At 70.2% G+C, this 115,343-nt stretch carries 93 protein-coding genes and 1 pseudogene (2 of these 94 only partly in view); 65 read left to right on the top strand and 29 right to left on the bottom strand.

Features of this window, described 5'->3' with window-relative positions:
• Positions 1 to 630: the 3' portion of an ABC transporter ATP-binding protein gene (locus ACZ6TD_RS15555; protein ID WP_471354460.1), read on the top strand. 408 nt of this gene lie to the left of the window's left edge; only the last 630 of its 1,038 coding nucleotides appear in the window; the start codon falls outside the window, past its left edge; the stop codon is at positions 628 to 630.
• A gap of 68 nt (positions 631 to 698) precedes the next feature.
• Here ACZ6TD_RS15555 and ACZ6TD_RS15550 read toward each other — a convergent pair whose 3' ends face one another.
• From ACZ6TD_RS15550 to ACZ6TD_RS15530, 5 genes are all read right to left on the bottom strand, one after another.
• A complete protein-coding gene (locus tag ACZ6TD_RS15550; RefSeq protein WP_471354458.1) occupies positions 699 to 1,796 on the bottom strand; it encodes an LOG family protein in 1,098 nt (365 codons plus the stop codon).
• Positions 1,797 to 1,901: 105 nt separating this feature from the next.
• Positions 1,902 to 3,158 carry a hypothetical protein gene (locus ACZ6TD_RS15545; protein WP_471354456.1) on the bottom strand — a complete coding sequence of 419 codons (1,257 nt, stop codon included), beginning with the start codon at positions 3,156 to 3,158 and terminating at the stop codon, positions 1,902 to 1,904.
• Positions 3,140 to 3,865: an ABC transporter ATP-binding protein gene (locus tag ACZ6TD_RS15540; RefSeq protein ID WP_471354454.1), complete on the bottom strand. Its 726-nt coding sequence runs from the start codon at positions 3,863 to 3,865 to the stop codon at positions 3,140 to 3,142. Before ACZ6TD_RS15540 ends, ACZ6TD_RS15545 begins: the two co-directional genes overlap by 19 nt.
• A 169-nt stretch (positions 3,866 to 4,034) precedes the next feature.
• A complete protein-coding gene (locus tag ACZ6TD_RS15535; RefSeq protein ID WP_471354452.1) occupies positions 4,035 to 5,711 on the bottom strand; it encodes a thiamine pyrophosphate-binding protein in 1,677 nt (558 codons plus the stop codon).
• A 53-nt stretch (positions 5,712 to 5,764) separates the two neighbouring features.
• A complete protein-coding gene (locus ACZ6TD_RS15530) occupies positions 5,765 to 7,240 on the bottom strand; it encodes a sodium:solute symporter family protein (RefSeq protein ID WP_471354450.1) in 1,476 nt (491 codons plus the stop codon).
• A gap of 233 nt (positions 7,241 to 7,473) precedes the next feature.
• Here ACZ6TD_RS15530 and ACZ6TD_RS15525 point away from each other — a divergent pair, with 233 nt between their 5' ends.
• Positions 7,474 to 9,096 carry a PucR family transcriptional regulator gene (locus ACZ6TD_RS15525; protein ID WP_471354448.1) on the top strand — a complete coding sequence of 541 codons (1,623 nt, stop codon included), beginning with the start codon at positions 7,474 to 7,476 and terminating at the stop codon, positions 9,094 to 9,096.
• 45 nt (positions 9,097 to 9,141) lie between these two features.
• Here the strand turns inward: ACZ6TD_RS15525 and ACZ6TD_RS15520 are convergent, their stop codons facing one another.
• Entirely contained in the window at positions 9,142 to 10,503 is a 1,362-nt protein-coding gene (locus tag ACZ6TD_RS15520) for an aspartate aminotransferase family protein (RefSeq protein WP_471354446.1), read from the bottom strand.
• 2 nt (positions 10,504 to 10,505) lie between these two features.
• Positions 10,506 to 10,979, bottom strand: a complete 474-nt coding sequence (locus ACZ6TD_RS15515) for an Lrp/AsnC family transcriptional regulator (protein ID WP_020868121.1) — start codon at positions 10,977 to 10,979, stop codon at positions 10,506 to 10,508.
• 178 nt (positions 10,980 to 11,157) lie between these two features.
• On the opposite strand from ACZ6TD_RS15515, the gene ACZ6TD_RS15510 reads away from it, so the two are divergent.
• Positions 11,158 to 12,609, top strand: coding sequence for a gamma-aminobutyraldehyde dehydrogenase (locus tag ACZ6TD_RS15510; protein WP_471354444.1), 1,452 nt, complete (start codon positions 11,158 to 11,160; stop codon positions 12,607 to 12,609).
• A gap of 109 nt (positions 12,610 to 12,718) precedes the next feature.
• Here ACZ6TD_RS15510 and ACZ6TD_RS15505 read toward each other — a convergent pair whose 3' ends face one another.
• Together ACZ6TD_RS15505 and ACZ6TD_RS15500 are read right to left on the bottom strand one after the other, a co-directional pair.
• A complete protein-coding gene (locus ACZ6TD_RS15505) occupies positions 12,719 to 13,426 on the bottom strand; it encodes a glycerophosphodiester phosphodiesterase (RefSeq protein ID WP_471354442.1) in 708 nt (235 codons plus the stop codon).
• Positions 13,423 to 14,445 carry an adenosine deaminase gene (locus tag ACZ6TD_RS15500; RefSeq protein WP_471354440.1) on the bottom strand — a complete coding sequence of 341 codons (1,023 nt, stop codon included), beginning with the start codon at positions 14,443 to 14,445 and terminating at the stop codon, positions 13,423 to 13,425. Before ACZ6TD_RS15500 ends, ACZ6TD_RS15505 begins: the two co-directional genes overlap by 4 nt.
• A 111-nt stretch (positions 14,446 to 14,556) precedes the next feature.
• Between ACZ6TD_RS15500 and ACZ6TD_RS15495 the strand changes: the two genes are divergently transcribed.
• Positions 14,557 to 15,618: a DUF4190 domain-containing protein gene (locus ACZ6TD_RS15495; RefSeq protein WP_471354438.1), complete on the top strand. Its 1,062-nt coding sequence runs from the start codon at positions 14,557 to 14,559 to the stop codon at positions 15,616 to 15,618.
• On the opposite strand, the gene ACZ6TD_RS15490 is transcribed toward ACZ6TD_RS15495, so the two are convergent.
• The gene (locus ACZ6TD_RS15490; RefSeq protein ID WP_471354437.1) at positions 15,558 to 16,214 is read right to left on the bottom strand and encodes an NADAR family protein; all 657 of its coding nucleotides are present in this window, start codon (positions 16,212 to 16,214) and stop codon (positions 15,558 to 15,560) included. The genes ACZ6TD_RS15495 and ACZ6TD_RS15490 overlap by 61 nt on opposite strands.
• 114 nt (positions 16,215 to 16,328) lie before the next feature.
• Between ACZ6TD_RS15490 and ACZ6TD_RS15485 the strand changes: the two genes are divergently transcribed.
• From ACZ6TD_RS15485 to ACZ6TD_RS15455, 7 genes are all read left to right on the top strand, one after another.
• Positions 16,329 to 16,763: a DUF4190 domain-containing protein gene (locus tag ACZ6TD_RS15485; RefSeq protein ID WP_471354435.1), complete on the top strand. Its 435-nt coding sequence runs from the start codon at positions 16,329 to 16,331 to the stop codon at positions 16,761 to 16,763.
• A 314-nt stretch (positions 16,764 to 17,077) separates the two neighbouring features.
• The gene (locus ACZ6TD_RS15480; protein WP_471354433.1) at positions 17,078 to 18,598 is read left to right on the top strand and encodes a gamma-aminobutyraldehyde dehydrogenase; all 1,521 of its coding nucleotides are present in this window, start codon (positions 17,078 to 17,080) and stop codon (positions 18,596 to 18,598) included.
• Between the two features lie 67 nt (positions 18,599 to 18,665).
• Positions 18,666 to 19,913 (top strand): polyamine ABC transporter substrate-binding protein, encoded by a 1,248-nt coding sequence (locus ACZ6TD_RS15475; RefSeq protein WP_471354431.1) that lies wholly within the window; start codon positions 18,666 to 18,668, stop codon positions 19,911 to 19,913.
• A 21-nt stretch (positions 19,914 to 19,934) separates the two neighbouring features.
• Positions 19,935 to 21,086: an ABC transporter ATP-binding protein gene (locus ACZ6TD_RS15470; RefSeq protein ID WP_471354429.1), complete on the top strand. Its 1,152-nt coding sequence runs from the start codon at positions 19,935 to 19,937 to the stop codon at positions 21,084 to 21,086.
• Positions 21,083 to 22,138: an ABC transporter permease gene (locus tag ACZ6TD_RS15465; RefSeq protein WP_471354427.1), complete on the top strand. Its 1,056-nt coding sequence runs from the start codon at positions 21,083 to 21,085 to the stop codon at positions 22,136 to 22,138. Before ACZ6TD_RS15470 ends, ACZ6TD_RS15465 begins: the two co-directional genes overlap by 4 nt.
• Positions 22,135 to 22,932 carry an ABC transporter permease gene (locus tag ACZ6TD_RS15460; RefSeq protein ID WP_037948688.1) on the top strand — a complete coding sequence of 266 codons (798 nt, stop codon included), beginning with the start codon at positions 22,135 to 22,137 and terminating at the stop codon, positions 22,930 to 22,932. The genes ACZ6TD_RS15465 and ACZ6TD_RS15460 overlap by 4 nt, the downstream gene beginning before the upstream one ends.
• Before the next feature lie 5 nt (positions 22,933 to 22,937).
• Positions 22,938 to 24,386 (top strand): NAD(P)/FAD-dependent oxidoreductase, encoded by a 1,449-nt coding sequence (locus tag ACZ6TD_RS15455; RefSeq protein WP_471354425.1) that lies wholly within the window; start codon positions 22,938 to 22,940, stop codon positions 24,384 to 24,386.
• 85 nt (positions 24,387 to 24,471) lie between these two features.
• Here the strand turns inward: ACZ6TD_RS15455 and ACZ6TD_RS15450 are convergent, their stop codons facing one another.
• Both ACZ6TD_RS15450 and gabT read right to left on the bottom strand, forming a co-directional pair.
• Positions 24,472 to 25,134, bottom strand: coding sequence for a phosphatase PAP2 family protein (locus ACZ6TD_RS15450; protein WP_471354423.1), 663 nt, complete (start codon positions 25,132 to 25,134; stop codon positions 24,472 to 24,474).
• A gap of 378 nt (positions 25,135 to 25,512) precedes the next feature.
• On the bottom strand, positions 25,513 to 26,862 hold the full coding sequence (gene gabT, locus ACZ6TD_RS15445; protein WP_471354421.1) for a 4-aminobutyrate--2-oxoglutarate transaminase: 1,350 nt from the start codon (positions 26,860 to 26,862) through the stop codon (positions 25,513 to 25,515).
• A 249-nt stretch (positions 26,863 to 27,111) separates the two neighbouring features.
• Here gabT and ACZ6TD_RS15440 point away from each other — a divergent pair, with 249 nt between their 5' ends.
• The 3 genes from ACZ6TD_RS15440 (at position 27,112) to ACZ6TD_RS15430 (ending at position 33,019) form a co-directional block, all read left to right on the top strand.
• The gene (locus ACZ6TD_RS15440; RefSeq protein ID WP_471354419.1) at positions 27,112 to 29,283 is read left to right on the top strand and encodes a type IV secretory system conjugative DNA transfer family protein; all 2,172 of its coding nucleotides are present in this window, start codon (positions 27,112 to 27,114) and stop codon (positions 29,281 to 29,283) included.
• Between the two features lie 268 nt (positions 29,284 to 29,551).
• Positions 29,552 to 31,309, top strand: coding sequence for a PucR family transcriptional regulator (locus tag ACZ6TD_RS15435; RefSeq protein ID WP_471354417.1), 1,758 nt, complete (start codon positions 29,552 to 29,554; stop codon positions 31,307 to 31,309).
• A 249-nt stretch (positions 31,310 to 31,558) separates the two neighbouring features.
• Entirely contained in the window at positions 31,559 to 33,019 is a 1,461-nt protein-coding gene (locus tag ACZ6TD_RS15430; protein ID WP_471354415.1) for an aldehyde dehydrogenase family protein, read from the top strand.
• Between the two features lie 56 nt (positions 33,020 to 33,075).
• On the opposite strand, the gene ACZ6TD_RS15425 is transcribed toward ACZ6TD_RS15430, so the two are convergent.
• Positions 33,076 to 36,018 (bottom strand): glycoside hydrolase family 3 C-terminal domain-containing protein, encoded by a 2,943-nt coding sequence (locus ACZ6TD_RS15425; RefSeq protein ID WP_471354413.1) that lies wholly within the window; start codon positions 36,016 to 36,018, stop codon positions 33,076 to 33,078.
• Between the two features lie 322 nt (positions 36,019 to 36,340).
• On the opposite strand from ACZ6TD_RS15425, the gene ACZ6TD_RS15420 reads away from it, so the two are divergent.
• Genes ACZ6TD_RS15420 through ACZ6TD_RS15400 form a run of 5 tightly spaced genes read left to right on the top strand, consistent with a single transcriptional unit; the run spans position 36,341 to position 42,779 of the window.
• Positions 36,341 to 38,023 (top strand): extracellular solute-binding protein, encoded by a 1,683-nt coding sequence (locus tag ACZ6TD_RS15420; RefSeq protein WP_471354411.1) that lies wholly within the window; start codon positions 36,341 to 36,343, stop codon positions 38,021 to 38,023.
• A complete protein-coding gene (locus ACZ6TD_RS15415; RefSeq protein WP_471354409.1) occupies positions 38,023 to 39,039 on the top strand; it encodes an ABC transporter permease in 1,017 nt (338 codons plus the stop codon). Before ACZ6TD_RS15420 ends, ACZ6TD_RS15415 begins: the two co-directional genes overlap by 1 nt.
• Complete coding sequence (locus ACZ6TD_RS15410) at positions 39,036 to 40,016, top strand: carbohydrate ABC transporter permease (protein WP_471354407.1); 981 nt, start codon at positions 39,036 to 39,038, stop codon at positions 40,014 to 40,016. The genes ACZ6TD_RS15415 and ACZ6TD_RS15410 overlap by 4 nt, the downstream gene beginning before the upstream one ends.
• A 44-nt stretch (positions 40,017 to 40,060) precedes the next feature.
• Entirely contained in the window at positions 40,061 to 42,064 is a 2,004-nt protein-coding gene (locus ACZ6TD_RS15405; RefSeq protein WP_471354405.1) for a beta-galactosidase, read from the top strand.
• A gap of 13 nt (positions 42,065 to 42,077) precedes the next feature.
• The gene (locus ACZ6TD_RS15400; protein WP_471354403.1) at positions 42,078 to 42,779 is read left to right on the top strand and encodes a glycoside hydrolase family 12 protein; all 702 of its coding nucleotides are present in this window, start codon (positions 42,078 to 42,080) and stop codon (positions 42,777 to 42,779) included.
• 63 nt (positions 42,780 to 42,842) lie between these two features.
• Here the strand turns inward: ACZ6TD_RS15400 and ACZ6TD_RS15395 are convergent, their stop codons facing one another.
• Positions 42,843 to 43,859 carry a LacI family DNA-binding transcriptional regulator gene (locus tag ACZ6TD_RS15395; protein ID WP_471354401.1) on the bottom strand — a complete coding sequence of 339 codons (1,017 nt, stop codon included), beginning with the start codon at positions 43,857 to 43,859 and terminating at the stop codon, positions 42,843 to 42,845.
• Positions 43,860 to 44,162: 303 nt separating this feature from the next.
• Between ACZ6TD_RS15395 and ACZ6TD_RS15390 the strand changes: the two genes are divergently transcribed.
• From ACZ6TD_RS15390 to ACZ6TD_RS15380, 3 genes are all read left to right on the top strand, one after another.
• A complete protein-coding gene (locus ACZ6TD_RS15390) occupies positions 44,163 to 46,097 on the top strand; it encodes an acyl-CoA dehydrogenase family protein (RefSeq protein ID WP_471354399.1) in 1,935 nt (644 codons plus the stop codon).
• Positions 46,098 to 46,244: 147 nt separating this feature from the next.
• Positions 46,245 to 47,507, top strand: a complete 1,263-nt coding sequence (gene dxr / locus ACZ6TD_RS15385; RefSeq protein WP_471354397.1) for a 1-deoxy-D-xylulose-5-phosphate reductoisomerase — start codon at positions 46,245 to 46,247, stop codon at positions 47,505 to 47,507.
• Entirely contained in the window at positions 47,504 to 48,805 is a 1,302-nt protein-coding gene (locus ACZ6TD_RS15380) for a M50 family metallopeptidase (protein WP_471354395.1), read from the top strand. Before dxr ends, ACZ6TD_RS15380 begins: the two co-directional genes overlap by 4 nt.
• Before the next feature lie 38 nt (positions 48,806 to 48,843).
• On the opposite strand, the gene ACZ6TD_RS15375 is transcribed toward ACZ6TD_RS15380, so the two are convergent.
• Entirely contained in the window at positions 48,844 to 49,092 is a 249-nt protein-coding gene (locus tag ACZ6TD_RS15375) for a hypothetical protein (protein ID WP_471358914.1), read from the bottom strand.
• On the opposite strand from ACZ6TD_RS15375, the gene ispG reads away from it, so the two are divergent.
• From ispG to ACZ6TD_RS15355, 4 genes are all read left to right on the top strand, one after another.
• The gene (gene ispG, locus ACZ6TD_RS15370; protein WP_471357756.1) at positions 49,013 to 50,104 is read left to right on the top strand and encodes a flavodoxin-dependent (E)-4-hydroxy-3-methylbut-2-enyl-diphosphate synthase; all 1,092 of its coding nucleotides are present in this window, start codon (positions 49,013 to 49,015) and stop codon (positions 50,102 to 50,104) included. The two genes, ACZ6TD_RS15375 and ispG, sit on opposite strands and share 80 nt — an antisense overlap.
• 171 nt (positions 50,105 to 50,275) lie before the next feature.
• A complete protein-coding gene (locus tag ACZ6TD_RS15365; protein ID WP_471354393.1) occupies positions 50,276 to 51,121 on the top strand; it encodes a GNAT family N-acetyltransferase in 846 nt (281 codons plus the stop codon).
• A gap of 25 nt (positions 51,122 to 51,146) precedes the next feature.
• Positions 51,147 to 51,716 (top strand): GNAT family N-acetyltransferase, encoded by a 570-nt coding sequence (locus ACZ6TD_RS15360; protein WP_471354391.1) that lies wholly within the window; start codon positions 51,147 to 51,149, stop codon positions 51,714 to 51,716.
• Between the two features lie 191 nt (positions 51,717 to 51,907).
• Positions 51,908 to 53,623, top strand: coding sequence for a proline--tRNA ligase (locus tag ACZ6TD_RS15355; protein WP_471354389.1), 1,716 nt, complete (start codon positions 51,908 to 51,910; stop codon positions 53,621 to 53,623).
• Between the two features lie 122 nt (positions 53,624 to 53,745).
• On the opposite strand, the gene ACZ6TD_RS15350 is transcribed toward ACZ6TD_RS15355, so the two are convergent.
• The 3 genes from ACZ6TD_RS15350 to ACZ6TD_RS15340 are packed head-to-tail and all read right to left on the bottom strand — an operon-like array spanning position 53,746 to position 55,813.
• Positions 53,746 to 54,690 (bottom strand): aminoglycoside phosphotransferase family protein, encoded by a 945-nt coding sequence (locus tag ACZ6TD_RS15350; RefSeq protein WP_471354387.1) that lies wholly within the window; start codon positions 54,688 to 54,690, stop codon positions 53,746 to 53,748.
• A 31-nt stretch (positions 54,691 to 54,721) separates the two neighbouring features.
• The gene (locus ACZ6TD_RS15345; protein ID WP_138917264.1) at positions 54,722 to 55,225 is read right to left on the bottom strand and encodes a ferritin-like domain-containing protein; all 504 of its coding nucleotides are present in this window, start codon (positions 55,223 to 55,225) and stop codon (positions 54,722 to 54,724) included.
• Positions 55,226 to 55,258: 33 nt separating this feature from the next.
• Positions 55,259 to 55,813 (bottom strand): hypothetical protein, encoded by a 555-nt coding sequence (locus tag ACZ6TD_RS15340; protein ID WP_471354385.1) that lies wholly within the window; start codon positions 55,811 to 55,813, stop codon positions 55,259 to 55,261.
• A 269-nt stretch (positions 55,814 to 56,082) separates the two neighbouring features.
• Between ACZ6TD_RS15340 and rimP the strand changes: the two genes are divergently transcribed.
• The 8 genes from rimP to ACZ6TD_RS15300 all read left to right on the top strand — a co-directional run bounded on the left by rimP (position 56,083) and on the right by ACZ6TD_RS15300 (position 64,419).
• Complete coding sequence (rimP, locus tag ACZ6TD_RS15335; RefSeq protein ID WP_471354383.1) at positions 56,083 to 56,607, top strand: ribosome maturation factor RimP; 525 nt, start codon at positions 56,083 to 56,085, stop codon at positions 56,605 to 56,607.
• A gap of 2 nt (positions 56,608 to 56,609) precedes the next feature.
• A complete protein-coding gene (gene nusA / locus ACZ6TD_RS15330; RefSeq protein ID WP_471354381.1) occupies positions 56,610 to 57,602 on the top strand; it encodes a transcription termination factor NusA in 993 nt (330 codons plus the stop codon).
• A 96-nt stretch (positions 57,603 to 57,698) separates the two neighbouring features.
• Entirely contained in the window at positions 57,699 to 57,986 is a 288-nt protein-coding gene (locus ACZ6TD_RS15325; protein WP_471354379.1) for a YlxR family protein, read from the top strand.
• A gap of 152 nt (positions 57,987 to 58,138) precedes the next feature.
• Positions 58,139 to 61,267: a translation initiation factor IF-2 gene (gene infB, locus ACZ6TD_RS15320; protein ID WP_471354377.1), complete on the top strand. Its 3,129-nt coding sequence runs from the start codon at positions 58,139 to 58,141 to the stop codon at positions 61,265 to 61,267.
• A gap of 122 nt (positions 61,268 to 61,389) precedes the next feature.
• Positions 61,390 to 61,686 carry a DUF503 domain-containing protein gene (locus tag ACZ6TD_RS15315; RefSeq protein ID WP_262705646.1) on the top strand — a complete coding sequence of 99 codons (297 nt, stop codon included), beginning with the start codon at positions 61,390 to 61,392 and terminating at the stop codon, positions 61,684 to 61,686.
• A 98-nt stretch (positions 61,687 to 61,784) separates the two neighbouring features.
• Positions 61,785 to 62,255 (top strand): 30S ribosome-binding factor RbfA, encoded by a 471-nt coding sequence (rbfA, locus tag ACZ6TD_RS15310; RefSeq protein ID WP_471354375.1) that lies wholly within the window; start codon positions 61,785 to 61,787, stop codon positions 62,253 to 62,255.
• A complete protein-coding gene (gene truB / locus ACZ6TD_RS15305; protein ID WP_471354373.1) occupies positions 62,252 to 63,169 on the top strand; it encodes a tRNA pseudouridine(55) synthase TruB in 918 nt (305 codons plus the stop codon). Before rbfA ends, truB begins: the two co-directional genes overlap by 4 nt.
• A gap of 296 nt (positions 63,170 to 63,465) precedes the next feature.
• Positions 63,466 to 64,419 carry a bifunctional riboflavin kinase/FAD synthetase gene (locus tag ACZ6TD_RS15300; RefSeq protein WP_137979807.1) on the top strand — a complete coding sequence of 318 codons (954 nt, stop codon included), beginning with the start codon at positions 63,466 to 63,468 and terminating at the stop codon, positions 64,417 to 64,419.
• A gap of 198 nt (positions 64,420 to 64,617) precedes the next feature.
• Here the strand turns inward: ACZ6TD_RS15300 and ACZ6TD_RS15295 are convergent, their stop codons facing one another.
• Positions 64,618 to 67,515: a MinD/ParA family ATP-binding protein gene (locus ACZ6TD_RS15295; protein ID WP_471357753.1), complete on the bottom strand. Its 2,898-nt coding sequence runs from the start codon at positions 67,513 to 67,515 to the stop codon at positions 64,618 to 64,620.
• Positions 67,516 to 67,579: 64 nt separating this feature from the next.
• Between ACZ6TD_RS15295 and ACZ6TD_RS15290 the strand changes: the two genes are divergently transcribed.
• The gene (locus ACZ6TD_RS15290; protein ID WP_471358911.1) at positions 67,580 to 67,906 is read left to right on the top strand and encodes a hypothetical protein; all 327 of its coding nucleotides are present in this window, start codon (positions 67,580 to 67,582) and stop codon (positions 67,904 to 67,906) included.
• Between the two features lie 20 nt (positions 67,907 to 67,926).
• On the opposite strand, the pseudogene ACZ6TD_RS15285 reads toward ACZ6TD_RS15290, so the two are convergent.
• A pseudogene (locus ACZ6TD_RS15285) lies at positions 67,927 to 68,004 on the bottom strand (SCO5717 family growth-regulating ATPase); the annotation flags it as partial.
• 401 nt (positions 68,005 to 68,405) lie between these two features.
• Here ACZ6TD_RS15285 and ACZ6TD_RS15280 point away from each other — a divergent pair.
• Complete coding sequence (locus ACZ6TD_RS15280) at positions 68,406 to 70,262, top strand: outer membrane protein assembly factor BamB family protein (RefSeq protein ID WP_471354371.1); 1,857 nt, start codon at positions 68,406 to 68,408, stop codon at positions 70,260 to 70,262.
• Between the two features lie 68 nt (positions 70,263 to 70,330).
• On the opposite strand, the gene ACZ6TD_RS15275 is transcribed toward ACZ6TD_RS15280, so the two are convergent.
• Together ACZ6TD_RS15275 and eccE are read right to left on the bottom strand one after the other, a co-directional pair.
• A complete protein-coding gene (locus tag ACZ6TD_RS15275) occupies positions 70,331 to 71,110 on the bottom strand; it encodes a hypothetical protein (RefSeq protein WP_471354369.1) in 780 nt (259 codons plus the stop codon).
• The gene (gene eccE, locus ACZ6TD_RS15270; RefSeq protein WP_471357750.1) at positions 71,110 to 72,357 is read right to left on the bottom strand and encodes a type VII secretion protein EccE; all 1,248 of its coding nucleotides are present in this window, start codon (positions 72,355 to 72,357) and stop codon (positions 71,110 to 71,112) included. The genes ACZ6TD_RS15275 and eccE overlap by 1 nt, the downstream gene beginning before the upstream one ends.
• A gap of 235 nt (positions 72,358 to 72,592) precedes the next feature.
• On the opposite strand from eccE, the gene eccB reads away from it, so the two are divergent.
• From eccB to ACZ6TD_RS15240, 6 genes are all read left to right on the top strand, one after another.
• The gene (gene eccB / locus ACZ6TD_RS15265; protein WP_471354368.1) at positions 72,593 to 74,152 is read left to right on the top strand and encodes a type VII secretion protein EccB; all 1,560 of its coding nucleotides are present in this window, start codon (positions 72,593 to 72,595) and stop codon (positions 74,150 to 74,152) included.
• 188 nt (positions 74,153 to 74,340) lie between these two features.
• The gene (gene mycP, locus ACZ6TD_RS15260; RefSeq protein ID WP_471354366.1) at positions 74,341 to 75,516 is read left to right on the top strand and encodes a type VII secretion-associated serine protease mycosin; all 1,176 of its coding nucleotides are present in this window, start codon (positions 74,341 to 74,343) and stop codon (positions 75,514 to 75,516) included.
• Positions 75,517 to 75,660: 144 nt separating this feature from the next.
• Complete coding sequence (locus ACZ6TD_RS15255) at positions 75,661 to 75,999, top strand: WXG100 family type VII secretion target (RefSeq protein WP_471354364.1); 339 nt, start codon at positions 75,661 to 75,663, stop codon at positions 75,997 to 75,999.
• Between the two features lie 41 nt (positions 76,000 to 76,040).
• Complete coding sequence (locus tag ACZ6TD_RS15250) at positions 76,041 to 76,322, top strand: WXG100 family type VII secretion target (protein ID WP_471354362.1); 282 nt, start codon at positions 76,041 to 76,043, stop codon at positions 76,320 to 76,322.
• Between the two features lie 199 nt (positions 76,323 to 76,521).
• On the top strand, positions 76,522 to 76,905 hold the full coding sequence (locus ACZ6TD_RS15245) for a hypothetical protein (RefSeq protein WP_471354360.1): 384 nt from the start codon (positions 76,522 to 76,524) through the stop codon (positions 76,903 to 76,905).
• 1,448 nt (positions 76,906 to 78,353) lie between these two features.
• Positions 78,354 to 79,604 carry a S8 family serine peptidase gene (locus ACZ6TD_RS15240; protein WP_471354359.1) on the top strand — a complete coding sequence of 417 codons (1,251 nt, stop codon included), beginning with the start codon at positions 78,354 to 78,356 and terminating at the stop codon, positions 79,602 to 79,604.
• Between the two features lie 355 nt (positions 79,605 to 79,959).
• Here the strand turns inward: ACZ6TD_RS15240 and ACZ6TD_RS15235 are convergent, their stop codons facing one another.
• Genes ACZ6TD_RS15235 through ACZ6TD_RS15225 form a run of 3 tightly spaced genes read right to left on the bottom strand, consistent with a single transcriptional unit; the run spans position 79,960 to position 81,387 of the window.
• A complete protein-coding gene (locus ACZ6TD_RS15235; protein WP_471354357.1) occupies positions 79,960 to 80,301 on the bottom strand; it encodes a hypothetical protein in 342 nt (113 codons plus the stop codon).
• A 26-nt stretch (positions 80,302 to 80,327) separates the two neighbouring features.
• Positions 80,328 to 81,065, bottom strand: a complete 738-nt coding sequence (locus ACZ6TD_RS15230) for a hypothetical protein (protein WP_471354355.1) — start codon at positions 81,063 to 81,065, stop codon at positions 80,328 to 80,330.
• Positions 81,066 to 81,072: 7 nt separating this feature from the next.
• Positions 81,073 to 81,387 (bottom strand): hypothetical protein, encoded by a 315-nt coding sequence (locus tag ACZ6TD_RS15225; protein ID WP_471354353.1) that lies wholly within the window; start codon positions 81,385 to 81,387, stop codon positions 81,073 to 81,075.
• Between the two features lie 56 nt (positions 81,388 to 81,443).
• Here ACZ6TD_RS15225 and ACZ6TD_RS15220 point away from each other — a divergent pair, with 56 nt between their 5' ends.
• From ACZ6TD_RS15220 to ACZ6TD_RS15195, 6 genes are all read left to right on the top strand, one after another.
• The gene (locus ACZ6TD_RS15220) at positions 81,444 to 81,740 is read left to right on the top strand and encodes a hypothetical protein (protein WP_471354352.1); all 297 of its coding nucleotides are present in this window, start codon (positions 81,444 to 81,446) and stop codon (positions 81,738 to 81,740) included.
• A 274-nt stretch (positions 81,741 to 82,014) separates the two neighbouring features.
• The gene (locus ACZ6TD_RS15215) at positions 82,015 to 82,479 is read left to right on the top strand and encodes a WXG100-like domain-containing protein (RefSeq protein ID WP_471354350.1); all 465 of its coding nucleotides are present in this window, start codon (positions 82,015 to 82,017) and stop codon (positions 82,477 to 82,479) included.
• Positions 82,469 to 83,668: a YwqJ-related putative deaminase gene (locus ACZ6TD_RS15210; RefSeq protein ID WP_471354348.1), complete on the top strand. Its 1,200-nt coding sequence runs from the start codon at positions 82,469 to 82,471 to the stop codon at positions 83,666 to 83,668. Before ACZ6TD_RS15215 ends, ACZ6TD_RS15210 begins: the two co-directional genes overlap by 11 nt.
• Before the next feature lie 37 nt (positions 83,669 to 83,705).
• Positions 83,706 to 84,182 carry an SUKH-3 domain-containing protein gene (locus tag ACZ6TD_RS15205; RefSeq protein WP_471354346.1) on the top strand — a complete coding sequence of 159 codons (477 nt, stop codon included), beginning with the start codon at positions 83,706 to 83,708 and terminating at the stop codon, positions 84,180 to 84,182.
• Positions 84,175 to 84,564: a YwqJ-related putative deaminase gene (locus ACZ6TD_RS15200; RefSeq protein WP_471354345.1), complete on the top strand. Its 390-nt coding sequence runs from the start codon at positions 84,175 to 84,177 to the stop codon at positions 84,562 to 84,564. Before ACZ6TD_RS15205 ends, ACZ6TD_RS15200 begins: the two co-directional genes overlap by 8 nt.
• Complete coding sequence (locus tag ACZ6TD_RS15195; RefSeq protein WP_471354343.1) at positions 84,507 to 85,487, top strand: SUKH-3 domain-containing protein; 981 nt, start codon at positions 84,507 to 84,509, stop codon at positions 85,485 to 85,487. Before ACZ6TD_RS15200 ends, ACZ6TD_RS15195 begins: the two co-directional genes overlap by 58 nt.
• Before the next feature lie 86 nt (positions 85,488 to 85,573).
• Here ACZ6TD_RS15195 and eccCa read toward each other — a convergent pair whose 3' ends face one another.
• Positions 85,574 to 89,524, bottom strand: coding sequence for a type VII secretion protein EccCa (eccCa, locus tag ACZ6TD_RS15190; RefSeq protein WP_471354341.1), 3,951 nt, complete (start codon positions 89,522 to 89,524; stop codon positions 85,574 to 85,576).
• 165 nt (positions 89,525 to 89,689) lie between these two features.
• Here eccCa and eccD point away from each other — a divergent pair, with 165 nt between their 5' ends.
• Together eccD and ACZ6TD_RS15180 are read left to right on the top strand one after the other, a co-directional pair.
• Positions 89,690 to 91,159 (top strand): type VII secretion integral membrane protein EccD, encoded by a 1,470-nt coding sequence (eccD, locus tag ACZ6TD_RS15185; RefSeq protein WP_471354339.1) that lies wholly within the window; start codon positions 89,690 to 89,692, stop codon positions 91,157 to 91,159.
• A gap of 290 nt (positions 91,160 to 91,449) precedes the next feature.
• The gene (locus ACZ6TD_RS15180; RefSeq protein WP_471354337.1) at positions 91,450 to 91,683 is read left to right on the top strand and encodes a DUF397 domain-containing protein; all 234 of its coding nucleotides are present in this window, start codon (positions 91,450 to 91,452) and stop codon (positions 91,681 to 91,683) included.
• 276 nt (positions 91,684 to 91,959) lie between these two features.
• Here the strand turns inward: ACZ6TD_RS15180 and ACZ6TD_RS15175 are convergent, their stop codons facing one another.
• Complete coding sequence (locus ACZ6TD_RS15175) at positions 91,960 to 92,436, bottom strand: hypothetical protein (protein WP_471354336.1); 477 nt, start codon at positions 92,434 to 92,436, stop codon at positions 91,960 to 91,962.
• A gap of 229 nt (positions 92,437 to 92,665) precedes the next feature.
• Between ACZ6TD_RS15175 and ACZ6TD_RS15170 the strand changes: the two genes are divergently transcribed.
• From ACZ6TD_RS15170 to ACZ6TD_RS15115, 12 genes are all read left to right on the top strand, one after another.
• Positions 92,666 to 93,226, top strand: a complete 561-nt coding sequence (locus ACZ6TD_RS15170; RefSeq protein ID WP_471354334.1) for a hypothetical protein — start codon at positions 92,666 to 92,668, stop codon at positions 93,224 to 93,226.
• Positions 93,226 to 94,674: a putative T7SS-secreted protein gene (locus ACZ6TD_RS15165; protein WP_471354332.1), complete on the top strand. Its 1,449-nt coding sequence runs from the start codon at positions 93,226 to 93,228 to the stop codon at positions 94,672 to 94,674. Before ACZ6TD_RS15170 ends, ACZ6TD_RS15165 begins: the two co-directional genes overlap by 1 nt.
• A complete protein-coding gene (locus ACZ6TD_RS15160; RefSeq protein WP_471354330.1) occupies positions 94,671 to 95,528 on the top strand; it encodes a hypothetical protein in 858 nt (285 codons plus the stop codon). The genes ACZ6TD_RS15165 and ACZ6TD_RS15160 overlap by 4 nt, the downstream gene beginning before the upstream one ends.
• A 553-nt stretch (positions 95,529 to 96,081) precedes the next feature.
• The gene (locus ACZ6TD_RS15155) at positions 96,082 to 98,556 is read left to right on the top strand and encodes an outer membrane protein assembly factor BamB family protein (RefSeq protein WP_471354328.1); all 2,475 of its coding nucleotides are present in this window, start codon (positions 96,082 to 96,084) and stop codon (positions 98,554 to 98,556) included.
• A gap of 9 nt (positions 98,557 to 98,565) precedes the next feature.
• Complete coding sequence (locus tag ACZ6TD_RS15150) at positions 98,566 to 100,740, top strand: outer membrane protein assembly factor BamB family protein (RefSeq protein ID WP_471354327.1); 2,175 nt, start codon at positions 98,566 to 98,568, stop codon at positions 100,738 to 100,740.
• A gap of 5 nt (positions 100,741 to 100,745) precedes the next feature.
• Positions 100,746 to 102,926 carry a protein kinase domain-containing protein gene (locus tag ACZ6TD_RS15145; RefSeq protein ID WP_471354325.1) on the top strand — a complete coding sequence of 727 codons (2,181 nt, stop codon included), beginning with the start codon at positions 100,746 to 100,748 and terminating at the stop codon, positions 102,924 to 102,926.
• A gap of 53 nt (positions 102,927 to 102,979) precedes the next feature.
• Complete coding sequence (locus ACZ6TD_RS15140; RefSeq protein ID WP_471354323.1) at positions 102,980 to 105,037, top strand: protein kinase domain-containing protein; 2,058 nt, start codon at positions 102,980 to 102,982, stop codon at positions 105,035 to 105,037.
• 209 nt (positions 105,038 to 105,246) lie between these two features.
• Positions 105,247 to 105,534 (top strand): 30S ribosomal protein S15, encoded by a 288-nt coding sequence (gene rpsO / locus ACZ6TD_RS15135; protein WP_020868053.1) that lies wholly within the window; start codon positions 105,247 to 105,249, stop codon positions 105,532 to 105,534.
• Between the two features lie 393 nt (positions 105,535 to 105,927).
• Complete coding sequence (locus tag ACZ6TD_RS15130) at positions 105,928 to 108,171, top strand: polyribonucleotide nucleotidyltransferase (RefSeq protein WP_471354322.1); 2,244 nt, start codon at positions 105,928 to 105,930, stop codon at positions 108,169 to 108,171.
• Positions 108,168 to 109,547 (top strand): M16 family metallopeptidase, encoded by a 1,380-nt coding sequence (locus ACZ6TD_RS15125; RefSeq protein WP_471354320.1) that lies wholly within the window; start codon positions 108,168 to 108,170, stop codon positions 109,545 to 109,547. Before ACZ6TD_RS15130 ends, ACZ6TD_RS15125 begins: the two co-directional genes overlap by 4 nt.
• Before the next feature lie 49 nt (positions 109,548 to 109,596).
• A complete protein-coding gene (gene dapB, locus ACZ6TD_RS15120; protein WP_471354318.1) occupies positions 109,597 to 110,349 on the top strand; it encodes a 4-hydroxy-tetrahydrodipicolinate reductase in 753 nt (250 codons plus the stop codon).
• Between the two features lie 10 nt (positions 110,350 to 110,359).
• Positions 110,360 to 110,821, top strand: coding sequence for a hypothetical protein (locus tag ACZ6TD_RS15115; RefSeq protein WP_471354317.1), 462 nt, complete (start codon positions 110,360 to 110,362; stop codon positions 110,819 to 110,821).
• 64 nt (positions 110,822 to 110,885) lie between these two features.
• Here the strand turns inward: ACZ6TD_RS15115 and ACZ6TD_RS15110 are convergent, their stop codons facing one another.
• Together ACZ6TD_RS15110 and ACZ6TD_RS15105 are read right to left on the bottom strand one after the other, a co-directional pair.
• Positions 110,886 to 111,437 (bottom strand): PH domain-containing protein, encoded by a 552-nt coding sequence (locus tag ACZ6TD_RS15110; protein WP_471354315.1) that lies wholly within the window; start codon positions 111,435 to 111,437, stop codon positions 110,886 to 110,888.
• Between the two features lie 65 nt (positions 111,438 to 111,502).
• Entirely contained in the window at positions 111,503 to 111,745 is a 243-nt protein-coding gene (locus ACZ6TD_RS15105; RefSeq protein WP_137979829.1) for a hypothetical protein, read from the bottom strand.
• Between the two features lie 178 nt (positions 111,746 to 111,923).
• Between ACZ6TD_RS15105 and thyX the strand changes: the two genes are divergently transcribed.
• From thyX to ACZ6TD_RS15090, 3 genes are all read left to right on the top strand, one after another.
• The gene (gene thyX, locus ACZ6TD_RS15100; RefSeq protein ID WP_471354312.1) at positions 111,924 to 112,664 is read left to right on the top strand and encodes an FAD-dependent thymidylate synthase; all 741 of its coding nucleotides are present in this window, start codon (positions 111,924 to 111,926) and stop codon (positions 112,662 to 112,664) included.
• Positions 112,665 to 112,870: 206 nt separating this feature from the next.
• Positions 112,871 to 113,770, top strand: coding sequence for a 4-hydroxy-tetrahydrodipicolinate synthase (gene dapA, locus ACZ6TD_RS15095; RefSeq protein ID WP_471354310.1), 900 nt, complete (start codon positions 112,871 to 112,873; stop codon positions 113,768 to 113,770).
• Positions 113,771 to 113,894: 124 nt separating this feature from the next.
• Positions 113,895 to 115,343, top strand: partial view of a ribonuclease J gene (locus tag ACZ6TD_RS15090; RefSeq protein ID WP_471354308.1) — the 5' portion only. Its footprint extends 237 nt past the window's final position; the window shows 1,449 of its 1,686 coding nt (coding positions 1-1,449); it begins with the start codon at positions 113,895 to 113,897; its stop codon lies beyond the right edge, outside the window.

Raw genomic sequence — 115,343 nt, 5'->3', positions numbered from 1 at the left:
GGTGAGCAGCAGCGGGTGGCGCTCGCCCGCGCGCTGGCCCCGCGCCCCAAGCTGCTGATGCTGGACGAGCCGCTGGGCCAGCTCGACCGGGGGCTGCGCGAGCGGCTGGTGGTGGAGCTGCGCGAGCTCTTCGAACGGCTGGGCACCACCGTCCTCGCGGTCACCCACGACCAGGGCGAGGCGTTCGCGCTCGCGGACCGGGTGGTGGTGATGGAGAACGGCCGGATCGCCCAGACCGGCACCCCGCTGGAGGTGTGGCAGCGGCCCGCCACCGAGTTCGTCGCCCGCTTCCTCGGCTTCGACAATGTGGTCGAGGCGATCGTGCACGGCGAGGTCGCCGACACCGTATGGGGCAAGCTGCCCGTGCCGCCCGGCTCCCGGCCGGGCCCCGGCAGGCTGCTGGTCCGCCCGGCCGGGGTGCGGCTGACGGACCCCGAGGAGGGACTGGCGTGCACGGTGGCGGCGCGCACCTTCCGCGGCGACCATGTGGCGCTCATCCTGCGGCTGTCGGACCCGGCCGCACCGCATCTGGAGGCGTCCTGCGCCCTGCGGGACGCCCCGGAGTCGGGGGCCAGGGTCGGGGCGGCCATCGACCCGGCCGATGTGGTGCTGCTGGACCCGGAGCCCTGACGCCGGGCCCCTTGCCTCCCCCGGTACTCAGCACCTCCTTTGGTACGCGGCGCTCCCCTGACGTCGGCTCAGCCCAGCATCGACAGCAGCGCTTCGGGCGCCTCGTCCACCGAGTCCACCAGGGCGATACGGGCCTTCATGGACCGGCCCTCCGCGAGCGCTTCGAGCAGCGGCCAGGTCGGCAGCCGCCGGGTCCAGTGGTCCCGGTCCACCAGCACCATCGGGGTCGGCTCACCGCGCGACTCGTAGTAGTTCGGCGTCGCGTTGTCGAAGATCTCCTGGACGGTCCCGGCGGCGCCGGGCAGGAAGACCACGCCCGCGGTCGAGCGCGCCAGCAGCCCGTCCTCGCGGGTGGCGTTGGCGAAGTACTTGGCGATGTGCGAGGCGAACGCGTTGGGCGGCTCGTGCCCGTAGAACCAGGTGGGGATGCCGACCGACGCCCCGCCGTCCGGCCAGCGCTCGCGCACCGCGAAGGCGGCCTCGGCCCAGGCCCCGATGGACGGCCGGAAAGAGGGCGTTTTACCGAGCAGTTCGAGCGCCTCGTCCAGCACCGCGTCCTCGTGCGGGGCCGCGTAGGCGCCCAGGTTCGCGGCCTCCATCGCGCCCGGTCCGCCGCCCGTCGCGACCGTGAGACCGGTCCGCGCCATGGCCCGGCCGAGGCGTGCGGCGCCCGCGAATCCGTCGGAGCCGCGCTCCAGCGCGTGGCCGCCCATGACGCCCACCACTCGCGTCCCGACGACGAATTCGTCGAGCGCGTCGGAGACCGCGTCGTCGTGGATGGAGCGCAGCATCGAGGCGAAGATGTCGCCGTCGGTCTTGGTCCGCTGGAACCAGGCGTAGGCGAGCGCGTCCGGCGTCCGCACGTAACCGTGTTCCGCGAGGCCCTCGAAGAGCTCCGCGGGGGAGTAGAGGGTGCCGCGGTACGGATCGAACGGCAGGTCCGGCACCGGCGGGAACACCAGCGCGCCCCCGGCCCGGACCTTCGCCGCCGCCTCGGTCTCCATCGGGCAGCCGAGGAAGACCGCCTCGCTGGTGTCGGTGGAGAGGAGCGCGGCCGTACGGCCTGTCAGGTCCACGGACTGGACCCGGAACCCGGCCAGGGTGCCGCGGGCGACGACCTGGTCGAACTCCTCGATGGACTCTATTTCCCGGTCTGGTTCCTGCACGCCGACATGCTAATCACACCGGAGATGGGGGGCTGTGGATTGGGGCACTCGTGACCGGGCCGCTTCGCCGCACAATCCAGGCATGAACACCGACACCCGGGAATTTCAGCGGTGGAACGGCATCGCCGTGAGATGCGCCACCACCCACACCAGCGGCACCAGGAGCGCCAGCAGGGCCGTCGCGCGCAGCGCGGCCGCCCCGCGGAGCAGCCGGGCCGGGGCGCCGAGGCGGACCAGGGCGGCCGTCGTGCGCTCGCGCGCGCTCCTCGCCTCCACGACCGCGGTCAGGGTCGTGGCCGCGGCGCACAGCGTGACCAGGGCCGCGCCCAGACCGGTGAGCGGGCCGAAGGCATGGGCGCCGGACGGCCCGGAGGCCCTGCCGTACAACTCCAGGACGGCGAATCCGGCGGCGGTCAGGGCACACAGCGCGCCGACCGGGCGTCCGATCAGCCCGGCCTCCTGCTGGAGCATGCGTCCGGCCAGCAGTCGCAGCACGCCCGGCCGCCCGACGGCCAGCAGCCTGCCGCACAGATGGGTGAGGCCGGGCCCGGCCAGCACCAGCCCGAGCGCGGCCAGCGCCCAGCCGCCCACCACACCGGGCGGGTTGCCGCCGAGTCTGCCCGGCACGGCGAGCAGGGCATCGGGGAGCGGGGGCGCGTCACCGCTCGCGTACGCCTGCAGGGCGAGTCCGGCCGCGGTGAGGGCGATGCCCCAGGGAAGTCCGGAGGTGGCCTGGTGGGGCGGCCGGGGCGCGACCGGCCCCGTCACGACGGTGGGCCGGGCCGGGGCCGCCGGGCGGCGAACGCCCCGTGGCCCGCGGACCGGCTGGTGCGTCGCCCGCGGCTGCCGGGGCCACAGCCCGGCCGCGCACGCCGCGCCCACCACCACGGGGACGACGGCGAGCAGCGTGACCGTACCGGCCAAGGGCAGACGACCGCGGCCGAGCTGCCGGCCGGCCGCCCCGCTTCCGGCCCAGTCCAGCCAGGAGTCCCCGAGATCGCCGCGCAGATGCAGGAAGACCAGCAGCGCCAGCACCCCGCCGAGCGCACAGGCGGCCGCCATCGAGACCGCCGCGAGCAGCGCCGCCCGGGCCGGGCCGACTCCGGCCGCCGCGAAACCGGGGCCAGGGCCGGTGCTGGGGTCGGCCCGGCCCACGGCGACGGCCAGCTGGACGGTCGCCGCCAGCGGCACGAGGCACCACAGCAGCCGCCCCACCGCGTCCTGCGAGTCGTCCGGATGGCCCGAGGCGAACCCGAGGGCGCTCAGCAGCAGAAAGCTCGCGCCCGCCGCCGCGACGGTCACCAGCGACCGCCGCAGCAGCACCGAAGGGCGGGCGCCGCGGGCTAGGCGGAGGCTGAGCACGCGGCCCTGCCTTCCGCCTCGGAGGGGTCCGGGCCCACCCGGCGCCCGTCGAGCAGGGCGACGGTGTGGTCGGCGAGGGTGGCAACCTCCTGGTCGTGCGTCGCGAGGACCACGGTGATGCCGTGGGAGCGGGCCGCCGAGGTGAGGGTGCGCAGCACCTGGGCGCGGTCGGTCCGGTGCAGCGGGGCGGTGGGCTCGTCGGCGAAGAGCACGCTGGGCCCGGCGGCCAGCGCGCGGGCGATCGCGACCCGCTGGCGCTGCGACTGCAGCAGTGCGGCGGGCCGCGCCCGGGCGCACTCGCCGACGTCGAGCCGGTCGAGCCACTCGTACGCGGCGCTCTTCGCGGCGCGCCGCCCGGTGCCGCGCAGCATCAGGGCGAGCGCCGCGTTCTCCCAGGCGGTGAGTTCGGGGACGAGCTGGGGTTCGGTGCCGATCCAGCCGAAGTGCTCGCGCCGCAGCCGTTCGAGGCCGAGTGGAGGGAGGCTGTGCACGGGCACGCCCTTGAACCACACCTCCCCGCTGTCCGGGACGAGTTGGCCCGCCAGGCAGGCGAGGAGGGTGGTCTTGCCACAGCCGCGCGGACCGGTGACGGCGACGATCTCAGCCTTCCGGGCGCCGAGGGAGACCCCGATGAGGGCGGGCGAGCCGCCGTAGGCGTACGACACGGTGCGTGCCGCGAGCATGTCGTCGTCCGGCGGAGCCACCATCCCGAGCACCTCGCCTTACCTGCGACCGTGTCATTCCCCCGGTTGGGGGAACGAGCACGGAGCCAATGGGTCACTGGCACGGTAAGGACTCGGGTGGGGGCCCGCGCCCAGGCTCGGCGCGGGTGGCCCCCATTTCCTCCGATCAGCCCTGATCGGGGTCGGGCTCCGATCAGCGCTGATCGGGACCGGGGCCGCCACCGGGGCCGCCGTCGGCGCGCCGGTCGAGGTGGGTGGGCGCGAACATCCGCAGCAGGGCGGGCAGTACCACGACCGACGGCCCGGGGGCCGCGAGGGCGCCGGCGAGGTCCGCGCGCAGCCGCTCGGGTGTGGTACGGACCGCCGGGACGCCGAAGGACTCGGCCAGCGCGACGAAGTCAGGGCGGGACAGCTCGGTGGCGGTCGCCTCGCCGAACGTGTCCGTCATGTACTCACGCAGGATGCCGTAGCCGCCGTCGTCCACGATCAGCCAGGTGATGGGGAGTTGGTACTGATGAGCGGTGGCGAGTTCGGCGATCGAGTACATGGCGCCGCCGTCGCCCGACACGGCAAGCACCGGTCGGCCGCGGTCCGCGGCGGCGGCCCCGAGTGCGGCCGGGAAGCCGTAGCCGAGGCCGCCCGCGCCCTGCGCCGAGTGCAGGGCGCCCGTACGCGGATCGAAGGCGGACCAGGCCCAGTAGGCGAGGATCGTCATGTCCCAGAAGCTGGGGGAGTCATCGGGCAGCGCGTCACGCACCGCGCCCAGCACCCGCCGCTCCAGCTCCAGGCCCTGTGCGTCGATCCGCTCCCGCACCCGGGTGAGCAGCCCGGCGGCGGCCTTGGCCGCCGTGCCCGGCGGGCGGGGCGTGACGGCCTCGGCGAGGTCGGCCAGCGCCTCGCGGGCGTCGGCGTGGATACCGAGCGCCGGGTGGTTGGACTCGAGCTTGCCGAGGTCGGCCTCGATCTGGACGAGACGGCCGCGCGGGCGGAACGTGTGGTAGTTGGAGGAGAGTTCACCGAGTCCGGAGCCGACGACCAGCAGGACGTCGGCGTCCTCCAGGAACTCGGTGGTGTGCGCGTCCTCCAGCCAGGACTGGAGCGAGAGCGGATGAGCCCACGGAAACGCGCCCTTGCCGCCGAAGGTCGTCGCCACGGGCGCGTCCAGCGATTCGGCCAGCGCCCGCAGCTCCTGCCGGGCCCCGGCGCGCACCACTCCGCCCCCGGCCAGGATCACCGGACGCTCGGCGGCGTTCAGCAGCCTCGCGGCCTCCGCCGTCAGCTCGGGCCGGGGCGGCAGCGGCCGGGGTTCGGCCCGCAGGGAGGTCACCGGCGGCACGGAGACCGGTGCGAGCAGCACGTCCTGCGGGACCTCCAGCCACACCGGCCCGGCGGGGGCCTCCAGCGCGGACGCCCAGGCGGCGGCGACCGCGGAGGGGATCTGGGAGGCGGTACGGACCGTGTGGACGGACTTCACGACGTCGCGGAACGACGCTTTCTGGTCCACGAGTTCATGGAGATAGCCCTTGCGCCCGCCGCCGAGCCCCGCCGTGGGCACCTGGCTGCCGATGGCGAGGACCGGCGCGGAAGCCGCCGCCGACTCCTGCAGCGCGGCGAGCGTCATGAGCGCCCCGGGCCCGGTGGACACCAGCAGCGGCGCGACCGTGCCGGTGACACGCGCGAAAGCGTCGGCGGCGAACCCGGCGTTGTTCTCCACCCGCAGCCCCACATAGGCGAGCCCGGACCGCCGCAGCGCGTCGAACGCCCCGAGGGCGTGCTGTCCGGGAAGCCCGAACACGGTGCTCGCCCCGAGCGCGGTGAGGGACTCCACGACGAGGTCGCCGCCGTGACGCGCGCGCTGTGCGGTGGGCATGGATCGGTGCCTTTCTGACGATGCGTATCGAAGAGAGTGAGCGTGAGCCGGTGTCAGGCGCCTGCGGCAGCCGGGCTGGTGGTCTCCGGGGTGGGGGCGGCGGGCTCACCAGCCAGCCGTCGCCGCCAGACGTCCAGGATCGCCGCGTCCGTCGGCTTAGTGGCGAGGCTGACCGCCACATACGCCACCAGCGAGGCGAGCAGCCCGAAGTAGATGGGCTCGTTGGCGAGGATGCCCTTCCACCCCATCAGCGCGATGACCGTAAGGCCGCCGACACCGACCGAGGCCAGCGCGCCCGCGCCTGTGCCGCGCTTCCACAGCAGCCCGCCCAGGATCGGCATCAGCAACCCGCCGACCAGCATGTTGTAGGCGACGGTCAGCGCCTCGACGACATCGTTGAGCGCCACGGAGATGCCGATCACGGCTATGCCCATGATGAGGATGAAGACGCGGTTGCCGCCGATCTCGTCATGGGAGGCGCCGGCCGTACGGAGCGTACGGCCGCGCAGCCGGGCCCAGATGTCGTTGTTGGCCACCGTCGCGCAGGCGATGAGCGCGCCCGAGGAGGTGGACATCACCGCGGACAGCGCGGCGGCCAGCACCAGCCCCTTCACACCCACCGGGAGGGCGTCCTTGACGATGGTCGCGAACGCGTCGTCCGGGGCGCCCAGCTTGGGGTACAGCACCCTGGCCGCCGTGCCGATGATCGCGCCCGCGACCGCGTAGGCAAGGCAGTACGTCCCGGCCGCGGTGCCGCCGAGGCGGGCGACCCGGTCGTCGCGGGCGGTGAAGACCCGCTGCCAGATGTCCTGGCCGATCAGCATGCCGAAGGAGTAGATCAGCACATAAGTGAAGACGGTCTGGCCGCCGATGCCCATCGGGGAGAAGTAGCCGTGGGGGAGTTCGGACTTCATCGCGTCGAAGCCGCCCGCCTTCACCACCGCGATCGGCAGCAGCAGAAGCAGCACGCCCACCGTCTTGACCACGAACTGCACCATGTCGGTCAGGGTGATCGACCACATGCCGCCGAGCGTCGAGTAACAGACCACGATCGCCCCGCCGAGCACGATGGCGACGACCCGGTCCAGCCCGAATATCACATCGAAGATGGTGGCGTAGGCGATGGTCGAGGTGACCGCGAGCATCAGGGTGTAGGCCCACATCACGATGCCCGAGATCAGCCCGGAGGAGCCGCCGTAGCGCAGATCCAGCATCTGGCTGACCGTGTAGACCTTGAGCCGGGCGATGCGCGCCGAGAAGAAGACCGACAGCGCCAGCAGCCCGAGGCCGATGGCGATGACCATCCAGGCGCCGGAGAGCCCGTACTGATAGCCGAGCCCGACGCCGCCGATGGTGGACGCGCCACCGAGCACGATCGCGGCCATCGTCCCGGAGTACATCAGCGGCCCCAGCCGCCGCCCCGCGACCAGGAAGTCGCTGGTGGAACTGGTGCGGCGCATCCCCCACCAGCCGAGCGCGAGCATGCCCGCGAGATAGACGACGATCACGGTGTAGTCGACAGCGGTCATGGCGGTGCTCCTCGGTCCGGCGGGAGTCGGCTGGCGGTCGGGAGGTCGGGAGGTCGGGCGCGCGGAGACGCACGGGATCGGGGAGATCCCGGCGATCCGCGGGGATCGAGCCCCGGGGGGAATGTGGGGAGTGACGGAGACCCTAGGTGTCGCCGAAGCGTCCGGGAAGTGTACGTTTCCTCCACTCCCGATCCCCGGGATGTACGAACCATCCCCTCGCGAGGCCCGCCGTGATGAACGACCGCGTCCCCCCGACGGCCCCCGTCCCGCTCTCCACACTCCTGCGCCACCCCGCCCTGGGCTTGCGGCAGGTCGCGGGCGGGCGCGAGACGGACACGCCCGTGTACTTCGTCCACACCAGCGAGATGGAGGACCCCGTTCCCTATCTGCTGGGCGGGGAGCTGCTGCTCAGCGCGGGGGTGCACTGCCCGGAGGCGGCGGGCGCCGGCACCTACTGGGACCGCTATGTGGCCCGCACGGTCCAGGCGGGCGCGGCGGCGCTCGGCTTCGGCATCGCGCCGGTGCACGACACGGTGCCCCGCGCGCTGGCCGAGGCGTGCGACCGGCACGGGCTGCCGCTGGTGGAGGTGGACCGGCAGACGACCTTCACGGCCGTGGCGAGCGCCGTATGGGACGCGATGGCCGAGCGCCGCCACCATGAGCTGCGGAGCCTGACCGAGGCGCAGCAGTCGCTGGCCACCGCCGCGGCGCGCCCGCACCCCGTACCGGCCGTGCTGCGCCAGCTCAGCCAGCACCTCGGGGCCTGGACGGTGCTCTACGGCCCGGCCGGTCCGGACGCGCCGGACGGCGCGGAGCTGGCGGCCGCCGGGCCGCGGCCGCCGCGCGAGGCCCGTAAGGCGCTCGGCGCGCTCGCGGCACGGCTGCGCTCGGGCCCGTCCTCCGCGGCGGGCAGGGCGACCGGCGCGTCCGGTGAGGAGCTGCTGCTGACCGCGTACGGGCTGGGCGGCCCGGCGGGCCCGGAGGACCGGCTCGCACTCGGCGTCTGCGCACCCCGGCGGGACGGCGCGGACAGCGCGATCGTGGGGGTGGCCGTGGTGCTGCTGTCGCTGCTGACGGCGCGGCGGGTGGTCGGGGCCGAGGCCGAGCGCACATCCGCGCTGGTGCGGCTGATGCTCGGCGCCGAACCGGCGCGGGTGGCGGCGCTGCTGAGTCCCTCGCCGGGGCAGTCGGGGCAGTCGGGGCAGCCGGGACAGTCGGGCCAACCGGGCCAGCCAGGGCAGCCGGGCCAGCCCGGGCAGCCGGGGACGTCCCCCGAGCCCCCAAAAGGCGGCGGGCTGTGGACCGTGGTGCACGGGCGGCGGCGCGGCCGCGGCCGGGACGACGGGCTGCTGGCCACGGCGGCGCTCGCGGCCGGGCTCGGGACGCCGCTGGTCGACCTCGACGGGGACGCGCTGTGCGCCCTCGTCCCGGGCGAGGGGGAGGTGCGGGCGCAGCCCGGCTGGACCCTCGGTGTCGGGGCACCCGTACCGGCCGCGGACCTGACGCACGGCGGCGCCGACGCCGCCCGTGCGCTGCGGCGGGCGGTCGCCGAGCGGGTGCCGCTGGTGCGGGGCGGCCCGGCCCGCGCCGGCGGGGTCGGCTCGCTGGTGGACCCGGCCGAGGCGGGGGCGCACGGCCGGGCCCTGCTCGCGCCGCTTATGGGCGCACCGGCGCTGCTGGAGACGCTGCGGGTCTGGCTGTCACTGCACGGCAGCTGGGATCGTACGGCGGTGGCGCTGGAGGTCCACCGCAATACGGTCCGTCAGCGGATCGCCCGCGCCGGGGCCCTGCTGGATGCGGACCTGGGCGACGCGGACGTCCGTATGGAGCTGTGGTTCGCCCTCAAGTGGGCGTGAAACACGAGGGCTTCAGCCGCCCGGCTTGAGCTGCCGAGGTCGGCCTCAGAGCTTGGTCCACGCCTCCGTCAGCACCGTCCGCAGCACCTGCTCGATCTCGTCGAACACCGCCTGGTCGGCGATCAGTGGCGGGGCCAGCTGGACGACCGGGTCGCCGCGGTCGTCGGCGCGGCAGTACAGCCCGTTCTCGAACAGTGCCTTGGAGAGGAAGCCGTAGAGGATCCGCTCGGTCTCCTCCTCGTCGAAGGACTCCTTGGTGGCCTTGTCCTTCACCAGCTCGATGCCGTAGAAGAAACCATTCCCCCGGACATCGCCGACGATCGGCAGATCGTGCAGCCGCTCCAGCGTGGAGCGGAACGCGGCCTCGTTGTCCAGCACATGCTGGTTGAGTCCCTCGCGCTCGAAGATGTCGAAGTTGGCCAGGGCCACCGCGGACGAGACCGGGTGGCCGCCGAAGGTGTAGCCGTGCAGGAAGGTGTTGTCGCCCTCGTAGAAGGGCTCGGCGAGCCGGTCGGAGACGATGCACGCGCCGATCGGGGAGTAGCCGGAGGTCATCCCCTTGGCGCAGGTGATCATGTCCGGGACGTAGCCGAACTTGTCGCAGGCGAACATCGTGCCCAGCCGCCCGAAGGCGCAGATGACCTCGTCCGAGACGAGCAGCACGTCATGGCGGTCGCAGATCTCGCGGACCCGCTGGAAGTATCCGGGCGGCGGCGGGAAGCAGCCGCCCGCGTTCTGCACCGGCTCAAGGAAGACCGCGGCCACGGTGTCCGGGCCCTCGAAGAGGATCTGCTGCTCGATCTGGTCGGCGGCCCAGCGGCCGAACGCCTCGGGGTCGTCACCGAAGATCGGGGCGCGGTAGATGTTGGTGTTGGGGACCTTGTGGGCGCCGGGGACCAGCGGTTCGAAGGGGGCCTTGAGCCCCGGCAGACCGGTGATCGACAGGGCGCCCTGCGGGGTGCCGTGGTAGGCCACGGCCCGGGATATGACCTTGTACTTGGTGGGCTTGCCGGTCAGCTTGAAGTACTGCTTGGCCAGCTTCCACGCGGTCTCGACGGCCTCGCCGCCGCCGGTGGTGAAGAAGACCTTGTTCAGGTCGCCGGGCGCGTAGCCCGCGAGCCGCTCGGCGAGCTCGACGGCCTTGGGGTGGGCGTAGCTCCACACCGGGAAGAAGGCGAGCTCCTGGGCCTGCTTGTAGGCCGTCTCCGCCAGCTCGACCCGGCCGTGGCCCGCGTTGACCACGAACAGGCCGGCCAGGCCGTCGATGTACCGCTTGCCCTTGTCGTCGTAGATGTACGTGCCCTCACCGCGCACGATCGTCGGCACGGGGGAGTTCTCGTACGACGACATGCGGGTGAAGTGCATCCACAGGTGGTCGTACGCCGTCTTGGAGAGGTCGGCGCTCATTGCTATCTCGTTCCCCAGGTATAGGTCTGCTTCCGGAGCTTGAGGTAGACGAAGCTCTCGGTGGAGCGCACACCGGGCAGTGTGCGGATCCGCTTGTTGATCATTTCGAGGAGGTGGTCGTCGTCCTCGCAGACGATTTCGATCAGGAGATCGAAGGAGCCCGCGGTGACGACCACGTACTCGACCTCGTCCATGGCGGTCAGCGCGTCCGCGACCGGGTCGAGATCGCCCTCGACGTTGATGCCGACCATCGCCTGCCGCCGGAACCCCACGGTGAGAGGATCGGTGACGGCGACGATCTGCATCACGCCCTGGTCGAGCAGCTTCTGCACGCGCTGCCGTACGGCGGCCTCGGAGAGTCCGACGGCCTTTCCGATGGCGGCGTACGGCCGGCGACCGTCCTCCTGGAGCTGCTCGATGATCGCCAGGGACACGGAGTCGAGGGTCGGCGTGCCGTTCTTGTCAGGTGTGGCCACGACCCTCACTGTGCACGAGCCTCGCTCGTGTCGCAACCCTTCTGCGATGAATTTCGTCGTTCAGAGGCCCAGAAAACACTGATTCCGTCGTTCTGGTGTGGCGGGTATGTTGAAAACGCAGCACCGACGACTACTGTGGGTGTCTCACCCATCGGACAGCTGACAGGAGGGGTGGCACGTGACCACCGAACTGCGTCGTCTGCGCAACTACATCGACGGAGAGTTCCGGGACGCCGCGGACGGGCGGACCACGGAGGTGGTCAACCCGGCCACGGGCGAGCCCTACGCCACCGCACCGCTGTCGGGCGCCGCGGACGTGGACGCGGCGATGGCCGCCGCCGAGGCCGCCTTCCCGGCCTGGCGCGACCTGGTGCCCGGCGAGCGGCAGAAGGCCCTGCTCAAGATCGCCGACGCCTTCGAGGCGCGGGCGGAGGAGCTGATCGCCACCGAGTCCGAGAACACCGGCAAACCGCTCGGTCTCACGCGGGACGAGGAGATCCCGCCGATGATCGACCAGATCCGCTTCTTCGCGGGCGCGGCCCGGATGCTGGAGGGCCGCTCGGCCGGTGAGTACATGGAGGGGCTCACCTCGATCATCCGGCGGGAGCCGGTCGGAGTGTGCGCCCAGGTCGCACCGTGGAACTACCCGATGATGATGGCCGTATGGAAGTTCGCCCCGGCACTGGCGGCGGGCAACACGGTCGTCATCAAGCCCTCGGACACCACGCCCGCCTCCACCGTGCTGTTCGCCGAGATCATCGGCGGGGTGCTGGCGGAGCTGGGCCATCCGCAGGGCGTCTTCAACGTGATCTGCGGCGACCGCGAGACCGGTCGGCTGATGGTCGAGCACCCCGTGCCCGCCATGGCGTCCATCACCGGCTCGGTGCGGGCCGGCAAGCAGGTCGCCGAGAGCGCCTCGAAGGACATCAAGCGGGTGCACCTGGAGCTCGGCGGCAAGGCCCCCGTCGTGGTCTTCGAGGACACCGACATCCCCAAGGCGGTCGAGGACATCTCGGTCGCGGGCTTCTTCAACGCGGGCCAGGACTGTACGGCCGCCACCAGGGTGCTGGTCCACGAGTCGATCCACGACGAGTTCGTGAGCGCGCTCGCCAAGGCCGCCGCCGAGACCAAGACCGGCGCGCCGGACGACGAGGACGTGCTGTACGGCCCGCTGAACAACGCCAACCAGCTGGCCCAGGTCACCGGCTTCATCGACCGGCTCCCCGCCCACGCCAAGGTCGAGGCGGGCGGCCACCGGGTCGGCGACAAGGGCTTCTTCTACGCGCCCACCGTGGTCTCCGGCCTCAAGCAGGACGACGAGATCATCCAGAACGAGGTCTTCGGCCCGGTCATCACCGTGCAGACCTTCTCGGACGAGGAGCAGGCCATCTCCTACGCCAACGGCGTGGAGTACGCGCTGGCCTCCTCGGTGTGGACCAAGGACCACGCCCGCGCGATGCGGATGTCCAAGGCCCTCGACTTCGGCTGCGTCTGGATCAACACCCACATCCCGCTGGTCGCCGAGATGCCGCACGGCGGCTTCAAGAAGTCCGGCTACGGCAAGGATCTGTCCGCGTACGGCTTCGAGGACTACACCCGCATCAAGCACGTCATGACGTCGCTGGGCTGATGCGGGGGTGATTCCCGCGCGGGGCGGGCTGATGTCCGCGCCGCGCGGGTCATCCCCGTGTGGGGCGGGCCGATTCCCGCGCCGGGCTCGTCACCTGGTCATGGCAGGGTCAGCTGTCATGACCAAGGGGGGACATCCGGACCAGGGCCGCCAGGGCGGCGACGCGGTTGGTGGTGATCGCGTCGACGCCCGCCCGCAGCAGCCGGGACATCGACCGGCGGGTGTCGGCGGTCCAGGCGGAGACCAGCAGCCCGTCGGCGTGGTGGCGGGCGACCAGCTCCCGGGAGACCAGCCCGAAGCGGTAGTTGAGCCACCGGGGGCGCAGCGCGGCCAGCAGCGCCGGACGCGGCGGGGCCAGCGTGGTCCAGGTCAGCGCGATCTCGGCGTCCGGGTCCGCGCGGCGCACGGCGTGCAGGGCCGCCAGGGCGCCGCAGTAGTACACCCGGTCGCCCGCCCCGCTCTCCCGCACCTGGGCGACGGCGGCGGGCGCGGCCGACGCGTCCGGCAGGTCGATCAGCAGCCGGGTGGAGCCGGCGTGGGCGAGGGCCTCGCGCAGGGTCGGCACGCCCCCGCCGGTCAGCTGCCGCACCTCCTCGGCGGTCAGCCCGGACAGCGGCCGGTCCCGGCCCCACAGCCGCTTCAGCGTGGCGTCGTGGAGCAGCACCGGCACACCGTCCCGGGTCAGCCGTACGTCGATCTCGACCGCGCCCGCCCCCGCACGCACCGCGGAGCGGATCGAGGGCAGGGTGTTCTCACGGCACACATACGGGTCGCCGCGGTGGCCGACCGGGACGCATCCCGCCCCCGCCGGTCTCATCGGCCCGCGACCACCGTGTAGGCGTCGATCTCCGCCGCGAGCCGCGCCTTGCCCTCGGCGTCCAGGAAGGACGCCTCGACCGCGTTCTTGGCGAGGGAGGCGACGCCCGCCGCGTCCAGATCCAGCAGCTGGGCCGCGACCTGGTACTCGGTGTTGAGGTCGGTGCCGAACATCGGCGGGTCGTCGCTGTTGATCGTGACGAACACCCCGGCCTCGACCATCTGCTTCAGGGGGTGCTCATCGAGCGTGGCGACCGCGCGGGTGGCGATGTTGGAGGTCGGGCAGACCTCCAGTGGAATGCGGTGCTCCGCGAGATGGGCGAGCAGCTTCGGGTCCTGGACGGCGCTGGTGCCATGGCCGATGCGCTCCGCCCGCAGCTCGATGAGCGCGTCCCAGATCGTCTGCGGCCCGGTGGTCTCGCCCGCGTGCGGCACGCTGCGCAGCCCGGCGGCGATGGCCCGGTCGAAGTACGGCTTGAACTGGGGGCGCGGCACCCCTACCTCCGGACCGCCGAGACCGAAGCCGACCAGCCCCTCGGGGTTCAGCTCACAGGCGATCCGGGTGGTCTCCTCGGCGGCCTCGAGACCGGCCTCGCCGGGGATGTCGAAGCACCAGCGCAGCACCGTGCCGAACTCCGACTCGGCGGCCTTGCGGGCGTCCTCGATCGCCTCGACGAAGGCGGTGTCCGGGATGCCACGCCGGGTCGAGCTGTAGGGCGTGACGGTCAGTTCGGCGTAGCGGATGTTCTGCCGGGCCATGTCACGGGCGATCTCGAAGGTCAGCAGCCGGACGTCCTCGGCGTCGCGGATCAGGTCCACCACGGAGAGGTAGATCTCGATGAAGTGCGCGAAGTCCCGGAAGACGAAGTACTCGGCGAGGGCCTCGGGATCGGTGGGCACCTTGGAGTCGGGGTGGCGGGCGGCCAGTTCGGCCACGATGCGCGGCGAGGCGGATCCCACGTGGTGCACATGGAGCTCCGCCTTGGGCAGCCCGGCGATGAAGGTGGTCAGATCGGTCAACAAAACCTCCGGGAGACGCCCGCCGACGGCGGGTTCCGGTCATCGTATTGTGTGGCGCCGACGGGCTCGCCACAGGCCGTAGCATGGGCGGACGTCTTTGTGGGGAGCTCCATGGCCGACCAGCACGACCCGTCCGAGCCGCAGGATGAGCGGCGGCCGGCCGGACCGCCGAGGCAGCCCGAGCCGCTCGACCGCGACCCCTGGGCTCCACCGGCGCAGCGGGTCGCGATGGACAAGGCCGCTATGAACAAGGCCGCTGGGGAGACAGGCGCGGCGGACAGCGACGCGGTCGTGGCGGACAACGCGGTGGGCGCGGGCGAGCAGGGCACACCCGTCCCCCGGCCCCCGGTGGCTCCCGCTCCCCGGCCCAGGGTGGCCGAGCAGCCGACCCTCACCTCTCATCCCGCCGTGCCGGGCCCGACGCCCCCGCCCCCTCCGCCGCCCCCGCCGAGCGCCGCGCGGCCACGGGGCCCGGTGACCCCGCCGGGCGCGGTGCCCCCACCGCCGCCCGCGCCGACCGGCCCGGGCACACCCAGCGCCTACCCGGCCGGACCGTACGGCCCCGCGGGCTACGCGCCGAACGGATACGGTCGGGCGAACGGCTACGGCCAGAGCGGCTACGGCCAGAGCGCTTACGCCCAGCCCGGGTACGGGCAGCAGGCGCCGTACGAGCAGTCCCCGTACGGCGGGGCGCAGGGCCAGGGCCACCCCGGCTACGGCTACCCGGACACCTATCCGGGCACCACCCACCCCGGCACGGGGTATCCCGGCTCCGGCTACCCCGGCGCCGCCTACCCCGGAGGGGCGTACGGCCAGGGCTGGCCGGGTGGGACGTATGTGCCGAACAACGGCCATGGCACGGCCGCCCTGGTGCTCGGCATCATCGGCCTGGTGCTCTTCGCGAGCATCGTGCTCGGCATCATCCTCGGTGTGCTCGCGATCATCTTCGGGGTGCTCGGCCGCTCCAGGGCGGCGAGCGGCGAGGCGACCAACGGCGGTTCGGCGCTGGCCGGGGTGATCCTCGGGGTGATCGCCGTGGTGGCGAGCGTCGTCATGATCTTCGTCTACATAGCCGCCGAGGACGACGACTCGGGCGGCGATGACGACCCGGGCTATGCCAGGGTCGCGGCCCCGGCGGTGCTCCCGCCCCCGCTCGCCGATATCAGCCGCTGACGCGCCTCCATCAGCGCGAACCCCAGCAGATTGAGCCCACGCCAGCGGGCCGGGTCCGCCGCCCGCTCGTCGTCCGCCGCCAGCCCGATGCCCCACACCCGGTCCACCGGGCTGGCCTCCACCAGCACCCGCGACCCGGTGCCCAGCAGATAGTCACGCAGCTCGGGGTGGTGACCGAACTTGTGCACACTGCCCTCGACCACGAGCCCGAAGCGATGGCGCCGCCAGGTCTCCTCGTCGAAGCCGCGCACCGCGCGGCCCGCGTCCTTGGCCTGCTCGGGGTGGGAGGCGTCGAGCGCCCGGCGCTCCGCCTCCGCGTCGCCGAACAGCCGCGCCTTGCCCGCCATCATCCAGTGCTCGGCCGTCGCATAGGTGACCCCGTCCACGATGAACGGCGACGGCCACCACTGGCTGAAACACCCCGCACCCACGCTTCCGTCCGGCCTGGGCCGATGCCCCCAGAACCACACGTACTTCAGGCGCTCACCGCGCGCCGCCCGCTCGACCAGCTCCTCGACCGACCGAGGACCCCCGCCCGCCGAAACCGGGGGCTTCCCCTCCGCCGAAACCGAATCCCCCACCCCGTTCGTCTTCATGCCCAGGATTCTCGCACCCGCCACCGACAGCCCCGCCGACCTGGGCAATTGAGCTGTCCAGGCATGAGTCCTGCCCATAACATTGCCGGACGTTCACCAGGAGGGGAGACCACGATGTCCAGCAACACACCCGGCCCACAGCAGGAGCCGTACGACCCACAGGCCAATCCCTACGCCGCGCCCCCGCCGCCGCAGCAGCCCCCGGCCCAGCCGCCGCAGTACCCCGGGGCCGGCTACCCCGCCGCGCCGCCCGTCTACCCGGGGGTGGCCGGAATGCCGATGCAGCTGAGCAATGGCATGGGCACGGCCGCGCTGGTCTGCGGCATCGTCGGTCTGGTCTGCGGGATCACCTACTTCCTGTGGGTCTTCGCGGTCATCCTCGGCATCCTGGCGATCATCTTCGGCGCCATCGGCAAGGGGAAGGTCAGCCGCGGCGAGGCGAACAACGGGGGCTCGGCCACCGCCGGTCTGGTCTGCGGGATCATCGGCATGGTGCTCCCGGCGATCTACCTCGCCGCGCTGGACGCCGCCGTCGACTCCGTCTTCTAGACGGCGTCCGGACCGGGGTCCCACCGGCCTCCGGACCGGCGTCTCCGCCGGCGTCCCAACCGGCCTCCGGACCGGCTGTCCGGACCGGCTGTCCGGACCGGCTGTCCGGACCGGCTGTCCAAACCGTCGGTCCGGACCCGGATCCGGCGCGGAAACGGTGATGCCGAAGCCGCTCTGGTCACTGAATCCGTCGCGAAACCAAAAAGCAACAACGGAATCCCTTGTTGAAGCGCAGGTCCTCTGTCAGGATCGGCCATCAATTCCGGTTGGAGCTACGCCGTGCCCCTCTGGGCGGATCGGCGGAGGAGAGCGCGATGGATCAGCGGTTCGACGTGATGGCGCGATTCGCCGACGGTGCCCAGTACATCGCGGGCCGTCTGCGCGAGGGGGGCTCCGAAGGCACGCACGCGGTCGTCGACCCGGCCACCGGCGAGCAGGTGTTCAGCTACCGGCTCGCCGGTGCGGCCGATGTCGACGCCGCCGTGGCCGCCGCCGAGGCCGCCTTTCCCGAGTGGGCGGGCGCCACCCCCGGTGAGCGGTCCGACGCGATGCACCGCTTCGCCGCGGCGCTCACCGAGCGGGCGGACGACCTCGCCCACGCCGAGTCGCTGCAGTGCGGCAAGCCCATCAAGCTCAGCACCGAGTTCGATGTGCCCGGCTCCATCGACAACACCGCCTTCTTCGCGGGCGCCGCCCGACACCTGGAGGGCAAGGCCGCCGGCGAGTACAGCGGCGACCACACCTCGTACATCCGCCGCGAGCCCATTGGCGTCATCGGCTCCATCGCCCCCTGGAACTACCCCCTCCAGATGGCGGCGTGGAAGGTCCTCCCGGCCATCGCCGCGGGCAACACCATCGTGCTGAAGCCCGCCGAGCTGACGCCCCTGACCTCGCTGATGTTCGCCCAGGCGGCCACGGAGGCGGGCCTCCCGGACGGCGTCGTCAACGTGGTGAGCGGCACCGGCCGCGAGGCGGGCGAGCACCTGGTCTCCCACCCCGGCGTGGCGATGACCTCCTTCACCGGCTCCACGGCGGTCGGCAAGCGGGTCGCGGAACTCGCCACCGCCACCGTCAAGCGGATCCATCTCGAACTCGGCGGCAAGGCGCCCTTCGTCGTCTTCGACGACGCGGACCTGGAGGCCGCCGCGCACGGCGCCGTCGCGGGGGCGCTGATCAACACCGGCCAGGACTGCACCGCGGCCACCCGCGCGTATGTGCAGCGCCCGCTGTACGACGCGTTCGTCTCCGCCGTCGCCGATCTCATGGAGACCGTAAGGCTCGGCGATCCCTTCGACCCGCACACCGACCTCGGCCCGCTGATCTCCCACGCCCAGCGCGACCGCGTGGCGGGCTTCGTGGAGCGGGCCCGCGGCTACGCCACCGTCGTCACCGGCGGTGAGGCCCCGGGCGGCGACCTCGCCAAGGGCGCCTACTACCGGCCCACGCTCATCACCGGTGCCGCCCAGGACAGCGAGGTCGTCCAGTCCGAGATCTTCGGCCCGGTCCTGGTCGTCCTTCCCTTCGACAGCGACGACGAGGGCATCGCGCTCGCCAACGACACCCCTTACGGTCTCGCCGCCTCCGCCTGGAGCCGCGATGTCTACCGTACGGGCCGCGCCTCCCGTGAGATCCGGGCCGGCTGTGTCTGGATCAACGACCACATCCCGATCATCAGCGAGATGCCGCACGGCGGGATGCGGGCATCCGGCTTCGGCAAGGACATGTCGGCGTACTCCTTCGAGGAGTACACGCAGGTCAAGCATGTGATGTTCGACAACACCGCGGTGGTCCGCAAGGACTGGCACCGCACGGTCTTCGGGGACCGACAGACCTGAATGTGCGGCCACCTCCGCGTGGCCTCGGCCGGCCGCCACCGGCCGACACCCTCGAAAGGCACAGCTTATGGAAGCACGGCACGAGCCCGAGAGCCTGTCCCCACCGCAGATCGCCGCGATGCGGCGCTCCATGACCAGCGGCCGTATGGCGCTCACCCGCCGCTCCCTGCTGCGTGCGGGAGGCGCCGGGGCGATCGCCGTCGGCGGGCTCGGGGCGCTCGGTGGCTGCGGTATCCCGCCCGCGGGGCGCACCGAGGCGGACAACGCCTCCGACGACCACTCGGCCGAGGAGAAACGGCTGGCCTTCTCCAACTGGACCGAGTACATGGACGTCGGCAAGGGCGGCCGCCATCCGACCCTGGACGCGTTCCAGCGCCGCACCGGCATCAAGGTCAAGTACACCGAGGACATCAACGACAACGTCGAGTTCTTCGGCAAGATCAAGCCGCAGCTCGCCGCGGGTCAGGACACCGGCCGCGACCTCATCTGCGTCACCGACTGGCTCGCCGCCCGCATGATCCGGCTCGGCTGGATGCAGCCGCTGGACCCCGCCCAACTGCCCCATGCCTACACCAATCTGGCGAAACCTTTTCGCACTCCGGACTGGGACCCGGGCCGCGCCCACTCCTACCCGTGGACCGGCATCCCCGCCGTCATCGCGTACAACAAGAAGGCCACCGGCGGCCGTAAGGTCACCTCGGTCTCCCAGTTGCTGGACGACCCCAAGCTCAAGGGCCGGGTGGGGCTGCTGACCGAGATGCGCGACACCGTCGGGCTGACCCTCCTGGACATGGGCAAGAACCCCGAGACGGTCACCGCCGACGACTACGACGCCGCGATCGCCCGCCTCCAGAAGGCGTCCGACCGGGGCCAGGTCCGCCGCTTCACCGGTAACGACTACACCGGCGACCTCACCAAGGGTGACATCGCCGCCTGCATGGCCTGGGCCGGGGACCTGATCCAGCTCCAGTCGGACAACCCCGAGGTCGAGTTCGCCATCCCCGACGCCGGCTATATGACGGCCACGGACAACCTCCTGGTCCCCAACAAGGCGCGCCACAAGAGGAACGCCGAACGGCTCATCGACTACTTCTACGAGCCCAAGGTCGCCGCGAAGATCGCCGCCTACATCAACTACGTCTGCCCGGTCGACGGGGTGCGCGAGGAGCTCGCGAAGATCGACAAGGCGCTGGCGGACAATCCGCTGATCCTCCCGGACGAGGAGATGGCCGCCAAGTCCCACTCCTTCCGCTCGCTCTCCAGCAGGGAAGAGGCGGCATTCGAGGACAAGTTCGCCAAGCTCACCGGCGCCTGACAAGCGAGGAAGCGCACCGCCATGACCCAGCCCACCTCCGGCGGCGACGTCCGGCTCGACCGGATCAGCAAGACCTACGGGTCCTTCACCGCCGTCCACCCGCTCGATCTGCACATACCCGCCGGCTCCTTCTTCGCCCTGCTCGGCGCATCCGGCTGCGGCAAGACCACCACCCTGCGCATGATCGCGGGCCTGGAGGACCCCACCACCGGGACCGTCCAGCTGGCCGGTGAGGACATCACCGCCCTCCCGCCCCACAAGCGGCCCGTCAACACCGTCTTCCAGAGCTACGCCCTCTTCCCGCACCTCGACATCTTCGAGAACGTCGCCTTCGGGCTGCGCCGGCGCGGCGTCAAATCGGTGAAGAAGCAGGTCCAGGAGATGCTGGAGCTGGTCCAGCTCGGTGACTTCGCCCGCCGCAAACCGCAGCACCTCTCCGGCGGCCAGCAGCAGCGCGTCGCCGTCGCCCGCGCCCTGATCAACCACCCCCGGGTGCTGCTGCTCGACGAGCCGCTGGGCGCGCTCGACCTCAAGCTGCGCCGTCAGATGCAGCTGGAGCTCAAGCGCATCCAGACGGAGGTCGGCATCACCTTCATCCATGTCACCCACGACCAGGAGGAGGCCATGACCATGGCCGACACGGTCGCGGTGATGAACGGCGGCCGGGTCGAGCAGCGCGGCGCCCCCGCCGAGCTCTACGAGAACCCCGGCACCACCTTCGTCGCCAACTTCCTCGGCACCTCCAACCTCATCGAGGCCGAGATCACCGACAAGAGCGGCGGCGACCTCGTCCTCACCGCCGCCGGCGGCAAGCTCGCCCTGCCCGCCGACCGATGTAGCGCCCCCGTCCGCACGGGTGGGAAGCTGCTGGTGGGGGTACGTCCCGAGAAGATCACCCTGGCCCATGCCGAGGACGCCGGGACCGTCCCCGAGGGGCGCAACCGGATCACCGGGCGGATCGTCGACTCCAGCTTCATCGGCGTCTCCACGCAGTACCTCATCACCACCCCGGACTGCCCCGAGATCACCGTCTACGAGCAGAACATCGAGCGCGACGCCCGGCTGGTCCCCGGCGCCGAGGTCGTTCTGCACTGGAACCCCGCCCACACCTTCGGCCTCGACGCGACCCAGGACATCGACGCCGGTACGGAGCTGGACGAGGAGGCCCCATGAGCGTGTCCCGGCGCGCTGCGCGGGCTGGACTGAGGAGCCGCGCAGCGACGAAGGAGCGAGCAGTGACGAGGGAAGCCCGCGCGTCGGAGCGCGCCGGGACTGAGCGGGTAGGGGGGTTGGCTACGGCCACCTCTGAAGCCCCGGCGGACGCCGCGCCCGAACCGAAGCCGCCCCTGGTCAAGCCCGCCGTCCGCAAGCGGCTGGTGCCCTACTGGCTGCTGCTCCCCGGCATCCTCTGGCTGCTGATCTTCTTCGCCGCGCCGCTGATCTACCAGGCGTCGACCTCCGTCCAGACCGGCTCCCTCGAAGAGGGCTTCAAGGTCACCTGGCACGTCCAGACCTACTGGGACGCGCTCATCGAGTACTACCCGCACTTCCTGCGCTCGGTGCTCTACGCCGCCACCGCCACCGTGCTGTGCCTGCTGCTCGGCTATCCGCTGGCCTACCTCATCGCCTTCCGGGCGGGCCGCTGGCGCAATCTGGTGATGATCCTGGTCATCGCGCCGTTCTTCACCAGCTTCCTGATCCGCACCCTCGCCTGGAAGACGATTCTGGCCGACAGCGGCCCGGTGGTGGGCGCGCTCAACTCGCTGCACATCCTGGACGTCACCAGCTATCTGGGGATCACCGAGGGGCAGCGGGTGCTGGCCACCCCGCTCGCGGTGGTCTGCGGGCTGACGTACAACTTCCTGCCGTTCATGATCCTTCCGCTCTACACCTCCCTGGAGCGGATCGACCCCCGGCTGCACGAGGCTGCCGGGGACCTCTACGCCCGCCCCATCACCACCTTCCGGAAGGTGACCTTCCCGCTGTCCATGCCGGGCGTCGTCGCGGGCACGCTGCTCACGTTCATCCCCGCCGCGGGCGACTACATCAACGCCGAACTGCTGGGCTCCACCGACCAGAAGATGATCGGCAACGTCATCCAGTCGCAGTTCCTGCGGGTGCTGGACTATCCGACGGCGGCGGCGCTGTCCTTCATCCTCATGGCGGCCATCCTCACGATGGTCACCGTCTACATCCGCAAGTCCGGGACGGAGGACCTGGTGTGACGGCCCTGACGCGCTGGATACGGCGGAACCTGGTGGTCATCGCGGGGCTCGGCACCCTCGCGTATCTGATCCTGCCCAACGTCGTCGTCCTGGTCTTCTCCTTCAACAAGCCCAACGGCCGCTTCAACTACGAATGGCAGCGGTTCTCCACCGACGCCTGGACCGATCCCTGCGGCGTGGCCGACCTGTGCGGCTCGCTCTCGCTCAGCCTGAAGATCGCGGTATGGGCGACGATCGGCGCGACCGTCCTCGGCACGATGATCTCCTTCGCCCTGGCCCGCTACCGCTTCCGGGCCCGCCCCGCGGTCAACAGCCTGATCTTCCTGCCGATGGCGATGCCCGAGGTCGTCATGGCCGCCTCGCTGGCCACCCTCTTCCTCAACATGGGCGTGGACTTCGGCTTCTGGACGATCCTCATCGCCCACATCATGTTCTGCCTGAGCTTCGTGGTGACGGCCGTCAAGGCGCGGGTGATGTCCATGGACCCCCGGCTGGAGCAGGCCGCCCAGGACCTCTACGCCTCCCCGGCGCAGACCTTCCTGCGCGTCACCCTGCCGATCGCCGCGCCCGGTATCGCCGCGGGCGCGCTGCTGTCCTTCGCGCTCTCCTTCGACGACTTCATCATCACCAACTTCAACGCCGGCTCGACCGTGACCTTCCCCATGTTCGTCTGGGGATCCGCACAGCGCGGCACGCCCGTGCAGATCAATGTGATCGGAACGGCGATGTTCGCGGTCGCGGTGTTGTGCGTTCTCGTCGGCCAACTGGCCGGCGCCCGCCGCAAGAGGAGCTGAGAACCATGGCCACGGACGCCATGACCCGCTCGTCCGGGGGCGACGACGCCCCCGCCCCGTCCGCTTGGAAGGCCCTGGCCGGCGCCGCGTACCGGCCGTACTGGCTGGACGACCCCGGCAGGCCCCGCCCCCGCCCCGCTCTCGTCGGGGAGGAGCGGTGCGATCTGCTCGTCGTCGGCGGCGGCTACAGCGGACTGTGGACCGCCCTGATCGCCAAGGAGCGCGACCCCGACCGCGAGGTGGTCCTGGTCGAGGGCCAGGAGATCGGCTGGGCCGCCTCGGGGCGCAACGGCGGCTTCTGCGCCGCCTCCCTCACCCACGGCCTCGGCAACGGCGCCGCCCGCTGGCCCGATGAGCTGGCCGAACTCGAGCGGCTCGGCCACCGCAACCTCGACGCCATCGAGTCCGCCGTCGAGCGCTACGGCATCGACTGCGACTTCGAGCGCACCGGCGAGATCGATGTGGCCACCGAGCCGTACCAGGTGGCGGAGTTGCGCGAGGCCGCCGAGCTGGCGGCCGAACTCGGCGTCGGCGAGCAGGAGTTCCTCGACCGGGACGCGGTGCGCGCCGAGGTCGACTCGCCCACCTTCCTGGCCGGGCTGTGGGACCGCCGCGGCGTGGCCATGCTGCACCCCGCGAAGCTCGCCTGGGGCCTGGCGCGGGCCTGCGCCGAGCTGGGCGTACGGATCTACGAACACACCCCGGCCGAGCGGATGGCGAGCGCCGGGGCGGGGATGGCCGTCCGCACGCCCTACGGCCGGGTGCGCGCCCGTCAGGTGGCGCTCGCCACCAACGCCTTCCCCGCGCTGGTGCGCCGCATCCGCCCGTACATCGCCCCGGTCTACGACCACGCGCTGATGACCGAGCCGCTCACCGGCGAGCAGCTCGACGCGATCGGCTGGCGGGGCAGGCAGGGACTCAGCGACACCGCCAACCACTTCCACTACTTCCGGCTCACCGCCGACCGGCGCATCCTGTGGGGCGGCTACGACATCATCTACCGCTACGGGGGGCGGGTGCGCGCCGAATACGACCACCACCCCGCCACGTACCGCACCCTCGCCCAGCACTTCTTCCGCTGCTTCCCGCAGCTGGAGGGCGTGCGTTTCAGCCACGCGTGGGGCGGCGCCATCGACACCTGCTCGCGCTTCTCCGCCTTCTTCGGCAGCGCGCACGGGGGGAGGGTGGCGTACGCCCTCGGCTATACGGGCCTGGGCGTCGGGGCGACCCGGTTCGGCGCCGAGGTGATGCTCGACCTGCTCGCCGGTGAGCGCACCGAGCGCACCCGCCTGGAGATGGTCCGCAGCAAGCCCCTGCCCTTCCCGCCGGAGCCGGTGCGGTGGGCGGGCATCGGCATCACGCGGTGGGCCATGACCCGGGCCGACGCGAACGGCGGGCGCCGCAATCTGTGGCTGAAGGCGATGGACAAGGTGGGGCTGGGGATCGACAGCTGAGGACGGGGTCTCGTTGGGTCACCCCCGAGGCGTTCCGCGCGGCTTGGAGTGACCGCGGCTTGTGGGGGCCGAGCGTTGCTTTCCCCTAGCCGCCGGGGCTGGGCCGGCCGCGGTGGCGGGGCTGGCCGCTGTGGCTGGGCTGGCCGCCGGGGCTGGGCTGGCCGCGGTGGCTCAAGCGGCTGACCCTGAGCACCGCCCACAGCAGGAGGCCGGACAGACACCAGCTCGCGACGGTGTCCAGCGGCCAGTGGTAACCGCGCCGGACCAGCCCGGTGGCCACGGCGAGGTTCAGCACGGCGACGGCCACCAGAAGGGGCCGCCGCAGCCGCGGGCGCAGAAGCGGGTGGAGGAGCAGCGCCGCCGCGCCGTAGGCGACGGCGGCCGTCGCGGCATGGCCGGAGGGAAAGAATCCGGTCTCATCCGCCAGCGGCCCGGGCGGGCCGGGGCGGTCGATCAGCGCCTTGTACGGAACCACCAGCGCCGGAACCGCCGCCATCGCCACCGCCGTGGCCAGCGGCGGCAGCCACCAGCGCGGCTCTCCCGCGCGCCGGGCGCACCACGCCGCCCAGCCGAGGGCGACGGCGAGGACGGGGACCGCCACCGCCGTATTGCCGAGGTCGGCGAGGAACTCGGCGACGGGGGAGGGGAGCGCCGAGCCGGCGATCGCGCGGCCGAACCGTTCGTCGTAGGTGCGCAGGGGGCCGTGGGCGGCGATCTGCCAGGTGCACAGCGCGAGCAACGCGGTCAACGCGAGGGGCGTGAGGAGCGCGGGAAAGGGCGCCCGTGGCGCGGAAGGGGAGTGAACAGTCGGCGGCCCCGGAACAGGGGGGGTGGTTCCGGGGCCGCCGTGGCGATCGGTGTACCGCGCGCCCCGGGGGGTTTGGGGCGGGCGGCCGTCCGATCGGTGAGGAGATCCGGAGCCGGAGGCTCCAGTGGTGTGCGCGAGGGCACAGCCGGGTCGGGGCTGGGGAAGCACCGGCTCGGCATCGCCCGCAGTCCCCTGCGAGCGGGGTGTTTCTCTCATCTGCAATGACCGTACGGCAGCGAAGCCCCGCCCGACAGACCGATCACCCACCTGTCATCGGCCCCGCACATCTTCTTCACGCCACTCATCGATCACTCACAGTCACAGCTCGGCGAAGGCGCTCTCGAGGATGCCGAGACCCTCGTTCAGAAGGTCCTCGCCGATCACCAGCGGCGGCAGGAAACGCAGCACATTGCCGTAGGTCCCGCAGGTCAGCACCAGCAGCCCGGCCGAGTGGCACGCCTTGGCGACGGCGGCCGTGGCTTCGGGGTTGGGGTCCTTGGTGCCGGACTTCACGAGCTCGATGGCGATCATGGCGCCGCGGCCGCGGAGGTCGCCGATGATGTCGTACTTCTCCCGCATCGCGGCGAGGCGGCCCTTCATGACCTCCTCGATGCGCTTGGCCCTGGCGTTGAGGTCCAGCTCGCGCATCGTCTCGATCGCGCCGAGCGCGGCCGCGCACGCCACCGGGTTTCCGCCGTAGGTGCCGCCGAGGCCGCCGGAGTGCGCCGCGTCCATGATCTCCGCGCGGCCGGTGACGGCGGCCAGCGGCAGACCGCCCGCGATGCCCTTGGCGGTGGTGATCAGGTCCGGGACGATGTCCTCGTCCTCACAGGCGAACCACTGGCCGGTGCGGCAGAAGCCGGACTGGATCTCGTCCGCGACGAAGACGATGCCGTTGGACTTGGCGAACTCCGCGATCCTGGGCAGGAAGCCCTTGGCGGGCTCGATGAAGCCGCCCTCGCCGAGGACCGGCTCGATGATGATCGCGGCCACGTTCTCGGCCCCGATCTGCTTGCTGATCATGTCGATGGCCTGGGCCGCGGCCTCCTCGGCGCAGTTCTCCGGGCCGGTCAGCCAGCGGTAGGGGTAGGCGAGCGGAACGCGGTAGACCTCGGGCGCGAAGGGGCCGAAGCCGTGCTTGTACGGCATGTTCTTGGCGGTGAGCGCCATGGTGAGGTTGGTCCGGCCGTGGTAGCCGTGGTCGAAGACGACGACCGCCTGGCGCTTGGTGTACGAACGGGCGATCTTCACCGCGTTCTCCACCGCCTCGGCGCCCGAGTTGAACAGCGCCGACTTCTTGGCGTGGTCGCCGGGCGTGAGCCGGGCCAGCTCCTCGCAGACCTCCACATAGCCCTCGTACGGCGTGACCATGAAACAGGTGTGCGTGAAGTCCGCCAGCTGCGCGGACGCCCGGCGCACGACGGCCTCCGCGGAGGAGCCGACGGAGGTCACGGCGATACCGGAACCGAAGTCGATCAGCGAGTTGCCGTCCACGTCCTCGATCACCCCGCCGCCCGCGCGCACGGTGAAGACCGGCAGCACACTCCCCACCCCGCCGGCGACCGCCGCGTTCTTACGGGCGAGCAGCTCCTGCGACTTCGGGCCGGGAATGGCGGTGACGACGCGACGCTCCTGGGGGAGGGCCGGGCCTCCGGACAGTTCGGTCATGACGGGCTCCAGGGGGAAGAACAGGGGTTTTAGTCGCAGGCTATGGGCGTGGCGAGGGATGAGGCATGTTCCGTTCGGGAGTACTGCGCGTGTTTCCTTGTCCGCGACGGCCATAGCCCGACGGCGGCCTTACGGATCCCGTGAGTGAGACGGGCCCGCCCGGGTCGCTGAACTCCCCGCGCGGGAACACTAGATTGAGCGATGGCGCGAAAGCCGAGGAACAGCCGGTCAGGGGGCAAGGGGCAGCACATGGACACCGAGGGCACGTTCGATTCACGCAGCACACGCCACAACCCGCCCCCACCTCCACCCCCACAATCCCCGCCTTCCTTTCCCGCCGCCCCGCCGCCGATGCCGCCGACCGCGCCCCCGGCGGCCCCCGGTGCGCCTCCGGTCCCCGCGCCCGCGGCCCGCCCGTCCTTCGTCGCCTGGCTGCGGGCTCCGCGGTCCGAGGCGGCGCCGGGGGTGTGGACGTACGAGCACAAGCCGAAGGCGCCGGAGGAGCCGGATCGGATTCCCTCTCGTGGGCTGATCAGCGGGGCGTTGATCGCGATCCTGTGCACCTGGCTGTTGTGGTCGCTGATCACGAAGGGATACCTGGGCCCGTACTGGTTGTGGCCGCTCCGGCTGCTCAATGCGGAGGACTGGTTCAACCGCGACGGCAACAAGGACATGCTCAAGTGGATCGCCAATGGCTATGAAACCCTGTGGTTCCTGATCATCGCTGCCATCTTCAGCCGCGTCGGTCACTGGCCCGAGGTCTGGCGCCGTTACGTCGCGCCCCTCTTCCGGCGGGCCTGGGATGAGCCCGCTCCCGAGGCGGCAGCCGCGGGGCGGCCGGAGGGGGATCCGGTGGAGTGGCCGCACTTGCGGGCCGCGGGGGCGCACAGTGCGGCTGATCGGTTGGCGGCGGACGCGCGGGCGGGGGCGATGAATGACGTCGACCACGCCCGGATCGAGCGCGCCTGGCAGTCCGTGCGGGCGGGGAGGAACTCGCTCGCCTCGTTCACCGACACCGTGCTGCGCCACGGCGCCGCCTCGTACGGGCACCCGTCCGGGGCGCGGGACCTGCCCGTCCGGACGGCGCGGCATGACCTCCTCGCCCATCAGGTCCGCCTCGGCACCGCCGCCGAGGATTCCCGCAATCCTTACCAGCACCGCGGGGTCGGGCTCGCCCTCGACCCCGAGGTGCTCGGCACCTCGCTGCTGGCGGTCGGGCCGCCCGGTTCGGGGAAGACGGGGCGGGTGGTGCGGCCCGTCGTGGAGTCGCTGTGTCTGCAGGCGCTCGCCGGGCAGGTCGCCGTCGTGGCGGTCGGGGCGGCGGGGGCCGGGCTCGGGGCGGACGAGGCGTTCGACGTCGTCGTGAAGATCGGCCGGCCCGACTCCGGCTACGACCTCGACCTCTACGGCGGCACCACCGACCCCGACGAGGCCGCGGGCATCCTCGCCGAGGCCCTGATCGGCGACATGGCGGCCTCGCTCCCGGGCGGGGACAGCCGGCGCGCCGCCACCGCGCTGGCCCAGCTGCTCGGCCCCTACCGCGCCGCCCACGGCCGCTTCCCGTCCGTCCCGGACCTCCGGGAGCTGCTGGACGGTTCCAAGACGGCCGTCAGCGCGCTGCGCGAGGCGCTGGACGAGGCGGGGGAGCGGGCGCAGGCCCGTGAGCTGGAGGCGCGGGTCCGGCAGTCGGGTGCGCCCGGGGACGTGGGCGCGCTGCTCGCGGACCGGATCGCGCTGCTGGACCGGCCCGCGTTCGCCGATTTCTTCGACACCACGGGCGACCGTCGCCCGTTCTCCCTCCGTGCCCTCGAGCACCCCCTCCGGGTCCGTATCGACCTGCCCGAGCGCGGCCACGCGGAGGCGTCGCGGATGCTCGCGCGGCTGGTCCTGGCGCAGTTCACCGAGTGCGCCGTGGGCCGCGCCGACCGTTCGCTCTTCGCCTGCCTGGTCCTCGACGACGCCTCGCACACCATCACCCCCGAGGCGCTGCGCGGTATCCAGCGGCTCCGCTCCGCCCACGCGGGCGCCGTGCTCACCCTCCGCACCCTCGACGACGTCCCCGAGTCGCTGCGCAGCGCACTGCTCGGCGCGGTCGGCTGCCGGATGGCCTGTGCCGGGGTGACGACCTGGGACGGGGCGCGGTTCGCCGAGGTGTGGGGGACGGAGTGGGTCGAGACCCGGGACGTCACCGACCGGCAGATCATCGCCGATGAACCGCTCACCAAGGTGCTGCACTTCATCCGTAAGGTCGCCACCGGCAAGGCGGTGACCACGCAGTCGGTGACCGTACGGACGGTGGAGCGCGAGCGCTGGTCCGCCTCGGAGCTGGCCCACGCGGTTCCCCCCGGGCACGCGGTGCTGTCGGTGACCTCCGTAAGGGGCGAGGGCGGGCCGCCGGTGCTGGTGGATCTGCGCGGGTGATCGGCCGCCGTTCCGGTCAGTCCTCATTGCCGTCATCGGTTCATCTGCCCCGGTTGCCCCGGTTGCCCCGGTTGCCCCGGTCACCACGGTCGTCCCGGTCGCCCCTTCAGGGTGACCGGGGCGACCGGAACCGCAGCGTCACGGCCAGACCCGTGGCGAAATCATGCCGTCAATTCCGCGTTTTCCTCCATTGAGGCAGAATCGGCAGTAGCCGTTCATACGGGGCGGTGAAGTCGTCGCAAGTCGTCGCATTCGCTTCGAAGGTGCCATGCCTCCCACGCTCGCTTCACTCGTCCGCCACCCCGGTCTCAAGCTGTCCGTGCTCGCGGGCGAGGACCGGCTGGAGACGCCCGTGCGCTGGGCACACGTCAGCGAGCTGGCCGACCCCGTGCCCTATATGGAGGGCGGCGAGCTGCTCCTGATCACCGCGATGCAGATCGAGGCCGATGACCCGGAGGAGATGAGCCGCTATGTGCGGCGGCTGGTCGGCGCGGGCGTGGTCGGGCTCGGCTTCGCGCTCGGCGTCAACTACGCCGAGGTGCCGCCCGCGCTCGCCACGGCGGCCAAGGAGGAGGGGCTGCCGTTGCTCGGCGTGCCCCGCCGCACCCCCTTCATCGCGATCAGCAAGGCCGTCTCCGCGGCGATAGCCGCCGACCAGTACCGGGCCGTGACCGCCGGGTTCGAGGCACAGCGCGAGCTGACCCGCGCCGCCATCGGCGCCGAGGGGCCCACCGCGCTGCTCGCCCGGCTCGCCGCCCACGTCGACGGCTGGGCCGCGCTCTACGACGCCTCCGGCGCCGTGGTCGCCGCCGCCCCCGACTGGGCCGCCCGCCGCGCCGCCCGGCTCACCGCCGACGTCGAGCGGCTGCGCTCCCGCCCGGGCCCCGCCAGCATCGTGGTCGGCGGGGGCTGCGGGGCGGCCGGGGCCACGGGCGCGGAACCGGCCGAGGACACGGCCGTCGCCGACCGGGTCGAGCTCCAGTCGCTGGGCACCGGGCGCCGTACGCGTGGTGTGCTCGCGGTCGGCACGGGCGCGCCGCTGGGCACCGCCGAGCGCTACGCCGTGCACTCCGCGGTCGCGCTGCTGACCCTGACCACCGAGCGCTCCCGCGCCCTCCAGGAGGCCGAGCAGCGGCTCGGCGCCGCCGTGCTGCGGATGCTGCTCGCGGGCGAGCCGGACCATGCGCGGGCGGTCGCCGGGCGGCTGTACGGCGGGCTGCTCGACGCGCCGTTCCGGATGCTGGTCGCCGAGGTGCCGCCCGGTGGCACGGCCCAGCAGGCCCACGCGGCGCCCTCCGCCGTGGACGAGGCCCCCGCGGAGCCCTCCGCGGAAGCCACGAGCACGGGCACGGCCACGGGTGAAGCCGAGGCGGCCGACCCCCTCGGCACGCTCATCGACACCATGGAGGCGGCCGCGGCCCGTACCGGCGAGTCGGTGCTGGTCGTGCCCGACGGCGAGCGGCTCATCGTGCTGGCCCCCGACGGCGGGGCGGCGGTCGCGGCATGCGCCGAGCACGCCCGGGCCGTCGAGGCTCGCCGGGGTACGAAGGCCCGCCCCCGCGACCGCGCCGCGGTCGCCGCGCCCCGCGGCGACGAGCTCGTCATCGGGTTGTCCGCCCCCGCGGGCCCCATCGCCGCCGCGGCCGCCTACCGCCAGGCCGAGCAGGCGCTGTCGGTGGCGCGCCGCCGCGGCCGGATGCTGGTCGAGCACGAGCAGGTCGCGGCGGGTTCCGTACTGCCCCTGCTCGCCGACGACGCCGTCAGGGCGTTCGCCGACGGCATGCTGCGCGCCCTGCACGAGCACGACGCCACCGGCCGGGGCGACCTGGTCGCCTCGCTGCGCGCCTGGCTCTCCCGGCACGGCCAGTGGGACGCGGCCGCCGCCGACCTCGGCGTCCACCGGCACACCCTGCGCTACCGGATGCGCCGCGTCGAGGAGATCCTGGGCCGCTCCCTGGACGACCCGGACGTCCGCATGGAGCTCTGGCTGGCCCTCAAGGCAACGGCCCCGGGTACCTCGGCCTGAAGCACGCGTTCGGCCGACGCGATCGTCCCGTCGCGCCGCCGCCCCCGATCGCCTGGTCCCGGCCGCCGCCCCTTCCCGGCCACTGCCTCGGTCACCGCCCCCAACCCCTCCTCCCGATCCCTCCCCCATCCGGCACGCCAATGCGGAGCGCCCGCGTCCCCGACTGCTACGCCTCGGACAAACGCCGAGCAGGCGGGGCGCGCCTACGGTGGGAGGAGAGACACCACTTCAGAAGGGTCGGGATCCGCTGTGCCAGACACAAACGAAGCTGTCACCCATGCGTTCTGGCTCGCCGGCCGTAAGGCGACGGGCGAGAGCACGCTCGAGGTCACCTCGCCCTGGGACGGCCGCCGCGTCGGCGTGGTGAGCGTTCCCACCGATGCGCAGATCGAGGAGGCCGTCGCCGCCGCCGACGCGGTGCGTGAGGAGTTCGCCGCGACCCCCGCGCACGTCCGGGCCGCCGCGCTGGACCATGTGTCGCGCCGTCTCGCCGAGCGCGGCGAGGAGATCGCCCGGCTGATCTCGGACGAGAACGGCAAGCCGATCAAGTGGGCGCGCGGCGAGGTGGGCCGCGCCGTGTCCGTCTTCCGGTTCGCGGCCGAGGAGGCCCGCCGCTTCAACAGCGGGGACGCCCAGCGGCTGGACACCGACGCCGGTGGCACCGGGCGGCTCGCGCTGACCCGCCGCTTCCCGCGCGGCACCGTCCTCGGCATCGCGCCGTTCAACTTCCCGCTGAACCTCAGCGCCCACAAGGTCGCCCCGGCGCTCGCCGTCGGCACGCCGATCATCCTTAAGCCGGCGCCCGCGACCCCGCTGTCCGCGCTGATCCTCGGCGAGCTGCTGGCCGAGACCGAGCTCCCGGCGGGCTCCTGGAGCGTCCTTACGGTGCCCAACGACCGGATGCCCGCACTGGTCCAGGACGAGCGGCTGCCGGTCATCTCCTTCACCGGTTCGGAGAAGGTCGGCTACGCGATCAAGGAGTCGGTGCCGCTCAAGCACTGCACCCTGGAGCTCGGCGGCAACGGCGCCGCGGTCGTCCTGTCGGACTACGCCGCCGACGCCGACCTCGACTGGGCGGCCACCCGCATCGGCACCTTCTCCAACTACCAGGGCGGACAGTCCTGCATCTCCGTGCAGCGGGTGATCGCGGACGCGTCCGTCTACGAGGAGCTCGTACCGAAGATCGTCGCGGCCGTCGAGGCGCAGGCCACCGGCGACCCGACCGAGGACTCCACCGACGTCGGCCCGCTGATCAGCGAGGACGCCGCCAAGCGCGTCGAGTCCTGGGTCGACGAGGCCGTCCGGGCCGGTGCCAAGCTGCTCACCGGCGGCAAGCGCGAGGGCTCGAGCTACGCCCCGACCGTGCTCGCGGACGTCCCCGCCGATGTCACCCTCTCCTGCGAGGAGGTCTTCGGACCGGTGCTCACCCTGCACAGGGTGGCGGACGAGGACGAGGCGTTCGCGGCCGTCAACGACTCCAAGTACGGCCTTCAGGCGGGCGTCTTCACCCGCGAGGTGCGGACCGCCTTCCGCGCCCACCGCGCGCTGGAGGTCGGCGGCGTGATCATCGGCGATGTGCCTTCGTACCGCGCCGACCAGATGCCGTACGGCGGCGCCAAGAGGTCCGGCGTCGGCCGCGAGGGCGTGCGGTACGCGATGGAGGACTACACCTACGAGCGGGTCATGGTCCTCACCGGCCTCGACCTCTGACCCACCCCCTCACGGGGAAAGCAGGGGGGTTGACCCGTCCCGGCAGCTCCGGACCCTCAACCGGAGAAGCCGAGACGGGCCAGTCTCAGGCCGCCGCCGCGCAGCGTGATGTGCAGGTCCTGGACGCCGGTCGGCGGCGTGGGCAGGGCGGTGCGGACCGTGGTGTAGGCGTAGCGGTCGCCGGTGGGCGGGACGACGGCGGTGGCCAGCGTGGTGCCATCGGCAAGGTGTACCTCGACCGTCGCGTCATCCTCCGCCTCAGCGGAGTCCTGCGCGGCCTCGACCGTCATCGACACGGCCCCCGCGCCGAAGTCGCAGGCGCGGAAGAGCAGTCGGCCGACCGCGTCGTCACGGCAGGCCACCGCGTCCCCGCGGTCCTTGGCGCGGTCCACCAGCACGGTCCCGTCCGCCGCGTCGTAGTCCGCGGCCTCCAGACCGCGCCGCAGCACCGGGCGCGGCGCGGGCGGCGGGCCCTCGACGGTCACGGTGGCGGTGGCGCGCGGGTCCGCGCTGGACGCGCCCGCGTGGATCTCGTACGTCCCCGGGTCGACGGTCCAGCGGCCGTGCGCCACGTCCCAGAAGCCCAGCGCGTCCTCGACCGGCACGGTGAAGAAGAGCCGCACCCTCTCGCCCCGGCGCAGCCACACCCTGCGGTGGGCGATGAGCCGGCGGTGCGGCAGCGGGACCCGCGACCCCGGCGCGCCGGCGTAGATCTGCACCACCTCGTCGCCGTCGCACGGACCGGAGTTGGTGACCTCGCACTCCACGGTCAGGCCCGCCTCCCGCCGCACCGACAGCTCGCCGTAGGTGAAGGCGGTGTACGACAGGCCGTGCCCGAAGGGGAAGAGCGGGGCGCCGTCGAAGTACAGATAGGTGGCGCGCGAGGCGATGATGTCGTAGTCGAGCGGATCGGGCAGATCGTGGTCGGACGCGTACCAGGTCTGCGGCAGCCGCCCCGCCGGTGAGACGTCCCCGAACAGCACCCGGGCCAGCGCCGTGCCCGCCGCCTGGCCGCCGTGCGCCGTCCACAGCAGCGCGGGCAGCGCATCGGCCGCCTCCGTGACCGCGTACGGATAGCTCGAGGTCAGCACCAGCGCGGTCCGCGGATTGGCGGCGTGGGCCGCGCGCCACAGCCGCTGCTGCTGGGCGGGCAGGGCGAGGGTGGTGCGGTCCTCGGTCTCCCGGCCGCCGATATGCGGGTCGTTGCCCGCCACGACCACCACGGCGTCCGCCCGCGCGGCGGCGCGGGTCACCGCGTCCTCGCCGCGCTCGACGACCTCCAGCCGGAAGACGGTCCCGGTCCCCTGCTCACCGCCGTCACGTTCGGCAACCTTCAGCCCGCCCGCGGCGACACAGACGTAGCCACCCGTCCCCTGGTGTCTGAGGAGGTGTCCGTCGGGGTGCGCTTCGAGCGTGAACGTCTCCTGGACCACCCAGCCCCCGGGCTGCTCGGCCGCGGCGCGGACGAAGCCGTCCTCGGCCACGGTCAGACAGCGGCCGGAGGGCGCGCGCAGGGTGAGCACGCCGCCGCCCCAGTCGGCCAGGGACAGATCGGTGGGCGTGTCGCCGACGGTCAGCGGCGGCAGGTCGGTACGGCCCGCCGTATGCGCCGGGTTGAGCGAGCCCGCCGCCTCCGCCGGCCCCTCGTCCTCCGCCGCCGCGTCCGGCACCCGCACCCAACCGGCCGCCGTGCGCAGCCGTACGGTGTCCAGGCCGTCCGCGAACACCACCCGGTCCGCGCCGAGCCGCTCGGCCAGCGCCTCGCGCGGCGAACTGCGGCGGATCAGGCTGCCGCTGTACCAGTCCAGCTTGCACTCGTCGGCGAGCGGACCGACGACGGCGAGGGTGCGGACGGCGCTCTCGGAGAGCGGCAGCAGACCGTCGTTGGTGAGGAGAACGACGGCCTGTTCGGCGGCCTCCAGGGCGAGCGCCCGATGGGCGGGGGTGTCGAAGGCGCCGTCAGGTTCTCCTGCCGAACCGTCAGGCCCCTCTTCCGGTCCATCGCGCTCGTCGAAGTCGAACTCGCCCAGCGCACACCGCATCCCCAGCAGCCGCCGCACCGCCGTGTCCACCGTGGAGGTGTCGATCAGCCCGCGCTCCAGGGCGCCCCGCACCCGCGCGATCGTCTTCGACGCGTCCTGGTCGTGGTCGGTGAAGCTGTCCACCCCCGCCCGCAGGGCCGCGGCGATGGCCTCCTCATGGGTGTCGAAGTAGTGCTCGGAGTCGACCAGATTGGATGGCGCGCCCGCGTCGGAGCAGACCACCAGCTCCTGGTCGGTCCAGGTGCGCAGGTGCTCGCGCAGATACGGGGAGACGTGGTTGGGCCGCCCGTTGACCAGGTTGTACGCGGGCATCACCCCGGCCACCGCGCCCGCCCGCACCGCCCCGCGGAAGGCCGCCAGATCGTATTCGTGCAGTACGCGCGGCCGCACCGAGGAGGACGTGGTGTCCCGGTCGGTCTCGTTGTTGTGCGCGAGCCAGTGCTTCAGGACGGGCGCGGTGCGCCAGCGCTCCGGATGGTCGCCGCGCAGCCCACGGGTGTAGGCCGTGGCCAGGGCCGAGGTGAGGTACGGATCCTCGGCGTACCCCTCCTCGTTGCGGCCCCAGCGCGGATCGCGCAGCAGGTTCACCGTCGGCGACCACACATTGAGGCCCACCCGCGGATCGCGTGCGCGCATGGCCCGCGCCTCGCGGCCGACCGCCTCGCCGACGCGCCGCAGCAGCTCCGGGTTCCAGGTCGCGCCGAGCCCGACGGCCTGGGGGAAGACGGTCGCCGGGCCCATCCAGGCGACACCGTGCAGCGCCTCCTGCCCGGTGCGGAAGGGCGCGAGGCCGAGCCGCTCCACTGCGGGCGCGTACTGGTGGAGCATCGCGATCCGCTCATCCGGTGTGAGCCGGGCCAGCAGATCCTCGACGCGCGTGCGCACCGGCAGCCGTGGATCGCGAAAGGGCAGATCGCGAAAGGGCGGACGCGTGATCAGATCACCGTCATCGCTCACGAATACGGCTCCTCTTCCCCAGCTCGTGCACCGATTTCCCCAGCCCCTGACGTCGAATCAACGTCGATCAACGTCGAATCAGCGTCGCATCGATGTCGAATCGACGTCGATTCGAAGCGCTTCGATGCTGGGTGCACCATGCCCAGCCTGTCAAGACTTCACGGGAGCCCATCCCATCAGCACGTTGCGCCACCACTCTTGCGCGCCCCCATCCCCCGCCTTAACCTCGGCGCAATATCGAAGCGCTTCGACCAATCTTCGACCACTCTCGGCCAACTCGACCATCGGTCGTACGGCGGGCACGCCACGAAGGGTTGACGCAATGCCGAACTCCCAGGCTTCGGCCTCCACTTCCCCTCCCAGCCGGAGAACCTTCCTGGCCTCCACGGCGGTTGCCGCAGCGGCCGTCGCGGGAGGGGCGCCGCTGCTCACCGGCTGCTCCACCGAGGAGGGCTCCGGCAAGGGCGGCACCACCTCCGGCAAGGAGCTGAAGAACCTGCTGCCGGCCTATGTGGCCTCGAAGGTGGCGGACCCCGACATCCCCAGCGTCAACGGCTCCAGCCCCGGCTACACCAAGGCCCCGCCCGCCGCCGAACTGGTCGCCTCCGTGAAGGGCAAGCCCGGCCACGGCGGCAGCTACACGATGTTCGAACCGCTCTGGGGCACCCCGCCGCCCAAGAACAACGCCTACTACAAGGCGGTCAACGACGCGCTCGGCGCCACGGTCAAGCTCCAGCCGCAGGACGGCAACACCTACGGCGAGAAGCTCGGCGCCGTCCTCGCCTCCGGCGATATCGCCGATATCGTGATGATCCCGCTGTGGGAGATGGGCGGGCGGATCCATGGCGCGGTCAGCGCCAAATTCGCCGATCTGGGCCCGTATCTCTCCGGTGACAAGGTCAAGAAATATCCGAACCTCGCCGCCATTCCCACCGCCGCCTGGCAGATGTCCGTCTTCGGCGGCAAGCTCCGCGGGCTGCCGATGCCCTCCCGCCCGCTCTCCGGCGTCATTCCGTACTACCGCGAGGACATCTTCACCAAGGAGGGCTATCACGTCCCCAAGAGCCCGGCGGAATTCCTCGCCCTGGCCAAGGAGATCACCCGGCCCAAGAGCAAGGTATGGGCCTGCGACGACATGTGGTGGTCGGCGCAGCGGTTCTTCGGCTGCCCGGGGGAGAAGCCGTACTACTGGATCGAGAAGAACGGCAAGCTGGTCCACAAGGTCGAGACCGAGAACTACCTCGAGGCCCTGGAATGGTGCCGCAAGCTCTTCGCCGGCGGCTATGTCCACCCCGACGCGGTCGCGGGCAAGGCCAATGACGCGCTGACCCGCTTCACCTCCGGGCAGACCCTCTTCTACAACGACGGCGACGCCAAGTGGTACGGCGCCACCTTCGAACAGGCCGGCCCCAACCCCGACTTCAAGATTCAGGGAATGGACTACTTCGGCCCCGACGGCGGCGACCCCGTGATCTACCTCGACCCGCCCGCCCAGATCTGGTCCTTCCTCAACAAGAACCTCTCCAAGGATCAGATCGAGGAAATCCTCGCCCTCGCGAACTTCATCGCCGCGCCCTTCGGCACCAAGGAGCAGCGTCTGATCGACTACGGCGTCGAAGGCGTGCACCACGAGATGAAGAAGGGCGTACCGGTCAAGAACGCCACGGGAGTCCGGGACGTCCAGGACACCTACCGCTTCATCGTCTCCCCGCAGGCGAGCGTCGCCTATCCGGACTTCCCGCAGATGGTCGAGGACTACTGCGGCTGGATGCAGCGGATGGGCAAGTTCGCCAGGAAGCCGCTCTTCTACGGAATGCAGATCCAGGAGCCCAATCGGTACGCCTCGCTCTACACGCCGTTCGAGGACCTCGCCAAGGATGTCACCCGAGGCCGTAAGTCGATCAAGGACGCCCAGCGGGCCATCAGCGACTGGCGCAGCGGTGGCGGCGACCGGCTCCGCGACTGGTACGCGGGGCTCCTCGACGAGAACGGCAGCGGCGCCTGATGGCCGAGCCGGCCCGTGGCGCCCTGGCGGATCGTGGCGCCCCGGCGGGCCGCGATGCCCCGGCGGGCCCCGGCGCTCCGCCGAGCCGCGGCACCCCGACCGCCCGCACCGGATGGTGGCACCGGCTGCGCCGCGACCGCGCCCTCCTGCTGATGGTCGCCCCCGCCGTCGGTCTCCTCCTGCTCTTCACCTACGTCCCGCTGCTCTGGACCACGGTCGCCTTCAAGGATTACGACCCGTTCACCCAGGGGCTGTGGACCAGCCCCTGGGTGGGCCTCGACAACTTCACCCTCCTCTTCGAGGACAGCCGCTTCTGGGACGCCTTCGCCAACACCCTCTCCATCACCTTCATCCAGCTGGTGCTGTTCTTCCCGGTGCCCATCGCGCTGGCGCTGCTGCTCAACAGCGTGCTCAGCGACAAGGTCCGCGGTCTGGTGCAGTCGATCCTGTACCTGCCGCACTTCTTCTCCTGGGTGCTGGTGATCACCATCTTCCAGCAGATGCTCGGCGGCGCCGGGCTGCTCGCCCAGCAGCTGCGCGCTCACGGTCACGAGGGCTTCGACCTGATGACCGATCCGGGCGTCTTCAAGTTCCTGATCACCGCCCAGCTGGTGTGGAAGGACGCGGGCTGGGGGGTGATCGTCTTCCTGGCCGCGCTCTCGGCCGTCAACCAGGACCTCTACGAGGCCGCGGCCGTGGACGGCGCGAACCGTCGGCGCCGGATGTGGCACGTCACACTGCCGGCGCTGCGCCCCGTGGTCGCCCTGCTGCTGGTGCTGCGCGTCGGCGACTCGCTGACCGTCGGCTTCGAGCAGATCCTGCTCCAGCGCGACGCGGTGGGGCCGGGCGCCTCGGAGGTCTTCGACACCTATGTGTGGTGGGTCGGCATCGCCAACACCGACTACGGGATCGCCGCCGCCGGCGGTCTGATCAAGGGCGCCTTCAGCCTGGTGCTGGTGCTGATCGCCAACAAAGTCGCCCATATGCTCGGCGAGCAGGGGGTTTACCGGAAATGACCGTGACCGAGCGGACCGGCGCGGGCGGGCGCCGGCACGGCATCGTGGCCCCGACCGGCCCATCGGCCCCGCCCCCGCGGCGGCGCCGCGACGAGAGGCGCCCGGTGTGGGAGGAGGAGCCCGGGAAGGTCGGCCAGGGACTCAAGGGGGCCACTCTGGTCGGGGTGTGTCTGGCGATCCTCGGCCCGCTGTGGGTGGTGATCGTCACCAGCCTCTCCGACCAGCGGACCATCACCGACGCCGGGGGACTGGTGATCGTCCCCGAGACGATCACCTTCCGGGCCTACACCGAGCTGCTGAGCGGCGGCACGGTGACCCGCGCGACGCTCGTCAGCCTCGCGCTCACCGCCGTGGGCACCGTGATCAGCACCGTCGTCTCGGTCCTGTGCGCCTATGGCCTGTCCCGCCCGGGGTCCTTCCTGCACCGGCCGATCCTGCTGGTGCTGCTGGTCACCATGTTCTTCAACGCCGGTCTCATCCCCACGTATCTGCTGGTCACCGGCGTCGGCCTGGAGGGCAGCTACTGGTCGATGATCCTGCCCGGGGCCGTCTCGGTCTTCAACGTCCTGGTGCTGCGGGCGTTCTTCCAGAACATCGCGCCCGAGCTGATCGACAGCGCCCGGATCGACGGCGCGGGGGACTGGCGGATCCTGTTCCGCATCGTGCTGCCGCTGTCGAAGGCCGTGATCGCCGTGGTCTCGCTCTTCTACGCGGTCGGCTACTGGAGCCAGTGGTTCAACGCCATGCTCTACCTCAACGACCAGGACATGTGGCCGCTCCAGATGATCCTGCGCCAGCTGGTGATCAAGCAGCAGGCACCGCAGGGCATGTCCCAGATGATCTCCACCCAGCAGATCCCCGGACTGGCTGTGCAGATGGCCGTCATGGTGCTCGCGCTGATCCCCGTCGCGGTGCTCTACCCCTTCGTCCAGAAGCACTTCACCAAGGGCGTGCTCACCGGCGCCGTCAAGGGCTGACGCCGGTCGCCCCCGTACCCAGCCGACCCGAGACGGGAGCCGGTATGCCCGACCTGAACGACGCCACCCGCGGCCGCGTCCTCTACGGCGGCGACTACAACCCCGAGCAGTGGCCCGAGAGCGTCTGGCACGACGACATCCGGCTGATGCGCCGGGCGGGCGTCACCACCGTCACCGTCGGCGTCTTCTCCTGGGCCCGGCTCGAACCCCGCCCCGGCACACGGGACTTCGACTGGCTGGACCGGGTCCTGGACCTGCTCCACGAGGGCGGGATCGAGGTGTGCCTGGCCACCCCGACCGCCTCCCCGCCGCCCTGGATGGGCTCCCGCCACCCCGAGACCCTGCCGCGCGACGAGAACGGCACGGTCGTCTGGTACGGCTCACGGAACCAGTTCTGCGCCTCGTCCCCCGTCTACCGCGACCACGCCCTGCGCATCACCGAGGACCTGGCGGACCGCTACGGCGGCCATCCGGCCCTGCGGATGTGGCACGTCGGCAACGAATACTCCACCCACTGCTGGTGCGACGAGACCGCCCGGCACTTCCGTCGCTGGCTGCGCACGCGGTACGGCGGCCTGGACGCCCTCAACCAGGCGTGGGGGACGGCCTGCTGGAGCCAGCGCTACGACTCCTGGGAGGAGATCATCCCGCCGCGCCGCGCCCAGTACCTGATCAACCCGGGCCAGGCGCTGGACTTCCGCCGCTTCACCAGCGACGCCCTGCTGGAGTGCTTCACCGCCGAACGCGACGCGCTGGCCGCCCGCACCCCGCACATCCCCGTGACCACCAACTTCATGCCGCTGTTCATCGGCCAGGACGGCTGGGCCTGGGCGGCGGAGGAGGACGTGGTCTCCGTCGATCTCTACCCCGACCCCAAGGACCCGCACGCGGCCGCCTACGGGGCGATGGTCCAGGACCTGACCCGCTCCCAGGCGGGCGGCCCCTGGGTCCTCATGGAGCAGGCCGCGGGCCCGGTCAACTGGCGCGGCGTCAACCACCCCAAGCCGGACGGGCTGATGCGGCTGTGGTCCCTCCAGGCCGTAGCGCGCGGCGCCGACGCGGTCTGCTTCTTCCAGTGGCGGCAGTCCCGGCAGGGCAGCGAGAAGTTCCACTCCGGGATGGTCCCGCACGCCGGTGAGCACAGCCGCACCTTCGCGCGGGTGCGCGAACTCGGCGCCGAGCTGCGCGAACTGGCCCCCGTCGCGGGCACGGACGTCCCCGCGCGGGCCGCGATCCTGCACGACTGGCACTCCTGGTGGGCCACCGTCCCAGAAGGCCGCCCCTCCTCCCTGGTCTCCTGCGAACGGCTGCTGCGCGTCTGGCACCAGGCCCTGTGGGAGCGGAACCTCACCACCGACTTCGCCCATCCGCACGCCGACCTCACCGACTACGCCCTCGTCGCCGTCCCCCAGCTGTATCTGCTCACCGACGAGGCGCTGGACAACCTCGCGGCGTACGTACGCGGCGGCGGCACCCTCGTCTGCGGCTTCTTCACCGGCGTCGCCGACGAGGACGACCGGGTGCGCCCCGGCGGGGTGGACCGCCGCCTCCGTGGGCTCCTCGGCATCCGTACGGTCCACGAGTGGTGGCCGCTGGACGAGGGCGAGGCGCTCACCGCCGAGGGCACCTGGCTGGGCACGTTCCACGGCACCCTCTGGTCCGAGGACCTGGAGCCGTCCACCGCCGAACCGGTCGCCCGGATCAAGGGCGGCGAGCTCGACGGCCGGCCCGCCGTGACCCGTAACGCCTACGGCACCGGCACCGCCTGGTACGTCTCCACCCTCCCCGAACCCGCCGCCCTGCGCGCGCTGCTCGGCCGCGCCGCCGGGGAGGCGGGGCTGGCACCCGCGCTGCCCGGCCTCCCCGAGGGCGTCGAGGCGGTGCGGCGCGGCCCGTACCTCTTCCTGCTCAACCACGGCCGCACCCCGGCGGTCGTCCCCCTCCCGTCCGCGCGGACGGATCTGCTCACCGGGCGCGCGCACCACACCAGCGTCCGGCTGGACCGCTTCGCGGTCATGGTCCTGGCTCCGCCCGAATCCCCCGTCTGAAAGGGAAGGTCCCGTGCAACGAGCCGCTCGAACCCTCTTCCTCACCCCGCTGATCGCGTTACTCGCGCTGATCGGCTTCGCAGCCGCCCCCGCCCAGGCCGCCACCTGGTCCTCCTCGGACCAGTGGGGCACCTGGTCCAACGGCGGCTACACCCTCTACAACAACATCTGGGGCTCCGGCGCCGGAGCCCAGACCATCTGGGCCAACTCCGCCAGCGACTGGGGAGTGTGGGCCGACCACCCGAACACCGGCGGCATCAAGTCCTACCCCAACGCCAAGAAGGTCGTCGGCAAGAAGATCAGCGCCATCTCCACGCTGACCAGCACCTACAACGTCACCGTGCCGTCCTCGGGCGCGTACAACACCTCGTACGACATCTGGGACTCCAACTACGACTACGAGATCATGCTGTGGGTCAACAAGACCGGCCCGGTCGGCCCGCTCGGCACCGCCCAGGGCAATGTCACCCTCGGCGGCCACACCTGGAGCGTCTACAAGGGCAGCAACGGGGCCAATGAGGTCTTCTCCTTCATCCGCACCTCGAACTCCACCTCCGGCTCCGTGGACATCAAGCCCATCGTGAACTGGATCAAGAACACCAAGGGCTGGTTCGGCGATGTGACCATCGGCGACGTCCAGTTCGGCTATGAGATCACCTCCTCGGCCGGAGGGCTGGACTTCCGCACCAACGGCTTCGGGGTGAGCGCGAGCTGACCCCCCGCGTACCGCCGCCGCCCCCACGCGGCGGCGGTACGCCGCCGGCCCGGCGAGGCCGGGTCAGGGTGTGCCGGGGGCCGGGCCCGAACTGGCCCGTACGGTCAGCTCCGGAGCGAGCAGGGTCACCTGCTCCTCCGGGGCCTCGCCCTCCAGCTTCGCCACCGCCAGCTCCACGGCCCGCCGCCCCATCTCCTGCGCGGGGATGGCCACCGAGGTGAGCCGCACCGACGCCTGGGTGGCCACCTGCTCGGGGCATATCGCGACCACCGAGACGTCCTCGGGCACCGCGCGCCCCTGTCGGCGCAACAGGCTGAGCAGCGGATCGATGGCCGCCTCGTTCTGCACCACGAAGCCGGTGGTGCCGGGGCGCTCGTCGAAGATCCGGGAGAGGGTGCCGTCCATGGACTCGTAAGCGCCCTCGCACGGCCGGTGCAGCAGCCGCACCCCCAGCTCAGCGGCGCGGCGGCGCAGCCCCTCCAGGGTCCGCTCGGCGAAGCCGGTGTGGCGCTCGTAGACGGCCGGGGCCTCGCCCACGACGGCGATCTCCCGGTGGCCGAGATCCGCCAGATGCTCGGCGCACAGTGCACCGGTGGCCGTGAAGTCCAGATCGACGCAGGTCAGGCCAACGGTGTCGGCGGGCAGACCGATCAGCACGGTGGGCTGGCGGGCCGCGTGCAGCAGCGGCAGCCGCTCGTCCTCCAGCTCCACATCCATCACGATCATGGCGTCGGCGAGTCCGCTGCCGGTCACCCGGCGCACCGCCGCCGGGCCCTCCTCGCCGGTGAGCAACAAGACGTCATAGCCGTGGGAGCGGGCGGTGGTGGCGACCGCGATGGCGATCTCCATCATCACCGGCACATACATGTCCGTCCGCAGTGGCACCATGAGCGCGAGGATGTTGGAGCGGCTGCTGGCGAGGGCGCGGGCTCCGGCGTTGGGGTGGTAGCCGAGCTCCTTGATGCTGTGCTCGACGCGCTCGCGCGTGGGAGCGGAGATCGACCGCTTGCCGCTGAGGACGTAGCTCACCGTGCTGGCCGAGACTCCGGCGTGGCGGGCGACCTCGGCGAGGGTGACCATGCGGGGGACTCCATCCGGGGGATTGGGGTGAAGCGCTTCGACGCATGGCCCGAAACTCTTCTGCCCGGCCATGCGGATTGACCCTAAACCCGCAGCCCAATGGCTGTCCAGAGGCACTATCGAAGCGCTTCAACACAGCGCCCATGTTCCCCCGCGCACCTGCCGGGCTCGCCACCGCGGCGATCCGTCCCGAACCTCCAGATCCCGGCGTCCTCCCGCTTTGCCGTCCCGTCGGACCGGATGCACACTGGCAGCGGTACGTGCCGGTAATGTCACGAGATCGTCGCGGCAAAGGGAGCACCGATGACCGCATCCTCCGTCAGGCCGGTGTCCGAGCGTGAAGCGCGCCAGGTCGCCGAGGCCGCACGCGAACAGGTATGGCACAAGCCCAGCTTCGCCAAGGAGCTCTTCCTCGGCCGCTTCCGACTCGATCTGATCCATCCCCACCCCGCCCCCGCCCCGGACGACGTCCGCCGCGGCGAGACCTTCCTCGCCAAGCTCCAGGAGTTCTGCGAGACGCGGGTCGACGCCGCCCGGATCGAGCGCGAGGCGCAGATCCCCGACGAGACCATCAAGGGGCTCAAGGAGCTCGGCGCGCTCGGCATGAAGATCGACACCAAGTACGGGGGCCTCGGCCTCACCCAGGTCTACTACAACAAGGCCCTCGCCATGGCCGGCTCCGTCAGTCCGGCGATCGGCGCCCTGCTCTCCGCCCACCAGTCCATCGGCGTACCGCAGCCGCTGAAGCTCTTCGGCACCCAGGACCAGAAGGACCGCTTCCTGCCGCGCTGCGCCCGTACCGACATCTCGGCCTTCCTGCTCACCGAGCCGGACGTGGGCTCCGACCCGGCCCGCCTCGCCACCACCGCCGTGCCCGACGGCGACGACTACCTGCTGGACGGCGTCAAGCTGTGGACCACCAACGGCGTGGTCGCCGACCTGCTGGTGGTGATGGCCCGGGTGCCGCGCTCCGAGGGTCACAAGGGCGGCATCACCGCCTTCGTCGTGGAGACCGCCTCCGAGGGCGTCACCGTGGAGAACCGCAACGCCTTCATGGGGCTGCGCGGCCTGGAGAACGGTGTCACCCGCTTCCACCGGGTCCGCGTCCCGGCCGCCAACCGGATCGGCCCCGAGGGTGCCGGCCTCAAGATCGCGCTGACCACGCTCAACACCGGGCGGCTGTCGCTGCCCGCGATGTGCGCGGGCGCCGGGAAGTGGTGTCTGAAGATCGCCCGCGAATGGTCCGCCGCCCGTGAGCAGTGGGGCAAGCCCATCGCCAAGCACGAGGCCGTCGGCGCCAAGATCTCCTTCATCGCGGCGACGACCTTCGCCCTCGAGGCCGTCATCGACCTCGCCTCCCAGATGGCCGACGAGGACCGCAACGACATCCGCATCGAGGCGGCGCTGGCCAAGCTCTACGGCAGCGAGATGGCCTGGCTGATGGCCGACGAACTGGTCCAGATCCGCGGCGGCCGGGGCTATGAGACCGCGGCCTCGCTGGCCGCCCGCGGGGAGCGGGCCGTCCCCGCCGAGCAGATGCTCCGCGATCTGCGCATCAACCGGATCTTCGAGGGCTCGACCGAGATCATGCACCTCCTCATCGCCCGCGAGGCCGTGGACGCCCATCTGTCGGTGGCGGGCGATCTCATCGACCCCGGCAAGTCCCTCCAGGACAAGGGCAAGGCGGCCGCCAAGGCCGGTGGCTTCTACGCCCGCTGGCTGCCAGGACTGCTCACCGGCCCCGGCCAACTGCCCCGCGCCTACCCGGAGTTCAACCCGGCCGGCCACCCGGACCTCTCCCCGCATCTGCGCTATGTGGAGCGCTCGGCGCGCAAGCTGGCCCGCTCCACGTTCTACGCCATGTCCCGCTGGCAGGGCCGGATGGAGACCAAACAGGGCTTCCTCAGCCGGATCGTCGACATCGGCGCGGAGCTGTTCGCGATGAGCGCGGCCTGCGTACGGGCCGAGATGCTGCGCTCCCGCGGCGACCACGGCGTCGCGGCCTACCGGCTGGCCGACGCGTTCTGCCGGCAGGCCAGGATCCGCGCCGACGAGCTCTTCGGGCGGCTGTGGACCAACACCGACGAGGTCGACCGCAAGGTGGTCTCCGGGGTGCTCTCGGGGGCGTACGAGTGGCTCGAGCACGGCGTGATCGACCCCAGCGGCGACGGCCCCTGGATCGCCGACGCCACCCCCGGCCCGACCGCCAAGCAGAACGTCCACCGCCCCATCCACTGAGGAGCCGGGCCGCCCCATCCGCTGAGGAGCCCGGAAGGAGCCGCCCAGAAGCCGCCGGAGAACGTGCCGGGAAGCCCCTGGGGTCCGCGATCACCGGATCCCAGGGCTTGTCACCGAGCCGTCACCCCTTGCCCCCACAATGGGGGGATGACGGAATCCCTGGCTGACCCGCATCTGCGCGTTCCAGCGGCCACCGCCGCGGCGAGCGTGCGCGACATCGTGATCCTGGGCTCCACCGGTTCGATCGGCACCCAGGCCATCGACGTGGTGCTGCGCAACCCCGACCGCTTCCGCGTGACCGGCCTGTCCGCCGCCGGGGGACGGGCCGGGCTCCTCGCCGAGCAGGCCCACCGGCTGCGGGTGGACAGGGTCGCGATCGCCCGGCCCGAGGCGGTGGCCGAGGTGCGCCAGGCGCTGAGCGCGCTCTACGGTGCCGGTGAGCCGCTCCCCGAGATCCTGGCGGGGCCCGACGCGGCCACCGAGCTCGCCCGCTCCCAGTGCCACACCGTGCTCAACGGCATCACCGGCTCCATCGGCCTGGCGCCCACCCTGGCCGCCCTGGAGGCGGGCCGGGTGCTGGCGCTGGCCAACAAGGAATCGCTCATCGTCGGCGGCCCCCTGGTCAAGGCCGTGGCCAAGCCCGGGCAGATCGTCCCCGTCGACTCCGAGCACTCCGCGCTGTTCCAGGCGCTGCTCGGCGGCGCCCGCGAGGAGGTCCGCAGGCTGGTCGTCACCGCCTCCGGTGGCCCGTTCCGCGGCCGGACCAAGCGGGAGCTGGCCTCGGTCACCCCGGAGCAGGCGCTGGCCCACCCCACCTGGGACATGGGCCCGGTGATCACGATCAACTCCGCGACCCTCGTCAACAAGGGCCTGGAGGTCATCGAGGCCCATCTGCTCTACGACATTCCCTTCGAGCGGATTGAGGTGGTGGTCCACCCTCAGTCGTATATCCACTCGATGGTTGAATTCACCGATGGCTCGACGCTCGCCCAGGCGAGCCCGCCCGATATGCGGATGCCCATCGCGCTCGGCCTCGGCTGGCCCGAGCGGGTGCCGGACGCCGCGCCCGGCTGCGACTGGACCAAGGCCCACACCTGGGAGTTCTTCCCCCTGGACACCGAGGCGTTCCCCTCCGTCGGCCTCGCCTGCCACGTCGGCGACCTCGGCGGCACCGCCCCGGCCGTCTTCAACGCGGCGAACGAGGAGTGTGTGGACGCCTTCCTTGACGGAAAGCTGCCCTTCAACGGAATCGTCGATACGGTCGCCGAGGTGGTGGCCGAGCACGGCACCCCGGCCGAAGGAACCCGGCTCACCGTCGCGGACGTCCTCGAGGCCGAGACATGGGCCCGCGCCCGCGCATCGGAACTGGCCGCCAGAGCGGCGAAGGCGACCCCGGAGGCTCGCGCATGACGACACTGATGACGGTCCTCGGCATAGTGGTGTTCGCCGTCGGCCTGCTGATCTCCATCGCCTGGCATGAGCTCGGCCACCTCTCCACGGCCAAGCTCTTCGGCATCCGGGTGCCGCAGTACATGGTCGGCTTCGGGCCGACGATCTTCTCCCGGAAGAAGGGCGAGACCGAGTACGGCATCAAGGCGGTCCCCCTGGGCGGCTACATCCGCATGATCGGGATGTTCCCGCCGGGCGACGACGGAAAGATCACCGCGCGCTCCACCTCACCGTGGCGCGGCATGATCGAGGACGCCCGGTCGGCCGCCTTCGAGGAGCTCCAGCCGGGCGACGAGAAGCGCCTGTTCTACACGCGCAAGCCGTGGAAGCGCGTGATCGTCATGTTCGCCGGGCCCTTCATGAACCTGGTCCTCGCGGTGGCGATCTTCCTCGGGGTGATGATGAGCTTCGGCGTCAACACCCAGACCACCAGTGTGGGCACGGTCTCCCAGTGCGTGGTCCCGGCCTCGTCCTCCACCGACAAGTGCCCCAAGAGCGCCAAGGACTCCCCGGCCAAGGCCGCCGGTCTGCAGCCCCGGGACAAGATCGTCGCCTTCAACGGGCACCGCACCCCGGACTGGGGCACCCTCCAGCAGGACATCCGCGAGACCACCGGCCCCGCCACGATCACCGTCGAGCGGGACGGCGTCCGCAAGACCCTGCACGCCAACCTCATAAAGAACCAGGTCGCCAAGTCCGACGGGAACGGCGGCTATGTCGAGGGCGAGTTCGTCACCGCCGGCTTCCTCGGCTTCACCCCGGCCAACGGCGTGGTCCAGCAGTCCTTCGGGCAGTCCGTGGACCGCATGGGCAACATGGTCGAGGACGGCATCGACTCCATGATCGCCCTGCCCTCCAAGATCCCGGACCTGTGGAACGCGGCCTTCGGGGACGGCGAGCGCAAGGCGGACTCCCCGATGGGCGTCGTGGGCGCGGCCCGGGTCGGCGGCGAGGTCGCCAACCTCGACATCCCGCCCTCCCAGCGGATCGCGACCATGCTCTTCCTGGTCGCCGGGTTCAACCTCTCGCTGTTCCTGTTCAACATGCTGCCGCTGCTGCCGCTGGACGGCGGACACATCGCGGGCGCGGTGTGGGAGTCCATCCGGCGCCACACCGCCCGGCTGGTCCGGCGGCCCGACCCCGGGCCGTTCGATGTGGCGAAGATGATGCCGGTCGCCTATGTGATCGCCGGAGTTTTCATCTGCTTCACGCTGCTCGTCCTGGTGGCGGACGTCGTGAACCCCGTGAAAATCTCCTGATGACGCGAGATGTCCTGAAGTTCACCTTTGGGTGGACTTCAGGAGCGCGGTGTGCTGAGGCCATGGCCGGTGCCGTAATCTCGGAGATCGGAGTCCGCTGATCTCCGGTCACGCACACACCTTGGGGTTACGAACCAGATGACTGCGATTTCGCTAGGAATGCCGTCCGTACCGGCCAAGCTCGCCGAGCGCAGGGTCAGCCGGAAGATCCAGGTCGGGTCGGTGGCGGTGGGTGGCGACGCGCCGATCTCGGTGCAGTCGATGACGACGACGGTGACGGCGGACATCGGTGCGACGTTGCAGCAGATCGCGGAGTTGACGGCGTCGGGGTGCCAGATCGTGCGGGTGGCGTGTCCGTCGCAGGATGACGCGGACGCGTTGCCGGTGATCGCGAAGAAGTCGCAGATTCCGGTGATCGCCGACATTCATTTCCAGCCGAAGTACGTGTTCGCGGCGATTGATGCCGGGTGTGCGGCGGTGCGGGTGAATCCGGGGAACATCCGGCAGTTCGACGACAAGGTCAAGGAGATCGCGAAGGCGGCGTCGGACGCGGGTGTGCCGATTCGTATCGGGGTGAACGCGGGGTCGCTGGACAAGCGGTTGCTGGAGAAGTACGGCAAGGCCACGCCGGAGGCGCTGGTGGAGTCGGCGTTGTGGGAGTGTTCGCTGTTCGAGGAGCACGGGTTCCGGGATATCAAGATCTCGGTGAAGCACAACGATCCGGTGGTGATGGTCAACGCCTATCGTCAGTTGGCCGCTCAGTGTGACTATCCGCTGCATCTGGGTGTGACGGAGGCGGGTCCGGCGTTCCAGGGGACGATCAAGTCGGCGGTGGCGTTCGGTGCGCTGTTGAGTGAGGGGATCGGGGACACGATCCGGGTGTCGCTGTCGGCGCCTCCGGCCGAGGAGGTCAAGGTCGGGATCCAGATTCTGGAGTCGCTGAATCTGCGGCAGCGGCGGTTGGAGATCGTCTCGTGTCCGTCGTGCGGCCGGGCGCAGGTGGATGTGTACAAGCTCGCGGACCAGGTCACGGCCGGTCTGGAGGGCATGGAGGTTCCGCTGCGGGTGGCGGTCATGGGGTGTGTGGTGAACGGTCCGGGTGAGGCGCGCGAGGCAGACCTGGGCGTCGCCTCCGGCAATGGCAAGGGGCAGATCTTCGTCAAGGGCGAGGTCATCAAGACCGTGCCGGAGTCGAAGATCGTGGAGACCCTGATCGACGAGGCCATGAAGATCGCCGAGCAGATGGAAAAGGACGGCACCGCCTCCGGCGAACCTCAGGTTTCGGTCAGCGGCGGCTGAAAGCTGCCGTAGAGCTTCCGGGTGCTTGGGTCTTCCGGCCGGGGGCACCTCCCAGCGGTAGCTGGGGGAGAACTGAGCCCTCGAAAAAGGGCCCTCTTGGCCTGCGCGGTAGAGTCTGGAGAATCGACGTCCCCGGCCCGCGGGCCCGCACCACGTGAGGCAGACCGACACGTGCTGACCACGTCCACCACCAGGGTCCTCGAGCCCCATGAGCTCGACGCGGCCCTTGCGGTGCTCGACCGCGACCCCGTCTCGAACGCCTTCGTGGCCGCCCGCGTCCAGGTCGCCGGTCTGGACCCGTGGCGGCTCGGCGGCGAGATGTGGGGCTGGTACTCCGGCGGACGGCTGGAGTCGCTCTGCTACGCCGGGGCGAACCTGGTGCCCATCTGCGCCACCCCCGAGGCCGTGCGCGGCTTCGCCGAGCGCGCCCGCCGGGCGGGCCGCCGCTGCTCCTCGATCGTCGGCCCCGCCGAGACCACCGCCGGGCTGTGGTCCCTGCTGGAGCCCAGCTGGGGCCCGGCCCGTGAGGTCCGCGCCCGTCAGCCGCTGATGGTCACCAGCTCGATGCCCGCCGACATCCCGCCCGATCCGCTGGTGCGCCGCGTCCGCAAGGACGAGATGGACGTGATCATGCCGGCGTGCGTGGCGATGTTCACCGAGGAGGTCGGCGTCTCCCCGCTCGCGGGCGACGGCGGGCTGCTCTACCAGGCCCGGGTCGCCGAGCTCGTCACCGCCGGGCGCTCCTTCGCCCGGGTCGAGAACGGCCGGGTGGTGTTCAAGGCCGAGATCGGCGCGGCCACCCCGCACGCCTGCCAGATCCAGGGCGTATGGGTGGCCCCCGAGTACCGCGGCCGCGGCCTGTCCGAGACCGGAATGGCGGCCGTGCTGCGCTATGCGCTGAGCGAGGTCGCCCCGGTGGTGAGCCTGTACGTCAACGACTTCAACACGGCGGCCCGCGCCGCGTACCGCCGGGTCGGCTTCCGGGAAGTCGGCGCGTTCATGAGTGTGCTGTTCTGATCGACGGGCCAGTAGGGTGCCGCCCATGCTGCATCTCCCCGGGGGGCGGACCCCGGAACCCGAAGACGTCGTCGTCGGGTCGCTCGACCTCGCCGCACGCGTGGACGAAGCGCTCGCCGTCCAGGCCGTCGCCTTCGGGCTGACGGACGAGGAGGTCGGCGTACGACGCCACATCGTGCTGCGCCACCTCAAGAGCCCCGGCGCCCGCGCGCTCGGCGCGACCACGCCCACCGGCCGGCTCGTCGGCTTCGTCTACGGCATGCCCAACAACCGCACCCACTGGTGGTCCACGGTCGTCCAGCCGTATCTGCGCGCGGCCGGGCACGAGGACTGGCTGGACGACTCGTTCGTCATCACCGAGCTGCACGTCCACCCCGAGTACCAGAGCCGCGGCATCGGCCGAGAGCTGATCACGACCATCACGGACGGCGCCGACGAGCCGCGCTCGATCCTGTCCGCGATCGACACCGAGAGCCCGGCCCGCGCGCTCTACCGCTCGCTGGGCTACCGCGACCTCGCCCGCCCCGTGCTCTTCCCGAGCGCCCCGAGCCCGTACGCCGTGATGGGAGCCCCCCTGCCGCTGCGCCGCCGCTAGGACGGCATCCGACGGACCTTGGCGTCTGCGGCGGGCCGCCCCCTCCCCGTCCCTTCCCGCGGCGTCGCCGTACGGCTCCGCCGCGTGGTCCGCCGGACCCCGGCAGGCGCCGCTACGGCCCTACGCATTTCCGGGAAACCAGCCCGGGCGGCTAACCTCCGACACATCCCATCGCACGCAGGAGAGACCCCATGGCCCACGCCGTCAACGTCCAGCGCATGTCCACGATGATGCTGAAGACGCTGCGCGAAGACCCGGCGGACGCCGAGACCGCCAGCCACAAGCTGCTCGTCCGCGCCGGGTACGTCCGCCGCGCCGCCGCGGGCATCTGGACCTGGCTGCCGATCGGCAAGAAGGTCCTGGAGAACGTCTCGCGGATCGTCCGCGAGGAGATGGACGCCATCGGCGCCCAGGAGGTCCTCCTGCCCGCGCTGCTGCCCCGCGAGCCGTACGAGACGAGCGGCCGCTGGGACGAGTACGGCGACCTGCTCTTCCGGATCAAGGACCGTAAGGGCGCCGACTACCTCCTCGGCCCGACCCACGAGGAGATCTTCACCCTGACGGTCAAGGACCAGTGCACGTCCTACAAGGACCTGCCGGTCATGCTCTACCAGATCCAGACCAAGTACCGGGACGAGGCCCGCCCCCGCTCGGGTGTGCTGCGCGGGCGCGAGTTCCTGATGAAGGACTCGTACTCCTTCGACACCACCGACGAGGGCCTCGCCGAGTCCTACCGGCTGCACCGCGAGGCGTACCAGCGGATCTTCCAGCGCCTCGGCCTGGACTACCGCATCGTCTCCGCGGTCTCCGGCGCGATGGGCGGCTCGGCCTCCGAGGAGTTCCTGGCCCCGGCGGCGGCCGGCGAGGACACCTTCGTCGACTGTCCGAACTGCGACTACGCCGCGAACACCGAGGCGGTCACGGTGACCGTGCCACCGGTCGAGGGCGCCGGGCACGGCCCCCTCGAGGAACTGGACACCCCCGACACCCCCACCATCGAGACCCTCGCCGAGTACCTCGGTGTCCCGGCCTCCGCCACCCTGAAGAACCTCCTGGTCAAGGTCGACGGCGAGATCACCGCGGTGGGCGTCCCCGGCGACCGCGAGGTGGACCTGGGCAAGCTGGGCGAGCACCTCGCCCCCGCCGTCGTCGAGCTCGTCACGGCCGAGGACTTCGAGGGCCGCCCCGAGCTGGTGCGCGGCTACGTGGGCCCGCAGGGACTGGCGGGCAAGTCCTTCCGCTACATCGCCGACCCGCGCGTCGCCCCCGGCACCGCCTGGGTGACCGGCGCCAACAAGCCCGACACCCACGCGCGCAACGTGGTCTGCGGCCGTGACTTCGAGGTCGACGAGTACCTGGACGTCGTCGTGGTCGAGCCGGGCGACCCCTGCCCCCGCTGCGGTGCGGGCATCGAGCTGGACCGGGCGATCGAGATCGGCCACATCTTCCAGCTCGGCCGCAAGTACGCCGACGCCTTCCAGCTCGATGTGCTCGGCCAGAACGGCAAGCCGGCGCGGGTCACCATGGGCTCGTACGGCATCGGCGTCTCCCGCGCCGTCGCCGCCCTCGCCGAGCAGACCCACGACGAGTCCGGCCTGTGCTGGCCCCGCGAGGTCGCCCCGGCCGACGTCCACATCGTCGCGGCGGGCAAGGCCCTCCAGACCGAGATGGCCCTCGACCTCGCCGAGAAGCTGGGCACGGCGGGCCTGCGCGTGATGGTCGACGACCGCGCCGGCGTCTCCCCGGGCGTGAAGTTCACCGACTCCGAACTGATCGGCGTCCCGACCATCCTGGTCGTGGGGCGCGGCGCGAAGGACGGCGTCGTCGAGCTGAAGGACCGCCGCACGGGCGAGCGCGAGGAGCTCGCGATCGACGAGGCCATCGCCCGCCTCACGACCAGCGACTGACGACCGCGGCGGCGCTGGGGGCGCGGCGCCGGGCGGTGAAGCCCGCGCCTCCGCCCCCCCGCCGCTCCATTGCGCCTGAGGCGCGAGACGAAAGCCGCACCCGGCCGGGCCGAGCAGCCCCGTCAGAGCCAGCCCGCGAACTCCAGCAGCAGCTCCGCGCGGCGGCGGTCACCGACGGCGGCGTGGCGCAGACCCGTCTCCACGGCGCGGTAGAGGGACCAGCCCCGCAGCCGGTCGCGGTCGACGTCCAGGGAATCCGCCAGCTTGGCGACCCGGCGGCGCGCGGCCGCGGCGGGGCCGGGTCCCGCGGCCAGGTCCTCGCAGCGGTCGAGCACCAGCCGCGCCAGGTCGTACGCGCGCTCGCCCACGACCGGCGCCGGGCCCACCGCGAGCCACGGCGCGCGCTCCCCGGCCAGCACCTTCCCCTGCCGGAAGCCGCCGTGCAGCAGCACCTCCTTGGGCGGTTCGGCGGGCAGCGCCGCCCGCAGCTCCAGCGCCTCGTCGATGAGGGGACGGGCGTCCGCCGCCCAGTCCCCGGCGCCGAGCGTCCGCAGGACCTCGCGCTCCTCCTCCGTACGCCCGGTGACCGACGCGAACGGATGCCCCTCGGGCGGCGGCACCCACAGCCGCCGCACCGTGCCCGCCGCCTCCAGCAGCGCCTTCGGCTCGGGCAGCGAGCGCAGCGACACCGCGCCGTGCAGCCGCTCGAGCAGCAGCGCACCGGTGTCCGGGTCGGCGCGCAGCAGCCGGGCCGCGCCCCAGCCGTTCCAGTGCGCGAGGGCGGCCCGCTCACGGTCCGCGTCCGGGCCGGGGACCGGGAACTTCAGCGCCGCCGGAGTGCCGTCCGCCTGCCGTACGAGCACGACGAGCCCGCGACGCCCCCCGGGTGTCGCGACCCGCTCCAGGGTCAGCTCCCAGGCCGCCAGCTGCCGCTCGGCCGTCCCCGGCAGGGCGTCCAGCCAGCTCCGCACGGCGCTCGCGGGGTCGTCGCCCAGCGCGTCCAGAAGCCGCTTCGGCACGGGGACGCGGTCCGTATCGCGGCCGCCGGGCCGTGGTGCCGATGCCATTCCTGAGCTGTCCCCTCCACCGTCAATGACGTCACACCCCGTCCGACCCACCGCTCGGCGACGCCGACGGAGTGGCCGGTGTGGCGTGTTCGGTGAGCCCAGGGAAGGCTACGCCGCCGCCCCGCCAGCGCACCGCCCGGACCGCCGCCTCCCGCAGCGCGCCCGCCGCCTGGCGGCGCAGGGATCCGGTCGAGGCCCGTACGAGGTCGGCGTAGACGGCGGCGACCCGGTTCTCCAGCTCGGCGGCGAGCCGCACCGCGGCGGGCGCGTCCGGCACCGCGAAGGGCAGGGCGTAGGCGGGCGCCGCGCTCGTGGGGCGGCCGCCGAGGTCGCGCACGGTGCGGGCGAGGTCGTCCCGGCGCGCGCGGTGCGCGGCGTAGCCCTCGCGCGCCTCCGCGAGCCGGTCGTCGCCGATCCGCCCGCCGACGACGCCGTACCCGTACACCGCGGCGTGCTCGGCGGCGAGCGCCGCCTGCGCGGCCCTGAGCGCCGCGGCGCGTTCGCCGACGGCCGGACGGTCTGCTCGAGCGGCCATGTCAGTACCCCTTCCCGGTGGTCCCGAGCGCGATCACGAGTCCGTGTCGCGCTGCGTGAGGAGATACACGTGGGCGGCGCCGCAGGCCGCGACGGAGGCCAGCAGCCGGGCCAGCTCGGGCGGCGCGGTGGCGAGCGCGGCGGTGCGGGTGTCGGCCGTCCGGCGCTCGGCCTGGGCGAGGGCGGAGAGGGCCTGTTTCCCGTCCTCCGGGACCTTCGGCATCCGCCGCCCGCCCGCCGACGGCGAGCGCGACACGGTCGCGGAGGGAGAGGGGGACCGGCCCTTGGCGGTGAAGACCGCGACATGCCGGGCCGTCTCCTCCCGCAGCGGCGCCAGCCGCTCCGCGAGGGCGGGATGCGCGTCCACGGTCGCGTCGTAGCGCGCGAGGAGTGCGGTGGAGTCCCGCGCGCCCCGCGCCCGCAGCAGCGCGACGTCCGCCCCGCCGTCCGCCTCGCGCCGGGACTCGGAGTCGTCGGAGCAGCCGCTCAGCAGCGCGAGGGCCCCCAGCGCTCCGCCGCCCAGCAGCAGACTCCGCCGCCGGGTCACCGGCGCGGCGCAGGCGGAAGAGGCGGCGAACGCTGAAGACACGGCGGACGCGGTGGACGCGGCGGGGACCGCGGACGGCGCGTCAGGCGCGGATGTGGCACGGGGCGGGGGAGTGGTGATCGACACGTTCCTCTTTCCGGGCTGCGGCCGCTCCCGGCCGCCGGTAGTGATCACAGCAGGCGAGCGTACCCGCGCCGAGGCCGTCTGCCCGGCAGCGGCCACCGAATCGTCAGCCCGCCGCCGGAACAGATAGGCTTTGACCTGACACGCGACCTTCCCACAACAGCACACGCGGCCGAGGAGTCACCCGGATGAGCACCACCCAGAGCGAGAGGCTGCGCGGACTGCTGGAACCGCTCGTCAGCGCGCGAGACCTGGATCTGGAAGAGGTCGAGGTGACACCGGCCGGGCGGCGGCGCGTGCTGAGAGTGGTCGTGGACTCCGACGACGGCGTCCAGCTGGACACGTGTGCGGAGCTGAGCCGGGACATCTCCAAGACCCTCGACGACACGGACGCCATGGGCCAGACCGCGTACGTCCTCGAGGTCACCTCTCCCGGCGCCGAGCGCCCCCTGACCGAGCAGCGCCACTACCGCCGCGCCACCGGCCGCCTCATGAGAGCGCGCCTCGCCGACGGCGGCGAGCTGGTGGCCCGGATCGTCTCGGTGGACGACGAGGGCCTCGATCTGGAGGTCCCCGGTGTGAAGGGGCGCAAGCCCACCGCCAGGCGGCTGGCCTTCGAGGAGATCTCCAAGGCCCGGGTGGAGATCGAGTTCAACCGCAAGCCCGCGGACAAGGCCGCGGGCGAGGACGACGAGAGCAAGGAGGAGGCGTAGCCGTGGACATCGACATGAGTGCCCTGCGGGGTCTGGTGCGAGAGAAGGAGATCTCCTTCGACCTGCTGGTCGAGGCGATCGAATCGGCCCTCCTCATCGCCTATCACCGCACCGAGGGAAGCCGCCGCCGGGCCCGCGTGGAGCTCAACCGCGACACCGGCCATGTGACCGTATGGGCCCGCGAGGACGCCGAGGACCTGACGGAGGGGCAGGAGCCCCAGGAGTTCGACGACACCCCCTCCGGCTTCGGCCGGATCGCCGCGATGACCGCGAAGCAGGTCATCCTCCAGCGGCTGCGGGACGCCGAGGAGGAGATCACCTTCGGCGAGTACGCGGGGCGGGAGGGCGATGTCGTCGCCGGCGTCGTCCAGCAGGGCAAGGACCCCAAGAACGTGCTGGTGGACATCGGCCGTCTCGAGGCGATCCTGCCGGTGCAGGAGCAGGTCCCGGGTGAGGACTACGCCCATGGCACCCGGCTGCGTACGTACGTCGTACGAGTCGTCAAGGGCGTGCGCGGACCGTCGGTGACCCTTTCGCGTACGCATCCCAATTTGGTCAAGAAGCTCTTCGCGCTCGAGGTGCCGGAGATCGCGGACGGCTCGGTGGAGATCGCGGCGATCGCCCGTGAGGCGGGCCACCGCACCAAGATCGCGGTCCGGTCCACCCGTGCGGGGCTGAACGCCAAGGGCGCGTGCATCGGCCCGATGGGCGGGCGGGTGCGCAGCGTCATGGCCGAGCTGCACGGCGAGAAGATCGACATCGTCGACTGGTCGGACGACCCCGCTGAGCTGGTGGCGAACGCGCTGTCACCCGCGCGGGTGAGCAAGGTCGAGGTGGTCGATCTGGCGGCCCGCTCGGCCCGGGTCACCGTGCCGGACTACCAGCTCTCCCTCGCCATCGGCAAGGAGGGGCAGAACGCCCGGCTGGCGGCGCGGCTGACCGGCTGGCGGATCGACATCCGGCCGGACACCGAGCAGTCGGGTGATCAAGACTGATTTCGGCCGGATTCGCCGGGATCCGGGCCAAATCGAGTGACGGTTCGATCACTCCCCCCAAGGGGTGAGGTCGGCGCGGGGAGGTAGACTTAAGCAGTGTCTGGCCGCACGCGAGCTGGTGCCTGCCCTGAGAGAACCTGTGTGGGATGCCGGGATCGGGCGGCCAAGAACGATCTGCTGCGCATCGTGCTGGTCGAGGGTGTTTGTGTCCCCGATCGGCGCGGTACGCTCCCCGGTCGGGGTGCTTATGTCCACCCCACACGGGTCTGCCTTGACCTGGCGGTTCGCCGCCGGGCCTTTTCCCGGGCCTTCAGGGGGCCGGGAGCGCTCGACACCACGGCGCTCCGCCGGTTTGTCGAGCGGGGTGAAGAGGCGACACCCTGAGTAGTTGGAAGAACGGCACGGGACACCGTGCGGTCAGGTACCTCGCGAGTCGGAAGTAGGTCGAGATTGCGATGAGCACTCGATGAGTACGCGATGAGTACGCCCATGAAGTAGCGACGGTCCGGCGACAACCCGGACCTAAAAGGAGCGAAGTGGCTAAGGTCCGGGTATACGAACTCGCCAAGGAGTTCGGAGTTGAGAGCAAGGTCGTCATGGCCAAGCTCCAGGAACTCGGTGAATTTGTACGTTCGGCGTCCTCGACGATCGAGGCGCCGGTTGTGCGCAAGTTGACTGACGCTTTCCAGGGTGGCAACGGCTCCGGCCGCGCCGCTGGTAAGCCTTCGGCGCCGCGCAAGGCGACGCCCAAGCCGCCGACCCCAGGTCCGGCGGCGGCGGCCCGTCCGGCCGCCCCCAAGCCCCCGGCGCCCGGCCCCAAGCCGGCTGGTGCCCCCGAGGGCCAGCGCGGCACCCCCGGCGCGGCGCCCACCCCGGGCCCGCGTCCCACGCCGGGTGCCCGTCCGGCCCCCGCCCCCGGCCCCAAGCCGGGCCCCGCACCGGCGGCTCCGGCGCAGCCCGAGTTCACCGCGCCGCCGACCCCCGCCCCCAAGCCCGCCGCGGCCAAGCCGGGCGCGCCCGCCAAGCCGGGTGCCACTCCGGGTCCGCGCCCCGGCGGCCGTCCGGGCGGTCAGGGTCAGGGCGGTCAGGGTCAGGGCGGCCAGGGCCAGGGTGGTCAGGGCCAGGGTGGTCAGGGTGGCCGTGGCGGCCCGCGTCCGGGCCAGGAGCGTCCGCGTCCGGGTGGTCCCCGTCCGGCCGGTCCCCGTCCCGGTAACAACCCCTTCACCTCCGGTGGTTCCACCGGTATGGCGCGCCCGCAGGCGCCCCGTCCCGGCGGCGCCCCGCGTCCCGGCGGCCAGCCCGGCGCCGGTCCGCGCCCGCAGGGCGGCGGCCAGGGCGGTCCGGGCCGTGGCCAGGGCGGTCCCGGCGGTCCCCGTCCCACTCCGGGCCAGATGCCCCGTCCGCAGGGCGCCCAGGGCGGCGGCGCGCGTCCGGGTCCCGGCGGCCCGCGCCCGAACCCGGGCATGATGCCGCAGCGTCCGGCCGCGGGCCCGCGGCCGGGCCCCGGCGGCGGTGGCGGTCGCGGTCCCGGCGGCGGCGGTCGTCCCGGCGGCGGCGGTCGTCCCGGTGGCGGCGGCGGCTTCGCCGGCCGTCCCGGCGGTGGCGGCGGCGGTCGTCCCGGCGGTGGCGGCGGTTTCGCCGGCCGTCCGGGGGGTCCCGGCGGCGGTGGCGGCTTCGGCGGCGGCGGTGGCCGTCCCGGCTTCGGCGGCCGTCCCGGCGGTCCCGGTGGCCGCGGTGGCACCCAGGGGGCGTTCGGCCGTCCCGGCGGTCCGGCGCGTCGTGGCCGTAAGTCGAAGCGGCAGAGGCGCCAGGAGTACGAGGCCATGCAGGCCCCGTCCATCGGCGGTGTGATGCTGCCGCGCGGCAACGGCCAGACGGTCCGGCTGTCGCGGGGCGCCTCGCTGACCGACTTCGCGGAGAAGATCAACGCCAACCCGGCGTCCCTGGTCCAGGTGATGTTCAACCTGGGCGAGATGGTCACCGCGACGCAGTCCGTCTCCGACGAGACGCTTCAGCTTCTCGCCGACGAGATGAACTACAACGTCGAGATCGTCAGCCCGGAGGAGGAGGACCGCGAGCTTCTCGAGTCCTTCGACATCGAGTTCGGCGAGGACGAGGGCGGCGAGGAGATGCTCTCCGCGCGTCCGCCGGTGGTGACCGTCATGGGTCACGTCGACCACGGTAAGACCCGACTGCTGGACGCGATCCGCAAGACCAACGTGGTCGCGGGCGAGGCCGGCGGCATCACCCAGCACATCGGTGCCTACCAGGTCTCGACCGAGGTCAACGACGAAGAGCGCAGGATCACCTTCATCGACACCCCGGGTCACGAGGCGTTCACCGCCATGCGTGCCCGTGGTGCCAAGTCGACCGACATCGCGATCCTCGTGGTGGCGGCCAACGACGGTGTGATGCCCCAGACGATCGAGGCGCTGAACCACGCCAAGGCGGCCGATGTGCCCATCGTGGTCGCGGTCAACAAGATCGACGTCGAGGGCGCGGACCCGACCAAGGTGCGCGGTCAGCTGACCGAGTACGGCCTGGTGGCCGAGGAGTACGGCGGCGACACCATGTTCGTCGACATCTCCGCCAAGCAGGGTCTGAACATCGACAGCCTGCTGGAGGCCGTCGTCCTCACCGCGGACGCCTCGCTCGACCTGCGGGCCAACTCGGAGCAGGACGCCCAGGGCATCGCGATCGAGGCCCACCTCGACCGCGGCCGCGGCGCCGTGGCCACCGTGCTGGTCCAGCGCGGCACCCTGCGGGTCGGCGACACGATGGTCGTCGGCGACGCGTACGGCCGCGTCCGGGCGATGCTCGACGACAACGGGAACAACGTGGTGGAGGCCGGCCCGGCGACCCCGGTCCTGGTGCTCGGTCTGACCAACGTGCCCGGCGCGGGTGACAACTTCCTCGTCGTGGACGAGGACCGCACCGCCCGCCAGATCGCCGAGAAGCGCGCCGCCCGCGAGCGGAACGCCGCCTTCGCCAAGCGCACCCGCCGGGTCTCCCTGGAGGACCTGGACAAGGTGCTCAAGGCCGGTCAGGTCCAGCAGCTCAACCTCATCATCAAGGGCGACGCGTCCGGTTCGGTGGAGGCCCTCGAGTCCTCGCTGCTCCAGCTCGACGTCGGCGAAGAGGTGGACCTGCGGGTGCTGCACCGCGGTGTGGGTGCGGTCACCGAGACCGACATCGACCTGGCGACGGGCTCCGACGCCATCGTCATCGGCTTCAACGTGCGCGCCGACGGGCGTGCCACGCAGATGGCCGAGCGCGAGGGCGTGGACGTCCGCTACTACTCGGTCATCTACCAGGTGATCGAGGAGATCGAGGCGGCCCTGAAGGGCATGCTCAAGCCGGAGTACGAAGAGGTCGAGCTCGGTACGGCGGAGATCCGCGAGATCTTCCGCTCGTCCAAGCTGGGCAACATCGCGGGTGTGCTCATCCGCTCCGGCGAGGTCCGGCGGAACACCAAGGCCCGCCTCATCCGCGACGGCAAGGTCGTGGCGGAGAACCTCAACATCGAGGGTCTGCGTCGCTTCAAGGACGACGTCACCGAGATTCGCGAGGGCTTCGAGGGCGGTATCAACCTCGGCAGCTACAACGACATCAAGGTCGACGACGTCATCGCGACGTACGAGATGCGCGAGAAGCCGCGCGGCTGACGAGCGGCGGCGGCCGGGGCCGATCGGCGGAGGAATTTCCGTCGATCGGCCCCGGCCCTTGCGTGTACGGTGCGAGAAGCCCGCAATCACAAAGGCCCCACGGGTGGCTTGACCCGGACCGCATGTATGTAGGGACGTTGTCCTTTGACCTGCTTCTCGGTGACGTACGGTCGCTGAAGGAGAAGCGCTCCGTCGTCCGCCCGATCGTCGCCGAGCTGCACCGCAAATTCGCGGTGAGCGTGGCGGAGGTCGGCGACCAGGACCTCTACCGCAGGGCCCAGATCGCCCTGGCGATGGTCTCCGGGGACCCGGGCCACCTCAGGGAGGTGCTCGACCGCTGCGAGCGGCTGGTGGCGGCGCGGCCGGAGGTGGAGCTGCTGTCGGTGCGACGGCGGTTCCACGGTGGCGATGATGAATGAGGGGGCCGGACCGGCGGTCGCGGACCGCCGGTGGCCATCGATGACCGACGCGAAGAACTGACGCGAAGAACGTACGCGGAGAAGAGAGAAGAAGACGCATGAGCGACACCGCGCGGGCACGCAAGCTGGCGGACCGCATCCGGGTCGTGGTCGCGGAGACCCTGCAGCGGCGGATCAAGGACCCGCGGCTGGGCTATGTGACCATCACCGACACCCGGATCACCGGTGATCTGCGGGAGGCGACCGTCTTCTACACGGTCTTCGGCGACGACGAGGAGCGGGCGGCCTCCGCCGCCGCCCTGGAGAGCGCCAAGGGCGTGCTGCGGTCGGAGGTCGGCCGCCAGACGGGGGTGCGCTTCACCCCGACCCTGACGTTCGTCCCGGACGCGCTGCCGGAGAACGCCCGCACCATCGACGATCTGCTCGCCAAGGCCAGGGAGGCGGACGCCCAGGTGCGCGAGGCGTCCTCGGGCGCCGCTTACGCGGGCGACGCCGACCCGTACCGCAAGCCCGGCGAAGAGGACGACGAGGAGCCCGGCACGGACGGCAAGGGTTCGGCGGACGTATGACGCGCAAGGGCAGGGCCGGTTCCGGGGCGCCGGACGGCCTGGTGATCGTCGACAAACCGGCCGGTTTCACCTCGCACGACGTCGTCGCCAAGATGCGCCGCTTCGCCGGCACCCGGCGGGTCGGCCACGCCGGGACGCTGGATCCGATGGCCACGGGCGTGCTCGTGGTCGGCGTGGAGAAGGCCACCCGGCTGCTGGGCCATCTGGCGCTGACCGAGAAGGAGTACCGGGCCACCATCCGGCTCGGGCAGACCACGGTCACCGATGACGCGGAGGGCGAGATCACCGCCTCCGACGGCGCCGCCGGGGTCGACCCGGGCGCCGTCCAGGCCGGGATCGAGGCGCTGACCGGGGACATCCAGCAGGTCCCCTCGAAGGTCAGCGCCATCAAGATCGACGGCAAGCGCTCCTACGCACGGGCGCGGGAGGGCGAGGAGTTCGCGATTCCGGCGCGGCCGGTGACCGTCTCCTCCTTCGTCCTCCACGACCGCCGCGAGGCCAAGGCGGAGGACGGCACCACCGTCCTCGACCTGGACGTCACGGTGGTGTGCTCCTCCGGCACCTACATCCGGGCCCTGGCGCGCGACCTGGGCGCCGGACTCGGCGTGGGCGGCCATCTCACGGCCCTGCGCCGGACCCGGGTCGGTCCGTACGGGCTGGAGGCGGCCAGGACGCTGGAGCGGCTGGAGGAGTCGCTGGAGATCCTGCCCATCGCGGAGGCGGCGGCCGCCGCGTTCCCGCGCTGGGACGTGGACGAGCGCCAGGCCCGGCTGCTGGGCAATGGGGTGCGGATCGACATGCCGTCGGGGGAGAAGGGGCCCGGGCCGGTCGCGGTCTTCGGGCCGGAGGGGCGTTTTCTGGCCCTGGTGGAGGAGTCGAAGGGCAAGGCGAAGAGCCTGGCCGTCTTCGTATGACGCCGTTGACGCCGTCGGAGCCCCGGCGGGGTCAACGGGCGGAGCCCCTTGTATCGGCAAGGGGCGGGGTGGGGACTCTGCCCGCCGCGGGTGCCCCCGGGGCCTGGCCGCCGCGGCGCCGGTGTGTCGTGGCCGACTCCGGGCCGCGTTGCACGCGCCGGGACCGGCCGCCTACGGTGGCTTTCCGGCCGGTCCGGGCGCTCGGGGCGGCCACCGATGCGAGGCGGGCGCCCGGGGCATGGCAGTCTTAGACCTGCGAAGTCGACAGACAAAGGTTCGGGCGAGGAGCGGGCAAAGTGCAGCGCTGGCGTGGCTTGGAGGACATCCCCGAGGACTGGGGGCGCAGCGTCGTCACCATCGGTTCCTACGACGGGGTGCACCGAGGACACCAGCTGATCATCGGCCGTGCCGTGGCACGGGCGCGTGAGCTGGGCGTACCGGCGGTCGTGGTCACCTTCGACCCGCATCCGAGCGAGGTCGTGCGGCCCGGCAGCCATCCACCGCTGCTCGCCACGCACCAGCGGCGCGCGGAGCTGATGGCCGGGCTGGGCGTGGACGCGGTGCTGATCCTGCCGTTCACGGCGGAGTTCTCGCGGCTCACCCCCGCCGACTTCGTGGTGAAGGTGCTGGTCGACAAGTTGCACGCCCGGGTCGTGGTGGAGGGTCCCAACTTCCGCTTCGGCCACAAGGCCGCCGGGAACGTGGCCTTCCTGCGCGAGCTGGGCACCACCTACGACTACGAGGTCGAGGTCATCGACCTGTACGAGCGCGGTGAGGCGGGCGGCGGCGAGCCGTTCTCCTCCACGCTGGTGCGCCGCCTGGTCGCGGAGGGCGATGTCACGGGCGCGATGGAGGTCCTCGGCCGGCCGCACCGGGTCGAGGGAGTGGTGGTGCGCGGTGCGCAGCGCGGCCGCGAACTGGGCTTCCCCACGGCCAACCTGGAGACCCCGCCGCACACCGCGATCCCGGCCGACGGCGTCTACGCCGGCTGGCTGACGGCGCAGGGCGAGGCGATGCCCGCGGCGATCTCGGTCGGCACCAATCCGCAGTTCGACGGGACCGAGCGGACGGTCGAGGCGTATGCGATCGATCGGGTCGGACTGGATCTGTACGGACTCCATGTCGAGGTCGACTTCCTCGCCTATCTGCGGGGTCAGGAGAAGTTCGACTCGATCGAGGCGCTGCTGGAGCGCATGGCGGCCGATGTGAAGCGGGCGCGGGAGCTTGTGGAGGAGCACGGGAGCCGCTGAGGTGCGGTACGGCGGCTGCTGCGCGCAGGGAGCCGCTGAGGGCGCACGGCGGGCGTTGAGGCGCTGTGCGGTGCGGCTGTGCGCCGTGGGCTCTGCGCCGTGGCCTCTGCGCCGCGTGGTGAACGGGTGAACGCGCGCATGCGCCCCGTGGGCCCGGATCACCGGCCCACGGGGCGCATGCGCTTCTTCGCTCGCTCGCTACTGCTGCGGAGGCTGCTGCTGCCAGGGCTGCCCCGGTTGCCCGGGCTGGCCGGGCTGCCCCGGCTGGGCCTGCTGCCACGGCTGGCCGGGCTGCGGCTGCTGTCCCTGCCCCTGCCCCGGCTCATAGGACTGCTGCCAGCCCTGCTGGCCGCCTTGCTGCGGGTACCCGGGGTACTGCGGCTGCTGGCCCTGCTGAGGCGCGTAGGCGCCCGGGTAGGGCTGCTGGGCCTGTCCGGGCATCGGCGGGGCCACCTGCGGCGGCTGGGCCGCTCCGTCGCCCGTCCACAGGCCCTGCTCCTGCTGGGCACGGGTGAAGTCCTCCGCGACCATGGCCGAGAGGTTGAAATACGCCTCACGCGTCTTGGGCCGCAGCATGTCCAGGTCCACCTCGGCGCCCGCCGACAGATGCTCGTCGAACGGCACGACGATCACCCCGCGGCAGCGGGTCTCGAAGTGGGACACGATGTCCTCGACCTTGATCATCTTGCCGGTCTCCCGGACCCCGGAGATCACCGTGATGCTCCGCGAGACCAGATCCGCGTAGCCGTGCGCGGACAGCCAGTCCAGGGTGGTGCTGGCGCTGCTCGCACCGTCCACGGAGGGCGTGGAGATGATGATGAGCTGGTCGGCGAGGTCGAGGACGCCGCGCATGGCGCTGTAGAGCAGGCCCGTGCCCGAGTCGGTGAGGATGATCGGGTACTGCTTGCCCAGGACGTCGATGACGCGGCGGTAGTCGTCGTCGTTGAACGTCGTCGAGACCGCCGGGTCGACGTCGTTGGCGAGGATCTCCAGCCCCGACGGCGCCTGTGAGGTGAACCGCCGGATGTCCATGTAGCTGTTGAGGTACGGGATCGCGGTGACCAGGTCGCGAATGGTCGCCCCGGTTTCCCGGCGGACCCGTCGGCCGAGGGTGCCCGCGTCCGGGTTGGCGTCGATCGCGATGACCTTGTCCTGGCGCTCGATGGCCAGGGTGGCGCCGAGGGCGGTGGTCGTCGTGGTCTTGCCGACGCCGCCCTTGAGGCTGATCACCGCGATGCGGTAGCAGGACAGCACCGGCGTGCGGATCAGCTCCAGCTTGCGCTGCCGCTCCGCCTCCTCCTTCTTGCCGCCGAGCTTGAAGCGGGAGGGGCCGGGGGTGTTCTTCTTCGGCTTCTGCTTGCCCTTGATCAGCCGGTCCGAGGAGAGCTCGACCGCGGCGGTGTACCCGAGCGGCGCCCCCGCGCTTCCGGCCTGGCGCCGCTGGTCGGGCGTCACGGTCGGCCAGCCGCCGGTACGGGGGTCGGCCGGGGCGGCCGGGGCGGCCGGGGCGGCGTGGGCGTCCGGGCGCGGATAGCCGTAGCCGTCATGCGGCTGTGGCTGCGCCTGCGGTCCGGGCCCGGGCCCGGGAACGCCGTCGCCGGGGCGTGGGAAGCCGTACCCACCCTGTGCGCCCGGACCCTGCTGCCCGGGGAACTGCTGACCCTGGGGGGCATGCGGCTGCTGACCCTGGACGGGGCCGTTCGGCGCGTACGGTCCCGGCTGGCCGCCTTGGGCAGGCTGGCCGGGTTGGCCCGGGTACATCGGCTGGGCGGGCTGTCCGGGGTGGTCGGCCGGTCCCGGCTGGGGCGTGGGGTAGGGCTGTGGGTGGGGCTGCTGGTACGAGCCCTGGCCCTGCTGGTCCGGGGCGGGCGGCTGCGGGAAGCCGTAGCCGCCCGGGACGGGTGTCGGCCCCTGGCCCTGTCCCGGACCATCCGGGCCGGGCGCGGGCTGCGCGCCCGGTTGCGGATAGCCGTAGTGGGGCCCCTGCGGAGCCGGGGCACCCTGCGGCCCGGGCCCCGGTACGCCCGGGCCGGGCTGCTGGTAACCGCCCTGTGGGCCAGGCATGTTGGCCGCCGGGGGCCGCGCACCCTGGGCCTGATCCGGCAGCGGGGCCGGGCCGGGCTGCCCGGGGGTCGCACCGGGAGCGCCCTCACCGAAACGCGGATAGCCGTATCCGCCCTGCGGCCCCGGCCCCGCGGCGGGCTGTCCGGGCTGCCCCTGCGTCTGGGGCGGGGGTGGCGCCCAGGAGGCGTCCTGCGGCGGGAGCGGCACTCCGGCACCAGGGGTTGCGGGCCCGTCCGTCCGCTGCTCCGGAACCGGAGCGGGACCCGGAGCCGGCGGGGCGTCCTCGGGCGCCGCGGGGTGGAAGTCCGGCGGCAGGGGCGGCAGCCCCGACTGCGGGACGGGCGGCGGGGCCCAGGTGGTGGCGGGCTGCTCGGGCGACGGCGCGCTCGGCGGCACGGCGTCCTCGGGGACCGCGTCCTTGGGAACCGCGTCCTTGGGGACCGCGTCCTGAGGCTCGGCGCTCGCCTGCCTCAGCTCCTCCATCTCCCGCCGCAGCGCGGCCGTGGAGAAGCGCAGTGTGCCCTCGCTGCGCACATCGTCGTCGGTACGGTCGGTGTCCGAGGAGCCGGAATCGGCACTCGGACCGGGATCGGACGCGAACCCAGACCCGGAATCGGCCCCGGCCCCGGCCCCGGCCCCGGCCCCGGAACCGGAATCGGCCCCGGCCCCGGAATCGGAACCGGAAGAAGAACCGGGACCGGAATCGGCGACCCCGGCGCCGGAGTCCTCACTCCGCCTCTCGGCGATCTCGCGCCGCAGCGAGGCGGTGGAGAACCGCACGGTGGAGGGGCTGACCACATCGCCGTTCTCGCCCTCGTCGGAGCCCGCCTCGGAGGCGAACTCCGAGTCCGGCCGGAAGGCGTCGTCGTCCCGCGGAGCGGCGGCGGGCGCCAGCGTGAAGTCGTCATCGACGGGAGCGGGAGCGGAAGCGGAAGCCGCTGGAGAATCCTCGGCCTCCACGTCGGAAGCAGGAGCGGAAGACTCGTAGGAGGGCTCGGGTTCGGCGCTGTCCGAAACGCCGCCACTCGTCACACCGTCATCCGCGGACGTGGCACCAATCGAATCCGACTCAGAGTCAGACAAAGGCGACATACGCATGCCCGAGTCGGACTCTCTGACCTCCGGTTCCGACCGTGCCTCGTCCTCCCTCTGGGCGGGGACCTCCTCCACCTCGGAGGCGTCCGACGCGACATCGGAGGAGGGCGCCGGGGCCGGCGGCGGCCAGGCACCCGGGAAGCCACTCGGCTCCGGCGCCCCCGGTACGGGCACCGGGTTGCCGGTGGGCGGCGGAGGCGGCGGACCCGGCATCCCCGCACCGGCGCCCGTCCCGGTTCCTCCGGAACCGCCGGTCGACGCGGGGGCCGTGGAGGACGGCGAGGACGACGACGAAGCGTTCTGCGTGTACCAGGCGGGTGGGGTGTAGTCGATGGTGAACTCGCCCGTGTGCTCGGTCTCCGCGTCGGACCGATCATCGCCGGGTGTGGTTCCGCCCGTGCGGATCTCGTCCCGATCGCTGCTCACAATGCCTCCTGGTGTGGTCGAACACCCTTGAAATTCTTGGCGAGGCCGATCTGTTGCCGATCGCTACTGTCGTCCGACCGTTCGGCTTTCCCCTTTTGTGACGCCGGGGACCCTTGATCGGGCGCTCCACCGGGTACCCCAAGACTAATCACCATGAGCGCCGCGGGGGCAGGCCCGTCCGCGCACTCGAGGCTGTCCGAGACCTCACCGTGCCTTACGGCGGTACGTACCCGGCAACCGCGGGGAGAAGTCCAAGCGTCCGGTGGTACAAAGAATCCCCGCTCGAATGCCGTTGCACAGTGGGACCTGCGACCATGTCGCCCCTTTCCGGTCGGCGCCGCCGACCGGATCGCGGGGAGGAGGCCGACCGGTCGGTGGACTCGTGTGAGAGGTAGGCGCAGATGCCGCAGCCGCCCCAGCCACCCAACCAGCCGCCCTCCGGCGGCTTCGGCCCGCCACCCCCAGAGCCCCAGGAACCCCAGCAGCCCCAAGAGCCCCAAGAGCCCCAAGAGCCCCAGGAGCCCGGCCAGAGCGGCTTCGGCTCGCCGCGGAGACCTCCGACGCCAGCCGGACCGCCCACCACGCCTCCCACCGCGCCCCAGAGGCAGCCACCAGCTCCGTCGACGGGCCGCACTCCGCCCCAGATATGGGACACCGGCGCCCTCCCGTCGAGCCCGCCCCCACCACCGCCCGGCGCACCCCCGGGCCCGAACCCGTCGAACCCGTACGCCCAGAACCCGTACACCCAGAACCCGTACGTACGCCAGCCGGAGTACGGCGGCCCGTACACCCCACCGTCCGGCGGGCCGTACGGCACGCCTCCGCCCACCGGCGGCGACCCGGCCCCGAAGCGCAAGGCCCTGGTCATCGGCGCGGCGGTGGCGGTACTGCTCGCGGCCGGTGGCGGGGTGTACGCAGCGGTGGGCGGCGACGACGGCGGTAAGAACGCCACGGCCGGCCCCACGAAGACCGCCCCGAGCCAACCCACGACACAGGACTCGACGCCCGAGCCGACGACCGGTGACGGCGACAACACGGGCGGGCGCGGCAACGGCGAAAGCGATCCCAACGACCAGCGCCGGGCGGGCGAGGCCAAGGTCCTCTACCAGAAGCCCGCGCCCGAGGTCAGCGAGAACAACCTCGAAGTGCCCGGCTTCTGGGCGATGAAGGGCTATGTCGTCAAGGCGGTCGAAAACAAGATCATCGCCTACAAGGACGAAGGGGGCAGCAAGTGGACCCTCTCGCTCCCCAAGGCGGTCTGCGCCGCTCCCACGTCCACCACCGACGGCAAGGTCGTGGTCGCCTACGAGGGCCATGGAAGGGACTCCTGCAGCCAACTCGCCCTGATCGACCTCAACAAGGGCGCCAAGCTCTGGGACCACCCCGCCCCCGAGAGCGACGCCATGGGCGGCGGCTACACGAATGTGGGCATGGCCCAGAGCGGCAACCTCGTCGGCATGGCCTGGTTCGGCGGCTCCGCCGTCATCAAGGTCAGCGACGGCAAGGAGGTCTCACCCGAAAAGCCGAGTGCGGGCTGCTCCATTGACGGCTACGCGGGCGGCAAGGTCCTGCTGCGCGCCTACTCCTGCAGCAATGGCACCGCCAAGCTCCAGCAGCTCACCCCCAGCGGCTCGATCAAGTGGACCTACACCATCCGTAAGGGCTTCAAGGTCAGCAACATCTTCTCCAGCAGCCCCGCCGTGGTGGCCCTCATCGACCAGGACCGACGCTCCGGCGGCATCCTGGCCCTCTCCGACAAGGGCGAGGAACGCTCGACTCTCGCGCTCGGCAAGCAGTCCTACCAGCCGGAATGCGGTACGGACATCTTCGGCACCAACATGGGCAACTGCGAGGGCGTCGCCGTCTCCGCCGACACCTTCTACCTGCCGACCGAGATGACCCAGGACCACGGCTTGGGCTCGACAAGCGAGATCCACGCCTTCGACCTCACCACCGGCAAGCGGAAATGGGCGGTCAAGGTGGCGGAACGGCTCCTGCTCCCGCTGAACATGGACGGCAAGAACCTCATCGCCTACGAAAAGCCCTCATACACCGCCCCCGGCCGAATCATCCGCATCGGCTCCAACGGCGGCAAGCCCAAAACCCTCCTACGTCTGCCCCAGGCCACCCAAAAAACCGAGCGCGACTTCTACTCGGCCACCCACACCTACCGCAACGGCAACTTCTACATCGCCACCAACCGCATCACCGGCACCGACACCACCGCCGAAAACCTCCTGATGGCCTTCGGCCCTTGACCCCGTCACCGCGTCGAGGGGCGCACCCCGCGCGGGGCACGCCCCTCGAACCGGGTGCGTACTGGTGGTCAGTCCACCCGGCGCGGCGCTCCCAGCAGCCCCGACTCGGGGTCGGTCGCCTGGAGCGAGACGTACTGCCGGGAACCGCGCGTACACCACAGGGTGACCCAGTCCGGGATGGTGGGGAGGGCGGCGACGTCTTCCTGCCGCAGGGCCATGATCCGGCCGATCTGCTTGGCCTCGTCCGGCGAGACCCGTTGAATCCCGACCAGTCCGGCATGCTCCAGCAACCGGGGTGCGACGGGGCTCAGATACGGCAGCAGCGTGAGGACCGACTGCCAGGGCAGGGCGGAAACCCGGCCGCGTGGTGGCCGCATGCCACAGTCCCGCACCACGAGGACCGGGCTGCCCACCGAGGGGCCCTGCGGTGGCACCCGGCCCACATCGAATACCGTCATGCACTGCTGACCGCCGCCCGCGGCCTGGACGAGATTGGCCCACATGCGGGGGCGGCCGGTTTCGATGGCGATCCGCGTGCCCGTACCGGCGGCCCGGAGAGCCAGCGCCTGCGCCGTCCACAACCCGCCTATCAGCACCACGTCGAACGGCTCGGGGCGGCTGAAGCCGAGAACCGCCGACTGGCCCTGCTCGTCCACGCCGACGACCACGCCGTCGTCGCCGACCGGAAAGGCCATCGCTTCCAGCTGGTCCGGCGACAGCACATGCCGTTCCCGCCGCGGCCCGATGAGCCCGAAGCCGGGACGCGTCCTGCGTGATCCGGTGGGCAGGTCCGGGGCTTGAGCCGAAGTGGTGGTGAAGCCGCGAGTAGCGGCTGTGGTGGTGGCCATCAGCGTGTGCCTCCCAACGGCAGAGTGGCGAGCGTGCCCGGCAACTGCTCGCGGTCCAAGCGCACGAGGCCGACCTTCACACCCCGAGCGGCCCTCTCCAACGCCTTGCGCGAGTCGACCAGTTCTGAGTCGCTGCGTCCTGTGATGCGCACATAGGCGCTGGCCTTGAGATCGTTCCCCTGGCGGCTCCCGCGAGCCAGCGTCAAGCTGAAGGTGGTCGCAAGGGCCGGCAGGGAGGTGAGGAGCGCGACGATTTGAGGCAGTGGTGCGTTACCCGTCCCCAACTGCGGCCAGCGACCCACCCAGTAGGTGGTGTGCCAGCGGTCGTCGCATCGCCAGGCGCGAGTGCTTTCGAGCGTACGGCGCGAGGCCGCATTCGCACGCCCGGCTTGAGCGGTCGCCATGGGGTTGGAACACGCGGACGTCGCGACGGCCGCCGCCACTTCACCCTCGTCCAGAACCTTGGCGGTGAAGCCTGCCCCCGCCAGTCGGCTCGCCAACTGATCCACCGCCCGCACCAGACAGCGCTGCACGCCCTCCAGCCCACCGCCACGGGCTTCGATGGCCTCGGGGCACAGCTCCGGGTGCAGCTTGAGGGCCACCCAGGTCATGCGGATGGCGGGAGCGCCGCTCTGTTCATGGAGCGGCGCGTAGCTACGGGCGGCGACCGACTGCTGCGGCAGATGCGGGGCCGGGGCGGGCTGGGTGTGCAGCACGATCTGAGCGGACTCCAGGTGGATATCGTCCACGGTCAGCGTGTCACGCAGCAGTTCCACCGGCAGGGGCCGCTGGGTGCGCGCCGGACGCAGCGGGGTGTCCGTGCTCTGGATCTGGAGGACGGCGGTGAGGAAAGTGCCGTCGCCCACCATTCCGATCTCTCGTCGGTCACGGGCGACGTAGGAGTACGTGCGCAACGCCGGGTCGCATTCGACCGCGGGCGCGAGCGAGGGGTCGATATCAGCTGGAATGGGCTCCTTGGCCAGCCTTTGGCGGTGACGCAGGGCGTTCGCGGTGGATATCCACTCGGAGATCGGCTGTTGTCGGCGGCGCAGCACGGCGAGAAGGATCAGTGGCAGGGCGACGACCGCCAGCAGTGGCTTCTCCATGGCGACCAGGAGCACCGCGGCGGCGATCTCGAGGAGCACGAGCTGCTGCAGTCGCAGAAACCTGAATCCGGTGCCGCGTGAGGGCTGCCGCGATGCGCCACGCTCGGGAGAACGCGTTCGGGTGTGTGTGGCAGAGCTCATCAGGGAGACCACTTTGCCCTTTCGTCAGTACACCGGCTCGCGGGTCGGCGGATCGCGATGTCACGGTATCGGAAAGCCGCGTGGCTGTTGACCACACTCTTCCCTTCTCTTCTCGCACCTCGATCACACACCGGCCTCGCTTACCGGCATAGTAGAGAGCCGGGTCGGTATCGGGCCCTGACCGGCGCGTGATTGTTCGGGCCGAGGACACATAACCGGGGAGAAGCGGCGACACATGGCATCGCGGCGAGATGAGCTCAACGCCTACACCTTTGCGAAGAAGCGGACCGTTGCGGCCTTTCTACGGCCTTCGTTCGGGGTCTCCGAGGAGGCGGCGCCTCGTCCTCTGCGTTCGGTCGTGCCCGGCGTCGTGGTGGGGGCGCTGATCCTGGCGGGGTTCGGGGCGTGGGGCATGTTCAAACCGACCGCGCCCAAGGGATGGGACGAGCCCGAATCCCACATCATCGTCGGCAGTGATTCGACGACTCGTTACGTCATCCTCAAGACCGACGGCAAGAAGCAGCTTCATCCAGTCCTCAACTTCGCCTCCGCCAAACTTCTTCTCACACCGGATAAGTCCAGCATCGTCGACGTCAAGGAGTCGGAACTGGACAACGGTGACATTCCTCGCGGTCCTACTCTGGGGATCCCCTATGCCCCGGACCGGCTGCCTTCCGCGAGCGAAGCCCGCAAGAGCAAGCGCTGGGCGGTCTGCGAACAGCCGGGCGGCAATCAGAACACCACGCAGAAGGCCGTCTTCCTCTTCGCCGATCGCGAGGCCAAGAAGGTGGAGGGCTCTCAGCGGCTGCGCGGTAACCAGGTCCTCTACGTCGAAGGCAGCGGCGGCGCGCGCTACCTCGTGGATTCGAGCGGTACGAAGTACCTCATCGGCGGCGAGAAGGGCAAGGACTCGACGACCGAGGCGGAGTACAACCTCCTGCTGCGGATCCTCGTCCAGGACGGTGCGAAGCCGGAGCGGGTGACCGATGACTGGCTCAACACCTTCAAGGACGGCTCACCCATTCGCTTCCCCGCGGTCCCGGGACAGATCAAGGCCAACGCCGGAGTCGACACCCTGAGCGCCAAAGCCAATCGGGTCGGAATGGTCCTGAGCGCCACGACGGGCCCCGGGACCCAGCACTACGTCGTGCTGCCGGGCAAGGTCGCACGCATCTCGGACTTCGTCGCCAAACTGCTGCTCAGCAGTGATCAGCTGCGTCCGCTCAACCAGGCGGGAGTGGCGGAGCGGGTGAGCGCGGCCGACTTCTCATCCGACGGCCAGGAGTTCTACGGCGACAGGGACTGGCCCGGCCGGCCCCCCCGGCAGGCCAACTCCGTGGCTTCCGCCGAGGGCGGCGCGGCCCGTGACACCGTGTGCAGCATCCTCGACGGTGTCAGCGGCAATGGAACGCCGAAGCTGGGCACTTGGGCGGGCACCGAGTACCCCGCGACCATCGTCGACGGGGCCACCAGTGCATACGTCACCCCCGGAACCGGCCTTCTCTACCGCCAGTTCAAGGGCAACGGGACCAAGACGGGGTCCATCTTCCTGATCACGGACACCGGCCTGCGCTATCAGGTGCAGTCCAACAGCGACAGCAGTGCGGGCAAGTCGAAGATCGGCGACGAGGCCAAGGGGGACAAAGGCGCGAGCTCGTCCAATGCCAACCAGGCCCAGATCCGGCTGGGTTACGAAGGCGTGGACCCCCTTCCCATCCCGGCCACATGGTCCGAGTTCCTTCCCATCGGTCCGCGGCTCGACTCCAACAGCGCCAGGAAGCCGCAGGGTTCGTAGTGTCGAAGAAGAAGCCACAAGTGACATCAGTGACTGCGGCCCGGTCCACGAGGCACGCGGCCAGGTTGACGGCGGCCCTGCTCGTCGGAGTCACGGGAGCCCTGGGGCCCGCCGGCCCCGCGATGGCCGACATCCCACCGTCGAGTTCGCCTGCGGCCCTGGACGGCAACGGGGAATGCACGTTCCCCATGAAAAAGCAGATCAAAGGCACGCCTTGGGCCCTGCAGCGCATCGTCCTCGACCAGCTGTGGAAGGACACCAAGGGTCGTGACGCCGACGGGAATCCCGTACGGGTCGCGGTGATCGACACGGGAGTGGACAACACCAACCCGCAGCTCAAGACGGCGGTCGACGCCAGCAGGGGGTTCAACTACCTGCCGAAGGACAAGAACGCCTCCGGGTCAGGGAAGTCCCCGAAGCGGGACGGCACGGACGACCAGGTCGGCCACGGCACCAAGGCGGCGGGCATCATCGCCGCCCGTCCACGGGAGGGGACCGGCTTTGTGGGGCTGGCCCCCGAGGCGAAGATCATTCCTCTGCAGCAGAACGACGACCAGGGCCGGGGCACCCCACAAACGCTGGCGCAGGCGATCAGGAGGGCCGTCTCGGAAGGGGCGCGCGTCATCAACATCTCCCAGGACACCAAGGGGGCCCGTCCCTCAACCGTCCTGGAGGAAGCCGTCGCCTACGCCATCGACCACAATGTCGTGGTCGTCGCGTCCGCGGGCAACGACGGCGCCGACGGCAAGTCGAAGAACACCTACCCCGCGTCCTACCCGGGCGTTCTCGCGGTGGCCGCGTCCGACCGCAACAACGAACGCGCGATCTTCTCGCAGAGCGGCGACTTCGTCGATGTCGCGGCACCCGGGGTCGATATCGTCTCGACCGTTCCGAAAGGCGGTCAGTGTGTCGACAACGGAACCAGCTTTTCCGCTCCCTATGTGGCGGGTGTAGCGGCCCTCATCCGGGCCAAGCACCCCGAGTGGAAGCAGCACCAAGTCGTCGCCCAGATCGAGCAGACGGCGGAGCGCGGTGTCAGGGGACACGATAGATTCGTTGGGTGGGGGGTTGTCGATCCGGTACGTGCGCTCACCGAAGACGACCATCCCATCAACCGGCCGACAGAGAACAAGGGTTCCCTCAAAGACGTCCCCGCACCGGAAGCGGCGAAGCTGATTCAGGGGGAGACCCCTCAGGAGCGGCGGGAGCGGCTTGCCACGTACGCCCTTGGCATCACCGCGGTCCTGGTCTCACTGACCGCCGGGGGAGCGGTTGTGCTCCGCGACTGGCGTCGGCGGCACGGACCGACACACGTCACAGAGGGCGGCAGCGGACAACTCGGTCGGAATCGATCATTGCCGTAACGGCGCTGTCACAACCCGCCACATCGCCGAGCCCATGCGTTTTCGGGCCGCTAGAGTGACTGTTGACGACACGAATCTACGTTCCGTGAGGTGTCCGTCGAGGCGGCGGGTCACCTTATCGAAATTCATGGGGGAAGGTGCGACATGGCAGACAAGCTCCGGCTTACAGGTAGTGAGATCGACAAGTTGATCCGCGACCTCGGCACCATGCATGACGGTCTTGAAGCCAGGATCAGCACCCTCAACGGCGTGATCGACGCCGTCGAGGGCCACTGGAAGGGCATCGCAGCCAACGCCTACAACGGCTTGCAGACGCAGGTCAACCAGGATGTCAAGCGCATCAAGGAGCTTCTCGCCTTCACCAAGGAAGCGGTCCAGGCGAGCAAGGGGGGCTTCGACGAGCACGAGGTCGAGCGGCTCAACGACTTCAAGAGCGTTGGGGATGGAAGCAATGGTGTGCTCGACCGCTTCCAGGTGTCCTAGTCCCTCGGTAACCGCCCGCCTCGCATAGGAGACAAGCTTCCATGGAGATCACGTACTCCGGCGTCATCCACGCCGCCGGTGAGGTCAAGAAGACCGCCAACAACATCAAGAGCGAGCTCGACACGCTCATCACTCAGGTGAAGGCCGTTGTGGACACCTGGGACGGTGAGACCCAGCGGGCCTTCTACGACCGCCAGCGGGACTGGGACAAGCAGGTCAACCACATGCACGAGACCCTGCTGACGATCTCGCAGAAGATGATGGACGCCACCGACGGCTACAAGAGCAACGACCTCGCGCAGGCCCGCCGCTTCCAGAGCTGAGGAAGCGGGTTGGGCACAGCCGGAAAGGTCCCGGCTGTCGTGGGTGTGAGATGCGATGGGCATCTCACACCCACATCTGTGGGTTTTAGGCACTTTGGGGAGGTGCTTCGTGGGGCAGAAGGACTCGGGGGGAAACAAACACGGCTCCCCCAAAGACAAGCTTGGTGTCGGTGAAGACCTGGGCAGGTTCAAGAAGCGAGTGGACCAGCTTCTCGACGACCTGGACAAGTCCGAGGCGAGCCACAAGAAGATGGTGGGCTACAAGCTGACCAGCACGGCGTTCGGGTCGGCCGAATTCCCGGAGGCCCAGAACCTCGCCACGGCCTACGAGATAGTCCACGCACAGTTGGAGCTGCTCTCGGAGACGCTCGGACAGCAGCTCGAGGCGATGGGGATCACGGTCCACATGGCCGAGGGCGACTACAAGAACATCGACCAGGAGGAGGCATTGCGCCTCCAGCGGATCCAGAAGCGCACCGAGCTGTATTACGAGCAGTACCAGAAGAAGAAGCATCCCCACGAGCCGTCAACGGACGACAAGAAGACCGGTGACGGCAAGGGCAGTGGCGGAGCCGGCGGTTGATGTGAACGGGGGTACAGACCGATGAGTGAGCCCAAGAACATTCCCGACTGCACTGACCGAACTGGCATGGGGCAGCGTGGGCTGGCTGAGCTGGTGAGCATGATCCAGAACGCGGACTGGCGCGCCCTCTCCACGAAGGCCACAGCTCTCCAGGATGCGGAGAGCGCACTCGACAAGATCGGCGACGAGCTGAAAAAGCGAGTCCAGCGGGTCGAATGGGACGGTGATGGTGGCGATGCCTTCCGCGAGTGGGGCGACGAATTCGCCAAGCAGGTCCTGAAGCTGGCCAAGTACGCGGGCAGTGTGGGCGGCGTCATGCTCCATGCGAGCGACACGCTCAAGGAAGCCATCACTCAGATGCCGGATGTCCCCGCCGGGAACCTCAACGACGACCCTGAGACTCTGAGCAAGCTTCAGAAGAAGTCGGACAAGCTGCGTGACACGTTCGCTCCGTACATGACCGCGGTGGCGAATGCCTACCAGTCGGGAGCGGACAGCTTCAGCTTTCACGAGCCGCCGGTCTTCAAGCCGCTGCCGACTCAGGTTCTTCCGGACGATCAACACGCAGGTGGACAGTCTGGATACGGTGCCCCTGGAGGTGTGGGTAGCGTACAAGCCACGCCGTACGCGGGCGGGGGATCAACGGGTAACCAGCAGCTCTCTGTATCTCCGGTCAGCCTGGGACCTGAGAGCTCTGGGGACGCGGTCGGGGCGCGAGAAGTCGGACAGGACCATATTCCTGACGCCAGGCACACGAACCTTGACCGAGTGACGATGCCGGAGGCGCCGCTGGCGCCCAAGCCGTCAGATCTTGGTCCCCTGCCCACCCCTGCTCCGACGACCCCAAGTCCAGCGCCTGTGGTACCGCCCATTCCAGGCCCAGGCCTTCCGTCTCCCTCGAACACCAGGCGGCCCGGACCAGGCCCTAGCCCCGTGGGGCGGGTCGGTCCCGTGAGTCCCACCACAGGGCCCGGCCTTGGAAACGGTCGGGTTCCTACCCCGACTCGTACCAATAATCCCATTGTTGGAGGCATTCCGCCCCAAGGTCAGACAGCGCCCACACGGGGTCTGAACCGAGGGACGGTCATCGGGAATGAATCCTCCCAGGCCATGGGCCGGGGAGTGATGGGCGGCAGTGGCAGTGGGGTAATTGGCGGAGGTAGGGGTTCCGCAGGTGCTGCTCGGAGACTGCCGTCCGAGCCCGTTGCGGGCCGAAGGGACTTCACCCCCGGCGGCACCGGGTTGGTCCGCGGTGGAGGATCGGTTCCGGGCAGGCCCGCGAACCGACGGTCGCGGTCGGATGACGGTGCCGATGAGACACGTCCGGACTATCTCATGGACGATGACGATCAGGTCATCGGACGGCGCGACATCGTGCCGCCTGTGATCGAGTAGGACTGGCTTCGAAAGAAGTTGCCCTTCAGCGTGAGTGAAGAACGGTAGGTGGCATGGAAGCGACAGTGACGCTTGCATGTAGGAAATGGCGAGTGGTGGTCTCTCTGCTCGCTTCCATGCTCGTTGTCGGGGGCGCTATGGCCCCCTCTGCTGCGGCCGAGACCATGCGTCAACGCCAGTGGTACCTCGACCGTATGCAGGCCGAACGGGTCTGGAAGGTCAGTACGGGCAAGGGCATCACAGTTGCTGTGCTGGACGGTGGAGTGAACGCCTCGGCTCCGGAACTAAAGGGCAAGGTCCTGAAGGGAAGGAACTTTGTCGAGCCGACCAAGGATGCTCGTCAGGACCCGGACGGTCATGGCACAGCGATGGCCATGCTCATTACCGGAAATGGTCAGCACGACCAGGGAATCAAAGGACTTTCCCCGGGTGCGCGCATCCTTCCGTTGACAGTGTTCGGTAGCACTAAGGAGTCCGGTACAAACAATGTGCCAGCCTTGATTGAATCCATTCGCTACGCCGCTGACAGTGATGCTCAGATCATCAATATGTCATTGGGTTTCCCCTACTACCAGCTCTCGGCAAGCCAAAGGTCTGAACTTCAGAAAGCGGTCGACTATGCAATAAGTCGTGGCAAGCTGCTGTTCGCTGCTCCAGGCAATTCTGGAGAAAAGGAAAATGACCTAACGTATCCTTCGGCAAGTGACGGTGTTGCCGGCGTCGGAGCAGTGGACGACACCTTCACGGTGACCAAGTTCTCCACGTACGGCTCGCAGATCGCTCTCGCAGCCGCGGGTGACGACATCCCCATTCGCTGCATGGACGGTAAGCCTGGCTACTGCAAGAGCTGGGGCACCAGCCAAGCAACAGCCATCACCTCCGCCTCCGCCGCACTCATCTGGTCCAAGCACCCCAACTGGACCGGCAACCAGGTGCTCCGGGTCATGATCCAGACTGCGGCCAAGCCGACCGAGGGCAAGGTCCCCAGCCGGTACATCGGTTATGGCACGGTCCGACCCCGCATCAACCTTCTCGAGGGCAAGGGAGATCCCGGCCCCGCCGACGTGAACCCACTTATCGAAGCGAACAAGGCGAATGGCCCGTCGCCCTCGGCTTCCAAGGGCTCGGAGTCGTCGGCACCTTCGAAGAACGAATCCGACGCACCCGCCGATTCCTCGGCCGCCAATTCAAAGGATAAGGGCAGTAGCGTCATCCCGTGGATCATCGGCGGCATCGCTGTCGTAGTTGTAGCAGCTGTGGGGCTGTTCGCCGTCCTACGTCGAAAGTCTGGGATGACCGTTTAGGTGAAGCTGGGTTAGTTTGTGGCCCCTGCCATCAGAGATGGCAGGGGCCACATTTGCTGCGCCAAAGGATGAAGGTAAGCCTAGAATGGACCTCATGACCGGATCTGGTACTGACCCCGACGACCGTCATGAGTGGCAGGAGCAGTGGAAGACCTCAACGCCCCGAGAGCGTAGGGCAATGCTCCGCGATCATATGCGCAGGTACCGAGAGTCTGATGAGGCTCGTTCACGGACGCGTTCAATGCACCGTATGGGCTGGGCCTACCTACTGGTACTCGTGGTAGTTGCCCTGCTCTCGTTCGCGATAGTGCTCCTCAGGTGACTATCCTGAGCTTTGGAAGTATTTTGCAGCAGTCTAGCGCCTTCTGTTCTCTTGCGCTATCTCCTCGCGTTGTGCTTCCAGATACTCCTGCGCTCCCCGCTTATGAGCTTCCTGCTCCTCGGGGCTCATTTGTTCCCAATCCTGGCGGAACTTGCGAATTCGTTCGCCCAGGGCTTCGGAATAGGCTGGCACTCGGAGTGCCTCGCGGAGCCCCACTCGACCGGAGAGGAGTTCCCGTGCCATTTCCTGCAACACCGGACCGGCTCCACCGCCGGAAAGCTCCTTGAGCTGTTTGCGCAGCACACGTGCTTGCGCCTGATCCCGAGTGGGGCTGAGGAAATCCTCGTCGCCCACCTCAGGTTCGTTTGTTCCCATGTTGTTTCTCCGTCGAGCCAGGCTCTTCAGTTCACGACTGGATTGTCGTACGGATCCTTCGGCAGCGGGAATTCCGCGAATTTGGTAGCGATGCCGCCGCCAATAGTTCCCAGTGTAGCCATTCCAAGGTGAAAGACCAGCTGAAAGTCATTGACGGTCTTAGTGAGCTTGCCCCACTCTTCAATGATCTGCAAGATCTGAGTGGCCGCGACGCCGTATCCGACGGCCGCGCCCCAGCCGGTGAAGGAAAGAAATGTACCTGCGGCCGCAGAGATGGCGGCGGTTGCAGCCAGGTCGCCTATTTGACTGAGGATTGTGCCGACGACTTCTGCTGTTGACCACACACCCTCAGCAATGACGAGGTATTCATTCTTGAGGGCGTTGAGTTCGGACTGAAGCTCATCGCATTTGTCTGCGATATTCTTGAAATAGGCATAGGCGGCATCTGCGGCGTTGCCATCCCAGGTCTTATCCAGAAATTCGTTGCCGGAATCTATATTTTTGGAAATCTCGGAGCACAGTTTGGCAAGGTTGCCCCAGGCTTCGCTGCATTTTGAGTACTCTTCCCAATCGCCCGCGAAGTACTCCTGTGCCTTCTCTTTCGGATTGAATCCTAGAGCCATCGAAAGGATCTCGTTGACCCAGTAAGTCGGGCTGATCAGGTCGCTGGCGTCATTGAGTGGTTTGAGCGGGTTGGTGAATTCTGACGGTGCCTTGGGGGCCGTGAGGTGGCTGGTTGGTTCGCTGAGGTCGGTGAATGTCATGGGAGCCTCAGCGCTTCGTCTCGGGTAGCGTAGCGTCCATGCTCGCGGCGTGTTTGCGGTCGGTCTTGCGATAATACGTCGCGGAGTCCTTCAGTTCGGTCGCAGATGAGTCGAGAAGTGTATGGAGTCGCTTAAATACACTCTCCACCTTCGGAACCAGTGAGTCGTGGACATTGAATGCCTCGACGAACAATCCCTGCGCTGACGTTTCGATCTTGCAGTACTTTTCCACATACTGCTTGGCGTCAAGCGCGTCGTTTCCTGCCCGCCTGATCATCTTGCCATACGAGTCCAGATCGTCCTCTGTTACCCGAAGTGTCACAGAATCTCCCCCATGTGCCTGGCGATTTACTGTCTCCATAGTATATGCTATGCGGCATGAATATCCCAGACAATCGCGGGACTGGGAGTTCCAGTCAAGTGAGTGACAGTGACCGGCTTACTTGCCTGGCGGGCATGCTGGCTTCGGTCATGTTTGCCCTCGGGTACTGGGCTGCGGTGATTGCCGCCGTCGTGACTGACGAATTCAAGCCTGCGACTCTCGTTATCGCCGGACTGGGGACAGTGTCGGCTTGGCTGGGGGTCCATGGCTGGCGGAGGGGTCTGGTCGTGATCAGTCGGACGGCGCTGGTTGTCATGTTGGGCGCGATTATGCTCGCAAAGCCTCTGATCTGAACCGCAGTCATGTTCGACTGGGCCGATACAAAGTGATAGCGGCCCGATCGATCGGGAGCGCACCCCGTAGCTCTCCCCGGGGCAGGCCGACGCCGCTTGGCGGTCCCGTGAATCTCCACGGCAACGCAACGACTCTGTCACAGCAGGTCGCGGCAGGGGCGGACACCTGACGCACTATTGCCCAATCCCCGTAAACTTGTTCAGGCTCGCCGAGCCTGGAATGTCACCGGGGGGTACAGGTATGGGCGTTGTTCTGCCGGACGAGTTGGCCTTCGTGCTCGATCTGATCGGCGTGGCCTGGCCGAACGTGGACGAGGACGACTACCGCGATATGGCCGACGCTCTGCGTACGTTCGCGGATGACGTGGACACAGGGCGGGGAGACACCAACACGGCCCTGAACCGACTGATCTCCACCAACCGCGGTGAGATGGCCGATGCCATCAACGCGCACATGCGAAAGCTCAACGCCGAGCATCTCCACAACCTGGCCCAAGCCGGGCGACTGTTGGCCGGTGGGCTGGACGGGGCCGCGGTCATCGTCGAGGGCGCCAAGGGCGCCGCGATCGTCCAACTGGGCATTCTCGCGGCAGAGGTCGCGGCGGCACAGGCCGCGGCTCCCTTCACGTTGGGTCTGTCGGAACTCGGAGCTGAAAGAGGCCGCGGAGTATGCCGCCGAGGAGCTTCTGGCCATCGCCACCGCCCCCGTGTTCGCCGCGTTGGGGGCCATGACGACTGATCTCATCGTTCAAGTCGCGGCCGATGGTGCGGGTATCCAGGACGGTGTGGACCTCGGCCAGACAGTGCAAGCCGGCAAGGAGGGCATGCAGCTGGCGAGCGCCGGGAGCGGTGGGCTGGTGCTTGCGAGTGTAGGAGGCGGGGGAGCCGCCGGAGGCGTTGGCGACCTGGTCTTCGACGACCACGAACACAATCTGTTCGCCTCACGTGTGTACGACCACTCGAAGCACCTCGACGAGAAGGGCGGCACCCACCTCGGGCGCAGCCGTTTGTCCTTCGGCAGAACCAAGGGCCGCGGCTCACTGGCGCAGGCGATCGAGGGGGTGGTCGAGGAGGCGATGACGTCTCTCGGAGATGCCCACGGGAAACTGAGGACGCATCTGAACAAGGTCGGAGACGGGCTCGTCAAGGCTGGTGGGGGCCAGACGACGCAGGACCATAAGGCGCGCGCGAGCTTCCAGAAGGGCCCCCGGCCGAATTCCGGGCAGCCTCCGGCGAACGGAGGTGGCGGTGGAGGCAATCCGCCGAGTGGGGGTGGCAACGGATCCGGAGGCGGGCAGAATTGGCATGGCCGCACGGCTCGTGAGACACGGCACCATCGGCTGGATACGCGAAACGTGAGTGGCCTCTCTCCTGACGCGCAGCGGCGGGCGCTGGAGGAGGAGTCGACGCGACTCGCGAACGAGGCGCAGAAAAAGCGACCGGAGAGCGAGAAGGGTGTGGCGCCGATCGGTAAGAGCCGTGTCAACTCAGGTTGTGCGGGGAGCCTGCTGCACAATGGCGAGATTACAGCCCACACAAGCATGCAGCGGATGAAGATCTCCAAGAACTTGACAGGGGAAGCGAGAGACGAGGCGGTAGCCGCACAGACGCCGGACCTCCATCCCGCTGTGCGCGATCTCTACCAGCAGATCGCGGACTCCGGGGTCAGGACAGGTCGAGGTCATGGCCAGTGTGCTGAGGTTGCGCTCATTTCGGATCGTCTGCATCAGATGGACCCGACGGGGCAATCGATCAGAACCGTCGATGACGCAAGAAACGCACTGTCCGGGGCTGTGATCGATACACGTGCCATTGGTGAGCAGGTTGACCCGGATACCGGAAAGGTCATACCGCACGCAGACTATTTGCGAGCCTGCCACTCATGTCGGCATGCCCTGCCAGCCCTGGGTATAACTCCCACTCGCTAGTACAGTGCAAACATAGAGAGACAGGAAGCGATACCTGATGCCTCGCCGACTCACTCACGAAGAGATCGAGCATCGACTGCGCGTAGCAGGCTGGTACCCGGGACGGGATGTTGGAGACGAAACGGCCGAACTCATGGAGTCTGCTGCTGCCGAACTTCTCTCCCACGGATACTCCGCCACTCCGTCTCCGGCCGCCATCGACTTTCTCCGGGAATTTGCGTTTCTCGATCTTGAGTCTCCCGGGGAGCCTCCGCATGAACACTGCGTCTTTGAGGTCCGGTTCGTAGATGCGATCAGGGCCGAGCAAATCGCGGAGCTATCCGAGCTGCTGGATCAGCCGCTGTTTCCGGTGGCATTCGAGCGGATGGAGCGTGGCACCGTCGTCATGGATCCGCTCGGCAGAGTCTTCTACACTCATTGGTCGGGATACTATTACCTGGGTCAGGAGCGGGATGACATCTTCAACAGTCTCTTGACCGGGGACCAGTCCGATGCGGAGGAATTCTATGTCTGACATCGATCTCGGCGTCTCGTCGAGCCTGCTGGTCCAAGACAACATCTTCAGCCAGACCAATCTCTCCGGTGAAGGCACCCCCGAGCTGCATCCCGCCGTGAGTGAATTTTTCACGGCCCTGCCCACCGCGCTCCGTGAGCCGTTCATCGGCTATTGTGCCGAATCCGCATTGATCTCGGACCAGCTGTGGTCGCTGGACGAGGGGCGAACCGATGGGCGCTGGACCGGGCTCGATGAGGCGAGGCCGCACTTCGCCGGAGCCGTGATCGTGTCCAAGCTGATCCGGGAACATGGTGACCCCGAGCACGGCCGCACGACCACACCGTGCCGGTCCTGCACGGCTCTGCTGGAGCACCTTGGCGTGGAGATCATGCGGCCGTGAGCGGGAGAGGCAACGAGGCGCTGGTCGCCGCGGGGTGGCAGCCGGGAAGGGACGCCGGGAATCGAGCGCTCCTGGGAATTCTCGAGACGACAAGCACCGTGGCTCTTGACGGGGCCACTGCCTGGCAGACGTTCCCCGCCGTCGAACAGGCGCTACGGGAGTTTTACGGGCTCACCGTGGCTCCGGCAGGGCCCGGCGTCGACGTCGCCGCGACGGGGTGCGTGGTCGATCCGTCCCTGGGACGCCATGCCCTGCGCACCTTCGCGGCGTTCGAGCAGGGGCTCGGACACCGGCTGTTCCCGTTCGGCCGCACCGATGCCGACGCCTTGCTGGCGGTGGATGACGAGGGCCGGCTCTTCGCCGTCGACCACAGTGGTTGGTGGCTGCTGGGCGAGTCCGCGGCCGAAGGGCTGGTGTCGCTGGCCGAAGGCCGGGCCCCTCGGCGTGTCACGTCATGGAGCGGGGAGTGGAGACTCGCCCGGACGGCGGAGGATGCCGTCATCGACCTGGTGAAGACCGCCTTGGTGCTCGCCTACGTGCTGCACCACCACGGGCTCTTGGCGACGCGTGCCATACGGGCCCGTGCCGTCGGTTTCCGGGGCTTCGGTGAGGTGTACCTGGATCGCGAGTTCCGGTTGCGCCAGAAGACGCTGGACGCCAACGCGGCGCCGCTGGCTGACGACATCGGGCAGGCACTCGGTTCCGCCCCCCTCGACGCCGCCGAGGTGCGTCTGGAGCTGCTCTCGGCCGGTTCGGCGTCGACGCGGCCCGCTCTCGGTTGCTCGCTGACCACGGGCGGACAGGGTGTCGGAGGGGTCCTCATACGGCTGACCGCCCGCGCGGGGTTCACGCTCGACGCGGATCGTCAGCGCGCCCTGGGCGACGTTACGGCAGAGGTGGAGCGCTACGCCGCCACACGGTGAAGCCGCCACATGAGGAGCGGGAATCAACGGTGGAAGCCCCCGACGGACCATGGCCGTCGGGGGCTTCCACTCGTTCCAGGGCTGGATCAGTCGTCGGGCAGCCAGGCAGTCTGGATCAGCGACGCGTCCCCTCGGCGGGAGACGAGCACGCCACGGCCGGGCGGTAGGGGGCGGGCCTTCACGTTGGCCAGCAGCTCGCCCTCCGAAGAAGGTCCGGAGAGCAGCACGCCCTGCGCGCCGAGCTCCTTGAAGCGCTGGATGAACTGCTCGTACGACGAGCGGCCGGCTCCTGCCGTGTTGCGGGCCAGGATGATGTTGACGCCCGCGTCACGTGCGTAGGGAAGGTTGTCCACCAGTTGGGTCATGGGGTTGCCGGAGGACGTGGCGACCAGGTCGTAGTCGTCCACCACGATGAACGCCCGCGGCCCCTTCCACCAGCTGCGGTTGCGCAGCTGCTGGGGTGTGACATCGGTGCCGGGGATACGGCTGCCGATGAGGGTGTTCATGTCGGCCACGTACTTGTCGAAGGCGTTCTGCGTCGTGGCATAGCCGACCAGATGGGGCTCCGGCACGCACTCCAGCAGGCTGCGTCGGTAGTCGCCCACGATGAACAGCGCCTCGTCGGGGGTGTACCGCTCGGTGATCTGCTTGATCAGCAGCCGCAGCAGCGCGGTCTTCCCGGACTCCGTCTCGCCGTACACCGCGAAGAACGGATCGTTGTCGAAGTCGAGGAAGACCGGTTCGAGGTGCATTTCGTCGATGCCGATCGCGACCCCGCGCTGCGGCTCGGCAGCACCGCCCGGAATGTCCCGGACGTGCAGCATGCGCGGCAGCATCCGGACCTGTGGTGCGTGCGGTCCGGACCAGTTGTCGCCCACCGCCTTGACGAAGGCCGCGGTGGCCGCGGCGTGGTCGTCCGCCGAGGAGCTCTCCAGCTGTGGCAGCCCGCCGAGGAAGTGGAGCTTCTCGGGTGTGAGGCCACGGCCCGGTGTGCCGACGGGCACATTCGCCGCTACCTTGCGGTCGAACTCGGAGTCCAAGGGGTCACCCAGGCGCAGTTCCAGGCGCCCCAGTAGCTGGTCCTTGAGCGCCGCTCGCATTTCCATGTACCGGGTGACCGTGGCAATCAGATGGACGCCGAGGCCAAGACCACGCGTGGCGATGTCGGCGATGATCGACTCCAGCAGTTCGTAGTCAGTCTTGAAGGACTGCCATCCGTCGATGATCAGGAAGACATCGCCCCATGCCTCACCGGGAAGCTGTCCGGAAGCACGGAGCTGGCGGTAGGTGCTGATCGAATCGATGTTGTTGTCCCGGAAGAATTCCTCACGCTGATTGAGGATGCCGGTGACCTCGGCGATGGTACGGCGGATCTTCTCGGGGTCCAGACGGGATGCCACTCCGCCGATATGCGGCAGGTCATCGATTGCGATCATGCCACCACCGCCGAAGTCGAGTCCGTAGAACTGGACTTCATGCGGGGTGTGGGTCAGCGCGAAGGTGCTGATGAGCGTCCGGAGCAGGGTCGACTTACCGGAGCGGGGGCCGCCCACGATCAGCATGTGGCCGGCGGCGCCCGAGAAGTCGTGGTAGAGGATCTCCCGCCGCTGTTCGAAGGGCTTGTCCACGATGCCGAGAGGGACGACCAGACCACCGCTGCGCGGATAGTCCGACACATGGAGCCCGCGCTCCGGCGAGACGGCGAGTGTGGCCAGGATCTGGTCCAGGGCGGGGGCGTCGTTGAGCGGCGGCAGCCACACCTGATGGGCAGCGGGGCCCTGCCCCTCCAGACCCCGCACGATCACGTCGAGGACTGTGTCGGCGAGCGCGTCATCGGTGCGTTCCGGGGTGTAGGAGAAGTCCGGATCGGGCTCGACGTATCGGACCGGCACCGGCGCGGCGGTGAACAGCACCGGACGCCGGTCGGTGGGCAGGGGCCCGCTTCCGACGAGCGATGTGGTGGTGGCCCGATAAGTGCCGGACACGTAGGCGGCCTTGAAGCGGACCATCTCCTCCGTACCGAACTTCAGATAGCCGGACCCCGGTACCGAAGGCAGATGGTAGGCGTCGGGCACACCGATGGCGGTGCGGGACTCGGCGGCGGAGAAGGTGCGCAGACCGATCCGATAGGAGAGGTACGTATCCAGGCCGCGCAGCCGCCCTTCCTCCAGTCGCTGCGAGGCCAGCAGCAGATGCACTCCCAGCGAGCGGCCGATCCGCCCGATCTGGATGAACATGTCGATGAAGTCGGGCTTGGCGGTGAGGAGCTCGCTGAACTCGTCGATGACCAGAACGAGGGAGGCCAGTGGCTCCAGGGGCGCCCCCGCGGCCCGGGCCTTCTCGTAGTCATGCAGGTTCGCGTAGTTGCCCGAGGCGCGCAGCAGTTCCTGGCGGCGCTGCAGTTCGCCGGTGATCGAGTCCCGCATACGGTCGACCAGGGTGAGGTCGTCCGCGAGGTTGGTGATGACGGCCGCGACATGGGGCATCGCCGCCATCCCGGCGAACGTCGCACCGCCCTTGAAGTCGGCGAGCACGAAGTTCAGGGTTTCGGAGGAGTGGGTGACGGCCAGGCCCAGCACCAGTGTGCGCAGCAACTCCGACTTACCCGAACCGGTCGCTCCCACGCAGAGGCCATGCGGGCCCATGCCTTCCTGGGCGGCCTCCTTGAGGTCGAGCATGACCGGTGAACCGTCCTCGCCGACCCCGATCGGTACACGCAGTCGCTCCGCGGTGGACCTGGGGCGCCAGGTGACGTTCGTGTCCACCGCGGCGGCGTCACCCAGACCCAGCAGATCGGTGAATTCGAGATTGGCGAGCAGCGGCTCGTCGTCCTCGCCGCCCACACTCATCCGCATCGGTGCGAGCTGACGTCCCAGAGCTTCGGCGGCCTCGAGGGACAGAATGTCCGGCTTGCCGCGGTAGACGGCCGCGCCCGCCTCCACCCTCAACCGGTCCGGGTACACGACCAGCGACAGCCCACCCCGGGGCTCGTCCATCGGTTCCGGCACGACCTCGACCACGGTCACGCCCTGAAGTCCCTCCTGGGCGGCCAGCAGGGAGTCCGGCGGCACCGAGCACCCTTGGAGGATGACCACGACGTGCGGCTGGTCCAGCAGTGGCTGTCCCTCGGGGTTGAACCGCGACCGCCCGTCGAGCCAGCTCTTGAGCAGGTCCTCTACCTCCGGCAGGTTGTCACTGAACAGGCGCTTCGTTCCCGCTCCGTCGACGGAGCCAGGGACCTGCGCATGCGGCAGCCACTTGGTCCAGTCCCACTTGTCCGCTGTCGCCGCCGCTGACACGACGGCGACGACGAGGTCTTCGGGAGAGTGCAGTGCGACGAGGCTCGCGATCACTGAGCGCGCGGCTCCGAATACCGACTCCTTCTCGCCCGAGATGGTCATGTGGTAGAAGGCGCGCAGCGACACGGCCATCGGCAAGTCGTCAATCGAGTTGTGCACCGCCAGGAACTGTTGCATCGCTCCCGCGGACAAGGGCTCCAGTTCGTCCACCGGTGCCGTCTCCGGCGCCACCAGTGGTGTCCACAGTTCCTGTGGGCCCAGGCCGATGCGGACCTGTCCGAAGTCCTCGTCGGCGATCCGCCGCTCCCACAGGCGGCTGCCCTCGGCGACCAGGGACCACAGCTGGTCGGGGTTGGGGTGCAGATAGAACTGGATGTCCCGTTGGGCGCGCGCCGTACGCTGCACCCTCCGGCGGGCGTTCGCCAGATACTTGATGTAATCGCGGCGCCCCTGGACCGCTTCTCCCTGGGAGTCCTTGCGGACCCTGACCACCTGCGCGATCACCATGGCGACCGTCGACACCAGCATCATTCCGCCCATGATCTTCATGAACGGTGCCGAATTCGGCATAAAGAAGAACACGACCGATGAACCCATACCGAGCATCGGCAGAAGCTGCATCGCCATGCCCTCCCGCTGGGAGCGGGAGAGTTCGGGAGGCGGCTCGAGGCGCAGCTCATTCGTGGGCACTTCGGGCGGATTGGCCCGAGGCGGTCGCTTCACGACGATCTGACTCACCGGCGTATCAATCCCTCGGCGTGGGGTGGACAGTTATGGACCGGCGCCCCCGTGGCGGCACCTCGCGTGCGACGCAGAGCGATCCTACGTGTACAGGGCCGGTGTGGACCCCGGTAGGGTGAGCTCCCGCAGCGTGCGCGACAGCGGAGTAAGGGGGACGTGCGGATGAATTCGACCATTACGACTGGCTTCTGCCGAGTGACGGTCGTTGCGCCTGACAGTCGGATCGATGTCGCCCTTCCGGATGATGTCGCCGTTGCGGACCTGTACCCGGAAATTCTCCGCCTGACGGGTCAGACGCAGGATGTGGGCGCCCCGGTCGGATATCACCTGGTGCGTCGGGATGGCATTGTCCTCGACGGTCACCGGTCACTCGCGGCTCAGCGGACCCTTGATGGCGATTTGCTGTTCATGCGTCCTTTCTCGCAGTCCCTGCCGCCCGCTGTCCATGACGACGTCTCCGACGCCATCGCATCCGCGGTCGCCCGCGACCGCACCCTGTGGGACGAGCGGTTCCTGCGCCTGTCGGGACTTGTCGGCGGTCCTGTGCTTCTGGTCCTCATGGGCTTCGTGGTGTGGTTCGCGGACCCCGTGAAGCACGACATGCACAGCCTGCCCGGCATCATCGCCGGCGTGATCAGTGTGCTCCTGACGGCGTTCGCGGGCATCCGCGGCCGGGTGTACCGCGATCTGGCATCCGCGGTCAGTCTTGGCCTGGCCGCCCTGCCACACGCCATGATCGCGGGTTCGGGCATCCTCCCGCTGGATCCCGGTGAGGGCATCGGAAGGCTTCAGTTCCTGCTCGGCTGCGTCTGCGTCCTCGTCATCTCGGTCGCGCTGGTGGCGGTCATGCCGACGGGCGACGCCCCGTTCGTCGCCGCGGTCTTCCTTTCCGCCTTCGGCACTCTTGCTTCGTTCTGCCAGATCGTCACCGAGGCCGACGCCACGGACACGGCGGCCGTCAGCGCCGCTGTCGCCATCGGCGCCATCGGTTTTCTCCCCGGCCTTTCCACCCGTGTCGCCCGTCTGCCCATCGCCTACGTAGCGCCTCGCGGACCGGCCCACCGGACCGATCTTGACGCGGACCCGGAGAGCCCGGCCCCCGCGGAACCCGTCGACGCCGACCGCATCGCTGTCCAGGCGCGGCGGGGGCATGACCTCCTGCTCGGCCTGGTCGGCGGCTGCTCCGCGGTCGTCGTTGGCTCGGCGGCCGTACTCGGCTTCTCGTCCTCCGTCTGGGGGCAGTTGCTCGCCCTTGCGGGCGGCCTGGCGATGCTCTTCCGCGGTCGGCTGTTCCGCTACACCTCACAGGTGGTGTGCGTCCTCGTGGCCGGCATCGTCTCCGTGGGGCTGCTCATTCTCGGTCTCTCGCTCAACCCACCCGCCTCTTCGGTGCGCCAACTGGTTCTGGGCAACTCCGGCGACATGGACATCCGTACGATCTGGCTGGCGGCCGCCGTCGCGGCCGGAGCCGCTTTGATCGTCGCCATTGGATTGATCGTCCCGAAGAAGGGGCTCACCCCCTTCTGGGGCAGGTTCTCGGACCTCGCCGAAGGCGCTCTCCTGCTGTCGCTCGTGCCTCTCTGCCTGGCTGTCCTGGACCTGTATTCCTATGCGCGGGGCATGACGAGTTGATAGCACGGACCGGCCTCTCGACATGTACGGAGGGGGCGTGCGCGGATTAGCGCGCGCCCCCTCCGTGCGCAAGGCCACTAGCCCGGCGGGCGCTCCAGGTCTGGGCGGTCGCGTACGAGTCCCCGAATATCGCATCAACCGGCACATCGAGGGCGGCGATGGGCTACGCTCACGCGCGCCGATACATCCCCCGCTCACGGCACGTCCGCGTCCACTTGCGCACCCGGACGTTCTCTGTTCCTTCCGTGAACTGGGCGCCATTCGGCCGTACTTGAAGGGAATCTCAGACCATGGCTGATGAAAACGAGAAGGCCCAGCTGTACGCCCTCGACATCTCGGATGTCGAATGGCTCAGCGCCCCGGGCGCCACCGCCTCTGATGAGAGGGTGGAGATCGCCTATTTGCCCGGTGGCGCGGTGGCGATGCGGTCTTCTGCCGACCCGGACACCGTGCTGCGCTACACGGAGGCCGAGTGGCGCGCCTTTGTCCTCGGCGCGCGGGACGGCGAGTTCGACCTGAGCTGAAATTCACCTTCGCGGGTGAATCGCCAGGTTCCGGAAGGCCCGTTTCGGTCGCGCACATGTGCTGACGATGGCCTCGCGGCTCCTCGCTCGCTCCCGGGCGGCGTTGGCGCCGCCGCCCGGCCCGGTCGCCAGGGTGAGGGGAACGGCAACTACGCTCATCTACGTTGGAATCGGAGTCGCTGCGGCCCGGGCCCCTGGACGCTGGGGCTTACCTGAGCGCGTTAGCGGAGACGGCGTAGGGCAGATGACGTAGAGCGCTTGAAGGGGCCAAGAAATCTAGCCGATGTGCCGCGCGTCATGTACCGGTACATGAGGCGCGAATGCGGTCACCGCGGTACGCAGGCGTTCGAGATCTGGGCGCCAGGCGATGATCGGTCGGCTCGCCAGGAAAAGCTGATGATCGATGTGGGGGGCATGCTTTCTTGCTTGCTCCGGCCGCAACCTGCTGTTCGGCCCGGGCAGTGGCGGTGCCCCGGGGCGGCGGCTCACGCCGATGTAGTCCCTGGTCTCGTCAGCGGGCACCCAACCAGGGGCGCCATCCTTCAAGTGCCACTGCCATATCACCACGGAGGTGATGTCTTCCCAGGGTACGAACGCCGTTTGGCTTGCGTAGCGGCCTGGAGCTCCGCCGAGCGTCACTCCCTCGCCATCGGCACGGAAGGCGACCAGGCGCTTCCAGCCGTGACCGAGCATCAGCTGGAATGGGGTGCGAGTGTAGTGCGCCTCATAGATGGATGGATGCGAGTCGACCATGGCGCAAGGCTATCGGAGCCCAGTATCGGACAAAACGGCATCCATGGTCGGACTCCCGCCAGACCGCCGTTGGGGTGGGGGAACCGCTTGAGTCTCTGTGGTCGTGAGATAGCGTCCTGAGTCCACATGAGCGCTACATGCTGACGGCGGTGGGAGGGGCAGTGGTCGCCTCCTGCCAAGTTTTGTAAATGCCACCGCGAGCGATGGCACCGGGGGAAGGGAGGCGTCGGTGGTGGCCAACCATGATGAACTGAAAATCACCAAGGAAGCCGAGGAGCGGATCACCAGAAGCCTGCGATCAGCATTGCAGGGTTTGGAGGGGGCTGGGACCGGTAAAGGTTCCGCCCAGCGCGGCAGCCTTGGCAGCATGAGCCTGTCGGCAGTAGAAGCCAGCGGTGATGGACTTGCCAGTACTTTCGCAGATTTCTGCGAGTTCTGGCAGGTGGGCATCAACATGCTGGAGCGGACGGCCAACTCTCTCGGGTCTCAGCTGAGCCAAGCGGCAGGCGTCCTTTGGGAGGAAGACCGGAGCCGGGCGGGTGCGCTCAGGGCCGCCCTTGGCGCTGCGAGAGGTGCAACCGCGGTTGGGGCGGGCGGCATTCTTGGCAGGTTCGGTGGTCCTGCAGACGCATCGGTGGATCCGGAGCCCTATCCACAGAGCGGCCCGGGGGTGGATTCCGGGGGGAGCGTTAAGGCCGCGACGCCCTCAATTTTGGATCACTTCGCGATCGATGGTAATGGAGCTGGCCGAAATGCGGCCCAGGGAGCCGCTGATGGGGGCGAGAAGTGATGTCGGGCAACACGCCTACCTCAACCGTTGTGGATCCCGCCGCCAGGAACGCCGGCCTGGCCAACGCCTGGGTTGAGAAGGCTTTGGGTTGGGGTTCGGGGGAACTGGAGCTGGGGCAGACGGAGGAGCGGAAGGAGCTGATTCACGGCGACGCGGTCAAGCTCCGTGCGAACGCTGCACAGTTGAGATCCATGGCGAAGGGGCTCGCCGCTGTCGGTGAGGGGCTGCGGAAGCTGAACTCCCACGAAATCAAGGGGGAGACGGCAGATGCCTTCCGCAAGCGAGTCTCGGCCGAACCGAAGAAGTGGTTTCAGATCGCGCACGCCTGCGAGCGGGCGAGTGGAGCGTTGGACGATGTCGCTCACACGGTGGAATGGGCGCAGCGTGAGGCGCAAGAGGCAATCGACACCTATGGCCGGGGTAAGCGTGCTTCGGAGCGGGCCCGGGAAGCTTACAACGCCGAAGTAAATGCCTACAACAAGGCAGTTGACGCGTACAACAGTAAGTCTTCCACCGATGACGGCGGGTACACGGCGCCCCCCAAGGCTCCCGACGCTTTCCATGATCCCGGTGCAGCGGACATGGAAACGGCCCAAGAGATCCTGGCGGGGGCTCGCCGTCAGCGTGACGCGGCACACGACAGAGCCCAGACGGCGATTAAAGGCACCTATGACGAACGGCAAGCGAGGGCTTCCGAGGCCGGAACGACCGAGCTGAATTTCCTGGAAGGCATCAAGAATAACGAACAATATAAAAAGTACAAAGAATACAAAGAGGGCTATCGAAAACTAAGCAAGATCCCCAAGGCTTGGCAAACTGTCACTGCCAGTGTGGCTCTCTGGAAACAGTTCACCAAGGGTGGAAATGCCGCCAAAGACTGGCTAGGAAAGCTTGAAAGCCCTGGATGGGCGTCTAGGCTGAATGGGGTGGCGGGTAATGGAGGTAGGCTCTCCGGGGTTGCTGCTGGCGGAGTAAGGGCGGCCGGGCTCATGGGGAAGCTGAACAAGGGTATGGTGCCTTTTGCTATTGCCGGTGGACTGAAGCAGGCTATAAACCCGGATCACGGAGGCGGCCGCGGGTTGGCGGACCGCATCGTGGGTGGTGCACAAGCAGCAGGCGGTGCGGCAGTACTCGGTGGTGGGGCTGCGGCGACCTATTTTGGTGTGGGTGCGTCCGTCGCCGCCGCCGTACCGGTTGCCGGCTGGGCCGTGCTGGGTGCGACCGGAGCGTACTTTGCAGGCAGTTACATCTACGACAAGTGGGGCGATGATATCGCCGCCGGCGCCAAAACGGCCTGGAACGCCACGTCGCATGCCGTAACAAACACCGTAAGTGGGGCGGTGGATGCGACGGTGAACGCCGCGCTTCATCCCTCTGGGGCTGTGAAAGCAGCGGAGCACGTCGTGGACGGCACCGTCAATTCCGTTAAGAAATTGAAGTTCTGGTGAGGAAGAGAGAGGTCGGCTCCGTGCCACAGCAGTACGAAGGCGGCGTGACGCTCGAAGACGTCCGCGAGAGGCTGGGCAAGACCCTCGCTGAGGATGGTTCGCGGCTGTTGTTGCGGCTGACGGACGAAGAACTAGCAGCGCTGAGTCCGGCGGCCTCTGAGAGCTCGATCGTCGCGGCTCCTCACCTTGAGGGCATGTCGGCTCAGGAACGGGAGTGGGTGCTTGCGACCGCGCTGCGGTCGCTCGTGTCGAGGGACCTCGTGGAGATCGCCAATGCCGCCGAACTGGATGTGGCTTTGCGCGAGAGGCAAGGTTCCGCCGAGGTGGAGCTGGACATGCGGCTCTCCCCCGACCTGGAGCTCGCGCTCGCCTTGCGCGGAACGGCCGATCGGGTCCTGGCCGTGGAGCGGACCACCTCTGTGGGTACCGAGTACGTCTATGTCTACCCGCATACCCGTGACTTGCTGTTGGTCGAACAGGTCACGGGCGGCGGTATGCATTCGTTCAGCCTTGTGGCCACGGTTCAGGAGGTAGCGGAGACTATCCGCCAGTTGATTGATCCGCAGGGGGTTGCCGGTCACGATGGCTCTGTTCAGGAACTCGATCCACAGGCTCTGCAACGCGACGCGATAGACCCACCACTGAAGGATGTCATCGACAACGCTCTCGTCGTCGGCCAGTTGGTTCTGCTCGCCGACGTCCCCGGACCGTTGCTCATGACGTACGCCACTGCTGAGGAGCTGTGGGCGGTGAATGTCGACGCGCCGGATGCCCCCACAGGTGTGACTGCGCGGTGCGTTGGGCGGCAGACACTCGTGGACCGTATCTCCGTAATGTTGGAGTTTTCGGCTTAGAGCTTTGCTTCGCGTCGTTTCACGCCGAATGGCCGTCATTGCATGAGCTGTTCGCGGCAAGCACTGAAGAATCGTTGAGTCTGTTCCCCGTGATCAGCCTTTAGGCTGATCCACGATCCGTCGGAAAATTGGAGCCAGAAGCGACGGGCATCATCATCTGCAAACTCTGGGATTCTGCAACAGGCCAGATCGGTCGGTAATTCAGCCACAATACGCAGATGCTTGGGGCGTCCCTGATACCACCAGCGAGAAGGGGCCCCCTTCGGATACCGCGGACAACATCCCGCCCGGTCTTGGGCGGAAGGCGAGGGTGGGCTACTGCGCCGAGCGCCCGCCACGTTGTCCACAGCGCGTGAGGCGGCAATCGAACACGGTGACAAGGTCCGGGTAGGGTGGCCGCCGCGCGCGTGACGCGGGCGGGGGATGCGATGGATCAAGGGCGGGGGGCCTTCCACATGGATGCGGACTACAGCTCGCAGAGAACCGAAGCCATGACTGGGGTGGTGCGCCGTCCTGGGAGTCCGGAGAGTTCCCGCAGTCACAGGAGGCGAGTGTGGAGCCGCTGAGTCAGGGCGACCCGCGGCGGCTCGGCCCGTATCACGTCATTGCGCGGTTGGGGCCGGATGCGGGAGAAGTTGCCGCTGCGGCCCGTCACTTCATCGCGCGCAGTGGGGCGGGGGACCGTACGGTCGTCGTCACCGCACCGTCGCAAGAGCTCGTGGACGACATCGCGTACCGGGAGCGCTTCCGGGTCGAGGCGGAGAACGCGCGGCTTCTGGGCGGCGGGCGGCCCCCGCTGTGGCTCGCTCCCGTTGTCGAGGTCTCAGGCGGGGGTGCCGGGCAGCCCTGGAGCGCCACGCCGTTCTTGCCGATGCTGTCGCTGCCCGCCGTGCTGGAGGCGAACGGGGGGCCGCTTTCCGTGCGCACCGTAAGGGCGTTGGGAGTGGCACTGGCCGAGACGCTCGCGGAAGTGCACACAGCGGGCTTCGCCCACGCGGGTGTCGCACCGGGCACGGTCTTCCTGGCCGGGGACGGGCCGCGACTGTTGGGCTACGGCGCGGTGCGGGTCGCCGCTCCGGACGGTGAGGCGCGGGTTGGGCTCCCGGGGCTGGAGGACGACGCCCTGCCGCCGGAACAGGCCGCGGGCGGGCGGCCGCGGCCGCTGGGTGACGTCTTCGCGCTGGGCTCGGTGCTGGCGTACGCGGCGACCGGGCGACGGCGGCCGGACGCCGAGGATCTGCCGGAGGAGTTGCGAGGCGCCGTGGTCCGGTGTCTGGCCCAGGATCCGGCCGACCGGCCGACGGCGCGGGCGCTGCTGGACGACCTGATGCGCGGCGTAAGCGTCCCCCTTCCCTCAAGCGGAGGGAGGGCGCCCACGGGTGCCGCGCCGACGGTTGTCGATGCGGGGTCTGCGGGTCCGAACGGTGGCGTGGCGTGGGGAGCGGGCCCGGGATCGACCGCCCTGGACGGCTCCGGCGGCATCAGCCGGGCCGTGGGCGCGCTGGGGCCGGGATGGCTGCCGGGCCGGGTGATCGCCGCGCTGTCCGAGCTGTCCTCGGCGGTGTTGGCGGCGGAGATCGAGTCGGCTGAGACGCCGGCTCCGGCGACGGCGCAAGTGCCAGTGGGGACGGGTACCGCCGCACACCGGGCGTTGATGGAACGGAGCGCCGCGTCTTCGGCTGTGCCTGGGCCCGGGCCGGTGCATGAGACCGGGGCCGAGGCCGCGGTCAGGACCGAGGGTGCCCCGTCAGGGAAGACCTTCGTCCCGTCCCTCAGCCCGTCCCGGCGCCGCCTCCTGCTGGGCGTCGCCGGCGGTACGGCCGGAGTCGCCATCGGCGGCGGGGCCACCTGGCTGGCAACCGCCCCGGATGCGCCTGCACCGCTCACGCCGGCCCAGCGCCTCGCCGCCCACCGCCCCAGCCGCCGGCTTCCGGGCGCGCCGCCCACCCCCCTGTGGCGCTACGACGTCAAAGGGGTGGCGTCGACGTACGCCCCGCTCATCTGGCGCGATGCGGTCGCCGTCCTCACAGGGAAGCGGGCGGTCGTCGGGATCGATCTCCGTACGGGCAAGCGGATGTGGACGCGCGATGGACTGCGCCCGGCGGGTCAGCCCTGGGTGGCCGATGGGGACGCGCTGGTCGTCCCGGGGGACGGGCTGGTGGTGCTGGAGCCGCGGACCGGTCGGGTCCACTGGCGCTCGAGCGACTTCCGGCAGGGTGCGCGGAGCTCGTTCACGGGGCTGCTCGCGGTGGACGGGAGCACGGTCTGGTTCACGGCGGCAGTAAGGGGCGAGCGCGGGAACGGAAACCGTGTCGTGGTCGCCTACGACGTCCATGAGCGCGCGGAGTTGTGGCGCGGACCCCTCGCGGCGGGTTTGAACGAGGGACATCTGCTGAAGGACGCGCTGGTGGTGATGGCCGGCGGTGACCGGGAGGAGGCGGGCACCAAGAAGGCCGTCGCGCTCAGCCGCGACCACGGGAAGGAGCTGTGGCAGCGGGTTTATCCAGGCATGACCACGAAGGGGCTCGTCACCACCGATGCCCGTCGCACGCTCATCGCGGCCCTCGGAACCACCCTGCGAGGCTTCGACGCGACCCAGGACAAGGCTGCCCTGTGGTCCGTCGGTTCCAAGGGGAAGGGGCCCAAGGGCCGTTCCGCCGACTTCGGGCTTCCGCTCGTCCATGGGAAGACCGCGTATGTCGCCGACGGTGGTTTCGCCCTCCACGCGATCGAGGCGGCCACCGGCGAGATCCGGTGGCAGCGCGTCTATGGCTTTGTGATGAAGGCGCTCGCGGCGCCGCGTACGCCCGACACCCTGGTCAGCCCGGCTGGGCGCAGGCTGCTGATGGCCGGTGACGCCGAGGTGGACGCGTTCGACGCCGAGGACGGCTCCTTGCTGTGGCGCTTCACCGACGCCGATGCCGATCCGGGCCCGCGCTCCCAATCGCCCCGCCGTAAGGTCGCGTTGACGGATAGCAGGGTCGTCGTCGCCGGGAACGGAAGCGTCTACGCGCTCCCGCTCGATTAGGAAGGACGCATGGAACCGCCGATTCTGGACCGTCGGACGGGACGGACCGATCACGACAGGGGACAGCGGGTCGGCCCATATCGAATCCTCGCCACCCTGGATGCGCCCGGGCACGCCGATGACGCGCGCCGCTGCCTCGCCCGCGACGGGCGAACGGGCCGTACCGTCGTCCTGACGCTGCCGCCCGCGGCGTCAGCCGACGACGCCGGTTACCGGGTGCGGTTCCGGGCCGAGGCCGAGAACTCCCGTCGGCTGCGTGGCCCTTGGGTGGCTCCCGTCGTCGACGTCGCACCGCCCGAGGCGGAGCTTCCCTGGGTCGCCCACGACTGCTTCCCCGCCCTGACGCTGCCCGCGGCGCTGGCCGCGCACGGCGGGTCGCTCCCCGAGGACACCGTGCGCGCGCTGGGCGCGGCTCTCGCGGAAACCCTCGCGGTCGCGCACGCCAACGGCCTCGTCCACGCCGGGATATCGCCACAGGCGGTGCTCCTGACGCGGGACGGCCCCCGGCTGACCGGCTACGGGCTCGTCCGGGCCGCCACCGGCATCCGTCCTGCCGCACCCCATGGAGGCCGCTCCGCGACCTCGCACGCCGGCCACCCGGCCCCGGCCATGGCCCACGGCAGCCCGGCGGCGCTGCCTCCCGAGCAGCGGGCCGGTGAACCGCCGCGCCCTTACGGTGACGTCTACGCACTGGGTGCCGTGCTGGCCTACGCCGCGACCGGCCGTAAGGACACCGGACCCGCCGCTCTGCCGCCGGGGCTGCGCGAGCCCATCGCCGCCTGTCTCTTCCCAGACCCGGCACATCGCCCCCAACCCGACACGCTCGCCCGCGAGTTCCGCTCGACTCCGGTGCCCGTCTCCGCTGGTCGCGTGCCCGACGCCGTCGAAGCGGCCCTCGCCGAGCAGGCCGCACACCACCCCGCCGACAACCCGCCACCGGACCTCACGGAGCCCGCCGGCCACCCGCCTGCCGCGGGCCGACGGCCGTCCCGGCGCTCCGTGGTCGTCACCACCGTCACCGGCGCCGCAGGACTGGCCCTGGGGATCGGCGGAACGGCCCTGTGGCGGGGTGTGGCGGACGATCCGCCCGCCCCGCCCGAGCCCCTCGCCCTGCGCGGGGTCGCCCCCGCTCCGCTGTGGCGCCGCCGCATCGAGACCGAGATCGACGGCCCGCCACTGCTCTGGAGAAACAGTCACCTGCTTCTGCCGGGTGCCGGCGAGGTGACGGCGGTGAGGGTCCGCGACGGAAAGAAGATGTGGACCCGTGACAACGTGTGGGGTGTCGGCGACCTCAGTTCGCTCGGCGGTGACCTTGTGCTGAAGCCGGGACTCAGGGAGCTCGTCGCCCTATCGGCGCGCACCGGGCAGATCAAGTGGGTGGAGCGGGCCTACGATGGCGAGAAGCGCCCGCGTTTCCGCTATCCGCTGGCGGCCGACGGAAGGACCCTCTGGTTCCTGGCCCAGGACCAGGAGAAGACGGCCACCGTCGTCGCCTATGACCTCAAGACCCGTAGGGAGCGGTGGCGCACCTCGGTTCCCGGCGGATTCGGTGGCTCCGAGGAACACTCCGCGGTGCTCCGCGGGGATTCCCTCCTGCTGTCGAACCGCAGCGAGTCCGCGTCCGACAACGCGTGGACCTATCTGGCCCTCGGACGGCGCGACGGTGCCAAGCTGTGGACGCGGACCTATAAAGGCGTCCTCACCGTCGCGGACGGTCCGACGGAGATCGTCTCCGGGGACCTCATGATCACCTTCGCCTCGGACGTCATTTCCGCCCACGAGATATCCACGGGCAGCAGGCGATGGCGCTTCAGCTGCGAGGACTTCGTGTACACCGGTGGTGCGCTGCACGGCCGGACGCTCTACGTGACCGACGGCGACGCCGTCACCTATGCCATCGACGTGACCCACGGCAGGCTTCTCTGGCGCCGCCGGGCGGCCGTTGACGCGGCCTCCCCCATGTCGGAGAGCGAAACAGCGCTGAGCTACTCCGGCCGGACCGTGTTCCAGGTCAACGCCTCGGAGGTGGAGGCGCTGGACGCGGCGGACGGCTCACTGCGCTGGCGCTTCGCCCCCGTGGCCGAGGGGGCGTCGGCCGGGGCCCTCAGCGGTTCCGTCCTCACCGCGCCCGGGGTGGCCCTCGTCAGGAACGACCAAGCCTTCTACGCACTGCCGGTGGACTGATACCGATGGCCCATCCCCTCACCCATGACGACCCCCAGCGCCTCGGTCCGTACACCCTCGTCGCCCGGCTCGGCAGCGGCGGGATGGGCACGGTGTACCTGGGACGCTCATCCGGTGGCCGTACGGTCGCGCTGAAGACCATGCACGCGCGGTTCGCGGCGGAGGCGGAGTTCCGCACCCGCTTCCGGCTGGAGACCGACGCCGCGCGGGTCATCGGTGGACGGCACGGAGCGCAGGTCATCGACGCGGACACGCTCGCCCCGACCCCCTGGCTCGCCACTGAATACGTCCTCGGCCCGCCACTGGACGACGCGGTCGCGCTCTGTGGCGCCCTGCCCGAACGAGCCGTACGGGCGCTGGGAGCCGCCCTGTGCGAGGCGCTCGCCCAACTGCACCGGTCCGATGTGGTCCACCGCGACCTCAAGCCCTCCAACATCCTGCTGACCGCGCTCGGCCCCAAGGTCATCGACTTCGGCATCGCCCGCGCGGTGGGCGACGACCGACTCACCCGTACGGGCGCGGCGGCCGGAACGCCCGCCTACATGTCGCCCGAACAGGTCTCCGGTGGTGAACACACCGCCGCGGGCGATGTGTTCGCCCTCGCCGGAGTGCTCGTCTTCGCGGCCACCGGCCGCCCGCCCTTCGGCGGCGGACAGCCCGCCGATCTGCTCTACCGGGTGCGGTACACCGACCCCGACCTGTCCGGACTGCCGGGGGGATTGCGCACAGTACTGGAGCCGTGCTTCGCCAAGGATCCCCGGCAGCGGCCCGGCACAGCCGAGCTGGGGCCACTGCTGCACGTCGGGGGAGGCCACTTCGCCGATCATCTGCCGGACCCGGTCCTGGCGGAGATTGCCCGGCTGGGGACGGCCGTATGGGAGATCCAGCCGTCCAGGACGCCCGCGCCCGTGGAGGAGGAGACCACGGCCGGTGTGGGCCGGTCGCGCGGGCCGTCCGGGATCTCCCGCCGTAAGGCCGTCACGATCGGAGGGGGCGGAGCCGTCGCGGCCGTCGCGGCTGCCGCCACTTGGGCCTGGCTCCGCCCTGACGACGGTGCGAGCGGTACCGCGGCTCCGGCGCCCGCCTCCCCCACACGTCCGCCTGGCACCCCGCCGCGCATGTCCTGGAAGTTCACCCCGCCCTCCACCACATCCATGGCCGAATGCGCGGTCCTCCTCGCCGGGAACCACACCGCGATCATCGCCGACACCGGGCTGTACTGGATTGACGCCGACACCGGAGCCAGGCGCGGCGCCAACGACCTCGTGACGAAGGCACAGCACGCCGTCTCCGACGGCCGGCGGCTGCTCGCCTGTGACTCCAGCGCGGATCATGTCCGGATCGCCCCGGTGGATCCTGGGACGGGCAACTTCCGGACGCCGCTCGCCACGGTCAAGGACCTGGAGGTCGACGACGTACGGCTGCTCGCCGCCACATCGGACGCGGTCTTCCTGGAAGGGACGAGCGGTAAGGGCCTTGTGCGTGTGGCCATCGACGCGCGCACGGGGGAGGAGCGATGGCGCCGGGCCAGCGACACCCCCGAGTTCCAGGACCCGCTCGCGACCCCCGCGGGCGCTTCGCTCCTGTTCTCCTTCCGCGAGCGGGTCACCGTGGTCGGCGCCGCCGACGGCAGGCGCCGCTGGTCGAAGATGCTGGCCAAGGAGAGCTACCGAATCCTTCCGGGGACACAGCGCCACACCTTCTCGGGCGGGCTCCTCTACACCGGCGGAAAGGACCTCCTCGCCGTACGGCTCGCTGACGGCGAGGTCGCCTGGCGGTTCGGCGAGGGCCGTAAGGCCGGCGACGAAGACGAGCCGGACTCCGCGCGATACGGGCCGCCCCTGCTCAAGGACGGCGTGGTCTACAGCCTGGAGACGGGAACCGGCCTGGTCGCCGTGGACGCCAAGAGCGGAAAGCTGCTGTGGGAGCAGAAGAAAGGCACAGGCCCCGCGCTCAACTTCCAGCCTCCGCCCGCCCTCGGTAAGAGGTACCTCTACGCCTTCCCCGACGTCGGCACCGACCAATGGGCGGCGGCCATCGACATCCGCGGCCACAAGGCGGCCTGGACGTTCCAGGGCCCCGGCGCCGCCATGGCCTCGCTCAACCCCACCATGACCGTCCATCGGGGTGCCGGCCAGCTGATCATCGCGGGCGGCTCAACCGTATGCGCCATCCCCCTCGAATGACCGGGACCCGGACTCGTCCCATCGTGCCGTTCCACCTCTAGGAGCCTCCGTCCATGAACCCTCTCGGCACCGGCGATCCGCTGCGCCTCGGCCCGTACCGCCTCACCGGCGTGCTCGGCGCGGGCGGCATGGGCCAGGTCTACCTGGGGCGGGATTCCGAGGGCCGGATCGCGGCGATCAAGGTGCTGCGGCCCGAAGTGGCTCACGATCCTCACATGGCCCAGCGATTCGTGCGTGAGGCGCACGCGGCCCAGGCCGTGCGGGGCGACGGGGTGGCGCGGGTGCTCGCGGCGCAGACCGAAGGCGGGCGGCCGTGGATCGCCACGGAGTTCCTCGCCGGGCCCACGCTCGACCAGGCCGTGGAGCGGTACGGCGCCCTGGAGGAGCCCGCCGTAAGGGCGTTGGGAACCGCGCTCGTCCGTACGCTCCACGACATCCACGGTGCCGGGCTGGTCCACCGCGACCTCAAACCGTCCAACATCGTGCTCACCTCCCGCGGCCCGAGGATCATCGACTTCGGGATCGCCCGGCCCGAGCACGGGCTGACGCTGACCACCACGGGGCAGACCGTCGCCACCCCCGGCTACGCCCCGCCCGAGCAGGTCCTGGGGCAGCGGACCGGCCCCGCGGGCGATGTGTTCTCCCTCGGAGTGGTCCTCGCCTACGCGGCGGGCGGCCGGCCGGTCTACGAGGGCGGCCATGTGGCCGCCGTGCAGTACCAGGTGGTGCACGGCGAGCCGGAGCTGGGCGCGGTGCCCGGGGCGCTGCGGGCCCTGGTCGAGCCCTGTCTGGCCAAGGAGGCCGGGGCCCGGCCCGGTCTCGACTGGATCGGCCGGGCGCTGGCGCCGCCCCGGGGCGCGGACCGGGTCTGGAGGAGCGGACCGCTCGCGCAGGACATCGCGCGGCGCGAGGCGGACGCCCGGCGCATGGCCGCCCTGCCCGGCGACCGGCCGGCCCCCTCCAGGCGGCGGCTCATCGGCACGCTCGCCGCGGGCGGTGCCGTGCTCGCGGCGGGTGGCGGAGGCGTCGCGTGGTGGCTGCTGCGCGGCGACGAGGCGGGGGCCGGCGGGCGGCCCTGGGAGGCCGAGCCGCTAGCCCACTACAACGAGGGGACGGCCCCGTCGCCCCTGTGGGGCCCCGTGAGCCTCGGATCCATCGGAGTCGCGGATGCGCGGATGCCCGCCCCGCTTCCCGTTCATGACGTCGTCGTGGCCCCGGCCGAGGGCGGCCGTCTGCGGGCCTACGCTGTCCGCACCGGCCGGGCCCGCTGGACCTCGCGGGCAGCCGGACTGACCGGGCGCCTCCTGTCGGTCTCCGATAACACCGTCCTTACGGTCGACGGCAAGGGCGTGCTGCACGCGTTGGATGCCCAGAACGGCAAGGAGCGGTGGAAGGCGCCGACGGCGGACGCGGCGACGCTGCTCGCGGTGGACGACAAGGCCGTCTACGTCGCCACCCTTGGCGGTGAGTTGCGCGCCGTCGCGCTGACGTCTCATACGCCCCTGTGGACGGTGCCTTCGCCGGTGAAGACCCCCGAGAAGAGCCCGGCGGCGGCCTCGGCGGCCGACGGCCATCTGGTGGTCTGCGGTGGAGATGGCCAGGTCGTGGCGCTCGACGCCGCCCGTGGGAAAACCGTCTGGGGACCCGTACGGCACGGAACCACGGCCCTTACCCCCGCCGTCGCTGACGGCACCGTCTACCTGGGCGGCCACTCCCTTACCGCGCTCACGCTGTCCACGGGCGAGAAGAAATGGGCCCAGCCCAGTGGTGGCGGGCACGGCTGGAGCGCACCCGCCGTCGCGAAGGACGTCGTCTACGCCGTGGACGCCACCGATCTCTCAGCCCGCCGTACGGACGACGGAACGGACGCCTGGACGCTCACGTTCGCCTCCGAGGACAGCTCGCGGGACGCCCCGGTGATCGCGGGGAACAGCGTCTGGGCGGGCGCCGGGGAGGCTGGCTCACGAGGCGTCGCGGCGGTGGACATCCGCGGCGGAAGCGTCGCCTGGCCCTACACTCAGGGCACCGAGGGCCGCTGGGCGCTGGCCGCGGCCGGCAACCGCGTCTTCATGCTGCACAACGGCACGCTCACCGCCATGCCGGTCTTCTAGCCCCACCCGCGCCCCCACCAGCGCACCCACGGCCCCCGCGGCCCCCCGACGCTGGTACTCTGTGTGCTGGCCGTTTGCGTACGCGTCCCCGGAGGCATCGAGTCTCGGGAGACAGCGCCCAGCGGACCCCGCCTCCCGAGTCACGGAAGATCCCCTGAGACAACGACCAGGGGCACTCGGCGGCTGATGACGAGAGCAAGGAGTACCGAGTGTCGCTCGACGCCGCTACGAAGAAGCAGATCATGACCGAGTTCGCCACCAAGGAGGGCGACACCGGCTCCCCCGAGGTCCAGGTCGCGCTGCTCACGCGCCGCATCTCCGACCTCACCGAGCACCTCAAGACCCACAAGCACGACCACCACTCCCGCCGGGGTCTGCTGCTCCTGGTCGGCCAGCGCCGCCGCCTGCTGCAGTACCTGGCGAAGAAGGACATCACGCGCTTCCGTGCGCTGGTCGAGCGCCTGGGCATCCGCCGGGGTGCGGCGGGCGCCAAGTAAGACGCCGAGGAGGGAGCGGTTCCCGCGACGGGGGCCGCTCCCTTTGCCATACGCGGCGCCGTACGGTTTCAGCCAAAGCTGACCCGTACGGTCTTCGCGCCGGTGCGTAAGCCCATCGCTACGTACCGTAGGGGCCGGACCGCACAGCCGTCGATATGACGGCCGAAGCTTTGTAGTCTGGTCCCAACAACGCCATAACGAACGAGGAGGAGCGCCTCATTCCCGCCGCACCGGCGCCACAGGAGCCGGTCCTCGGTAGTGGCCCCCGGAACTGGCAATTCCGGTGGCTTCGATCGAAGACCGGCCCGGCCGCCGGCCCGTAAGGCCCGGGGCGCTGCTCCACCACCGTCCACCGTCACACGGACGAGGGACGCAGAAGAGGAGATTTCCCTGGTGGAGAACGAGACCCACTACGCTGAAGCGGTCATCGACAACGGCACCTTCGGCACCCGCACCATCCGTTTTGAGACGGGCCGCCTGGCCCGTCAGGCCGCCGGTTCCGCCGTGGCCTACCTGGACGACGACACCATGGTGCTGTCGGCCACCACCGTTTCCAAGAACCCCAAGGACCAGCTCGACTTCTTCCCGCTCACGGTCGATGTCGAGGAGCGGATGTACGCGGCGGGGCGCATCCCCGGCTCGTTCTTCCGCCGTGAGGGCCGCCCCTCCGAGGACGCGATCCTCACCTGCCGTCTGATCGACCGTCCGCTGCGCCCGTCCTTCAAGAAGGGCCTGCGCAACGAGATCCAGGTCGTCGAGACGATCATGGCGCTCAACCCCGACCACCTCTACGACGTGGTCGCGATCAACGCCGCCTCCTGCTCCACCCAGCTCGCCGGGCTGCCCTTCTCCGGCCCCATCGGCGGCACCCGCGTCGCCCTGATCAGGGGCCAGTGGGTGGCCTTCCCGACCCACTCCGAGCTGGAGGAGGCCGTCTTCGACATGGTCGTCGCCGGCCGGGTGCTCGAGGACGGCGATGTCGCGATCATGATGGTCGAGGCCGAGGCCACCGACAAGACCATCCAGCTGGTCAAGGACGGCGCCGAGGCTCCCACCGAGGAGGTCGTCGCCGCCGGCCTGGAGGCGTCGAAGCCCTTCATCAAGGTCCTGTGCAAGGCGCAGGCCGACCTCGCCGCCAAGGCCGCCAAGCCGACCGCCGAGTTCCCGATCTTCCTCGACTACCAGGACGACGTCCTGGAGGCGCTCACCGCCGCCGTCCGCGACGAGCTGGCCCAGGCGCTGACCATCGCGGGCAAGCAGGAGCGCGAGGCCGAGCTGGACCGCGTCAAGGGCGTGGCCGCCGAGAAGCTGCTGCCGCAGTTCGAGGGGCGCGAGAAGGAGATCTCCGCGGCGTACCGCGCGCTGACCAAGGCCGTGGTGCGCGAGCGCGTCATCAAGGAGAAGAAGCGCATCGACGGCCGCGGCGTCACGGACATCCGTACGCTCGCCGCCGAGGTCGAGGCGATTCCGCGGGTCCACGGCTCGGCGCTGTTCGAGCGCGGCGAGACCCAGATCCTGGGCGTCACCACGCTGAACATGCTCCGCATGGAGCAGCAGCTGGACACGCTCGCGCCCGAGACCCGCAAGCGCTACATGCACAACTACAACTTCCCGCCGTACTCCACCGGTGAGACCGGCCGCGTCGGCTCCCCCAAGCGCCGCGAGATCGGCCACGGCGCCCTGGCCGAGCGGGCGCTGCTGCCGGTGCTGCCGACGCGCGAGGAGTTCCCCTACGCCATCCGCCAGGTCTCCGAGGCGCTCGGCTCCAACGGCTCGACCTCCATGGGGTCGGTCTGCGCCTCCACGATGTCGCTGCTCAACGCCGGTGTGCCGCTGAAGGCCCCGGTCGCGGGCATCGCCATGGGCCTGATCTCCCAGGAGATCGACGGCGAGACCCACTACGTCACCCTCACCGACATCCTCGGTGCGGAGGACGCGTTCGGCGACATGGACTTCAAGGTCGCCGGCACCAAGCAGTTCGTCACCGCGCTGCAGCTGGACACCAAGCTGGACGGCATTCCGGCGTCCGTGCTGGCCGCGGCCCTCAAGCAGGCCCGCGACGCCCGGCTGCACATCCTCGATGTGATGAACGAGGCCATCGACGTCCCGGACGAGATGTCCCCCAACGCGCCGCGGATCATCACCGTGAAGATCCCGGTCGACAAGATCGGTGAGGTCATCGGCCCCAAGGGCAAGATGATCAACCAGATCCAGGAGGACACCGGCGCCGACATCACCATCGAGGACGACGGCACCATCTACATCGGTGCCGCCGACGGCCCGGCCGCCGAGGCCGCCCGCGCGACCATCAACGGCATCGCCAACCCGACCATGCCGGAGGTCGGCGAGCGCTACCTGGGCACGGTCGTGAAGACCACCACCTTCGGTGCGTTCGTCTCCCTGCTCCCGGGCAAGGACGGCCTGCTGCACATCTCGCAGATCCGCAAGCTCGCCGGCGGCAAGCGCGTGGAGAACGTCGAGGACGTGCTGAAGGTCGGCGCCAAGGTCCAGGTCGAGATCGCCGAGATCGACCAGCGCGGCAAGCTCTCCCTCATCCCGGTCCTCGAGGACGAGGAGGGCGCGGACGCGGACGAGTCCGAGGCCAAGCCCCAGACGAAGGACGAAGCCGCCAAGTGACGTCCCGCGACGACGGCACGACGGCCCGCACCTCCTCGGAGGCGCGGGCCGTCGCCCGTACCCAAACGCTTCTCGAGGGCGAGAACGGCATCGGCACGGTCCGCAGGACGACCCTCCCCGGGGGCCTGCGCGTCGTCACCGAGACCCTCCCCTCCGTGCGCTCGGCGACCTTCGGCATCTGGGCGCACGTCGGCTCGCGCGACGAGACCCGTACGCTCGGCGGAGCCACCCACTACCTGGAGCACCTGCTCTTCAAGGGCACCCGGCGGCGCACCGCGCTGGACATCTCCGCGGCCATCGACGCGGTCGGCGGCGAGATGAACGCCTTCACCGCCAAGGAGTACACCTGCTACTACGCGCGGGTGCTCGACACCGACCTGCCGCTGGCCATCGACGTCGTCTGCGACATGCTGACCGGCTCGGTGATCAACGCGGCGGACGTGGACGCGGAGCGCGGTGTCGTCCTGGAAGAGATCGCGATGACCGAGGACGACCCGGGCGACTGCGTGCACGACCTGTTCGCCCACACCATGCTCGGCGACACCCCGCTCGGCCGCCCGGTCCTGGGCACCGTCGACACCGTCAACGCCCTGGGCCGCGACCAGATCGCCCGCTTCTACCGGAAGCACTACGACCCCACGCACCTGGTCGTCGCCGCCGCGGGCAACGTGGACCACGACGACGTCGTACGCCAGGTGCACGCCGCGTTCGACGAGGCGGGCGCCCTGTCCCGCACCGACGCGGTCCCGGTCGCCCCGCGCGCCGGTACCCGCGCGATCCGTACGGCCGGCAAGGTCGGGCTGCTGAACCGCAAGACCGAGCAGGCCCATGTCGTCCTCGGCATGCCCGGCATCCCGCGCACCGACGACCGCCGCTGGGCGCTCGGGGTGCTCAACACCGCGCTCGGCGGCGGGATGAGCTCCCGGCTCTTCCAGGAGGTCCGGGAGAAGCGCGGGCTCGCCTACAGCGTCTACTCCTACACCTCCAGCTTCGCCGACTGCGGGCTCTTCGGCGTCTACGCCGGCTGCCGCCCGAACCAGGTGCACGACGTCCTCAAGATCTGCCGCGACGAACTCGTCCAGGTCGCGGAGAACGGCCTGAGCGACGAGGAGCTGCGGCGCGCCGTCGGCCAGCTCTCCGGCTCCACCGTGCTGGGCCTGGAGGACACCGGCGCGCTGATGAACCGGATCGGCAAGAGCGAGCTGTGCTGGGGCGAGCAGATGTCGGTGGACGACATGCTCGAGCGGATCGCGGCGGTCACCCCGGACGAGGTGCGCGAGGTGGCGCGCGATGTACTGGGACGGCGTCCTTCGCTGTCCGTCATCGGCCCGCTGAAGGACAAGCAGGCGGCGCGTCTCGACGAGGCCGTCGCCTGACCCGTTGGTGCGTCAGTCCCAGCCTCCCGGATCGAAGGAAACAGGATCGATGAGCAAGCTGCGTGTGGCCGTCCTCGGCGCCAAGGGCCGGATCGGCTCCGAGGCCGTACGAGCCGTGGAGGCCGCCGAGGACCTGGAACTGGTCGCCGCGCTGGGGCGGGGCGACCGGCTGGAGACCCTGGTCGAGGCGGGCGCCGAGGTGGCGGTCGAGCTGACCGAACCGGCCTCGGTGATGGACAACCTTGAGTTCTGCGTCCGCCACGGCATCCACGGCGTCGTCGGCACCACCGGCTGGACGGACGAGCGCCTGGCGCGGCTGCGCGGCTGGCTCGACGCCTCGCCGGCCACCGGTGTGCTCATCGCGCCGAACTTCTCCATCGGCGCCGTGCTCACCATGCGGTTCGCCCGCCAGGCCGCCCGGTTCTTCGAGTCGGTCGAGGTCATCGAGCTGCACCACCCCAACAAGGTGGACGCCCCCTCCGGCACGGCCGCGCGCACCGCACAGATGATCGCCGAGGCCCGGCGGGAGGCCGGTTGCGCCCCGCAGCCGGACGCCACCGCCACGGCGCTCGACGGGGCGCGGGGCGCGGACGTGGACGGGGTGCCGGTGCACTCGGTGCGGCTGCGCGGGCTCCTGGCCCATCAGGAGGTCCTGCTGGGCGGCGAGGGCGAGACGCTCACCATCCGCCATGACTCCACCCACCACAGCAGCTTCATGCCCGGCATCCTGCTCGGCGTCCGCCGCGTGGTGGCCACCCCCGGCCTGACCTTCGGCCTGGAACACTTCCTCGATCTGGACTGAGGGCACAGCGGTGCGCGCAAAGATCACGTATTTCGTTCTCGCGGCCGTCCTGGTCGTCTACTTCGTGCTGGTCGGCGACCGCGGGGTGCTGCTGATCCGGGAGGGCACCCCGGTCACGGTCGTCTTCGGCGTGGCGGTGCTGGTGATGCCCCTCATCGGCGCCTGGTTCCTGTGGCAGACCACGCAGTTCGCGCGGAGCGCGGACCGGCTGGCCCGGGAGCTGGAGGCGGAGGGTGGCCTCCCGGTCGACGAGCTGCTGCGGACGCCCGGCGGGCGGATCGACCGGGACTCGGCGGACGCCGTCTTCGCCAAGCGCCGGGCCGAGACGGAACAGTCGCCGGACGACTGGCGGTCCTGGTTCCGGCTCGCCGTGGCGTACCACGACGCCCGGGACACCGCGCGCGCCCGTAAGGCGATGCAGCGCGCCATCGCCCTGCACGACGGCAAGCCCGTGCGGGCGGCCGGGGGCTGACCCCGGGCCGCCCGCGGCGGAATGCCCATGCGGGTTCGGCGGCGCCGCCCCGCAGCCATACGGCTCAGCGGTGGGTGGCGGCCCAGCCCTCGATCGCGTCGGCGGCCCTGCTGAAGCTCTCCGCCTGGCCCAGGAAGTCGGCGTCATGGCTGGTGATCAGAAGGTCCGGCGCTCCGCCGCGCACCGGCTGGAGCAGCAGCGCCTGCCCCTGGACGGTGCGCGGCAGGCCCAGCCAGCGGACCGGCTGCTGAGCCGTGCGTATCTCGGCGATGTCCTGCCAGCGCACGGTGGTGCTGCGCAGGAGGCCGATCCGGCGCAGCCCCTGGGGGCTCACCACGACACCGCTGCGCACCAGCCTTACGGCTGTCACGATCATCAGCGCCGCGACGCCGGCGCAGCCGCCCGCCGCGGGAAGCGATCCCGCCATCGCGATGATCATGGCGGAGAACAGGACGTACGAGGCGAGCAGCAGCAGAAGAGCGGCGCCCCCGACCCTCCAGGGCCCCGGCCGGTAGGGACGGCGCCAGCGGTCCGGGTCCTCGTAGCCGAGCGGGTCCGCTCCGGCCGCCGCGTCGTCGTCACGGGCGCGGTCGGCGGTCAGGAAGGGCAGGGGCACGGGAGTTCCTCACTCACACACATGTCCGGATGGGCCTGTGCTGGGTGAGGCTATCCCAGTGCCGGTCAGCGTCCGTCGGACGCCTCTGACTGCTGGATCTGGTGGGTGGGGTGCGACTGGCTGTCGAGGGCGGGTATCCCGAACATCAGCGAGCCGATGAACCCCGCGACGATCGTGAGCCCGATCAGGGTCCGTCCGGCGATCTGGGACGGTGTGGCGCGGGGGCGGGGCGGTGGGGTGACATTGCTGCGGAAACGGTCGGCTTCGGCGACGAAGGCGAACGGAACGGGCTCTCGCCGGCGGGACATGTGCGGGCTCTCCTTGGAACCTCGAACGTGAGTACTTCAATGTGTAGGACGTGTGAATGAGTGATTGGGTGCCCGGATCCGACGACTTCAGTCAAAAATTTCCGCTGAGCGGGACTGTCGGTGGTGGCCCGTAAGCTGGGCGCCGCCCTGAGCGACGCACCATGGAAGGACCCGCCCGGTGACCGAGATCCCCGCCGAGATCGAGAAGGCCAGTTTCCGCAGCGATGTGACCGTCGAGCTGGTCAAGCACAGCGCTGCCGACTCCGATGTGCTGTGGGCCGCGAGGGTGTCCACCGCGGGCGAGCAGTCCCTCGAGGAGATCACCAAGGACCCGGAGCGCTCCAAGGGGCTGATCAACTTCCTGATGCGGGACCGCCACGGCAGCCCGTTCGAGCACAACTCGATGACCTTCTTCATCAGCGCCCCGATCTTCGTCTTCCGCGAGTTCATGCGGCACCGCGTGGGCTGGTCGTACAACGAGGAGTCCGGTCGGTACCGCCGTCTGGAGCCGGTGTTCTACATCCCGGGGGAGGCCCGCAAGCTGGTCCAGCAGGGCCGCCCGGGGAAGTACGAGTTCGTCGAGGGCACCCCGGCGCAGCACGAGCTGACCGGCCGGGTCATGGAGGACGCGTACCGCCACGCCTACGAGGCGTACCAGGAGATGCTGGCCGCCGGTGTGGCCCGCGAGGTGGCCAGGGCCGTGCTCCCGGTCGGCCTGTTCTCCTCGATGTACGCCACCTGCAACGCCCGCTCGCTGATGCACTTCCTGGGGCTGCGCACCCAGCACGAGCAGGCCGCGGTGCCCTCGTTCCCGCAGCGGGAGATCGAGATGGTGGGGGAGCGGATGGAGGCGCACTGGGCGCGGCTGATGCCGCTCACCCACGCCGCCTTCAACGCCAACGGCCGAGTGGCTCCGTAGCGGGCCCCGTGGCCCGGGGCCCGCTCCCCGGACGGATCACCGGGCGAAGTGTCCGTATTGCGGCGTTTCGAGAAGTTCATCTAGGCTGAACAAACGGGCCCGGCACTGCTTGAACCCCCGAGCAGGCAGTGCCGGGTCCCATCTCTTCGCTCCGTCCGCCGCCCCGAGCGAGCGCCGTGGGTCGCGCTACGAGTAGCGTGGAGCCCATGGCACCGACATCCACATCGCAGACCCCTTTCGGGCGGGTGCTGACCGCCATGGTCACGCCATTCACCACTGACGGCGCGCTCGACCTCGACGGCGCCCAGCGACTCGCTGCTCATCTGGTGGACACCGGCAATGACGGACTGATCGTCAACGGCACCACCGGCGAGTCCCCCACCACCAGCGATGCGGAGAAAGCCCAGCTCGTACGCGCCGTGGTGGAGGCGGTCGGCGACCGCGCCCACGTCGTGGCCGGAGCGGGCACCAATGACACACGGCACAGTGTGGAGCTCGCTCGCGCCGCCGAGCAGGCCGGTGCCCACGGACTGCTGGCCGTCACGCCGTACTACAGCAAGCCGCCGCAGGAGGGTCTCCTCCGGCACTTCACCGCCATCGCCGACGCCACCGGTCTGCCGGTGATGCTCTACGACATCCCGGGCCGCAGCGGTGTCCCGATCGGCACCGAGACCATGGTCCGGCTCGCCGAGCACCCGCGCATCGTCGCCAACAAGGACGCCAAGGGCGACCTCGGACGCGCCAGCTGGGCCATCGCCCGCTCCCGCCTCGCCTGGTACTCCGGCGACGACATGCTGAACCTGCCGCTGCTGTCGGTCGGCGCGGTCGGCTTCGTCTCCGTGGTCGGCCACCTGGTCAGCCCCGAGCTGCGAGCCATGCTCGAGGCCCATCTCGCGGGCGACGTCGCGAAGGCAACGGAGATCCACCAGAAGCTGCTGCCGGTCTTCACCGGCATGTTCCGCACCCAGGGTGTGATCACGACCAAGGCCGCGCTCGCCCTCCAGGGCCGTCCCGCGGGGCCGCTGCGCCTGCCGTTGGTCGAGTTGACCGCCGAGGAAACCGAACAGCTCAAGCGCGATCTCGCCGCCGGCGGGGTACAGCTCTAAGCAAAGAGGCGATTTCTCGCACCTTCGTACTTCACAACTGCATACAGACACATCAGCAAGTGCACGAATGTCACGCGCGCCATGTGCCCAGGGGGCATGTGGCGTGCGTGGTGAGGAGAGTCTTTTGAGTCATCCGCATCCTGAGCTCGGCCCTCCGCCGAAGCTCCCCGAGGGCGGTCTGCGCGTCACCCCGCTCGGCGGCCTCGGTGAGATCGGCCGGAACATGACGGTCTTCGAGTACGGTGGCCGGCTGCTGATCGTCGACTGCGGGGTGCTCTTCCCCGAGGAGGAGCAGCCCGGAGTCGACCTGATCCTGCCGGACTTCACATCCATCCGGGACCGTCTCGACGACATCGACGGCATCGTCCTCACCCACGGCCATGAGGACCACATCGGCGGCGTCCCCTTCCTGCTCCGCGAGAAGCCCGACATCCCGCTGATCGGCTCCAAGCTGACGCTCGCCCTGATCGAGGCGAAGCTCCAGGAGCACCGGATCCGTCCGTACACCCTCGAGGTCGAGGAGGGGCACCGCGAGCGGATCGGCCCCTTCGAGTGCGAGTTCATCGCGGTCAACCACTCCATCCCGGACGCCCTCGCGGTCGCCATCCGCACCCCCGCCGGCATGGCCGTGCACACCGGCGACTTCAAGATGGACCAGCTGCCGCTCGACGGCCGGCTCACGGATCTGCCCGCGTTCGCCAAGCTCGGCGAGGAGGGCATCGATCTGCTCCTGGTGGACTCCACCAACGCCGAGGTCCCCGGATTCGTACCGCCCGAGCGCGACATCTCCGGCGTCCTGCGCCAGGTCTTCGGCAACGCGCAGAAGCGCATCATCGTCGCCAGCTTCGCCAGTCATGTGCACCGCATCCAGCAGATCCTCGACGCGGCGCATGAGTACGGGCGCAGGGTCGCCTTCGTCGGCCGCTCGATGGTCCGCAACATGGGCATCGCCCGTGACCTCGGCTATCTGCGGGTGCCGGCCGGTCTCGTGGTGGACGTGAAGACCCTCGACGACCTGCCGGACTACGAGGTGGTGCTCGTCTGCACGGGCTCCCAGGGCGAGCCGATGGCCGCGCTGTCCCGGATGGCCAACCGTGACCACCAGATCCGCATCGTGCAGGGCGACACGGTGATCCTGGCCTCCTCGCTGATCCCCGGCAATGAGAACGCGGTCTACCGGGTCATCAACGGACTGACGCGATGGGGCGCCACGGTCGTCCACAAGGGGAACGCCAAGGTCCATGTCTCCGGCCACGCCTCGGCCGGCGAGCTGCTGTACTTCTACAACATCTGCAAGCCCAAGAACCTGATGCCGGTGCACGGCGAATGGCGCCATCTGCGCGCCAACGCCGAGTTGGGCGCGCTGACCGGGGTTCCAAAGAACCGTTGCGTCATCGCCGAGGACGGTGTCGTGGTGGACCTGGTCGACGGCATCGCCAAGATCGTCGGCAAGGTGCAGGCGGGATACGTGTACGTGGACGGCCTCTCGGTCGGCGATGTCACGGAGACCTCGCTCAAGGACCGCCGCATCCTCGGCGAGGAGGGCATCATCTCGATCTTCGTGGTCGTCGAC

This window comes from Streptomyces yongxingensis, assembly GCF_055597465.1.
The sequence above is the reverse complement of the archived record's forward strand: the minus strand, read 5'-3'. Positions and strand labels throughout refer to the sequence as shown.

What these genes read in the sequence shown, in the direction of transcription:
- ACZ6TD_RS15540 (WP_471354454.1), bottom strand. Translation starts at nt 3,865, where the DNA reads ATGGTGGCTCCGCCGGACGACGACATGCTCGCGGCACGCACCGTGTCG.
- ACZ6TD_RS15475 (WP_471354431.1), top strand. Translation starts at nt 18,666, where the DNA reads ATGGAAGCACGGCACGAGCCCGAGAGCCTGTCCCCACCGCAGATCGCC.
- ACZ6TD_RS15535 (WP_471354452.1), bottom strand. Translation starts at nt 5,711, where the DNA reads ATGCCCACCGCACAGCGCGCGCGTCACGGCGGCGACCTCGTCGTGGAG.
- ACZ6TD_RS15520 (WP_471354446.1), bottom strand. Translation starts at nt 10,503, where the DNA reads ATGAGCGCCGACCTCTCCAAGACGGCGTACGACCACCTGTGGATGCAC.
- ACZ6TD_RS15395 (WP_471354401.1), bottom strand. Translation starts at nt 43,859, where the DNA reads ATGGTCACCCTCGCCGAGGTCGCCCGCCACGCCGGAGTCTCGGCCAGC.
- ACZ6TD_RS15165 (WP_471354332.1), top strand. Translation starts at nt 93,226, where the DNA reads ATGTCGGGCAACACGCCTACCTCAACCGTTGTGGATCCCGCCGCCAGG.
- ACZ6TD_RS15390 (WP_471354399.1), top strand. Translation starts at nt 44,163, where the DNA reads ATGACCGCATCCTCCGTCAGGCCGGTGTCCGAGCGTGAAGCGCGCCAG.
- ACZ6TD_RS15210 (WP_471354348.1), top strand. Translation starts at nt 82,469, where the DNA reads ATGACGACTGATCTCATCGTTCAAGTCGCGGCCGATGGTGCGGGTATC.
- ACZ6TD_RS15435 (WP_471354417.1), top strand. Translation starts at nt 29,552, where the DNA reads ATGCCTCCCACGCTCGCTTCACTCGTCCGCCACCCCGGTCTCAAGCTG.
- ACZ6TD_RS15140 (WP_471354323.1), top strand. Translation starts at nt 102,980, where the DNA reads ATGAACCCTCTCGGCACCGGCGATCCGCTGCGCCTCGGCCCGTACCGC.
- ACZ6TD_RS15485 (WP_471354435.1), top strand. Translation starts at nt 16,329, where the DNA reads ATGTCCAGCAACACACCCGGCCCACAGCAGGAGCCGTACGACCCACAG.
- ACZ6TD_RS15455 (WP_471354425.1), top strand. Translation starts at nt 22,938, where the DNA reads ATGGCCACGGACGCCATGACCCGCTCGTCCGGGGGCGACGACGCCCCC.
- ACZ6TD_RS15345 (WP_138917264.1), bottom strand. Translation starts at nt 55,225, where the DNA reads ATGGCCGCTCGAGCAGACCGTCCGGCCGTCGGCGAACGCGCCGCGGCG.
- ACZ6TD_RS15290 (WP_471358911.1), top strand. Translation starts at nt 67,580, where the DNA reads ATGCCCGAGTCGGACTCTCTGACCTCCGGTTCCGACCGTGCCTCGTCC.
- ACZ6TD_RS15505 (WP_471354442.1), bottom strand. Translation starts at nt 13,426, where the DNA reads ATGAGACCGGCGGGGGCGGGATGCGTCCCGGTCGGCCACCGCGGCGAC.
- ACZ6TD_RS15220 (WP_471354352.1), top strand. Translation starts at nt 81,444, where the DNA reads ATGAATATCCCAGACAATCGCGGGACTGGGAGTTCCAGTCAAGTGAGT.
- gabT (WP_471354421.1), bottom strand. Translation starts at nt 26,862, where the DNA reads ATGACCGAACTGTCCGGAGGCCCGGCCCTCCCCCAGGAGCGTCGCGTC.
- dapA (WP_471354310.1), top strand. Translation starts at nt 112,871, where the DNA reads ATGGCACCGACATCCACATCGCAGACCCCTTTCGGGCGGGTGCTGACC.
- ACZ6TD_RS15150 (WP_471354327.1), top strand. Translation starts at nt 98,566, where the DNA reads ATGGAACCGCCGATTCTGGACCGTCGGACGGGACGGACCGATCACGAC.
- ACZ6TD_RS15145 (WP_471354325.1), top strand. Translation starts at nt 100,746, where the DNA reads ATGGCCCATCCCCTCACCCATGACGACCCCCAGCGCCTCGGTCCGTAC.
- ACZ6TD_RS15105 (WP_137979829.1), bottom strand. Translation starts at nt 111,745, where the DNA reads ATGTCCCGCCGGCGAGAGCCCGTTCCGTTCGCCTTCGTCGCCGAAGCC.
- ACZ6TD_RS15480 (WP_471354433.1), top strand. Translation starts at nt 17,078, where the DNA reads ATGGATCAGCGGTTCGACGTGATGGCGCGATTCGCCGACGGTGCCCAG.
- truB (WP_471354373.1), top strand. Translation starts at nt 62,252, where the DNA reads ATGACGCGCAAGGGCAGGGCCGGTTCCGGGGCGCCGGACGGCCTGGTG.
- ACZ6TD_RS15440 (WP_471354419.1), top strand. Translation starts at nt 27,112, where the DNA reads ATGGACACCGAGGGCACGTTCGATTCACGCAGCACACGCCACAACCCG.
- rimP (WP_471354383.1), top strand. Translation starts at nt 56,083, where the DNA reads ATGAGCACCACCCAGAGCGAGAGGCTGCGCGGACTGCTGGAACCGCTC.
- ACZ6TD_RS15495 (WP_471354438.1), top strand. Translation starts at nt 14,557, where the DNA reads ATGGCCGACCAGCACGACCCGTCCGAGCCGCAGGATGAGCGGCGGCCG.
- ACZ6TD_RS15275 (WP_471354369.1), bottom strand. Translation starts at nt 71,110, where the DNA reads ATGGCCACCACCACAGCCGCTACTCGCGGCTTCACCACCACTTCGGCT.
- ACZ6TD_RS15205 (WP_471354346.1), top strand. Translation starts at nt 83,706, where the DNA reads ATGCCTCGCCGACTCACTCACGAAGAGATCGAGCATCGACTGCGCGTA.
- ACZ6TD_RS15410 (WP_471354407.1), top strand. Translation starts at nt 39,036, where the DNA reads ATGACCGTGACCGAGCGGACCGGCGCGGGCGGGCGCCGGCACGGCATC.
- ACZ6TD_RS15405 (WP_471354405.1), top strand. Translation starts at nt 40,061, where the DNA reads ATGCCCGACCTGAACGACGCCACCCGCGGCCGCGTCCTCTACGGCGGC.
- eccB (WP_471354368.1), top strand. Translation starts at nt 72,593, where the DNA reads ATGGCATCGCGGCGAGATGAGCTCAACGCCTACACCTTTGCGAAGAAG.
- ACZ6TD_RS15465 (WP_471354427.1), top strand. Translation starts at nt 21,083, where the DNA reads ATGAGCGTGTCCCGGCGCGCTGCGCGGGCTGGACTGAGGAGCCGCGCA.
- mycP (WP_471354366.1), top strand. Translation starts at nt 74,341, where the DNA reads ATGAAAAAGCAGATCAAAGGCACGCCTTGGGCCCTGCAGCGCATCGTC.
- eccD (WP_471354339.1), top strand. Translation starts at nt 89,690, where the DNA reads ATGAATTCGACCATTACGACTGGCTTCTGCCGAGTGACGGTCGTTGCG.
- ACZ6TD_RS15280 (WP_471354371.1), top strand. Translation starts at nt 68,406, where the DNA reads ATGCCGCAGCCGCCCCAGCCACCCAACCAGCCGCCCTCCGGCGGCTTC.
- ACZ6TD_RS15530 (WP_471354450.1), bottom strand. Translation starts at nt 7,240, where the DNA reads ATGACCGCTGTCGACTACACCGTGATCGTCGTCTATCTCGCGGGCATG.
- ACZ6TD_RS15350 (WP_471354387.1), bottom strand. Translation starts at nt 54,690, where the DNA reads ATGGCATCGGCACCACGGCCCGGCGGCCGCGATACGGACCGCGTCCCC.
- ACZ6TD_RS15200 (WP_471354345.1), top strand. Translation starts at nt 84,175, where the DNA reads ATGTCTGACATCGATCTCGGCGTCTCGTCGAGCCTGCTGGTCCAAGAC.
- ACZ6TD_RS15255 (WP_471354364.1), top strand. Translation starts at nt 75,661, where the DNA reads ATGGCAGACAAGCTCCGGCTTACAGGTAGTGAGATCGACAAGTTGATC.
- ACZ6TD_RS15375 (WP_471358914.1), bottom strand. Translation starts at nt 49,092, where the DNA reads ATGTCCGCCGTCACCGTCGTCGTCATCGACTGCACCGAGATCGGCGCG.
- ACZ6TD_RS15250 (WP_471354362.1), top strand. Translation starts at nt 76,041, where the DNA reads ATGGAGATCACGTACTCCGGCGTCATCCACGCCGCCGGTGAGGTCAAG.
- eccE (WP_471357750.1), bottom strand. Translation starts at nt 72,357, where the DNA reads ATGAGCTCTGCCACACACACCCGAACGCGTTCTCCCGAGCGTGGCGCA.
- ACZ6TD_RS15240 (WP_471354359.1), top strand. Translation starts at nt 78,354, where the DNA reads ATGGAAGCGACAGTGACGCTTGCATGTAGGAAATGGCGAGTGGTGGTC.
- ACZ6TD_RS15180 (WP_471354337.1), top strand. Translation starts at nt 91,450, where the DNA reads ATGGCTGATGAAAACGAGAAGGCCCAGCTGTACGCCCTCGACATCTCG.
- ACZ6TD_RS15230 (WP_471354355.1), bottom strand. Translation starts at nt 81,065, where the DNA reads ATGACATTCACCGACCTCAGCGAACCAACCAGCCACCTCACGGCCCCC.
- ACZ6TD_RS15380 (WP_471354395.1), top strand. Translation starts at nt 47,504, where the DNA reads ATGACGACACTGATGACGGTCCTCGGCATAGTGGTGTTCGCCGTCGGC.
- ACZ6TD_RS15315 (WP_262705646.1), top strand. Translation starts at nt 61,390, where the DNA reads ATGTATGTAGGGACGTTGTCCTTTGACCTGCTTCTCGGTGACGTACGG.
- dapB (WP_471354318.1), top strand. Translation starts at nt 109,597, where the DNA reads ATGAGCAAGCTGCGTGTGGCCGTCCTCGGCGCCAAGGGCCGGATCGGC.
- ACZ6TD_RS15415 (WP_471354409.1), top strand. Translation starts at nt 38,023, where the DNA reads ATGGCCGAGCCGGCCCGTGGCGCCCTGGCGGATCGTGGCGCCCCGGCG.
- ACZ6TD_RS15420 (WP_471354411.1), top strand. Translation starts at nt 36,341, where the DNA reads ATGCCGAACTCCCAGGCTTCGGCCTCCACTTCCCCTCCCAGCCGGAGA.
- ACZ6TD_RS15360 (WP_471354391.1), top strand. Translation starts at nt 51,147, where the DNA reads ATGCTGCATCTCCCCGGGGGGCGGACCCCGGAACCCGAAGACGTCGTC.
- ACZ6TD_RS15175 (WP_471354336.1), bottom strand. Translation starts at nt 92,436, where the DNA reads ATGGTCGACTCGCATCCATCCATCTATGAGGCGCACTACACTCGCACC.
- rbfA (WP_471354375.1), top strand. Translation starts at nt 61,785, where the DNA reads ATGAGCGACACCGCGCGGGCACGCAAGCTGGCGGACCGCATCCGGGTC.
- ACZ6TD_RS15490 (WP_471354437.1), bottom strand. Translation starts at nt 16,214, where the DNA reads ATGAAGACGAACGGGGTGGGGGATTCGGTTTCGGCGGAGGGGAAGCCC.
- dxr (WP_471354397.1), top strand. Translation starts at nt 46,245, where the DNA reads ATGACGGAATCCCTGGCTGACCCGCATCTGCGCGTTCCAGCGGCCACC.
- ACZ6TD_RS15235 (WP_471354357.1), bottom strand. Translation starts at nt 80,301, where the DNA reads ATGGGAACAAACGAACCTGAGGTGGGCGACGAGGATTTCCTCAGCCCC.
- ACZ6TD_RS15525 (WP_471354448.1), top strand. Translation starts at nt 7,474, where the DNA reads ATGAACGACCGCGTCCCCCCGACGGCCCCCGTCCCGCTCTCCACACTC.
- ACZ6TD_RS15355 (WP_471354389.1), top strand. Translation starts at nt 51,908, where the DNA reads ATGGCCCACGCCGTCAACGTCCAGCGCATGTCCACGATGATGCTGAAG.
- ACZ6TD_RS15470 (WP_471354429.1), top strand. Translation starts at nt 19,935, where the DNA reads ATGACCCAGCCCACCTCCGGCGGCGACGTCCGGCTCGACCGGATCAGC.